At 70.5% G+C, this 115,343-nt stretch carries 91 protein-coding genes, 1 tRNA gene and 2 pseudogenes (2 of these 94 only partly in view); 46 read left to right on the top strand and 48 right to left on the bottom strand.

The genetic code is table 11. The features are described from left to right. The 5 genes from MUN76_RS04685 to MUN76_RS04665 all read left to right on the top strand — a co-directional run. Positions 1-930: the 3' portion of an ABC transporter substrate-binding protein gene (locus MUN76_RS04685; RefSeq protein ID WP_244687589.1), read on the top strand. 606 nt of this gene lie to the left of the window's left edge; only the last 930 of its 1,536 coding nucleotides appear in the window; the start codon falls outside the window, past its left edge; its stop codon occupies positions 928-930. 67 nt (positions 931-997) lie between these two features. Next, positions 998-1,939 carry an ABC transporter permease gene (locus MUN76_RS04680; protein WP_244687588.1) on the top strand — a complete coding sequence of 314 codons (942 nt, stop codon included), beginning with the start codon at positions 998-1,000 and terminating at the stop codon, positions 1,937-1,939. Continuing rightward, entirely contained in the window at positions 1,936-3,768 is a 1,833-nt protein-coding gene (locus MUN76_RS04675) for a dipeptide/oligopeptide/nickel ABC transporter permease/ATP-binding protein (protein WP_244687586.1), read from the top strand. Before MUN76_RS04680 ends, MUN76_RS04675 begins: the two co-directional genes overlap by 4 nt. Then, entirely contained in the window at positions 3,765-4,586 is an 822-nt protein-coding gene (locus tag MUN76_RS04670) for an ABC transporter ATP-binding protein (RefSeq protein WP_244687584.1), read from the top strand. The genes MUN76_RS04675 and MUN76_RS04670 overlap by 4 nt, the downstream gene beginning before the upstream one ends. 30 nt (positions 4,587-4,616) lie before the next feature. Continuing rightward, positions 4,617-6,773, top strand: coding sequence for a DEAD/DEAH box helicase (locus tag MUN76_RS04665; RefSeq protein WP_244687582.1), 2,157 nt, complete (start codon positions 4,617-4,619; stop codon positions 6,771-6,773). Positions 6,774-6,850: 77 nt separating this feature from the next. On the opposite strand, the gene MUN76_RS04660 is transcribed toward MUN76_RS04665, so the two are convergent. From MUN76_RS04660 to MUN76_RS04625, 9 genes and pseudogenes are all read right to left on the bottom strand, one after another. Further along, complete coding sequence (locus MUN76_RS04660) at positions 6,851-7,267, bottom strand: DUF1801 domain-containing protein (protein ID WP_244687580.1); 417 nt, start codon at positions 7,265-7,267, stop codon at positions 6,851-6,853. Between the two features lie 13 nt (positions 7,268-7,280). Further along, positions 7,281-8,132, bottom strand: coding sequence for a hypothetical protein (locus MUN76_RS04655; RefSeq protein WP_244687578.1), 852 nt, complete (start codon positions 8,130-8,132; stop codon positions 7,281-7,283). Positions 8,133-8,138: 6 nt separating this feature from the next. Further along, a pseudogene (locus MUN76_RS15605) lies at positions 8,139-8,270 on the bottom strand (type IV toxin-antitoxin system AbiEi family antitoxin domain-containing protein); the annotation flags it as partial. A gap of 264 nt (positions 8,271-8,534) precedes the next feature. Then, positions 8,535-9,947: an aldehyde dehydrogenase family protein gene (locus tag MUN76_RS04650; RefSeq protein WP_244687577.1), complete on the bottom strand. Its 1,413-nt coding sequence runs from the start codon at positions 9,945-9,947 to the stop codon at positions 8,535-8,537. A 125-nt stretch (positions 9,948-10,072) separates the two neighbouring features. Continuing rightward, entirely contained in the window at positions 10,073-11,275 is a 1,203-nt protein-coding gene (locus MUN76_RS04645; protein WP_244687575.1) for a multidrug effflux MFS transporter, read from the bottom strand. Continuing rightward, on the bottom strand, positions 11,272-12,309 hold the full coding sequence (locus tag MUN76_RS04640) for an alpha/beta hydrolase (protein WP_244687573.1): 1,038 nt from the start codon (positions 12,307-12,309) through the stop codon (positions 11,272-11,274). The genes MUN76_RS04645 and MUN76_RS04640 overlap by 4 nt, the downstream gene beginning before the upstream one ends. Further along, a complete protein-coding gene (locus MUN76_RS04635; RefSeq protein ID WP_244687572.1) occupies positions 12,306-13,331 on the bottom strand; it encodes an alpha/beta hydrolase fold domain-containing protein in 1,026 nt (341 codons plus the stop codon). The genes MUN76_RS04640 and MUN76_RS04635 overlap by 4 nt, the downstream gene beginning before the upstream one ends. A gap of 1 nt (position 13,332) precedes the next feature. Further along, the gene (locus MUN76_RS04630) at positions 13,333-14,298 is read right to left on the bottom strand and encodes an aldo/keto reductase (RefSeq protein WP_244687570.1); all 966 of its coding nucleotides are present in this window, start codon (positions 14,296-14,298) and stop codon (positions 13,333-13,335) included. Further along, positions 14,295-15,440, bottom strand: coding sequence for a zinc-binding dehydrogenase (locus MUN76_RS04625; protein ID WP_244687568.1), 1,146 nt, complete (start codon positions 15,438-15,440; stop codon positions 14,295-14,297). The genes MUN76_RS04630 and MUN76_RS04625 overlap by 4 nt, the downstream gene beginning before the upstream one ends. A gap of 127 nt (positions 15,441-15,567) precedes the next feature. On the opposite strand from MUN76_RS04625, the gene MUN76_RS04620 reads away from it, so the two are divergent. Continuing rightward, positions 15,568-17,010, top strand: a complete 1,443-nt coding sequence (locus MUN76_RS04620; protein ID WP_244687566.1) for an amidohydrolase — start codon at positions 15,568-15,570, stop codon at positions 17,008-17,010. A gap of 11 nt (positions 17,011-17,021) precedes the next feature. On the opposite strand, the gene MUN76_RS04615 is transcribed toward MUN76_RS04620, so the two are convergent. Then, positions 17,022-18,020: an aldo/keto reductase gene (locus MUN76_RS04615; RefSeq protein WP_244687564.1), complete on the bottom strand. Its 999-nt coding sequence runs from the start codon at positions 18,018-18,020 to the stop codon at positions 17,022-17,024. Positions 18,021-18,147: 127 nt separating this feature from the next. Here MUN76_RS04615 and MUN76_RS04610 point away from each other — a divergent pair, with 127 nt between their 5' ends. Further along, a complete protein-coding gene (locus MUN76_RS04610) occupies positions 18,148-18,894 on the top strand; it encodes an SDR family NAD(P)-dependent oxidoreductase (protein ID WP_244687563.1) in 747 nt (248 codons plus the stop codon). 31 nt (positions 18,895-18,925) lie between these two features. Here MUN76_RS04610 and MUN76_RS04605 read toward each other — a convergent pair whose 3' ends face one another. Beyond that, a complete protein-coding gene (locus MUN76_RS04605; protein WP_244687561.1) occupies positions 18,926-19,708 on the bottom strand; it encodes an alpha/beta fold hydrolase in 783 nt (260 codons plus the stop codon). A gap of 163 nt (positions 19,709-19,871) precedes the next feature. Between MUN76_RS04605 and MUN76_RS04600 the strand changes: the two genes are divergently transcribed. The 3 genes from MUN76_RS04600 to MUN76_RS04590 are packed head-to-tail and all read left to right on the top strand — an operon-like array spanning position 19,872 to position 22,982. Beyond that, positions 19,872-20,846: a methyltransferase family protein gene (locus tag MUN76_RS04600; protein ID WP_244687559.1), complete on the top strand. Its 975-nt coding sequence runs from the start codon at positions 19,872-19,874 to the stop codon at positions 20,844-20,846. Positions 20,847-20,865: 19 nt separating this feature from the next. Then, on the top strand, positions 20,866-21,861 hold the full coding sequence (locus MUN76_RS04595; protein WP_244687557.1) for a phosphotriesterase family protein: 996 nt from the start codon (positions 20,866-20,868) through the stop codon (positions 21,859-21,861). 32 nt (positions 21,862-21,893) lie between these two features. Then, positions 21,894-22,982 carry a phosphotriesterase family protein gene (locus tag MUN76_RS04590; RefSeq protein WP_244687556.1) on the top strand — a complete coding sequence of 363 codons (1,089 nt, stop codon included), beginning with the start codon at positions 21,894-21,896 and terminating at the stop codon, positions 22,980-22,982. On the opposite strand, the gene MUN76_RS04585 is transcribed toward MUN76_RS04590, so the two are convergent. Continuing rightward, a complete protein-coding gene (locus MUN76_RS04585) occupies positions 22,979-23,581 on the bottom strand; it encodes a TetR/AcrR family transcriptional regulator (RefSeq protein WP_244687554.1) in 603 nt (200 codons plus the stop codon). The genes MUN76_RS04590 and MUN76_RS04585 overlap by 4 nt on opposite strands. Positions 23,582-23,791: 210 nt before the next feature. Between MUN76_RS04585 and MUN76_RS04580 the strand changes: the two genes are divergently transcribed. After that, positions 23,792-25,360: a GMC family oxidoreductase gene (locus tag MUN76_RS04580; protein ID WP_244687552.1), complete on the top strand. Its 1,569-nt coding sequence runs from the start codon at positions 23,792-23,794 to the stop codon at positions 25,358-25,360. A gap of 38 nt (positions 25,361-25,398) precedes the next feature. Here MUN76_RS04580 and MUN76_RS04575 read toward each other — a convergent pair whose 3' ends face one another. Next, positions 25,399-26,427, bottom strand: a complete 1,029-nt coding sequence (locus MUN76_RS04575) for a formylglycine-generating enzyme family protein (protein WP_244687550.1) — start codon at positions 26,425-26,427, stop codon at positions 25,399-25,401. Further along, positions 26,424-27,014 (bottom strand): TetR/AcrR family transcriptional regulator, encoded by a 591-nt coding sequence (locus tag MUN76_RS04570; RefSeq protein WP_244687548.1) that lies wholly within the window; start codon positions 27,012-27,014, stop codon positions 26,424-26,426. The genes MUN76_RS04575 and MUN76_RS04570 overlap by 4 nt, the downstream gene beginning before the upstream one ends. Before the next feature lie 231 nt (positions 27,015-27,245). On the opposite strand from MUN76_RS04570, the gene MUN76_RS04565 reads away from it, so the two are divergent. From MUN76_RS04565 to MUN76_RS04545, 5 genes are read left to right on the top strand one after another with little or no spacing between them, the layout of a single operon-like run. Then, positions 27,246-28,256 carry an ABC transporter substrate-binding protein gene (locus MUN76_RS04565; protein WP_244687546.1) on the top strand — a complete coding sequence of 337 codons (1,011 nt, stop codon included), beginning with the start codon at positions 27,246-27,248 and terminating at the stop codon, positions 28,254-28,256. Between the two features lie 9 nt (positions 28,257-28,265). Next, positions 28,266-29,045 carry an ABC transporter permease gene (locus MUN76_RS04560; RefSeq protein WP_244687545.1) on the top strand — a complete coding sequence of 260 codons (780 nt, stop codon included), beginning with the start codon at positions 28,266-28,268 and terminating at the stop codon, positions 29,043-29,045. Next, entirely contained in the window at positions 29,045-29,881 is an 837-nt protein-coding gene (locus tag MUN76_RS04555; RefSeq protein WP_244687543.1) for an ABC transporter permease, read from the top strand. The genes MUN76_RS04560 and MUN76_RS04555 overlap by 1 nt, the downstream gene beginning before the upstream one ends. Further along, positions 29,878-30,672: an ABC transporter ATP-binding protein gene (locus MUN76_RS04550; RefSeq protein ID WP_244687541.1), complete on the top strand. Its 795-nt coding sequence runs from the start codon at positions 29,878-29,880 to the stop codon at positions 30,670-30,672. The genes MUN76_RS04555 and MUN76_RS04550 overlap by 4 nt, the downstream gene beginning before the upstream one ends. Before the next feature lie 2 nt (positions 30,673-30,674). Beyond that, positions 30,675-32,990, top strand: a complete 2,316-nt coding sequence (locus MUN76_RS04545; protein WP_244687539.1) for an arylsulfatase — start codon at positions 30,675-30,677, stop codon at positions 32,988-32,990. Between the two features lie 137 nt (positions 32,991-33,127). On the opposite strand, the gene MUN76_RS04540 is transcribed toward MUN76_RS04545, so the two are convergent. Continuing rightward, positions 33,128-33,442: an EthD family reductase gene (locus MUN76_RS04540; RefSeq protein WP_244687537.1), complete on the bottom strand. Its 315-nt coding sequence runs from the start codon at positions 33,440-33,442 to the stop codon at positions 33,128-33,130. Positions 33,443-33,492: 50 nt separating this feature from the next. Next, a complete protein-coding gene (locus MUN76_RS04535) occupies positions 33,493-35,178 on the bottom strand; it encodes an amidohydrolase (protein ID WP_244687535.1) in 1,686 nt (561 codons plus the stop codon). Between the two features lie 304 nt (positions 35,179-35,482). On the opposite strand from MUN76_RS04535, the gene MUN76_RS04530 reads away from it, so the two are divergent. Beyond that, positions 35,483-36,313 (top strand): SDR family NAD(P)-dependent oxidoreductase, encoded by an 831-nt coding sequence (locus MUN76_RS04530; RefSeq protein ID WP_244687534.1) that lies wholly within the window; start codon positions 35,483-35,485, stop codon positions 36,311-36,313. A gap of 44 nt (positions 36,314-36,357) precedes the next feature. Here the strand turns inward: MUN76_RS04530 and MUN76_RS04525 are convergent, their stop codons facing one another. The 8 genes from MUN76_RS04525 to MUN76_RS04490 form a co-directional block, all read right to left on the bottom strand. After that, positions 36,358-37,053, bottom strand: a complete 696-nt coding sequence (locus MUN76_RS04525) for an ABC transporter ATP-binding protein (protein WP_244687532.1) — start codon at positions 37,051-37,053, stop codon at positions 36,358-36,360. Then, positions 37,050-38,822 (bottom strand): branched-chain amino acid ABC transporter ATP-binding protein/permease, encoded by a 1,773-nt coding sequence (locus MUN76_RS04520; RefSeq protein WP_244687530.1) that lies wholly within the window; start codon positions 38,820-38,822, stop codon positions 37,050-37,052. Before MUN76_RS04520 ends, MUN76_RS04525 begins: the two co-directional genes overlap by 4 nt. Next, complete coding sequence (locus MUN76_RS04515; protein ID WP_244687528.1) at positions 38,809-39,684, bottom strand: branched-chain amino acid ABC transporter permease; 876 nt, start codon at positions 39,682-39,684, stop codon at positions 38,809-38,811. The genes MUN76_RS04520 and MUN76_RS04515 overlap by 14 nt, the downstream gene beginning before the upstream one ends. Before the next feature lie 158 nt (positions 39,685-39,842). Next, entirely contained in the window at positions 39,843-41,024 is a 1,182-nt protein-coding gene (locus tag MUN76_RS04510) for an ABC transporter substrate-binding protein (protein WP_244687526.1), read from the bottom strand. A 70-nt stretch (positions 41,025-41,094) separates the two neighbouring features. After that, positions 41,095-41,937 carry a MoaF C-terminal domain-containing protein gene (locus tag MUN76_RS04505; protein WP_244687524.1) on the bottom strand — a complete coding sequence of 281 codons (843 nt, stop codon included), beginning with the start codon at positions 41,935-41,937 and terminating at the stop codon, positions 41,095-41,097. A 240-nt stretch (positions 41,938-42,177) separates the two neighbouring features. Further along, positions 42,178-43,140 (bottom strand): AraC-like ligand-binding domain-containing protein, encoded by a 963-nt coding sequence (locus MUN76_RS04500; protein ID WP_244687522.1) that lies wholly within the window; start codon positions 43,138-43,140, stop codon positions 42,178-42,180. Positions 43,141-43,238: 98 nt separating this feature from the next. Further along, positions 43,239-44,528: an aspartate aminotransferase family protein gene (locus MUN76_RS04495; protein ID WP_244687520.1), complete on the bottom strand. Its 1,290-nt coding sequence runs from the start codon at positions 44,526-44,528 to the stop codon at positions 43,239-43,241. Positions 44,529-44,582: 54 nt separating this feature from the next. Beyond that, positions 44,583-45,611 (bottom strand): phosphotransferase enzyme family protein, encoded by a 1,029-nt coding sequence (locus MUN76_RS04490; RefSeq protein WP_244687518.1) that lies wholly within the window; start codon positions 45,609-45,611, stop codon positions 44,583-44,585. Positions 45,612-45,753: 142 nt separating this feature from the next. Between MUN76_RS04490 and MUN76_RS04485 the strand changes: the two genes are divergently transcribed. Beyond that, positions 45,754-46,440: a TetR/AcrR family transcriptional regulator gene (locus tag MUN76_RS04485; protein ID WP_244687516.1), complete on the top strand. Its 687-nt coding sequence runs from the start codon at positions 45,754-45,756 to the stop codon at positions 46,438-46,440. A 72-nt stretch (positions 46,441-46,512) separates the two neighbouring features. Here the strand turns inward: MUN76_RS04485 and MUN76_RS04480 are convergent, their stop codons facing one another. Next, the gene (locus tag MUN76_RS04480; protein ID WP_244687514.1) at positions 46,513-47,955 is read right to left on the bottom strand and encodes an HNH endonuclease signature motif containing protein; all 1,443 of its coding nucleotides are present in this window, start codon (positions 47,953-47,955) and stop codon (positions 46,513-46,515) included. A 318-nt stretch (positions 47,956-48,273) separates the two neighbouring features. Between MUN76_RS04480 and MUN76_RS04475 the strand changes: the two genes are divergently transcribed. Further along, positions 48,274-48,687, top strand: a complete 414-nt coding sequence (locus MUN76_RS04475; RefSeq protein WP_244687513.1) for a DUF1622 domain-containing protein — start codon at positions 48,274-48,276, stop codon at positions 48,685-48,687. Between the two features lie 156 nt (positions 48,688-48,843). Here the strand turns inward: MUN76_RS04475 and MUN76_RS04470 are convergent, their stop codons facing one another. Continuing rightward, positions 48,844-49,413, bottom strand: a complete 570-nt coding sequence (locus tag MUN76_RS04470) for a TetR/AcrR family transcriptional regulator (protein ID WP_244687511.1) — start codon at positions 49,411-49,413, stop codon at positions 48,844-48,846. A gap of 166 nt (positions 49,414-49,579) precedes the next feature. On the opposite strand from MUN76_RS04470, the gene MUN76_RS04465 reads away from it, so the two are divergent. The 7 genes from MUN76_RS04465 (at position 49,580) to MUN76_RS04435 (ending at position 58,643) form a co-directional block, all read left to right on the top strand. Next, on the top strand, positions 49,580-51,238 hold the full coding sequence (locus MUN76_RS04465; RefSeq protein WP_244687509.1) for a CocE/NonD family hydrolase: 1,659 nt from the start codon (positions 49,580-49,582) through the stop codon (positions 51,236-51,238). Beyond that, positions 51,235-51,696 (top strand): DUF3237 domain-containing protein, encoded by a 462-nt coding sequence (locus MUN76_RS04460; RefSeq protein WP_244687508.1) that lies wholly within the window; start codon positions 51,235-51,237, stop codon positions 51,694-51,696. Before MUN76_RS04465 ends, MUN76_RS04460 begins: the two co-directional genes overlap by 4 nt. A 74-nt stretch (positions 51,697-51,770) precedes the next feature. After that, positions 51,771-53,414: an ABC transporter substrate-binding protein gene (locus MUN76_RS04455; protein ID WP_244687506.1), complete on the top strand. Its 1,644-nt coding sequence runs from the start codon at positions 51,771-51,773 to the stop codon at positions 53,412-53,414. An 8-nt stretch (positions 53,415-53,422) separates the two neighbouring features. Next, entirely contained in the window at positions 53,423-54,382 is a 960-nt protein-coding gene (locus MUN76_RS04450; protein WP_244687504.1) for an ABC transporter permease, read from the top strand. Beyond that, positions 54,379-55,242, top strand: coding sequence for an ABC transporter permease (locus MUN76_RS04445; RefSeq protein WP_244687502.1), 864 nt, complete (start codon positions 54,379-54,381; stop codon positions 55,240-55,242). The genes MUN76_RS04450 and MUN76_RS04445 overlap by 4 nt, the downstream gene beginning before the upstream one ends. Then, a complete protein-coding gene (locus MUN76_RS04440; protein ID WP_244687500.1) occupies positions 55,239-56,990 on the top strand; it encodes an ABC transporter ATP-binding protein in 1,752 nt (583 codons plus the stop codon). The genes MUN76_RS04445 and MUN76_RS04440 overlap by 4 nt, the downstream gene beginning before the upstream one ends. A gap of 6 nt (positions 56,991-56,996) precedes the next feature. Continuing rightward, entirely contained in the window at positions 56,997-58,643 is a 1,647-nt protein-coding gene (locus tag MUN76_RS04435) for an amidohydrolase (RefSeq protein ID WP_244687499.1), read from the top strand. Between the two features lie 4 nt (positions 58,644-58,647). Here MUN76_RS04435 and MUN76_RS04430 read toward each other — a convergent pair whose 3' ends face one another. Further along, a complete protein-coding gene (locus MUN76_RS04430; RefSeq protein WP_244687497.1) occupies positions 58,648-60,477 on the bottom strand; it encodes a thiamine pyrophosphate-binding protein in 1,830 nt (609 codons plus the stop codon). A gap of 159 nt (positions 60,478-60,636) precedes the next feature. Further along, complete coding sequence (locus MUN76_RS04425; protein ID WP_244687495.1) at positions 60,637-61,356, bottom strand: IclR family transcriptional regulator; 720 nt, start codon at positions 61,354-61,356, stop codon at positions 60,637-60,639. Positions 61,357-61,509: 153 nt separating this feature from the next. Here MUN76_RS04425 and MUN76_RS04420 point away from each other — a divergent pair, with 153 nt between their 5' ends. Beyond that, complete coding sequence (locus tag MUN76_RS04420; RefSeq protein ID WP_244687493.1) at positions 61,510-63,414, top strand: FAD-binding monooxygenase; 1,905 nt, start codon at positions 61,510-61,512, stop codon at positions 63,412-63,414. Between the two features lie 64 nt (positions 63,415-63,478). Here the strand turns inward: MUN76_RS04420 and MUN76_RS04415 are convergent, their stop codons facing one another. The 5 genes from MUN76_RS04415 to MUN76_RS04395 all read right to left on the bottom strand — a co-directional run bounded on the left by MUN76_RS04415 (position 63,479) and on the right by MUN76_RS04395 (position 69,682). After that, the gene (locus tag MUN76_RS04415; RefSeq protein ID WP_244687491.1) at positions 63,479-64,834 is read right to left on the bottom strand and encodes an aldehyde dehydrogenase family protein; all 1,356 of its coding nucleotides are present in this window, start codon (positions 64,832-64,834) and stop codon (positions 63,479-63,481) included. 123 nt (positions 64,835-64,957) lie between these two features. After that, on the bottom strand, positions 64,958-65,656 hold the full coding sequence (locus tag MUN76_RS04410; protein ID WP_244687489.1) for a cyclase family protein: 699 nt from the start codon (positions 65,654-65,656) through the stop codon (positions 64,958-64,960). A 4-nt stretch (positions 65,657-65,660) separates the two neighbouring features. Further along, the gene (locus tag MUN76_RS04405; RefSeq protein WP_244687487.1) at positions 65,661-66,662 is read right to left on the bottom strand and encodes a DUF4349 domain-containing protein; all 1,002 of its coding nucleotides are present in this window, start codon (positions 66,660-66,662) and stop codon (positions 65,661-65,663) included. Positions 66,663-66,736: 74 nt separating this feature from the next. Next, on the bottom strand, positions 66,737-67,966 hold the full coding sequence (locus MUN76_RS04400; protein WP_244687485.1) for an MFS transporter: 1,230 nt from the start codon (positions 67,964-67,966) through the stop codon (positions 66,737-66,739). Positions 67,967-68,095: 129 nt separating this feature from the next. Continuing rightward, positions 68,096-69,682 carry a DEAD/DEAH box helicase gene (locus tag MUN76_RS04395; protein ID WP_244687483.1) on the bottom strand — a complete coding sequence of 529 codons (1,587 nt, stop codon included), beginning with the start codon at positions 69,680-69,682 and terminating at the stop codon, positions 68,096-68,098. A gap of 433 nt (positions 69,683-70,115) precedes the next feature. On the opposite strand from MUN76_RS04395, the gene MUN76_RS04390 reads away from it, so the two are divergent. The 4 genes and pseudogenes from MUN76_RS04390 (at position 70,116) to MUN76_RS04375 (ending at position 77,655) form a co-directional block, all read left to right on the top strand. After that, the gene (locus MUN76_RS04390) at positions 70,116-71,405 is read left to right on the top strand and encodes an ATP-binding protein (RefSeq protein ID WP_244687481.1); all 1,290 of its coding nucleotides are present in this window, start codon (positions 70,116-70,118) and stop codon (positions 71,403-71,405) included. Positions 71,406-71,511: 106 nt separating this feature from the next. After that, entirely contained in the window at positions 71,512-75,222 is a 3,711-nt protein-coding gene (locus MUN76_RS04385) for a TM0106 family RecB-like putative nuclease (RefSeq protein ID WP_244687480.1), read from the top strand. A gap of 34 nt (positions 75,223-75,256) precedes the next feature. Beyond that, positions 75,257-76,408: a DUF998 domain-containing protein gene (locus MUN76_RS04380; protein ID WP_244687478.1), complete on the top strand. Its 1,152-nt coding sequence runs from the start codon at positions 75,257-75,259 to the stop codon at positions 76,406-76,408. Positions 76,409-76,417: 9 nt separating this feature from the next. After that, positions 76,418-77,655, top strand: a pseudogene (locus MUN76_RS04375) (pyridoxal phosphate-dependent aminotransferase). Here MUN76_RS04375 and MUN76_RS04370 read toward each other — a convergent pair. Both MUN76_RS04370 and ald read right to left on the bottom strand, forming a co-directional pair. Beyond that, complete coding sequence (locus MUN76_RS04370; RefSeq protein ID WP_244687476.1) at positions 77,652-78,137, bottom strand: hypothetical protein; 486 nt, start codon at positions 78,135-78,137, stop codon at positions 77,652-77,654. The pseudogene MUN76_RS04375 and the gene MUN76_RS04370 sit on opposite strands and share 4 nt — an antisense overlap. 21 nt (positions 78,138-78,158) lie before the next feature. Continuing rightward, entirely contained in the window at positions 78,159-79,286 is a 1,128-nt protein-coding gene (gene ald / locus MUN76_RS04365; RefSeq protein ID WP_244687475.1) for an alanine dehydrogenase, read from the bottom strand. A gap of 189 nt (positions 79,287-79,475) precedes the next feature. Here ald and MUN76_RS04360 point away from each other — a divergent pair, with 189 nt between their 5' ends. Then, positions 79,476-79,967, top strand: coding sequence for an Lrp/AsnC family transcriptional regulator (locus MUN76_RS04360; protein WP_244687473.1), 492 nt, complete (start codon positions 79,476-79,478; stop codon positions 79,965-79,967). Positions 79,968-79,998: 31 nt separating this feature from the next. Here MUN76_RS04360 and MUN76_RS04355 read toward each other — a convergent pair whose 3' ends face one another. The 3 genes from MUN76_RS04355 to MUN76_RS04345 all read right to left on the bottom strand — a co-directional run bounded on the left by MUN76_RS04355 (position 79,999) and on the right by MUN76_RS04345 (position 84,295). Beyond that, positions 79,999-81,732, bottom strand: a complete 1,734-nt coding sequence (locus MUN76_RS04355) for a cation:proton antiporter (RefSeq protein ID WP_244687471.1) — start codon at positions 81,730-81,732, stop codon at positions 79,999-80,001. A gap of 29 nt (positions 81,733-81,761) precedes the next feature. Continuing rightward, a complete protein-coding gene (locus tag MUN76_RS04350) occupies positions 81,762-83,039 on the bottom strand; it encodes a winged helix DNA-binding domain-containing protein (RefSeq protein WP_244687469.1) in 1,278 nt (425 codons plus the stop codon). 173 nt (positions 83,040-83,212) lie between these two features. Next, on the bottom strand, positions 83,213-84,295 hold the full coding sequence (locus MUN76_RS04345; protein WP_244687467.1) for an NADH:flavin oxidoreductase/NADH oxidase: 1,083 nt from the start codon (positions 84,293-84,295) through the stop codon (positions 83,213-83,215). 102 nt (positions 84,296-84,397) lie between these two features. Here MUN76_RS04345 and MUN76_RS04340 point away from each other — a divergent pair, with 102 nt between their 5' ends. From MUN76_RS04340 to MUN76_RS04330, 3 genes are all read left to right on the top strand, one after another. After that, positions 84,398-86,260, top strand: a complete 1,863-nt coding sequence (locus MUN76_RS04340) for an ABC transporter ATP-binding protein (RefSeq protein ID WP_244687465.1) — start codon at positions 84,398-84,400, stop codon at positions 86,258-86,260. 68 nt (positions 86,261-86,328) lie between these two features. Continuing rightward, the gene (locus tag MUN76_RS04335; RefSeq protein WP_244687463.1) at positions 86,329-87,771 is read left to right on the top strand and encodes a DUF2130 domain-containing protein; all 1,443 of its coding nucleotides are present in this window, start codon (positions 86,329-86,331) and stop codon (positions 87,769-87,771) included. A gap of 21 nt (positions 87,772-87,792) precedes the next feature. Further along, a complete protein-coding gene (locus MUN76_RS04330) occupies positions 87,793-90,381 on the top strand; it encodes a DEAD/DEAH box helicase (RefSeq protein WP_244687461.1) in 2,589 nt (862 codons plus the stop codon). Between the two features lie 33 nt (positions 90,382-90,414). Here the strand turns inward: MUN76_RS04330 and MUN76_RS04325 are convergent, their stop codons facing one another. Further along, positions 90,415-92,010 carry a chitinase gene (locus tag MUN76_RS04325; RefSeq protein WP_244687459.1) on the bottom strand — a complete coding sequence of 532 codons (1,596 nt, stop codon included), beginning with the start codon at positions 92,008-92,010 and terminating at the stop codon, positions 90,415-90,417. A gap of 266 nt (positions 92,011-92,276) precedes the next feature. Here MUN76_RS04325 and MUN76_RS04320 point away from each other — a divergent pair, with 266 nt between their 5' ends. Continuing rightward, the gene (locus MUN76_RS04320) at positions 92,277-94,703 is read left to right on the top strand and encodes a glycosyltransferase family 2 protein (protein WP_244688659.1); all 2,427 of its coding nucleotides are present in this window, start codon (positions 92,277-92,279) and stop codon (positions 94,701-94,703) included. A gap of 74 nt (positions 94,704-94,777) precedes the next feature. Then, positions 94,778-95,581 carry a deoxyribose-phosphate aldolase gene (deoC, locus tag MUN76_RS04315; RefSeq protein ID WP_244687457.1) on the top strand — a complete coding sequence of 268 codons (804 nt, stop codon included), beginning with the start codon at positions 94,778-94,780 and terminating at the stop codon, positions 95,579-95,581. Here deoC and MUN76_RS15485 read toward each other — a convergent pair. Continuing rightward, positions 95,578-95,979 (bottom strand): GntR family transcriptional regulator, encoded by a 402-nt coding sequence (locus MUN76_RS15485; RefSeq protein ID WP_256451805.1) that lies wholly within the window; start codon positions 95,977-95,979, stop codon positions 95,578-95,580. The genes deoC and MUN76_RS15485 overlap by 4 nt on opposite strands. Positions 95,980-96,041: 62 nt before the next feature. Between MUN76_RS15485 and MUN76_RS04305 the strand changes: the two genes are divergently transcribed. Then, a complete protein-coding gene (locus MUN76_RS04305; protein ID WP_244687456.1) occupies positions 96,042-97,016 on the top strand; it encodes a Ppx/GppA phosphatase family protein in 975 nt (324 codons plus the stop codon). On the opposite strand, the gene MUN76_RS04300 is transcribed toward MUN76_RS04305, so the two are convergent. Then, on the bottom strand, positions 97,013-98,503 hold the full coding sequence (locus tag MUN76_RS04300; protein WP_244687454.1) for an HNH endonuclease signature motif containing protein: 1,491 nt from the start codon (positions 98,501-98,503) through the stop codon (positions 97,013-97,015). The two genes, MUN76_RS04305 and MUN76_RS04300, sit on opposite strands and share 4 nt — an antisense overlap. A gap of 277 nt (positions 98,504-98,780) precedes the next feature. Next, positions 98,781-99,620: a M15 family metallopeptidase gene (locus MUN76_RS04295; protein ID WP_244687452.1), complete on the bottom strand. Its 840-nt coding sequence runs from the start codon at positions 99,618-99,620 to the stop codon at positions 98,781-98,783. Positions 99,621-99,723: 103 nt separating this feature from the next. On the opposite strand from MUN76_RS04295, the gene MUN76_RS04290 reads away from it, so the two are divergent. Then, on the top strand, positions 99,724-100,647 hold the full coding sequence (locus MUN76_RS04290; RefSeq protein WP_244687451.1) for a helix-turn-helix domain-containing protein: 924 nt from the start codon (positions 99,724-99,726) through the stop codon (positions 100,645-100,647). Between the two features lie 96 nt (positions 100,648-100,743). Next, a complete protein-coding gene (locus MUN76_RS04285; RefSeq protein WP_244687449.1) occupies positions 100,744-102,354 on the top strand; it encodes an Ig-like domain-containing protein in 1,611 nt (536 codons plus the stop codon). A 106-nt stretch (positions 102,355-102,460) separates the two neighbouring features. Here MUN76_RS04285 and MUN76_RS04280 read toward each other — a convergent pair whose 3' ends face one another. Both MUN76_RS04280 and MUN76_RS04275 read right to left on the bottom strand, forming a co-directional pair. Beyond that, positions 102,461-103,420 (bottom strand): arsenic resistance protein, encoded by a 960-nt coding sequence (locus MUN76_RS04280; protein ID WP_244687447.1) that lies wholly within the window; start codon positions 103,418-103,420, stop codon positions 102,461-102,463. After that, a complete protein-coding gene (locus MUN76_RS04275; protein ID WP_244687445.1) occupies positions 103,417-104,382 on the bottom strand; it encodes a LysR family transcriptional regulator in 966 nt (321 codons plus the stop codon). The genes MUN76_RS04280 and MUN76_RS04275 overlap by 4 nt, the downstream gene beginning before the upstream one ends. Positions 104,383-104,502: 120 nt before the next feature. On the opposite strand from MUN76_RS04275, the gene MUN76_RS04270 reads away from it, so the two are divergent. The 6 genes from MUN76_RS04270 (at position 104,503) to solA (ending at position 111,683) form a co-directional block, all read left to right on the top strand. Continuing rightward, entirely contained in the window at positions 104,503-106,089 is a 1,587-nt protein-coding gene (locus MUN76_RS04270) for an aminotransferase class I/II-fold pyridoxal phosphate-dependent enzyme (RefSeq protein ID WP_244687443.1), read from the top strand. Between the two features lie 86 nt (positions 106,090-106,175). Continuing rightward, positions 106,176-107,729 carry an amino acid permease gene (locus MUN76_RS04265; protein WP_244687441.1) on the top strand — a complete coding sequence of 518 codons (1,554 nt, stop codon included), beginning with the start codon at positions 106,176-106,178 and terminating at the stop codon, positions 107,727-107,729. Next, on the top strand, positions 107,726-108,676 hold the full coding sequence (locus tag MUN76_RS04260; RefSeq protein WP_244687439.1) for a universal stress protein: 951 nt from the start codon (positions 107,726-107,728) through the stop codon (positions 108,674-108,676). The genes MUN76_RS04265 and MUN76_RS04260 overlap by 4 nt, the downstream gene beginning before the upstream one ends. Positions 108,677-108,859: 183 nt before the next feature. Next, positions 108,860-110,164: a diaminopimelate decarboxylase gene (gene lysA / locus MUN76_RS04255; protein WP_244687438.1), complete on the top strand. Its 1,305-nt coding sequence runs from the start codon at positions 108,860-108,862 to the stop codon at positions 110,162-110,164. A gap of 137 nt (positions 110,165-110,301) precedes the next feature. Beyond that, positions 110,302-110,373: transfer RNA gene (locus tag MUN76_RS04250), tRNA-Gln, on the top strand. Positions 110,374-110,495: 122 nt separating this feature from the next. Beyond that, positions 110,496-111,683: an N-methyl-L-tryptophan oxidase gene (solA, locus tag MUN76_RS04245; protein ID WP_244687436.1), complete on the top strand. Its 1,188-nt coding sequence runs from the start codon at positions 110,496-110,498 to the stop codon at positions 111,681-111,683. Between the two features lie 42 nt (positions 111,684-111,725). Here solA and MUN76_RS04240 read toward each other — a convergent pair whose 3' ends face one another. The 4 genes from MUN76_RS04240 to MUN76_RS04225 all read right to left on the bottom strand — a co-directional run. Then, positions 111,726-112,220: a SixA phosphatase family protein gene (locus MUN76_RS04240; protein WP_244687434.1), complete on the bottom strand. Its 495-nt coding sequence runs from the start codon at positions 112,218-112,220 to the stop codon at positions 111,726-111,728. Further along, entirely contained in the window at positions 112,217-113,206 is a 990-nt protein-coding gene (locus tag MUN76_RS04235; RefSeq protein WP_244687432.1) for a DUF4031 domain-containing protein, read from the bottom strand. The genes MUN76_RS04240 and MUN76_RS04235 overlap by 4 nt, the downstream gene beginning before the upstream one ends. Positions 113,207-113,706: 500 nt before the next feature. After that, on the bottom strand, positions 113,707-114,948 hold the full coding sequence (locus MUN76_RS04230) for a hypothetical protein (protein ID WP_244687431.1): 1,242 nt from the start codon (positions 114,946-114,948) through the stop codon (positions 113,707-113,709). A 269-nt stretch (positions 114,949-115,217) separates the two neighbouring features. Next, positions 115,218-115,343 carry the final stretch of a class I SAM-dependent DNA methyltransferase gene (locus tag MUN76_RS04225; protein ID WP_244687429.1) on the bottom strand. 2,664 nt of this gene lie beyond the right edge of the window, so 126 of the gene's 2,790 nt are visible here — the last part of the coding sequence; its start codon lies beyond the right edge, outside the window; its stop codon occupies positions 115,218-115,220.

Below are 115,343 nucleotides of genomic sequence, written 5' to 3'. Positions count from 1 at the left end.
GCGGAGTACCACTTCGACAAGGTCGCCGACCACTGGGACGCGGCGGCGTTCCCCTTCGACCCGCTCGTGGTCTCGCCGCTCAGCGACCCCACCGCCATGCTCAACGGCATGGAGGGCGGCCAGTTCAACGTCATCTACGGCGACCAGACGGCGATCGACATGGCCGCCGACTCGGGATGGAACGTGAGCTCCGGGCTCGCCGCCTGGGTCGGGTTGCAGTTCACCGATCGGGCCGGCGCCACGGAGATGGGCACGCCCCTCGGCGACGTGCGGGTGCGCCAGGCCCTGAATCACGCCTTCAACGGGCCCGAGATGCTCCAGGCGATCGGCCAGGACAACGGGGCCGCGACGAACCAGGTGTTCCCGGCCGACACGACCGGAAACCTGCCCGAGCTGAACGACCTCTTCGCTCCGGACATCGAGACGGCGAAGCAGATGCTGGCCGACGCCGGCTACCCCGACGGCTTCGCGGTGAAGATGCCGATGGCGCCGCCCTTCCAGCCCTACCAGGCCTCGGTCGAGCAGGTCTTCGACGAGCTCGGGATCACCGTCACCTGGGACGAGTACCAGTTCATGGACTACATGGCCAACGCGCCGACCTATCCGATGTTCGTCGGGGTGATCTCGATGGACGGCAACGCGGTCGCCACGGTGGAGCGGCAGATTGCGAAGCCCCAGTGGTACAACCCGACGACCGGCCTCGACAGCTTCCCCGAGATCCAGGCGCAGACCGACAAGGTCTTCGCGGCCGATCCCGGCGACGCCCAGACCCAGGAGATCGAGACCCTCAACGAGATGATCACGAATGAGGCGTGGTTCGACGTCTGGTACCAGTCGAACAACTCCTACGTGTCGACGGCCGAGTTCACGGTGACGCCGGTGATCGGGATGATGTTCCCGACGCTGCGCCACATCAACCTCGCGGGCTAGCTCCTCAGGGTGGGGTCGCACCCGCGGCCCCACCTCCCCGTCTGTCCCAGCTCAACCAGGAGACCTGATGCTCAGCTTCACACTCAAGCGGCTCCTCTCGGGGGTGATCCTGCTCTTCGCGGTCGCGACCGGCACGTTCTTCCTCGCGCACGCGGCGATCCCGGATCCCACCCTCGGGCTCCTCGGCAGCGCGGCGACGCCGGAGGCCCAGGCGGCCCTCGCGCAGAAGATCGGCACCGACCGACCCGTGCTCGTGCAGTACGGGGAGTGGATCCTGCGGCTCCTGCAGGGCGACTTCGGCGAGTCCTGGCGCAACTTCCAGCCCGTTTCCGCGCAGATCGCCACCAAGCTCCCGGTGACCCTGTCGGTGGTGACGGTCGCCATCCTGCTCTCCGCCGTGCTCGGCGGGGTGCTCGGGGTGCTCGCCGGGCTGCGGCCGAACACCTGGATCGACCGCCTCGTGAAAGCGGGGGCCGTGATCCTGTTCGCGCTCCCCGGGTTCTGGGTCGCGCTGGTGCTCGTCATGCTCTTCGCGGTGCAGCTCAAGTGGTTCCCCGCGGTGGGCTACACGCCGCCCGCGCAGTCCGTCGGGGGCTGGATCCAGTCGATCACGCTGCCCGCGATCGCCCTGGCGCTCGGTGCGATCGTGATGATCGCCGAGCAGCTGCGCAACGCGATCATCCAGGCCGACCGGCAGGACTACGTGCGCACGCTCCGCAGCCGGGGCCTGCCGCCGTGGCGCATCGTCGCGCACCTGCTGCGCAACGCCGCACCGGCCTCGCTCACGGTGCTCGCGCTCATGTTCGTGGGGCTGCTGTCCGGGGCGATCGTCGTCGAGCAGATCTTCGCCCTCCCCGGCATCGGCGCCCTGACGCAGGGCTCCTCGCAGAACGGCGACATCCCGATGCTGCTCGGGATCACGGTGATCACCGTGGTGTTCGTCGTCATCGTGAACTTCCTGCTCGACATCCTGCTCGGCTGGATCAATCCGAAGGCTCGTGTGCAATGACCGCTCCGATCACCGACTCCGTCACCGGTTCCGTGGCCGGTGCCGTCGACCCTCGCTCCTCAACGCGGCGCTCCACGCTCGCCCGGTTCCTGCGCCGCCCGGCCGGGGCCATCTCGAGTGCGCTGCTCGTGCTCATCGTGCTGATCGCGGTGCTCGCGCCGTGGCTGTCGCCGATGGACCCGAACGCCGTCGATCTGTCGCTGACCCGCGCGCTGCCGAGCCCCGAGCACCCGCTCGGGGGCGACACGAGCGGCCGCGACGTGCTGAGCCGTCTCATCTGGGGTACGCAGATCACCCTCTGGGGAGCGCTCGTCGCGATCGCGACCGCGGTGGTGCTCGGGGTGCCCTCGGGGCTCGCCGCCGGGTACACCGGGGGCGCGGTGGATCGCATCGGCACCTGGATCAGCGACGCGCTCCAGGCGGTGCCCGGCATGATCATCCTGCTCATCGTCGCCGCGAGCACCCGCAACGAGTTCACCCTGCTCATGATCACGGTCGGCGTGTTCATGGCCCCCGGGTACTTCCGGCTCACCCGCTCGACCGTGCTGTCGGTGCGGAACGAGGCGTACATCGACGCGGCGCGCGTCGCCGGACTGACGAACGCCCGGATCATGGGGCGCCACGTGATCCGCACGGTGATCGCACCGATCGTGATCCAGACCGCGCTCACCGCGGGAATGGCGATGGGGATGCAGGCCGGACTGCAGTTCCTCGGCATCGGCGGCGGGACCACCCCCGGGTGGGGCGCCGCGATGAACGAGGGCTTCCGCGTGATGCGCACCGATCCGCTGCTGCTCCTGTGGCCGTCGCTCGCGCTCGGCATCACGATCGCCGCGCTGGCGGTGCTCGGGTCGACGCTCGCCGACGTCATCAGCGTGAAGACCGTGACCCTGTCGCGGCGCGAGAAGCGCCGGATCGCCGCGGCCCACGCCGCCGCAGGCGCCGCTCCCGGCCCGATCGGGGCCACCACCACCACCACCGGGTCGATCTCGGTCGCCGCCGTCGACTCCGCGGTCCGATTGGAGAACCTGCGGGTCACCTACGAGACGGCGGACGGCGAGGTGGAGGTGGTGCACGGGATCACCCTCGACGTCGCCCCGGGCGAGGTGCTCGGGATCGTGGGCGAGTCGGGATCCGGCAAGTCGCAGACGGTGTTCTCGATGCTCGATCTGCTGCCGCGATCCGGCACCTCGACCGCGGACGCGATCTGGATCGGCGGCGAGGACGTCACCCGGCTGTCGCGGGCGGATCGCGCCCGGCTCCTCGGGCACGAGATCGGGTACATCCCGCAGGAACCGATGACGAACCTCGACCCCTCCTACACGATCGGGTATCAGCTCATCGAGCCGCTGCGCGCCGTGCACGGCATGCGGAAGGCCGAGGCGCGCACGCGCGCACTCGAGATGCTGGAGCGGGTGGGGATCGCCGATCCCGCGCGGACCATGCGGTCGTATCCGCACGAACTCTCCGGCGGTATGGCGCAGCGCGTGCTCATCGCCGGCGCGATAGCGGGTCGTCCCTCGGTGCTCGTCGCCGACGAACCGACGACAGCCCTCGACGTGACCGTGCAGGCGGAGGTGCTCGAGCTGCTGCGGGAACTGCAGCGGGAGGACGGCATGGCGCTCGTCATCGTCACCCACAACTTCGGCGTCGTCGCCGACCTCTGCGATCGGGTGGTGGTGATGCGGTCGGGATCCATCGTCGAGATCGACGACGTCGCACCGATCTTCGCCCACGCCGAACACCCCTACACCCGCGAGCTCATCGCCGCCTCGCTCGACGGCGCCGAGAGCCGCAGCGAACTCGATGCCCAGGAGGTACACGCATGAGCGCGCACACCCCGCTGCTGCAGGCCGAAGACGTCGTCGTCGAGTACGGGGCACGCCGTGCGCCGCACCGCGTGCTCCACGAGGTCTCGCTGGAGGTCGGCGACGGCGAGTGCGTCGGCCTCGTCGGGGAGTCGGGATCGGGCAAGTCGACCCTCGGCAAGGCCATCCTCGGGCTGGTGCCCGTGGCGAGCGGTCGCATCACGTTCGACGGGCGCGACATCACACGGCTCTCCGGCCGTGCCCGCCGTGCACTTGCGGCCGATATCCAGGTCGTGTTCCAGGATCCCTACGGCTCGCTGAACCCGATGATGACGATCGGGGACATCCTCGCGGAACCGCTCAGTACCACCGGAACGGGCCGGGCCGAGGCGAGGCGCATCGTGGGGGAGATGCTCGAGCGCGTGAATCTGCCCGGCTCGGTGATCGACCGGTACCCGAGCGAGTTCTCGGGCGGGCAGCGGCAGCGCATCGCGATCGCACGAGCGCTGGTCCGCAAGCCACGCCTGATCATCTGCGACGAGCCCGTGAGCGCGCTCGACCTGACGACGCAGTCGACGGTGCTCGACCTGCTCATCGAACTGCAGCGCGACACCGGGGTCTCGTACCTCTTCGTCTCGCACGATCTCGGGGTCGTGCGCCGGATCTGCCACCGCGTGGCGGTGATGTACCGGGGCAGGCTTGTCGAGGTCGGCGACGGGGAGCAGGTGACGCGCGATCCGGAGCACGCCTACAGCCGACGGCTGCTCGCGGCGTCGCCGGTTGCGGACCCGATTCGGCAGGCCGAGCGCCGCGCCGCGTGGCTCTCGCTCCGCGACTGACGGGGGAGGCCGGTGAGGTAGAATACACTAATGACCTCTTCTGAGAACGCCGAGCCCACCGAGGCCGGCGAGACCGCAGCTCCCATCGAATCCGAGGGTGAGCGCACCACATTCGACGACCTAGGCCTGAGTGAGCCGATTCTTCGCGCCGTGAAGGGGCTCGGCTACGAGACGCCCTCCGCTATTCAGGAAGCCACGATCCCGACCCTGCTCGAGGGGCGCGACGTCGTCGGCCTCGCGCAGACCGGCACCGGCAAGACCGCGGCGTTCGCGCTGCCGATCCTGTCGCGCCTCCAGCCCGGCTCGGGGTCGCCTCAGGCCCTCGTGCTGGCCCCCACCCGCGAGCTCGCGCTCCAGGTCTGCGAGGCGTTCGAGAGCTACGCCGCGCACCTGCCCGAGGTGCACCTGCTGCCGGTCTACGGCGGGCAGGCGTACGGGCAGCAGCTCTCCGCGCTGCGCCGCGGCGTGGACATCGTGGTCGGTACCCCCGGTCGCATCATGGACCACATGAAGCGCGGCTCGCTCGACCTCAGCCAGATCAAGTACCTGGTGCTCGACGAGGCCGACGAGATGCTCAAGATGGGCTTCGCCGAGGACGTCGAGACGATCCTCGCCGACACCCCGGAGGAGAAGCAGGTCGCCCTCTTCTCCGCGACGATGCCGGCGCAGATCCGCCGCATCTCGCAGCAGTACCTGAACGATCCGAACGAGATCAAGATCCAGGGCAAGACCCAGACGAGCTCGACGATCACGCAGCGCTACATCGTCGTGTCCTACACACAGAAGGTGGACGCGCTCACCCGCATCCTCGAGGTCGAGGACTTCGACGGGCTCATCGTCTTCACCCGCACGCGCAACGACACCGAGCAGGTCGCGGAGAAGCTGCGCGCACGCGGGTACTCCGCGGCCGCGATCAGCGGCGATGTGCAGCAGGCGCAGCGCGAGCGCACCGTGCAGGCGCTGAAGGACGGCAAGCTCGACATCCTCGTCGCCACGGACGTCGCCGCGCGCGGCCTCGACGTCGAGCGCATCAGCCACGTCATCAACTACGACCTGCCGATCGACACCGAGTCGTACGTGCACCGCATCGGCCGCACCGGCCGAGCAGGGCGCACCGGCGACGCGATCAGCTTCGTCACCCCGCGCGAGCGCCGCATGCTGAAGTCGATCGAGAAGGCGACGAAGCAGCCGCTCACGCAGATGCCGCTCCCCGGCGTCGAGGAGGTCAACGCGACCCGGCTCTCCCGCTTCGACGACGAGATCACCGCGGCGCTCGACGAGACCGCGCGGATCGATCGCTTCCGCGACATCATCGACCACTACGTGCGCCACCACAACGTGCCGGAGGCCGACGTCGCCGCCGCGCTCGCGGTGGTGGCCCAGGGCAACACGCCCCTGTTGCTCGACGAGTCGGATGACCGCAAGTTCGAGCGCGACCGCGCGCAGGCCGCCCGGTTCCTCGAGGACAACGACCGCGGTGGACGCGATGATCGCCCCGAGCGCGCACCCCGCGGAGAGCGTCGCACCGACCTGCAGATGTACCGGATCGAGGTCGGTCGGCGCCAGAAGGTGCAGCCCGGGCAGATCATCGGGGCGATCGCGAACGAGGGCGGGCTCACCCGCGACGACTTCGGTCGGATCCAGGTGCGCGACGATTTCTCGCTCGTCGAGCTGCCGGCGAACCTGTCGCCCTCTGCGCTCTCGGCGCTCGAGCAGACCCGCATCAGCGGCAAGCTCATCGAGCTGCGCCCGGACACGGGCGGATCGCGCGGCGGCAAGAGCTGGGAGCCCCGCGGGGATCGCGGCTCCGACCGGCGTGGCGGCGGCGATCGTGGCGGGTACCGCGGCGAGCGTGATGGCGGGTACCGCGGAGATCGCGATGGCGGCGGGTACCGCGGCGGTGACCGCGGGGGCTACCGCGGTGATCGTGACGCTCGCGGCGGTGGCCGCGGCGGCGATCGCTGGGGCTCGAACGACCGCGGGTCGAATGATCGCGGCTCCAACGACCGCGGCAACTCGGGATCGGGCCAGGGGCGCTGGAACCGCGACGATCGTGGCGGGTACCAGGGCGGGCGCGACGATCGCGGCGGACGCGATTCCCGGGGCGGCCGCGACGACCGCGGGGATTTCCGCGGCGACAACCGCGGCGGCCGGGACGACCGCGGACCGCGCAAGCCGCGCTGGTAGTCGCGTCGCGCGGGGGCGGAGTCCCAGACCGAGCCTGAGCCTCAGTTCGGGCCTGAGCCTCGGCCCGAGTCTCAGCCCTACGGGGCCTCGTCGGTGACCCCGACGAGTGGCACGAGTCCGCGGTTCTTCCGGATGTCGCGGTAGTTCCACTGCACGCTGCGCGCCTCGGCGAGCCAGCGGCGCACCTGCTCGGGGTCGATCTGCTCGGGGTCCGTGTACCGGATCTCGGCGGCGCGGAAACTGCCCTCCGCGGCCAGACCCGGTTCGGCGAAGGACTGCCCGCTCCAGAACAGTAGCCGCACGGATGCTGTGAGCCGGTCGTACCCGACCACGGGGTTGCCGTCGAAGAACCATACTGGGTGCGCGTGCCACACCTTGTTCTCGGCGTCCGGCAGCGCCGCTTCGATGATCCCGAGCAGCCGCTCGCAGATCGGGAGGGCCTCGGGGTCGAGGCGGGACTGGTAGGCGAGCACGTCGTCGGACGTCGGAGTCATAGGGTCAGCATAGTCAGCGGCTGGGCCCGCCTGGGATGGCAATTCCGTAGGCGGTCAGCATGCGAGCCATTCGAGTTGGGGTGGTGGCTTCTGCGAACCCCCAACGGATCATTCGTTTCCCGGTGGTCCCGCAGATCCAGTCATGACGCCGCTTTTCCCGATACACGACCTCCTCGGCGCTCTCACCGTTGCGAAGGAGCGGGCTCCGATACTTGCTCCTCCCGTCGCACTCGCCGAGTACTCCGATACCCAGGAGCTCGAAATCGACGAAGTAGTGGCCGCCGCTCGGCGAAGGCACCGGGACCTGGATGTCGACGTTGAAGCCCAGCCTCAGAAACTGCAGTCGGCTGATGCTCTCGAGAACCGAGTCGGCGCGCGGATCGGCGAGGTCGACCACACGTCGCAGGGTGTGCAAGCCACGGGTGCCTGCGGACTCGCTGACTCGCTCGCGCATCTGTGCTCGCCAGGCATCGATCCCGGTCCGGTCGATCGAGCGGTGAGTGCGGAATTGCGCTCGCAGCACAGCATCGGCGCAGCTCAGACCGGCTTCTGCCCGAGCTGATCGCGCGAGGTCGAATACGGTGCGGTCGGGGGTCGTGCACCGGAGGTGGTGCCGGAATGTGATGTCTTCCGGCTGGACGTCGAAGCGATGCCTGATGAGACCCCCGCTGGAACGCCCGGGGCCGTTCACCGGACTTGCGACATGAGTGGAGTCGGTTGTCACATCGAAGAGGGGAAGTCCAAGTAGTGCGGCGGCGGAGGTGTGCGTGAAAAGCGGCTCGCGGGTGGCCGCGCGATTCACCGCTCGGGCCCGCGCCACGAGTCGGTCGTTGGGGCTGAGGGTGCTCCATTCGGTGGCGCTCACGTAGAGGCCGCGATGGACTCGAACGAGTTTCCCGTGCTCCACGGCGGTTGCGAGTGCCCGCGCGGACCAGCCCGCGTCTCGGAGTTGCGCTGCCGACCGCAGCGCAAGGTCGAAGCCCCCTGGCCCCTGCGAAAACACGGTGTTCGTCGGGGGAAGGACAGGTCTCGATTGCACGATCCCAGTCTCGCCGTCCGACCGTATCCCCGGGCCCCGGAGCGATGAGGGGTGGAGAGAAGCTGCTGAACCACACCATCGCGTCGGCCTGTGGAGGACGCTCCGACGCCGAGAGCAACGCTGACTGCGCGGCTGAGCGGATACGCTCCGCCCGAACGGACACGGAAGCAATGGTGTGCATCGTGTCCTCTCGGGCGGAACGTATCCGCTCGCCCCGACCCCCAGCGCCTAGCCGCTGACCACCTGCGGCTCGGCCACCGCCTTCAGGCCCTCGACGCCGAACTCGCGCCCGTAGCCCGACTGCTTCGCGCCGCCGAACGGGATCATCGGGTGCAGCCCGCCGTGCGAGTTGATCCACACGGTGCCCGCCTGCAGACGCGGCACGATCTCCAGCGCCTTCGCGCGATCCGACGACCACACGGACGCCCCGAGCCCGACCTCGAGCTCGTTGGCCAGGCGGATCACATCGTCGATGTCGCTGTAGCGGATGATCGGCAGCGCCGGGCCGAACTGCTCCTCGAGCACCAGGTCGTTGTGGGCGTCGATGTCCGCGATGAGCGTCGTGGGGTAGAAGTTGCCCACGGCCTCGTGATCCGGGTTGCCGCCGAGCACGACGCGCGCACCCGAGGCCTTCGCCGACTCGACGAGCCGGTCGACCAGCTCGTACTGCGCGCGATTCTGCAGCGGGCCGAGCACGTTCTGCTCGTCGAGGCCCACGCCCATCGGCACGTTCTTCGCGAACTCGGCGAGGTGCTCGACGACCGCGTCGTAGACGGAGTCGTGGACGTACAGGCGCTTGAGGGCGGCGCAGGTCTGCCCGGTGTTGATGAAGGCACCCCAGAACAGGCCTTCCGCGATCGCCGCCGGATCGACGTCGGGCAGCACGATCCCGGCGTCGTTGCCGCCGAGCTCGAGAGTGAGACGGGTGACGTTGTTGGCCGATGCCTCGATGATGCGCTTGCCCACCGGCGTGGAGCCGGTGAACATGATCTTGCCGACCTTCGGGCTGCGGGTGAGCGCGTCGCCGACGGTGCTGCCGGGCCCGGAGACGATGTTGAGGACCCCCTCGGGGAGCACCTGGTTCATCACCGTCACGAGCGCGAGCACCGAGAGGGTGGTCGTCTCGGCGGGCTTGATCACGACGGTGTTGCCCATGCGCAGCGACGGCGCGATCTGCCAGATCGAGATCATCATCGGCCAGTTCCAGGGCGAGATCGCCCCGACCACGCCGAGCGGTCGGTAGTGCATCTCCGCGTAGCCGGACTCGTCGTCGACGAGCACCTCGACGGGGAGGGGGGTGTCGGCCGCGGAGCGGGTCCACACGGACGAGCCGCCCACCTCGAAGCGTGCGTTCGGGCCGTTCAGCGGCTTGCCCTGCTCGCGCGACAGGAGCTCGGCGAGCGCCTCGGCGGAGGCGTCGATCGCGTCGGCCGCGCGGTGCAGATACGCCTTGCGCTCGTCGTCGCTGAGCGCCGCCCATGCCGGCTGCGCGGCCGTGGCCTGGTCGAGTGCGACCTCGAGCGCGGCCACGTCCTCGAGGGGGGCGGTGCCGATGAGCGCACCGGTTGCGGGATCGAACACCTCCCGCGTCTCTCCGCTGGTCGGCGTGATGGCAGCGAGCAGGCTGTCGTAGGTAAGCATGGGTCCTCCGCTTCGAGTCCGAATGGGTCCCCTCCACACTATGGGCGCGCGGCCGGGGAAACTTGTCCTGCGATGAAGCCCGATTGACGATTCGAGCACAGCTGGATCAGGCGGCGATCCCGCGCTCAGGCGGCGCGCTTCCGCACGGCGAGGATCCCGATGCCCGCGGCCACGACGGCGCCGACCGCAATGCTGCACGCCATGGTGGCGGCCGAGGTGCCCGCCGTCGCCGACACGAGCGGTGCCGCCACCGCCCCGGCCGTGAACATGGCCATGCCGAGCAGCGCCGAAGCCGTGCCCGCGCGCGACCCGTGCCCGCCGAGGGCGAGCGTCGTCCCGTTCGGCCCGCCGAGCCCCGCCGCTCCGAGGTACAGGGCGAGGAGCACGATCACCACCGTGCTCGGTGCCCCGGCGAGCGTCGCCACCAGCAGCGCGATCGCCGCAGCCGCGCCCGCGACCTGCCCGGTCAGGTACATCCGCAGGGTGCCGAGGCGGGGCACCCACAGGCGGCTGAGCTGCGCGCCGCCGAGCTGCGCCAGCGCGTTGACCGCGAACACGACGCTGAAGAGCTGGGGGGACAGCCCGAACTCGCCCTGCAGCACGAAGCTCGACATCGAGAGGTAGGAGAAGAACGCCACCCCGCCCAGGCACGCCGCCGCCATCAGCGCCACGAAGAGCGGGTCGCGCAGGATCTCCGCGAGGTGCCCGCGCGTCGTGCGGAGCACGCCGCCCGAGTGCCGCCCCTCGGTGAGCGTCTCGCGAAGCCCGACCTGGGCGACCGCCACCAGTACGGCGCCCACTCCGGCGAGCACCAGGAAGATCCCGCGCCAGTCCATGACTCGCGCGAGCTGCCCGCCGATGACGGGCGCGATGATCGGCGTGAGCGAGGTCACGAGCGCGAGCAGCGAGAGCATCCGCGACAGTGCGACCCCGTGGAACAGATCCCGCGCGACGGCCATGCTGATGACCACCCCGGCCGACCCCGCGAGCCCCTGCAGAAAGCGTGCGACGAGCAGCACCTCGATCGTCGGCGCGACCGCGCATACCGCGGACAGGACCGCGAACAGCACCACCCCGGTCACGAGCGGCCGCTTGCGGCCGTAGCGATCGGAGAGCGGGCCGGCGATGAGCTGGCCGAGCCCGAGCCCGATCATGCACACCGACATCGTGGCCTGCGCGAGCGCGTCGGACGTGCCGAGCGTGCGCGCGAGCTGCGGCAGCTGCGGCAGGTAGAGATCCATCGACAGCGGGCCGAACGCCTCGAGCGCCCCCAGCACGAGCGTGATGCGGAGCATGCCCATCGGGCGCCCGCGCGCGCCCCGGCTCATCGGGTCAGGATCCTGCGCCACCAGCTCTCGCGGGCCTCGATGGCGGCGCGCGACACGACGGCGTCGGGGGAGAATCCGCTGAAGCCGTGGTAACCGCCCGACCAGACGTGCAGCTCGGCCTCCCCGCCCGCCGCCCAGATGCGCGAGGCGAAGTCGATCGTCTCGTCGCGGAAGATCTCGGCGGAGCCGACCTCGAGGAACGCCGGCGGAAGCCCCGACAGATCGGTCGCCCGCGCGGGCGCGTGGTACGGGTGCACCGCGTCCGTGCCGCGCTCGCCGCCGAGGGCCGCGTCCCACCCGGTGTCGTTGTTGTTGCGATCCCAGGCGCCGAGTCCGTCGTACTGCCAGCTCGACACGGTGCGGTTGCGGTCGTCGATCATGGGGGTGTTGACGAGCTGGCCCACGAGCGCCGGGCCGCCGCGATCCCGCGCCATCAGTGCGACGGCGGCCGCGAGCCCGCCGCCGGCCGAGGCACCCGACACCACCAGCCGCTCGGGATCGATGCCGTGCTCCGCGCCGTGCGCCGCCATCCAGCGCAGCACTGCGTAGCAGTCCTCGGCGGCCGCGGGGGCGGGGTGCTCCGGGGCCAGGCGGTACTCGACCGCGACGCCCACGGTGCCGTGGCGCTCGGCGAGGTCGATCAGCTCGGCCGTCGCGAAGTGCCGGGTGCCGAGTACGTAGCCTCCGCCGTGGATGCCGAGCACGCCGGGCCGGAGCGCGGGCCGACGTGCGGTGCTCGCCCCCGGGGCCGGTCGCACGATCGTGACCGCGATGTCGGGAGCGCCGGGCGGGCCCGGCACGATCCGCTCCTCCCACGTCACGGCGCGGCCCGAGACCTGCGCCGACATCGGGGGTGTGAGGCCCGCGAAGTGCGCCCGGTTCTCGAGGATCGTGTGCCGACGGAGCGGGATCCCCTCGACGAGTGCGACGAACGCGTCGAGGCCCACGACCAGCTGCGGGTCGTACGGTACGGGCCGGGGTCGGGACGGCGGCTCGGCGGCCCGGTACGGCTGGGCCGGGTTCGACCCGCTCATCGCCCGACCTCCTCAGCACCCGGGCGGCGCAGGATCCGGGTGAGCCAGGAATCCCGGCTCGCGAGCGCCGCCCTCGTCAGCTCGCTCTCGGGCGCGACCATGTCGAAGCCGTGGCAGCCGCCCGACCACACGTGCAACTCGGCCTCGCCGCCGACGGCCCAGATGCGGCGCGCGTAGTCCACGTCCTCATCGCGGAAGGCCTCGGCGGAACCGACCTCGAGGAACGCCGGCGGGAGACCCGCGAGATCCGTCGCGCGGCTCGGCGCCGCGTACGCCGGGGCATCGGGCGACAGGGCGAGTGCGTCCCCGAGCACCGAGCGCCACGCGAGCAGGTTCGCCTCGCGCTGCCAGGTCCCGATCCCGTCGTACTGCCACGAGGAGACCGTCGTGTTGGTGTTGTCGATCATCGGGCACAGCAGCAGCTGCCCCGCGATCCGAGGGCCGCCGCGATCCCGCGCCATGAGCGCGACGGCCGCGGCGAATCCGCCGCCCGCGCTCCCGCCCATCACGATGAGCCGGGCAGGATCGCCGCCGAGCTCCGCGGCGTGCGCGGCCGCCCAGACCGTCGCCGCGTAGGTGTCCTCGACGCCCGCGGGATACGGATCCTCCGGGGCGAGTCGGTACTCGACGTTCACGCCGATGACCCGGTGCCGCACGACCAGGTCGACGACGCGGCCGTGCTCCCACGAGCGGTGGCCGACGATCATGCCGCCGCCGTGGAAGTTGACGAGGACCGGCAGTGGCGCAGGCCCCGGGTCGAGCGGGGCGAACACGGTCACCTCGAGGTCGGGGGCGCCCGCCGGGCCCGGGATCCGGAGCTCGGTGGCGGAGACTCCGGCGGTCGCGGCCCATGAGGCACCGTCGGGGAACGCGGGGGCGGGGGGTCCCGACGGCGTTCCCACCGCCGTCGACCGCAGCGAAGCGAGCACGTCGGCCGTCAGCGGCGGCTGGGATGCCGCGGCCTCGAGCGCCGGCAGCATCTCGGGGTCGAAGGGCACGGGGGTGCGTCGGTGCTCGAGCACGTCAGGGTCCTTCCGGGTCGACGAGGCCGCGGTCCGCCCAGAACGGCGCGACGCGGTCGCGGATGGTGTCGGCGCCGACCCGCTCGAGCAGCTCGAGGCTCGCGAGGTTGGCCTCGAGCTGCGCCACGCTCGATGCCCCGAACAGTGTGTTGGCGGTGGCCGGGTGCGTCAGCGAGAAGGCGATCGCGAGCTGGGCCGGGCTGGCCTCGAGCTCCGCCGCGAGTGCGACGAACGCGGGGACGTCGTCGATGATCCGCTGCCGGATCCCCCCGGGATCCCGTCCGACCTCGCGCTCCGTGCGCTGCTTGCCGGCGAGATAGCCGCCCTCGAGCACGTCGGAGGCCTGCATGGAGAGGCCGCGGCGCCAGAGCTCGGCGAAGGGCTCGCCGTCCGGGATCGACCGGCGGGACACGTTGTACTTGAGCTGGGCGATGTCGGGCCCGGGGAGGCCGTCCTCGGCGGCCAGGTCGAGCAGGGCCCGCACGTTCGCGGCCGACCAGTTGTTGACCCCCCAGGCGCGGATCAGCCCCGCCTCCCGCAGTGCGCCGAGATCCTGGACGAGGTCGCGCAGCGCAACGTCGTCGCGCCGCAGGTCGCCGAGGATCACGAGGTCCGCGTGCTCGGTGCCGACGCGGATGAGCGCGCGCTCGAGCTGCGGCCGGAACCCGGCACGCGGATCCCACCCCTCCAGCCAGAGCTTCTCCGACAGCAGGAAGTCGTCGCGCGACAGCCCCGCCGCCCGCACGATGGCCGAGAACAGCACGTCGGTGAAGGCGGGCGGCCCGCCCGGGACGCCGTAGACGCCGACGTCGAAGAGCGTGATGCCCCGGTCGACGGCCATGCGGACGAGCTCGACCGCGTCTTCGAAGTGCATGCGGTCGTAGATGTGCCAGGAGCCGAGGGCGAAGACTGACGCCTCCAGCTCGCTCTGGCCGATGCGGCGGCGCGGCACGGGGACGGTGCTCATGCGGACTCCTTCGAGGCGGTGAGTCGGGGATCGATGACGGCCTTGACCTCGCCGAGTCGATGCATGGTCGCGATGCGCGCACCGGCCTCCTCGAGGCCGCAGGGCGCCGAGAAGAGGTCGTCCCAGGGGAAGCGCGCCGCGAAGCTGCGGAAGAACTCGATCGAGCGGGCGTAGTCGGACACGTCGCCGTTGAGGGATCCGACGACCGTGAGTTCCTTGCCCATGATCGCCGAGAGGGGGATCGGATCGCTGGTCGGGCCCGTCGAGCCGACGATTGTGACGGTGCCGCGCTGCGCCGCCATCGCGATCGCTTCGGGCCCGACACTCGGGGCCCCGGCGAAGTCGAGCACGAGGTCGGCGCCGCGGCCACCGGTGAGCTCGTGCACTCGGGCGATCGTCGCCTCCGAGCCGCCGGCGATGTCGATCGTGTCGGTCGCGCCGAAGCGACCGGCGAGGGTGAGTCGCGAAGCGGGGGCGCCCACGGTGATGACCCGGGCCGCGCCGGAGATGCTCGCGACGGCGGTGGCGAAGAGGCCGAGCGCGCCCGATCCCTGCACGACGACGGTCGATCCAGGGCGAACTCCGCCCGCGCGGTCGAAGGCCCGCAGCACCGTCTTCGCGGCGCACCCCGCGGCCGAGGCCCAGGTGTCGGGCACGTCGTCCGGCAGGCGGAGCTTCTGCGCGCCGGGGGTGACGTAGGCGACCTCCGCGAGCCCCGCGGTGGCGTAGGGCGGCACGTCGGAGCGCTGCAGGAACCCGTACCCGCGGTTCGCGCAGGCGACCGGCTGGCGGAGCACCGTGCAGCCGTAGCACGCCCCGCACACCGACTCCGACCAGCCGAGGCGATCGCCCACGCGGATCGGCTCCCCGAGCGCGTCGACGGGACCGCCGCCGCCCGTGGCGCCGGCACCCACCGCGATCACCTCGCCCACCATCTCGTGCCCGAGCACCATCGGCAGCATGCCGGGGAACGTCATCCGGCCCGACCAGATCTCGATGTCGGTGCCGCACAGGGTCGCGCAGGTGATGCGCACGAGCACGGCTCCGGGTTCGAGCTCGCGGGGGAGCGGCAGCTCCTGCAGCTCCAGCGGTTCGCCGTGCCGGGTCAGCACCGCCGCGCGGGTGGATGTGGGGATCGTCATCGACTGCTCCATTCCAGTGGCTTCCGGCACGGCGTCGTTGCTCGCGGGCCGGTCTTGTGGTTTTATTCTACATACGTTGACTGAAAAGGGAAACGGCCGTCGCCGATCCCGCTGCCGGAGGAGCACCATGCCCGCAACCGACCCCGTCCCCACTCCCGTCCCCGCCGATCTGGTGCTGCGCAACGGCGTCGTCCGCGTGCTCGACGCCGCTGGCACGCGGGCCGAAGCGGTCGCGGTCAGCGGGAATCGAATCGTCGCCGTCGGCTCCGACGCCGAGGTCTCGCGCTGGATCGGGCCGCCGACCCGGGTCGTCGAGCTCGACGGTCGAGCGGTGCTGCCCGGGATCAATGACTCGCACCTGCATGCCGCGTGGCTCGGGGCACGCTGGCCCCACACGTTCTTCGGAGGCGGGTCCGAGGGCGCCCCGGCGCCCGGGGCGCTCGTCTCGACGCGCGCGGAGCGGCGCGCGGCCATCCTCCGCGCCGGTCGTCTGCTCATCGAGGCGGGGATCACGAGCTACACCGAGCCGGGCCTCGGGCCGGGCGAGGATGCGGGTGAGACCGGCTGCTTCCACAGTGAAGTGCTCGACGTGTACCGGGAGCTCGCCGCCGAGGGGGCGCTGCTGCAGCGGGTCACGGCCCTCGCGCTCTACGGGGTGCTCGACGGACCGAGCGACGTGGCGACCGTACTCGCGGGGATCCGGAGCCACGTCGCCGCGCCGCCCGAGTCGCACCCCGAGTGGCTGCAGGTGCCCGGCATCAAGATCTTCGGCGACCTCATCCCGCTCTCGCGCCAGGCCTGGACGAGCCGCCCGTACGACGACGGGACCCACGGGGACCTGCTCGTCGAGGGCGAGACGCTCGAGCGCAAGGCCGCCGACCTCGCCGCGATGATTCGCGCCGCGCACGCGGCTGGACTGCAGGTCGGGGTGCACGCCACCGGCGACCGCACGATTCAGCTCGCGATCGACACGATTGCCGACGCGGCGGCCGAGCCCGGTGCTCGCACGGCCGCCGAGCTCGCCCACACCATCATTCACGGCGACCTCGCGACCGCCGCGCAGATCGCCGAGCTGCGCGCGCAGGGGATGTGGCTGAACGCGCAGTCCGGGATCGCGGCGCACACCTCCGACTGGCTCGCCGGTGTCATGGGGGCGGACACCGCGGCGGATGCGTGGCGCTACAGCGATGCGCTCGACGCCGGGGTGCTCGTGCTGTCGTCGGACGCGCCGGTGCTCGGATTCGACTGGCGGCGCGGGATCGCGGACGCGGAGGCCCGCATCGTGGCCTCGGGCGGGTCGAGCGATGCCGCGGCGTGCGCGACGCGGATGCTCGGCCTCCTGCGCGCCTACACCGCGCTGCCCGCTGCGCAGGATCGTGCGGACGCCTGGAAGGGGACGGTCGAGGTGGGCAAGGTCGCCGATCTCGTCGTGCTGGAGCTCGATCCGTTTGCGGTCGGCGCTGCGGAACTGCCCGGGGTCGAGATCGACGCGACGGTGCTCGACGGCCGGGTGGTCTACGAGCGGGCCGGTGCGGCCCCTGATCGCACGGGCCACCCGGAACTCGCATAGCCCTCTGGGCGCTACAGCTCGGGCGCCCACACCCCGTCCGCGCGCACGTCGCGGTCGAGCCAGAACTCGGCCGTGCACGCGCGGAGACGCTCCGCACCCACGCGCTCGAGCACCTCGAGCGCGCCGAGGTTGTCGATGAGCTGCGCCGCGCTGGATGCCCCGAACAGCACGTTCGCGGTCGCGGGGTTCGCGAGGCAGAAGGCGATCCCGAGCTGCGCGGGGGTGGCGCCGAGCTCCGCGGCGACCTCGTGCACCCGCGGCACCGCCGCGACGATGCGCTCGCGGATCCCGCCGACGTCGGCCCCGATCTTGCGCGACGGCGCGAGCTCTCCCACGAGCATGCCGCCCTCGAACACGTCCGAGGCCTGCAGGGCGAGGGTGCCGTCGCGGAACCAGCGGCCGTAGTACGACCCCTCGGCCATGCTGCGCCGCACGAGGCCGTACTTCAGCTGGGCGAAGCTCGGAGGGGTGAGTCCCTCGGCGGCGGCCACGTCGAGCGCACGCTGCAGGGCGGAGGCGGGCCAGTTGTTCACCCCCCAGCTCGCGAAGGCTCCCGCCTCGATCTGCCGCTGTACGTCGTGCACCACACGGGCGACGTCGAGCTCGCCCATGAAATCGCCGACGACAACCGTGTCGAACGAGCCGCCGCTCTCCCCGAGTCGATCGAGCGAGACGCGCATCTGCTCGGCGAAGCCCGTCTCGGGGTACTCCCAGAGCCACAGCTTGCCGCAGAGTTGATAGGCGGTCCGCGGCAGTCCGAGCTCCCGCACGGTCTCGCCGAACAGGAGATCCGTCCGGGACGCCTCGGCGTGCGGTCCCATGTTGTAGTAAGCGACGTCGAAGAATCCGGCTCCCGCGTCCACCGCGCCCTGCATGAGCTCCGCGCGCTGCTCCCGCGACATCCGGTCCCAGATGTTCCAGGACCCGAGGGCGAACACCGGCGCCTCCGGGCCCCCGGGGCCGAGGCGTTGAGTGGGAACGGGTGCGGGGTGGGGATCGGCGTGGCTCACGAAGGCTCCTCTGCGACGGTCACCCACGAGGGGACGCGGGTGGGATGACTTTTATTTTCTACGTACGTATAATATCAATGAATCGCGTATCCGGCACCCGCTGAACGCTCGACGCACAGGAGCTGTCATGACTGCACCCCGCACCATCCTCATCACCGGCGGCGCCGGCGGCATCGGCCTCGGCATCGCGCGAGCGTTCGTCGCCGCGGGCGACCGTGTGGTGCTCGCCGATCGTGACGGCACCGCTGCCCAGGCCGCCGCCGCGGGCCTCGGGAGCACGGCTCGCGCGCTCGCGCTCGACATCACCGACGAGACCGCGGTCGCGACGGCGTTCGATGCGCTCGCGGCGGACGGGGGTGTCGACGTGCTGGTGAACAACGCCGGGATCCTCTCGGTGCACGGCGCGGTCGTCGACCTCGACGCGTCTGCGTACCGTTCGATCCTCGACGTCAACGTGGTCGGTACGTTCGCCGTCACCCAGGCCTTCGCCCGACACCGGATCGCACTCGGGAACGGCGGCGGGACCATCGTGAATCTCTCCTCCATCGGTGGACGCCAGCCGACCCCGGGCATGGGGGCCTACGAGTCGAGCAAGGCGGCGGTGGATTCGATCACCCGCTGGGCGGCCATCGAACTCGCGCAGCACGGGATCAGGGTGAACGCCGTCGCCCCGGGTCCGGTCCTCACGCCGATGCTGCAGGCAGGCCTGCCCGAGGGTTCCGACGCACGCACGGCCTGGTCGAGTCGGATCCCGCTGGGCGACCTGGCCGAGGTCGACGACATCGCCCACGCGGTGGTGTTCCTCGCCGGCGCCGGGGCGCGGCACATTACCGGTGTGAGCCTCGCCGTCGACGGCGGGCAGCTGCTGACCTAGGCAGGCTGGCCCGCCGTGTGCTCGCGGCGGATCAGTCCGCGAGGAACTCGATCGCGGCGATGCGGAACTCGACGCTGTCCAGGGCGCCCCGGTGGTCGCCGGGCACTCGGGTGACGGATCCGCGCGGCATGGCCGCGGCGAGGTCCTCCACGCCCGTGGTCATGCCGTCGCCGAGCCCCGCGACGAAGAGGGTCGGGATCGACGGCCCGCCCTCGGTGGGACGGAACGGCTCCGCGGCGAGACCGCCGATGAGGCGCGCGAGCGAGTCAGTGTCGCGACCCGGCGCGGAGATCATGCCCGCCATCATGCCGACGAGCGGGGTGTGCGGCGTCGCGCCGTCGAGCACGGCGGCGAGGTGATCGAGGTCGATGGCGCCGAAGGGTTCGACGGGGCTCAGGCCGCCCAGGACGAGGCGGCGGACGCGCGCGGAGGCCGCCGGGAGCTCCCACGCGAGACGCGCGCCGAGCGAGTAGGCGATGACGTCGAACTGGGTGGTGTCGTCGGCCGTGCCGTCGCCCATGCCGTCGGTCGTGCCCGCCCTCGCGTGCTCGGGGATGACCCGATCGACCGCCTCGAGGATCGCACGCACGACCGCCGAGGTGCGGGCGTCCTCGGCGGTCTCGATCGCCGGGCTCCGACCGTGGCCCGGGAGGTCGATCGCGATGATGTCGCGGCCCGCGGCGGCGAGCGACGCTCCCCAGCCCGTGCTGAGGAATTCCTCGTCGGCGCTGGAGCCGAAGCCGTGCAGGAGCACGATCGGGGGTGCCGTGCGCGCGGGTGCCGGGGCGCGGTGGTATTGGACGGAGAGGGGCATGCGAGGGTCCTTTCATCGTGCGGGGTGGTGCTACCTTCTCACGCTGGACTTTATTTGTCTACGCTTGTAGAGTTTCCCGTGACGGCGACCGCGTCTCGGTCCCGTCTCCATCGACACCGCCGTCCCGCGACGCCCGGACGGCTCGACCCTGAGGACGCACGCCATGACCGCAACCCCCGAACGCATCGTCGACATCGCCATCGGATTCATGGGGGCGAAGCAGCTCCAGTCCGCGAGCCGCATCGGCCTGTTCACCGCACTCGCGGACGGCCCGCGCACGGCCGCGGAGCTCGCCGCGGCGACCAGCCGCGCGGAGCGCCAGGTCCGCACACTCGCCGACGCCATGAACGCGCTGGGGCTCCTGGATCGCGAGAACGGCCGGTACGCGCTCGTCGAAGACTCGGCCGCGTATCTCGCCGGGTCCGGCGACGTCGATCTCACCCCGTTCCTCGCGTTCCTCGGCGACATCAGCTACCCGCAGTGGCTCGGCTACGGGCGCACCGTCGACACCGACGAGGCCGGGACGCTCGACCTCGACGAGGCCGGCTGGGCGGACTTCCTCGACGGTGTCATGACCTACAACGCCCTGCACGCGGAGCAGTTCGGTCGCGCGTTCGACTTCTCCGCCTACCGCTCCGCGCTCGACTTCGGCGGGCTCGCGGCGGGCTTCTCGCTCGCGGCGATGGCGCAGAACGACCGGCTCACCACTCGCTACGTCTACGCGCCGGGCTTCACGGAGTCGATCGCCGAGGCGGCGCGCGCGGCCGGGGTCGAGGATCGGATCACGGTGGAGGAGGCCGACACGGAATCGGCAACTCCCGGGGGCGATCACGACCTGGTGCTCCTCACCCACGTGCTGCACCGCTTCGACGAGGCGCAGAACCGCGCGATCCTCCGCGCCGCGCGCGACGCGGCGGCACCCGGCGCCACTCTGCTGCTGCTCGACTTCTTCCTCGACGCGGAGCCCACGCAGCGGGCGATTGACGCCCTGCACGCGGGGGAGTACTTCAACATCGACGGCACGGTCGTGTACCCCGTCGATCAGGTCGAGTCCTGGCTCGCGGAGACCGGGTGGCAGAGTGATCGGCTCGTGGCGCTGCCGGGCAGCCCGCGCGTGCTCGTCGCGACCGCGATCTGATCCGGGGCCGAGTCCGACGATGCTGCACACCGTCACCGGCGCGGTCGCGGGGGAGACGCTCGACGTCCTCCTCGCGGCCGAGACCGTCCTGCGTGCTCCCGGTCCGATCCCGCGCAACCGCGGCGGCGCCGCGACCGACGCGGCCTTCGAGCGGGCACCCGTCTCGATGGCGCGGCTCGGCCGCCTGCAGATGGGGGCGCTGAACCGCGACGATCGGACTCTCGTGGCGAGCGACGCGGAGCCGGGGCTGCGGCGGCTCTCCGACGTCGGCCGCGCCGGCGTCGTCGCGCTCGCGGAGTGGGCGGTCCCGGCTGAGCCCGAGGCGCGAACCGCGGCGCTTGTCGGGCTCAGCCGGGCGTCGGGCGTCGCGATCGTGCGCGGCACCGTCGGGCTGGAAGGATTCACAGAAACCGTGCCCGATGCCGACACTCTGCACACGCGGATCCTCACCGAACTGCGCCACTCGGACGCCCCCGCCGGGGTGGTCGGCCGGGTCGGTCCGCTCGATCCCGACGACGCGGCAGCGCGGGATCGCCTCGCGGGCGCCGCCTCCGCCGCGCGGGCGGGTGGCGTGGCGTTGGTGCTCGCGGCCGCACCGACACTCGCCGACACCGACCGCCTGCTGGCCGTGGTCGACTCCGCCGGGCTCCGCCGCGAGCGGGTGATCCTGACGCGGGTGGCCCGGTTCCCGATCGACGCGCTGCTGGAGCGCGGCACCGCCGTGTGCTTCGACGACCTCGGGCGGATCCCAACCGTGCGCACGCGGGTGTCGGACCACGAGGTGGCGCTGGCGATCCTGCGCGGCGCCGAACTCGGTGCCGGGAATCGCCTGCTGGTGAGCGCCGGGATTCGGGTGAAGCACCGCCTGACGGCCTGGGGCGGCAACGGGTGGGAGTTCATCTCGGAGCAGTTCCTGCCGCACCTCCGACGTCTGGGTGCGTCGGAGCGCCTCCTGCACGGCGTCGCCGTCGGCAACGCGGCGCGGATGCTCGGGCGGGCGGAGCCGTGCACCTGACCCGACGATCAGCGAGGACGTCCCTGGACGGGGTGGAGATCCCGGACCGGAGCGGGCTCGCGCAGACCGTGCTCGGCCCGGTGCGACCCGAGCAGCTGGGCGCCACGCTCATGCACGAGCACCTGTTTCTCGACATCCGTCGCCCGGTGCACTCGGCGGGCCCCCGAGCGGGCGAGTGGGCGGAGGCGGCCGAAGCGCCGCTTTCCCTCGACACGCTCGCCGCGGTGCGGCGCGGTGCCGTGAGCTCCGACAACGACCTGCTGAACGACCCCGAGCTGATGCGCGATGAGATCGCCGTGTTCGCCCAGCAGGGCGGGGGCACCGTCGTCGAGGTCACCACCCCGGGCATCGGCCGCGACCCGCGGGCGCTCGCGGCGCTCAGCCGTGCGGTCGGACTCCACGTGATCATGGGGGCGGGCTGGTATCAGCGCGACCTGCACCCGGCGGAGTTCGCCTCGCTCGAGATCGAGGAGCTCACCGCGACCATCGTGCGCGATCTCGTGGAGGGCGTCGACGGCGGTGCCCTCCGCGGCCCCATCCGCGCCGGGATCATCGGCGAGGTGGGTGCCGAGGGGGCTCCGGTGCACGCCGAAGAGATCCGGAGCCTCCGCGCGGCGGCCCGAGCGTCCGCGCTCACGGGAGCACCCATCACGCTGCATCAGGGCGGCATGGGGGAGGAGCGGTTGCGAGTGCTCGATGTGCTCGAGGAGGAGGGAGCGGATCCACGGTCGGTGATCTTCGGGCACGCCGGCACGATCGCCGAGGATCTGCCGCTCGCACGCCGGCTGCTCGCGCGCGGCGCGACGGTCGAGGCCGACTTCCTCGGCACGACGGGCAGCCCGTGGGGCACGCTGTTCCCGTTCACCGACCGCAGTGTCGCGCGCGGCTTCGCCGAGCTCGTCGCCGACGGCTGGGGATCGCAGCTCGTGCTCGGCGGGGACGTGTGCCAGCGCGTGCAGCTGCGCGCGTACGGCGGGCACGGCTACGGCTACCTCGTCGATCACTTCCTGCCGACGCTGGCCGACTTCGGGGTGGGGCCGGAGGCGATGACGCAGATGATGGTGGGCACCCCCGCCCGTCTGCTCGCCTTCCGCGCGCCGAGGCGGTCAGCAGCCGGCTAGCGGCAGTCGGCGCGGCGGAGCCGGGCGATGTAGTCGGTCACCTGGGCCTCGAGCATCGACTCGTGGAAGTACGCGGGGCTCACCACCCGCGTCACGGTGGCGCCGAGGATCATCGTGATGATCTCGTTCGCGAGCTGCTCGTCGGAGGTGGGGTTCACCACGTCGCCGTCCTCGCGACCTTCCCGCAGGTACCGCAGGTAACCCGCGGTCCAGTTCTCGAGGTGCTCGTCGTAGTCGTGGTCGAGATCCGGGCTGAACACGCAGCGCTCCCAGAACGACAGCAGCACCCGCGCCGCGGTCGCGTCCTCCTGCTGCACCGGCAGGGTGAAGCGGATCGACTTCTCGAGCGCCTCGATGCCCCGGGCGTCGGCCACGTGCGCCTCGAGGCGCTCGCCGAGTCCGTGCAGCGAGCGCTCGTACGCGCCCTTGATGATCGCGTCCTTGCCCGAGAAGTAGTGCTTCAGCGCGCCGTTCGCGAAGCCGGCCCGCGCGGCGATCTCGCGCATCGTGGCGGCCTCGATCCCACCCTCGACGATGAGTTTCCAGGTGACATCGACGATGTCCTGTCGTCGCTCGTCGTGGTCGATGATCTTCGGCATGGGCGCATCCTCGAAACGTCGATGGTGGTTTTTTCTCTAGTGTAGACGAACCCGCACCGCGGCCCCGAGGCGCGCGCGTCTTGTCTCTCGCGGCACGTCGATTGTTTCCGGGTGAAGACCTCCGGTCGTGCCTCGACGCCGCGCGTGCGGACGTGGGACGCTCGAAGCACACAGCGCGGCAAGGAGGCCGCGCGCCGAGAGGAGATCTTGATGTCGGATCAGACTGAGCAGACCGCGGTTCCGAAGAGCGTCATCGTCGTGGGCGCCGGATCGGCGGGCTCGGTGGTGGCGCGCCGGTTGGCCGACGCCGGAGTGCAGGTCACGGTGATCGAGGCGGGTGGCGAGGACACCAACCCCGCGATCCACGATCTGGCGCGGATGCCCGAACTGTGGCACAGCCCGGACGATTGGGACTACCGCACGATCCCGCAGCCCGGTGCGAACGGCCACCGCATCCACCTGCCCCGCGGCAAGGTGCTCGGCGGATCCCACTCGTTGAACGCCACGATCTGGGTGCGCTGCTCGCCCGTCGACTTCGACCACTGGGCCTCGCTCGGCAACGACGGCTGGGCCTGGGACGACGTGCTCCCGGTCTACAAGGCGATCGAGAACTTCCACGGCGAGGGCGATCCCGCCTATCGCGGCCGGGACGGCCTGCTCGACGTCACCAACGAGTACGAGCTCGACCCGATCCAGCAGTCGATCATCGACGCCGCGGTGCAGGAGGGTCTGCCGTACAACCCCGACTACAACGGCGCCTCGCTCGACGGCGTCTCGCAGCAGCAGATCACCGTGCGCGACGGCAAGCGGCTCAACACCTACATGACGTACCTCAAGCCGGTGCGGGATCGGGTCACGGTCGAGGTCGGATGCTGGGTGCACGAGCTCATCTTCGCGGATCGGGCGGAGGGCTCGGACGAGGCGCCCCGGGTCATCGGCGTCCGCTTCGCCCAGGGCGGCGAGACGCGTGAGCTCTTCGCCGACGAGGTCATCCTCGCGGCCGGCGCGCTCGATTCGCCCCGGGTGCTGCTGCGCTCCGGGATCGGCCCGTCCGAGGAGCTGCGCGAGGTCGGCATCGAGCCGCTCGTGGATCTCCCCGGCGTCGGCAAGAACCTGCACGACCACCTCCTCGCCCCGGTCATCTACGAGACGTCGAAGCCCGTCGGCCCGCCCCGGCCCTGGGTGTCCGTCACCCAGACGCACCACTTCTGGGAGAGCCGCGAGGGGCTCGATCGCCCGGACACCCAGCCGATCCACTTCTCGGTGCCCATGTACGGCGAGTACCTCGAGCCGCGCTCGAGCGACGGCTTCTCGCTGCTCGGCGGCCTCGTGACCCCGCAGTCGCGCGGCGAGCTGAAGCTGTCGGGTCCGAATCCCGAGGATCCGACGCTCATCGATCTCAAGGCGCTCGAGCACGAGGACGACGTCGCGTCGCTCGTCGCCTCGGTCGAGCAGTGCCGCCGCATCGGCCGCCAGGAGGCGCTCGCGGGCGAGTGGGGCGCGACGGAGATCTACCCCGGCCCGGAGATCGGCGACGGCGAGGATCTCGTCGACTACGTCCGCGAGACCCTCGCGACCTACCACCACCAGGTCGGCACCTGCAAGATGGGCGTCGACGAGCTCGCGGTCGTGTCGCCCCGCCTCGCGGTGCACGGGATCGACGGCCTGCGGGTGATCGACGCCTCGATCATGCCGCGGGTGACCACCGGCAACACGAACGCGCCCTCGATCCTGATCGGCGAACTCGGCGCGAAGTTCGTGCTCGCCGGGGAACGGTGAGCACCGAGCGCTGAGCGTTCAGTGCTGAGCACCCGGCACTAGCTGACGGTCCGGAACCCCGCGTTTCCCATCGAGGAATCCGGGGTGTTCCGGGACCGGGCGGAGTTGCGATAGCGGTTGCAGTACGAGGGGTGGCAGAGGTAACTGCCGCCCCGGAGCACCCGCCCCGCACCGCGCGCGGGCCCGACGGGATCGACCCGCGGGCCCGCGCGGTAGGTGTGCGGGTCGAACCAGTCCGCGCACCACTCCCACACATTGCCGACGGCCTGCCACAGTCCGAACGCGTTGGGGGAGTAGCTGTGCACGGGAGCCGTGCCGATCCAGCCGTCCTCGACGGTGTTGTGCGCGGGGAATGCCCCCTGCCAGACGTTGGCCCGCCAGCGGGATCCCGTGTCGGGTCCGAGTGCGGGATCGCGGTCGGCGCGATCCGAACCATCGATCGGGGCGTCGCCCCACGGGAAGGTGGCCCCGGCGACCCCGCCGCGCGCCGCGCGCTCCCACTCGGCCTCGGTCGGCAGGCGCCGGCCCGCCCACGCGGCGTAGGCCGCTGCGTCGTTCCAGCTCACGTGCACCGCGGGGTGGTCGTCGAGTCCGTCGAGCGAGCCGGCGCGTCCACCCGGGTGTTGCCAGTCCGCGCCCCGCACCCCGATCCACCAGGGAGTACCCGGTGTCGGACCCAGGATGTCGTCGGTCGGCGCCTCGACGAGCAGGTGGAACACGGCGGAGACGCCGAACCGCTCGGCGTCCGTGCGGAAGCCGGTCGCCGCGACGAAGCGGGCGAACTGCGCGTTCGTGACGGGGGTGGCGTCGATCTCGAATGCGCCCACGGTGACCTCGTGCCGCGGGCCCTCGCCGTCCTCCGGGTGGGCGTCGCGCGAGTCGTCGCCCATCAGAAACGTGCCGGCCGGGATCGTGCACTGCGCGATGCGGTGGTCGGCGTTGCGGTCGCTGGCACCGGCGCTGGCGCTGGCACGGTCGCTGGCACCGGCACCCGGCGCAACCGCACCGAACCCAGCGGCAGCCTCGCCCCGCGCGGGGGCGCAGCAACTCGTCCGCTCCTCCGTCACGCGCGCAGGTCCGAGATCATCGTGTCGATGCTGGCCTGCAGGCTCTCGTTCGTCGCCGCCTCGGGCACGAGCACCGCCATCATCTGCCAGCCGGCGTTCTGGGCCGAGACCTGGTTCACCGCGGTCTCGACGTCGAGGCCGGGCGCGAGTTCACCGTCGGCCTCCGCCTCGAGCAGGAAGCGGCGGATCAGGTCGCGGCGGCGCACGATGTTCTCGTGGTGGATCTCCCACAGCTCGGGATCCTGCGCGGCGCGATCCCAGAACGAGAGCACGACCTGCGAGCGCTGCGGACCGACGTCCGTGAAGGGGAGCAGTTCGCGCGACATCCGGCCGAGGGCCTCCAGGCCGCGCACCCCCTGCACCCGCTCCAGGATGCGCTCGTGCGAGTTGGAGAAGACGTGGAGGAACGCGGTCGTGAGCAGGCTCTGCTTGTTCGGGAAGTAACGCGCGATCGCGCCGTGGGCGTAGCCGGCCTCGGCCGCGATCTCCCGCATCGTGACGCGGTCGAACCCGTCGCGGATGATGATGTTCGTCACGGCCTCGGCGATGTGCGCGCGCCGTTCGTCGTGGTCGACGACCTTGGGCATGCGACTCCCTTCGTTCGTTCTCGATCATAGGGACGACCGGGGTGCGACGGGGGTCCCGCGGATTTTTAATCACCAATTGGAGATTAATCGTTACCCCGTTGTTACATGCGGAACGGCAGGCGCGGTTATTCTTTAGTCACCACTTGGTGATTATCCAAATGGATCGCGGCACCCGAGGGGGCCGCACCCCGAACCGCACGCATCGCTCGCCACCGACGAAGGAGTCGTCCCATGAAGAAGTCCAATCGTGTGCTCGCCGCACTCGCGCTGCTCCCGGCCGCCGCGCTCGCGCTCTCGGCCTGCTCGTCCGGCGGCACCGGCGACTCGGCGGCGGAGGGCGGCGCCGAGGGCGGCGTCACCACCCTGAAGGTCGCCACCATCGGCCTGACCTCCGACGGCAGCCTGCTCACCGGCATCGAGCAGGGCTTCTTCGAGGAGGAGGGGCTCGAGATCGAGACCTCGATCGTCGCCAATCCGCCGGCCGGCCTCGCCGCGGTGCAGAGCGGGCAGGTCGACATCGCCTACTCGCCCAGCATCCCGCTCCTCAACGCGCTCAGCCAGGGCGTCCCGATCCAGGTCATCGGCGCGGCCGACGGCTTCGCGCCGGGCGCGGCGGAGGCCGAGGATCCCACCACCCTCGATGACACCGGACTCTTCGCGAGTGCGTCGAGCGGCATCACCAGCATCGAGGATCTCGAGGGCAAGACGGTGGCGATCCCGGCGCGGAAGGCGCAGCTCGAGGTGGTCATCGCCGGGGAGCTTGAGAAGGCCGGCATCGATCCCGCCACCGGCGTCAACTGGGTCGTGCTCGATTTCACCTCCGCGGTGGCTGCGCTGCAGAACGGTACGGTCGACGCGGCCGGGCTCGTGAGCCCGTTCACCGCCGAGGCGCTCGACGGGGGAGCCGTGCAGCTCGCCGCACCGTCGGTCGGCTTCTTCGAGGAGGGGGCGACCGGTCTGTGGACCGCCGGTACCTCCACGATCGAGGCGAAGCCGGAGGCGATCGCCGCCTTCCAGCGCGCGATCGTGAAGTCGAACGCGTACGCGACGGAGCATCCGGAGGAGGCGATCCAGGCGGGGCTCGACGCCACCGAGTCGACCCTCACGGTCGACGAGGTGAAGCTTCCCGTGTGGCCCGCTGAGGTGCTGCCGATCGACCTCGAACGCCCCAACGAGAAGATGGTGGCGCTCGGATTCCTCACCGCGCCGGTCGACCTGTCCGGCGTCATCCTCGAGGGCTGATCCCGCACCATGCGCTCCACTCCGCTCCTGCAATCCGGCATCGGCGCCCTCGGCGTCGTGGCGGCGCTCGGCCTCTGGCAGTTCGCCGCCACGACCGGACCGCTCGCCGACTCGCCGCTCCCCACCGCCGGTGAGGCCCTCACCGCGGTGTTCCAGTTGGCCGCCACTCCCGAGATGTGGCGGGCGACGGGCGACACACTGACGATGGCGCTCGTGGGCCTGGTGCTCGCGGCCGTCATCGGCGTGCTCATCGGCGTCGGCATCGGCGTCTCGCCGCTCGCGATGCACGCGACCCGCGTGCCGCTCGAGTTCCTGAAGCCCATTCCGCCGATCGTCGTGCTGCCCATCGTGGTGCTGGTGCTCGGACCGACCGCGAACATGGGGATCTTCCTGGTGTTCTTCGGGTGCTTCGTGGCCATCGCGGTGCAGGCGTCGGCCGGAGTGTTCGACACGGATCCGGTCGCGCGGGCGACCGGGGAGTCCTACGGAATGCGCAAGTCCGAGATCCTCGCCCGCATCGTGCTGCCGAGCGCGCTGCCCTACATCGGCACCGCGCTCCGCGTGGCGGCCCCGACAGCGCTGATCGTCGCGGTGGTCGCCGGGCTGCTCGGAGGAGGCCCGGGCCTCGGGCAGAGCCTGCTCCTGAGCCAGATCTCGGGGAATCAGGACCACCTCTTCGCCTACGTCCTGATCCTCGGCATCCTCGGCATCCTCGTGCAGGGGCTCAGCCAGTGGGGCGAGCGACGCCTCCTCCACTGGCACCCGCAGTACCGAAAGCAGGCGCACTGATGACGCTCACCTCCTCGATCCCGACCCGGACCCGGACGGCCCGACGACAGCGCCGGGGGCGCACCCCGCGCGGTCTGCTGATCGGCGCCGAGATCCTCGTGCCGATCCTGCTGCTGGCCGTGTGGTGGCTCGCGTCGACGAACTCGACCAACACATTCTTCCCGCCGCTGCAGCGGATCCTGGAGCGGCTCGTCCAGCTCGCGCAGACCTCGATGTTCTGGGCGAACGTCGGTCTGTCCGTCGGCAACCTGCTGCTCTCCTTTGTGCTCGCGAGTGCCATCGGGGTGCTCCTCGGCGCGGCGCTCGGCCTCATCCGGCCCCTCGCCTGGTTCGTCGAGCCGACGGTGCACTTCTTCCGGGCGATCCCGCCCGTCGCGCTCGTCCCGATCTTCGTCTCGCTCATCGGCTTCGGCAACGAGACGCGCATCCTCTCGATCACCCTCGCCGCGCTCTTCCCCGTGCTGATCTCGACGATGGACGGCATCCGCGGCGCCGAGCCGACGCTCGATATGGTCGGTCGGGTCTACCGGCTCAGCCGCTGGGACCGCCTGGTCTCCGTCGTGCTGCCCGCGGCGAGCCCGCGGATCCTCTCGGGTATGCAGGTGAGTCTGATGACCGCGTTCGTGGTCATGATCGCGAGCGAGATGCTCGGGTCGTCGACCGGCCTCGGATCCATGACCCTGCTCGCGCAGCAGTCGTTCGCGATCACCGACATGTGGGCCGGGATCCTCACCCTCGGCGTACTCGGCTACGCCACCACCGCACTCTTCGTACTCTTCCGGCGCCGGGTGCTGCGCTGGTACATCGCCTCACAACAGCAGGAGAAGCAGTCATGACGCTCACCGACCTCACCGACGCCCCCGTCCGCCTCAGCGTGAGCGGGCTCGCGAAGAGCTACGACACGAAGCGCGGAGCCGTGCCGGTCATCGCCGACCTCACCTTCGACGTGCGGGTCGCGGAGATCGCCTGCATCGTCGGGCCCTCCGGCATCGGCAAGACGACGCTGCTGAAGTGCCTCACCGGCCTGCAGAGCATCACCTCCGGATCCGCGCGGATCGACGGCACGCTCATCGACGGCCCGCCGGAGGAGATGGCGCTCGTGTTCCAGGAGTACACGCGATCGCTCATGCCGTGGCTCACGGTGGAGAAGAACGTGCGGCTGCCGCTGCGCCACCTCCGCCTGCCCGCCGCCGAGCGCGAGGAGCGGATCAGCTCCGCGCTCGAGGCCGTGGGGCTCACGGGGGCCGAATCGAAGTACCCGTGGCAGCTCTCGGGTGGCATGCAGCAGCGCGTCGCCATCGCGCGCGCCATCGCCTATCGGCCCGAGGTGCTCGTCATGGATGAGCCGTTCGCCTCCGTCGATGCGCAGACGCGCTTCGAACTGGAGGACCTGTGCCTGCGGATCCGCGCGCAGTTCGGCATGACGATCGTCATCGTCACCCACGACATCGATGAGGCCGTGTACCTCTCGGACCGGGTCATCGTGCTGGGGGAGCGCCCGGCACGGGTGACCCGTATCATCGACATCGACTTCGGCGGGCCCCGGGATCAGCTCACGACGCGGGCTCGGCCCGAATTCGCGGAGCTGCGCACCGAGATCTTCGAACTGATCCGGAAAGCGGGCTAGGGGTGCGTCCGGAGGAGCGGCGCGCTCCCGAGGGGTTCGGCGGCAGGATCGCGGAGTTCGTCTCCGACTCGGAGCCCTGGTGGCCGGATCGCACCCGGGCCCGGGACGGTGCACCGAACGTCATCGTCATGCTCGTCGACGACCTCGGCTTCAGCGACCTCGGGCCGTTCGGGAGCGAGATCCCGACCCCGCACGTCGACCGCCTCGCCCGCGACGGCTGGACGTTCACCAACTACCGCACCGCGCCCATGTGCTCGCCGGCGCGGGCGGCGCTCATGACCGGCCTCAACCCGCACCGCGCCGGGTTCGGCTTCGTCGCGCACACGGATCCCGGGTACCCGGGATACACGTGCGAGCTGCCGGAAGACGCCCCCACACTCGCTGAGTCGCTCCGCGCGGGCGGGTACGCGACCTTCATGGTGGGCAAGTGGCACCTCACGCTCGAGTCGCGCCTCCACGACGCGGCCGACCGATCCTCGTGGCCGCTGCAGCGCGGCTTCGATCGCTACTTCGGCAGCATGGACGGTTTCACCTCGCTCCACCACCCGCACCGCCTCGTGCGAGACAACTCGGTCGTCGACCGGCCGGAGGTGCCCGACGGCTACTTCCTGACCGACGAGCTCATCGACGAGTCGCTCACCATGATCGACGAGCTCCGGGTGAACGACGCGCGCAAGCCGTTCTTTCTGTATGTCGCGCACACCTCCGTGCACGGGCCGATCCAGGCGAAGGCGGTCGACATCGAGCGGCATCGCGGCCGCTACGAAGACGGCTGGAACACGCTTCGCGAGGCCCGCTTCGCGCGGCAGCTCGAGCTGGGGGTGATCCCGGAGGGCGCCACCCTGCCCGAGCCGTCGCTCGCCGACGCTGAGGCGATCCCCGAGTGGTCGACGCTGAGCGCCGACGACCGCGAGCTCTTCGCGCGGCACATGGAGGTCTACGCGGCGGCCGTCGACGAGGTGGATCAGAGCCTCGGGCGACTCACCGCGCACCTCGAACAGCTTGGCGAGCTCGACAACACCATCATCGTGCTCGCGAGCGACAACGGCGGCACGGCCGAGGGCGGACCGAGCGGCACGCGGAGCTACTTCGCGCAGTTCGGCGTCAACGCCGAACTGCCCGAGGGCTGGATCCGCGATGTGCCGCGCGACCCCGCGGAGATCGGCGGGCCGCGGCTCTTCAGCCAGTACCCGACCGGCTGGGCGCGGGTGTCGAACACCCCGTTCCGCTCCTTCAAGTCCTCGACATACGAGGGCGGGGTGCACGCGCCGCTCGTCATCTCCTGGCCCGCGGCGCCCGAGCGGACGCGGGGGCTTCGCGATCAGTTCGTGTTCGTGTCCGATCTCGCGCCGACGATCCTCGACCTCACCGGCGTGCCGCCGCTGGCGGAGCGCCACGGCCGGCCCGCCCAGGAGCCCGACGGCCGCAGCGTGCGGACGGTGCTCGACGATCCCGCCGCTCCCGGACGCGCGTCGCAGTACTTCGAGTGCGTTGGTCGCCGGGCGCTCGTGGACGGCGCGTGGAAGGCGCTCTCGCCCGTGCCGCCCGCGCGGGAGGAGGGGGCCGCCGGGGGCCGGTGGGAGCTCTACCACCTGGAGACCGACCCGACCGAGACGCGCGACCTCGCGGCGGAGCAGCCCGAGCGGGTCGCGGAGCTCGCGGAGCGCTGGCGCGATGAGGCGTGGCGGAACGCGGTGCTGCCCCTCGACGACGACGGATCGCTGCACCGCACTCGGCCCGACTCGGAGGCCGCGCTGGCCGAACCTGTGACCCTCGTGCCGTTCCGGCCGCCGCTCGAGCGCTTCCGCTCGGCGCAGCTCACGGTGCTGAAGTCGTTCCGCGTGGAGATCGACGTCGAGCTCGGCGCGTCCGCCGCCGGCGTGCTCATTGCGCACGGGGATCAGGGCGGCGGCTATCTCGTGGCGCTCGACGGCGGGCGGACGCGGCTCGCCTACAACGCGTACGGTGACATGCATCGGGCGGTCGGCAGCGCGCTCGGGCCCGGGCCGCACGAGCTGATCCTCCGCGTCGACGAGCTCGACGGGCTGCGCTGGCGGCTCCGACTCGAGGTCGACGGTGTGGTGGACGCCGAGATCGACGCCGTTCCGATGCTCATGGGCATGGCACCGTTCACCGGGATCAGCGCCGGGTACGACTTCGGCGGGCCAGTCGACTGGGAGCTCCACGAGCGGCACCGGAGCTACCGCTTCAGCGGGGGCGCGATCGAGCGGATCTGCATTGTGCCCGGGGCGCGCTCGCAGCACGACCGCACGGTGCTGCGCCGGATCGGCGTGGCCGTCGCGGAGCTCGCGGACTGAACGGTCCGGCGGGGTCTGTGCGGTCTGCGGGGTCTGTGCGGTCCAGCGGGGTCTGAACGGCCAGCCGACTCAGTGCGTCGGCGTCCGATCTGCTCTTCTGCCGCTCAACACTTCTGCCGCTCTACACTTCTGCTGCGTTACTTTTCTGCCGCTAGCGACTCCACCGCGTAGGTGAGCACGGTCGAACCGCCAGTCGCGTAGTTCGCGACGTCGGCCTGCACCGCTTTGCCCTCCGGCGAGCTCAGGGCGGCGCCCAGGGCCGCCTCGTCGAAGAAGCGCGCGTGGAACACGGCGAAGTACGGCCCGGCGCCGGGCTCGGCGATCCCGATCGCAAACGAGATGTCCTGCACCCCGGGCAGCTGCGCGCAGAGCGGTAGGTGAACGCTGCGATAGTGCGCCTCGAAGGCGGCGCGGTCGACGGGTTCGGGGTAGAGCACGGTGAGCTGGTGCATTGCGGGTCCTTTCTGGAGATCGGCTGGGTGGGGCTCCCGAGCGTATCGGGTCAGTCGCGGGAGTAGACGCGCCGCCCGGCGAACCAGGTCTCGGTCACGGTCGTCTCGACGAGTCGGTTCGCGGGCTGGTCGAAGGGATCGCGATCCAGCAGCACAAAATCCGCGGACTTCCCGGGGGTCAGTGATCCGACCTCGTCGGCCAGGCCCATCGCCTCGGCCCCGCCGATGGTGAACGCCGCGATCGCCTCGGGGAGCGTGATCGCCTGCTCCGGCCACAGCGTGCCCGGGTACTGGCCGCTCGGATCCTCGCGGGTGACGAGCCCGTGGATGCCCTCCCAGGCGTTCGGAGACGGGGAGACGGGCCAGTCCGAGCCGCCGGCGACGATCGCACCCGCGTCGAGCAGGGAGCGGTTCGGCTGCATCTGGTCGGCGCGCTCGCGGGGCAGCACCTCGCGGATCGCCTCGACGATGGGGCCCGGCACCCAGATGAAGGGGGAGATGTCGGCGGAGACGCCGAGCGGAGCGAAGCGGCCGATGTCGTCCGGGTGCACGAACTGCCCGTGGGCCACCTGGTAGCGGGTGTCGGTGAACCCCTCGCCGCGGAGGACCTCGACGGCATTCAGCACGGCGTGCACCGAGGCGTCGCCGGTGCAGTGGATCTTCGCGGAGAGCCCCGCCACCGCGACCCGGCGCAGCCAGTCGGTGAGTTCTGCGGGATCGAGCAGCGTGTCGCCGTGGAAGTGATCGCCGTGCACGTCGTCGGGCAGGTACGGCTCGATGAACGCGCCCGTGCGCGTGGGCGGCACGCCGTCGAGGAAGATCTTCACGAAGTCGGGACGGTGGTGCTCGGTACGGTAGCGCTCGCCGTCGAAGACGAGATCCTCGCCCACCCGGGCGAAGCCGAAGATCTCGTCGTTGATGAGCAGCGACGACACCACCCAGGCGTCGAGTTCCCCGGCCGCATCGAGGGAGCGGAGCGCCTCGAGGATGTGTGTCGACACCCCGGCGTCCTGGAAGGCGGTGACGCCGTAGGAGTTCAGAATCTCGACGCCGCGCTGCGCCGAGCGGCGCTCCTCGTCAGCGGTGAGGGCGCCTGCGGCCTGCTGGGCGCGGGCGACCGGGAGCCCCGCCGCCTCGAGCAGCACGCCCGTGGCGCGCCCCTCGGGATCGAGCACCACTCCCTCCTGGCCGGCCTCGACCCTCGCAAGCGCCATCGCCCGGCTGTTGACCCAGCGGTTGTGGTGCGAGTCGTCCGACAGCATCACCGGGCGGCCGTCGGCCGCCGCGTCGAGCTGCGCGAGGGCGTCGGCGGTGCTGATCTCGCCGAAGCGGTCGCTCGCCCAGGGGCCGCCGACGATCCAGGCGTCGGGGGAGAGACGCGCGGCGTGATCCCGCACCGCGGCGACGATGCCCGCGAGGTCTGCCCCGATCGGGACCCGCAGCTCGAACAGCTCCTCCTTGCCGGCGAGGAAGTGGTGGTTGTGCACGTCGACGAGGCCGGGCATGAGGAAGGCGCCCGACAGGTCGCGGATCTCCGTGTCCGGCCCCGCAAGGGCATCGAGCTCGCTGCTCGTGCCGACCGCAGTGATCCGGCCGCCCGACACCGCGACGGCCTCGGCCCACGGCCGGTCGGCGTCGACGGTGTAGACGCGCGCGTTCGTGAGGATGAGGTCGGGGGCGGTGCCCTGGTCGCGCGTGTGCTCGTGCGGTGCTGGCTCGTGCGGGGTGCGGGTCATCGTTGACTCCCTGGTGCGTCGGGGCTGAGTGCTGCGTGGATCGGGTCTCCACCCAGTATTTCAGCGGTTCGTCGCCCATCGTTGACTCTGTGCGAAGACTGGTGGAACGAGAGCGCTCGGCTCCTCGTGGCCGGTCTGTGAGCGAGGAATGATGGGACGTGGCGACGGCGCCGCCAGGAGCGTGGCGCCCACGACACAGGCCTCAACCGAGGCAGAGAGACAAGCCTCAACCGAGGCAGAGAGACAAGCCTCAACCGAGGCAGAGAGACAAGCCTCAACCGAGGCAGAGAGACAAGGACGTTTCATGGGAACCACAGACAGCGACGTGCAGGGCCGCGTGGTCGTGATCACGGGCGGCGGTACCGGAATCGGAGCGGCGATCGCCGAGCGGTACGCCGCGGAGGGGGCGAGTGTGGTCGTCGTCGGGCGGCGGCGCGAGCCCATCGAGGAGGTCGCCGCGCGGATCGGTGGGACCGCCATCGTCGCGGACGCGTCCGACGCGGCGTCGGCCCGGGCGGCCGTGGCCGAGATCGTGGAGCGGCTCGGCGGCATCGACGTGCTCGTCGCCAATGCGGGCGGACACGGGTTTGCGGCCGTCGGCGATACCACGGACGACGACTGGAGTGCCGCGATCACTGTGAACCTGTCGACGGCGTTTGTGATGGCACGCGAGGCGCTGCCCGCGCTCCTCGGCGACGGAACCGGCCACCGCGGCGGCGAGATCGTGATCGTGTCGTCGCTCGCGGGGCTGTTCGCCGGCCCCTCCGTCGCAGGCTACACGGTCGGGAAGCACGCGCTCATCGGCCTGACGAAGAGCCTGGCGCGCGACTACAGCCGCCAGGGCGTCCGCGTGAACGCCGTGTGCCCCGGATGGGTGCGCACGCCGATGGCGGACGCGGAGATGGACGAATTCGCGAGCCACTCTCCCGAGATCGCCGACCGCGCGGCCGGGTACGCGGCGGTGACTCGCGACGTCCCGCTCGGGCGCCCGGCCGAACCCTCGGAGATCGCGTCGATCGTGCGCTTCCTCGGCTCGCCCCAGTCGTCGTACATGACGGGCGCGGTGCTCGTCGCCGATGGTGGTGCGCACATCGTGGACCTCCCGACGGTGGCGTTCGAGCACGCCGGGATGTAGGGCTGGGAGTGGGTGGGGTCGCGTCGAGACGACCCCACCCCGCATCAACTCCCGAGGTACGCCGCGCGCAGCAGCTCCGGATCCTCCTCGAGCGCGGCCGCCGGCCCCTGCGGGTGACTCACGCGACCCGAGGACACGACCATCGCCTCGTCCGCGATCCCGAGCGCGAGGTGCGTGAACTGCTCCACGAGCAGCACCCCCACGCCCGACGCGGCGATGCTCTGAATCACGGGCAGGATCCGCATGAACACCACGGGCGCGAGCCCGAGCGACATCTCGTCGATCAGCAGGAACCGGGGCTTCGACGCAAACGCCCGCGCCAGCACCACCATCTGCTGCTCGCCGCCCGAGAGCAGCACGGCCTGCGCGTCGATGCGCTTTTCGAGCTCCGGGAACGAGGCGAGCACCTCCGCGAGCCCCGCCTCGGTGCGCGCGGTCAGCATGATGTTCTCGCGGACCGTCAGCGACGGGAAGATCGCACGCCCCTGCTCGATGTGGGCGATGCCCGCGCGGGATCGCTGCACCCGGCTCCACTTCGCGATCGAGTCGCCGTCGACGGTGATCTCGCCCGCAGAGTGGGAGATCACCCCCGACACGGATTCGAGCAGGCTCGTTTTGCCTGCCCCGTTCGGGCCGACGAGCGCGAGGATCTCGCCCTCGCGCAGTGCCAGGTCGACTCCGGAGATGACCGGGCCCGCGCCGCGGCTCACCGTCACCCCGGTCAGTTGCAGTGCGCTCATGAGCTGATCTCCGCATCTCCCATGTAGGCCGCGATCACGGCCGGATTCTCCAGGACCTCCTGCTGGGGCCCCTGCGCCAGCACGCGCCCGAAGTCGAGCACGGTGATCTCGGTGCACACGGTGCGCACGAGGTCGAGGTCGTGCTCGATGATGACGATCGCCGTGTCGAACCGCGACGGGATCCGCGTCAGCCGCTGCCCGAAGAGCAGGTGCTCCTCGTGGGAGAGCCCAGCCGCGGGTTCGTCGAGGATCAGCACCTTCGGCCCTGACAGCACGGCGGCCGCGACCTCGATGAGCCGGCGCGTGCCGACGTCCACGTTCGACAGCCGCTCGTCGGGCGGCGGGCAGCCGAGGAACGTCAGGGCGTCGGTGAGCTCGTCGATGTCGATCCGCTTGCGGGTCACGAACCGCACGTACGCCTCGACCGTGAGCTGCGGCGGCACGCGATCCTGCTGGAAGGTGCGCCGTAGACCGTGCCGGGCGCGGGCCGCGGGCGCCTGGCGGGTGATGTCCTGCCCGTCGAGGATCACGGTGCCGGTGTGCTGCGGCAGGAAGCCGCTCACCGCGTCGACGAAGGTCGACTTGCCGGCGCCGTTCGGCCCGATGAGGCCCATGATGGATCGGGGCCGGACGCGCAGCGACACGTCGTCGAGGGCCTTGAGCGCCCCGAACTGCACGCCGAGCCCGGACACCTCGAGCACGGGCGGCGCGTCGGCGGGCACCGGCTCGGCCGCCTCGGGCACCGCGAAGACGTCGAGCACACTCGTGCCGACGTCGCTCGCGCCCAGCGCGCCGACCGCCGCGCTCGCCTCCGCGCGTCGCTTCGACCGACGTCGGAACAGGCTCCGGATCCCCTCGCCGAGGTTCGATCCGCTCGTGAGCGCCTGGATCCCGAGCAGACCGAAGATGACGAAGCCCCAGTCCTGCGGCACGCCCCACTTCTTCAGCAGTTCGGGGACGAGCACCCAGAGGATGCCGCCGAACACCGCCATGTCGATGAGGTACGCGCCGCTCATCACGGCGAGGATGTACAGCGCGAGCGACTGCAGCGGCGTGAAGCTCGATGCGAACGGCAACTGCACCTGGCCGGCGAGGAGCCCACCCGAGATGCCGCCGAGCGCCGCGCTCACGGCGAACGCCGAGAGCTTCGCCGCGCTCACACTCTGCCCCACCGCGGCCGTGCCGCGCTCGGAGAACGCCACGGCTTTCCAGCTGCTGCCGATCCGGCTGCGCTGGAGCCAGGAGATGAGGAGCGCGCAGATCACGAGGACGATGACGGCGAAGAAGAAGTACTCGCGGTCGCTCGAGAACGACTCGGGGCGCTCGACGGCGATGCCGTCGACGGAGCCGGGGAACTGGATCTGCACGAGCATGACGTCGAAGGCCGCGGCGAAGCCGAGGGTGACGACGGCGAGGTTGACCCCGCGCAGGCGCAGCGCCGGGAGTCCGATGAGGATCCCGGCGAGTCCGCCCGCAACGCCGCCGGCGAGGAGCCACACCGGGAATCCGCCGGGGATCTCGTTGACGCTCATCCAGGCGACGACCCACGCGCCGATGGCTGCGAAGGTGAGCTGGGAGAGGGCGATGATGCCGGCGGAGCCGGTGACGACCCCGAGGCCGATCACCGCGATGATCGCGGTGATCGCGCTGATCCCGAGGAAGACGTAGTACCCGGAGAGCCTGACGCTGAGCCCCCAGCCGACCGCGAGCGCGACGACGGCGACGACGATGGGGATGACCGGGCGGAGTCGACGGTTAGCGAGCAGCATCCCACACCTCCTTGCGCTGCGACCACAGCAGCAGAATCACGATGAACAGGAACGGGATGAAGTTGCGCACGAACGATACGGCCGGGATCTGCGCCACGATCCCGGAGATGACTCCGAGCGCGAGGCCGCCGACCACGGCGAGGTCGAGGCGTTTGAACCCGCCGAGCAGGGCCGCGGCCGCCGCCGGGATGATGAGCATCGACAGGCTGATGGCGTCGTTCGACTGCGACGGCGCGATCACCATGATCGTGATCGCAGAGATGGCACCCGTCACGGCCCAGACACCGATCGAGAGCGGCTTGGCCGCGATCCCGATCAGCTCGGCGGTCGTCGGGCGCTCGGACAGCGCACGCAGTTTAGTGCCGACCGTCGTGCGGCGGAGCAGGATCGAGCAGGCCACGGCGACGACGATCGCGAGCAGCACCATCACGACGGTGACCCAGCTCACGACGACGCCGGCCACCGAGAACGCCGGGCCGGAGAGGATCGGTGCGAACGGCTGCGGCTTGTTGCCGAAGAGGATGAAGGACAGCGAGATCAGCATGAGGAGTGGCGCGACCGTCATGGCGGAGCGGAGGGTCACGGTGGCCTCCGACAGCCAGGTCGCGGCGACCCAGCCGATGATGCCGCTGAGGAGCGCACCGACCAGAATGCCGATGATCGTCGCGAGCCAGGTGGGGAGACCGAGCTCCGAGGCGAACCACACCGCCGAGAAGGCGGCGAACATGCCGGTCGCGGCCTGAGCGAAGTTGACGACCCGCACGAGGCGGGACATGAGCGTGAGGGTGACGGCCAGGACGGCGTAGAGGCCGCCGGAGGCGAGTCCCGCGAGCGCGCCCTGCAGGAGCGCACCGCCGTTCACGGACGGCTCCGCGAGCGGGAGAGAGTTGAGCTGTAACGCATGGGGATCCTTCAGGGCGACGTGCCGGTCGAGTGCGCGGAGCGGGTCGCAGGCTCCGGGGGAGATGCGACCCGCTCCGCTCGCTCAAGCTGCGGTGGGTGACGGCAACGGGTGACGGACTATCCGGCGGGGATCATCAGCCAATCCTCGGCCGACTTCTCCCAGGCGCCGGTGCCCGACTTCAGCACCACCGGCCACGCGCCGGGCTCGAAGTCCTGCGCGGCGACCTTCTGGAACTGGTACGGGGCGGCGACCATGGGGTTCTCGATCGGCTCCATGCTCTGCAGGGCCTCGGCGACGCTCTCGCGGGTGATGTCGCCGTCCATGCCCTCGAGGACCTCCAGGAAGTAGGTGGCCGCGAGGTAGCCGCCCTGGCTGAAGGAGGTGAGCGCGATGTCGTTCTCCTCCATCAGGGACTTCCAGTCCTCGTTGATCTCGTTGTCCTCAGTGAAGGGGTAGAACTCGGCCGGCACGTGCACGCCGCCGCCGGTCCAGTCGAGGGCCGCCGCGAAGTTCTCGCTGTAGACGCTGGTCAGGAAGAGGAACGTGACGTCGTCCCAGCCCTGCGCCTGGGCGGCCTTCACCTGGCCGATGGCGTCGGGCTCGATGCCGTTGACGGCGATCGCCTTGCAGCCGGCCTCCTTGGCCTTCACGATGTACGGGGTGTAGTCGGACCCGCCGTAGGGCACGGTGTCATCGACGAAGAGCGGCTCTTTGCCGGTGATCTCGGTCCAGCGCTCGACACCGGCCATGTAGGCCGGCTGCGTGGATCCTGCGATCTCGAGCAGCACGCAGATGTCATCGAGGCCGAGGTTCTCGGAACCGTTGAGGAGCGTGAGCGTCATGTCGTTGAACGGGCCGATGTTCACCGGTGCGATGTTCTCGGTGTTGAAGCAGCCGGTGTCGACGCCGATGCCGGGCATGGAGTACACGCCCTCCTGCGCGTAGTAGTCCTGGTTGATCTCGCACTCGATGAGCGAGGCGCCGCCCACGAGCGCGACGACCTCGTCGCTGCCCACCAGTTCGCGGGCCGCGGCCGTCGCGGAGGCCGGGTCGCCCTTGTCGTCGACCGTGTTGTACTCGATCATGTGGCCGTTGACGCCGCCGTCGGCGTTCGCGCGGTCGAAGACCGCCTGCGCCGCGGCCGAGGCCTCGGGGAACGTGGCCGGGCCGCTCAGCGTGTTGACGGAGCCGATCTTGATGGGGGCGCCGTCGCCACCACCGTCACCTCCGGCGCAGCCGGTGAGCGCCAGGGCCGCCACCGCGGTCATCGCGGCGAGTCCAGCGATTCGTTTCTTCATGGGAGTTCCTCTCGGAGTGGGCAATGCAGGAGTGGATGATGCAGGAGTGGATGATGCAGGACTGGAACACTCACACGGGTTGCACGTCGGGGTAGTCGACGGAACCGATGGGGTAGATGTGGCCGCCCCCGCGCGAGTGCTCGGCGTCGCCGTCGCCGTTGATGCCGAGGAAGACCCCGGTGGTCATCAGCTGATAGCCGAGATCGTGGAGCCAGACGCTCGCGACGGCGATGCGGAACTCGCGGAAGCAGAAGAGGTAGAGGCCGTCCGCGAACTTCCAGACGGTCGAGAGATCCATGTCGCCGTGACCGCGCTGCACCCCCTGCACGCACTGCCAGGCGTAGCGCTCGCTCGAGATGTAGACGTGCTCGTAGAGGTGGTGCGGGCTGTAGCGGTAGAGGTTGCGCTTGCCGATGAGGTCGCGCGAGGGGCCCGGGATCTCTCCGGAGGGATCGCCGCCGTCCGTGACGGCGGACCAGAAGGTCTGTCCGACCTGGGGCTCGCCCTCGACCGCGACCTCGGCGATCTCGGATCGTGCGACGAGTGCGCGGTGCGTGGACTCCGAGTAGACGACCGTGATCGCCTCGCGTTCCCGGGACTCCAGGGGCAGGTGGACGAACACGACGTCGGTGCGCACCCGAACGGCATCGTAGGGATCGGTGTGCTCGCCGTCGGTCGCCAGGGCGCCGGTGCCGCCCCAGGCGACGGAGTCGGCGCCGAAGGTGAGGGTGAGGGTCGAGCCGTCGTCGAGGGTCAGCGCGAGGGCGGACCCCGCGAGCGAGGTGTTCGCGAGGCGGTAGGTGTCGATCCCGGCGGCGAACTCGTCGTAGCTGCGCCACTCGTTCGGATCGGCCGCAGTCAGGTCGGCGGCGGCGAGGTCAGCCGCGGCTGCAGGAGTACTGGGGGACGTCATAGGCCCGGATCCTCTCGGAGTGCAATGGGTCACTCGCGAGCTCCGGGGCCTCACTCGGAGCCGGTCGGCCCCGACCACCCCGGCGCTGGAGTGTGGTGCTCTCACTGTATGGACGAGCGTGCACGGTCGCAGCGCTCTCTGCGGCGTGAGTCAAGGGTCGTGCCCGATTGGTCAACGAGTGTCACAACTCGATCACGCGGTGGGGTGGGAACTACCCCCAGCAGGGAGGCGCCACGCCGATTACGGGCGGCGGATCTCGCTGGGGGAGACGCCGTATGAGGACTTGAACACCCGGCTGAAGTGCGCGGCGTCGGTGAAGCCCCAGCGGGCCGCGATCGCGGACACGGTGCGGTCGGCGATCACGGGGTCGAGCAGGTCGGCGCGGCAGCGCTCGAGTCGTCGCTCCCGGATCCAGGTGGAGACGGTCGTGTCGGCCTGCTGGAAGAGCGCGTGCAGGTGCCGGGTCGAGATGTAGTGCGCGGCGGCGATGCTGCCCGGGGAGAGGGTCGCCGACGAGAGGTGCTGGTCGATGTACGCGTAGATCTTCTGCAGGAGCACCTGGTGCGGATCCCGGTGCGCGGGATCCGCATCGAGAATGCTCGACAGCATCGTGCTGACGAGGTCGAGTCCCGTGCGCGCGAGCTTCGTACGCACGCGCTCGTCGAGGGTCGTGAGCTGCGCGGGGAACTGCGACAGGAAGGCGGTGATGACGGGCGCGAGTCCGCTGTGCTGCTGGCCGAGCGACACCGCCGTCAGCTGCTCGGTGAACGGGATCGGGAGCTCCAGGCGATCCTTCGGGAACATCATGATGAGGTTGCGGAACTCCTCCCCGAAGATCAGGGAGTAGGGCCGCGACGTGTCGTAGATCGACAGGTCACCGGGGCGCATGACGACCTCGCGGCCGTCCTGCACGAGGATGCTGCTCCCGGACAGCAGCAGGCTCACCTTGTAGTAGCCGCTGCCGCCGCTCGCGATCGTCTCGGGGGTGCGCTCGATGAGGTGGGGCTTCGCCGCGACCTCGGTGAACGCGATGTTGTCGGCGTCGATCGAGGTCATGCGCGCGGCGAACGGCTCCGGGCGGTCCGTGGTGACGCGCAGCGGCACGAACGACGACGAGACGAGGCTGCGGAAGGCCCCGAGACTGTCGGTCTGCGTGGGCGCGTGCGCGGCCCGCGATGCACCTGAGGTCTGTGACGTCTGCATGCCGTTCCCCTCTCACGTGATCTCCCGGTCACCGCGGCGTCGCTGCGGGGGCACCCGGGTTCGGCTGTCGTGCTGTGAGTCCTCGCCTGGTCGAGAGACTACACCACAACCTCGGCGAGCGTCTCTTGGAGAGCGCTGAGGAGGGTCGGGAGCTCGCGCTCGCCGAAGGCCAGCGGCGGCCGCACCTTCAGCACACTCTCGGTCGGCCCGATCCGGGAGATCAGCACGTGCCGCGCCTTCATGCCCTCGACGACCTGCTTCGCGATCTGGGGCGCCGCGACTCCGTCGACCGCGAAGTCGAGTCCGAGGAACATCCCGGCGCCCTTGGCGGAGCGCACGAAGTGGTGCTCCTGCACGAACTCGTCGAGGGCGACGCGAGCCTCGGCGCCGAGGATCCGGGCGCGCGCCATGAGCTGCTCGGCCGCCATCTCCTGCAGCACGGCCTCGCCGACCGCCGCCGATACCGGGTTGCCGGCGAAGGTGTTGAAGAACTCGTTCTGCGACCCGAACTCGTCGAGGATCGCCTCGCTCGTCACGACCGCCGACATCGGGTGCCCATTGCCCATCGGCTTCCCCATTGTGACGAGATCCGGCGTCAAGCCCGCATAGGCGTGCCCCCACATGTGGGTCCCGGTGCGACCGAAGCCGCTCTGCACCTCATCGGCGATGACGAGGCCGCCGGCCGCGCGCACTCGGTCGGCGATCCCCGAGACGAGCCCCGACGGCACCCGGGGCATGCCCTCGGTGGAGAACAGCGGGTCGAACAGGCAGGCCGAGACGCCGTACCCCGCCTCTTGCAGGGAGACGATCGCCGCGTCGAGCTCCGCGAGGGTCTCGGCGAGCACCTCCTCCTCGGGGCGCGCGTCGCGGTCGAGGTCCGGGATCCGGAGCGTGCGCACGTGGTCGCCGAGCGGTTCGCGGGTCTTCAGTCCCGTCGTCATCTGCGCGAGGGTGATCGTGGTGCCGTGGTAGCTGTAGTCGGACACGATGAGACCGGTGGTGCCGGTGTGCTGGCGGGCGATCCGGAGCGCGAGTTCGTTCGCTTCGGAGCCCGAGTTGCCGTAGAACACGCGATCCAGCGCGGGCCGACCGGGCACCGGATCGAAGGTCGCGAGCAGCTGCTCGGAATAGTCGTAGATGCGCTCGTTCAGGTAGCGGGTGTGGATGTTGAGGGTCGCGGCCTGCTCGCTCAGCGCGCGTACCACGCGGTCGTTCGCGTGGCCGACGTGGGGCACGTTGTTGTAGCCGTCGAGGTACTGCTCGCCGCTGGCCTCGGTGAGCCAGACGCCCTTCGCGGAGACGAACTGGAGCGGTTCGGTGTAGAAGAGGGGCGAGTACGGGCCGATCGTGCGGTTGCGGCGGGCGAGGAGTTCGGCGTTCGTGGGCATCGGGGGTCCTTGCTGTGCGGGCGGCGGGCGGGCCGCGGGGGAGACGTCGGGGGATCAGCTCGCGAGGAGCTCGCGGGCGAGACGAACGGTGTGGGGGAGGACCGACGCGGCCAGCCACTCGGCCGTGTCCTCGCCGCGGCGATCCGCGGCCCACCCGAGGTAGGTGAGGCTGCGCGCGAGCAGGATCGCCGGGAAGACCGCGTGGTCGGCGGGATCGAGCGGGCGCACGGCCTCGTAGCCGGCGAAGAGCGCGTCGCGGTACTCGAGGTACCGCGGGTGCGGGGTGAAGAAATGGATCGCCGTGGCGAGATCGAAGAGGTGCCAGCCGCGGGCGAAGTCGTCGAAGTCGATGAGCACGAGGCCGCGGTCGGTGCGGAGCACGTTCTCCGGGGTGAGGTCGGAGTGGATCGGGCCGAAGCGGCCGGCGGGCGTGCCGTAGGCGCCGAGCTGTTCGCGGATGCGCTGGATCGCGGCCTCGATCGTCGCGCGATCATCGCCGGTGAGCTCGGCGATCCGGAGCGGGTCGCCCCACGCGAATGACGGACCGACCAGACCCTCCAGGTCCCAGTCGTCGCGGGGCACCGCCATCTCGTAGCCCGAGCGCTCCGTCGCGTCGTGCACCTCGGCGGCGAGGCGGCCGAGCGCCGCGAAGTCGGCGCTGTCGAGCGCCGCGCTGCCGTCGACACCCGCACGCTCCGCCCCGAAGTTGCCGTGGTTCTCGAGGTGGAGTTGCAGGTCGACCTGGTGGATTCCGGCCGGGTGATCCGCGCCGACCGCGCAGAAGCCGCGCCCGTCGGGGGCCGAGACGAAACTCGGCACCGCGACCCCCTCGGCGTGGAGGGCGCGAACGAAGTCCAGTTCGCAACCGAGCTCGGCGTCCGAGTGGTAGCCCTGGCGGTGCACGCGCAGTACGTAGCGGGTCGGCTCGGTGCTGCCGAGTGCCTCGGACCCGTGATCCGTGAACGAGAAGACGAAGTTCTCGCGGTTCTTCAACAGGGTGAGCGGAGTCGCAGGATCGATCCCGAAGGTGTCGAGAGCCTCTCTCGCGAGGGTGGTGGCGGCGGTGAGATCAACGCTGGTCATGCCTGTCCTTCCTGTGACGTGCCCTTACGCTAACACGCTTCGGGGCAGAAAACTATATTCGGAGTACAGAAAGTGAATTCAGGATTCAAGAGGTGCGCGCAACGACTGCGGGCGGGAGCGGGGCGACCCTAGGATGGACAGCATGGACTCGACGGAGGCGACCGACCATGAGGCGTCGGAGCAAGGGGCGTCGGAGCATGGGGCGTCGGAGCAGGGGCGGCCTGCTCCGGAGGCTCTGAGCCTGCGCGAGCGTCGTCAGTTGCGAACGCGCACCGAACTCGTCGACGCGGTGCTCGCGGTGATCGGCGAGGTCGGGCTGCCGGAGACGAGCATCGATCGTATTTCTGCGGCCTCCGGGATCTCCCGCGGCACGGTCTACGCGCACTTCCCAGGCGGGCGCGACGAGTTGCTGCGAGCCGCGTATGCGAGGCTGGGCCGGGATCTCGTGGCCCGAACGCGCGAGGCGGTCTCGGTGGCGGAGGGGTGGCAGGCGAGGATCGTCGCGCACGCGCGGACGATGTTCGACCTCGCCGACGACCCGCGTATCGGGCACTTCTACAACGTCTCGGGACCGGCGCTCATCGTGAGCGGTGCGGAGCGCGGGATCGGCTCCGGTGCCAGCGCCTCGATGATGCGCGAGGTGCTCGTCGAGGCCCAGCGCGCCGGAGAACTCGACGAGACCCTCGATGTCGACGCCGTCGCCGCGCTCCTCGTGGGTGCGCTCCGAGAGGCTGCGACGGGGGTTTCGGCGGGGGACCGCACGGCCGAGCAGACCTACGCGGCCTTCGCGAGGCTCGTGGCCGGTCTGGGCTCGTCGCCCGCAGCCTGAGGCACGGGTGCTTCTTTCGATGTGAGATCCATGTTCGACGGAAGCCCCAGAGATGGCGCAGGCGCCAGAACGTCAGAAGGGTGGTGGAGCGTGTGCTCCGCTGCTGGTCTCGCCTGGTGACTGTGACTCCCGGGTGCGCGGCTGCCGCGAAGGTGGGATCGACACTCTCCGGAATCTGACCGCGCTGGGTGCTCGTTCGGGGTATGGGGTGCCGGCGGGGCTGGTCCAGGTGAGGGTGCCGTCTCGGGTTTGGGTGACGGTCCACCTGCTGTGGTGCTTCAGGGTGTGGTGTCTGCGGCAGAGGTGTGCGAGGTTGGTGCTGGTGGTGGGTCCGCCGTGTGCGGCGTCGAGGGTGTGGTCGATGTCGCAGCGTGCGGTGGGGGTGTGGCAGCCCGGGAAGCGGCAGTGCAGGTCTCGTGCCCGGAGGAACTGCCGGAGTTTTGTGTTGGGTCGGTAGGTGTCGACGGAGAGCACGGTGCCGGTGTCGGGATCCACCGTCACTTCTTCCCAGTGGGTGGCGTTGCCGGCGAGGTGTCTCGCGGTGTCGGTATCGATGGGCCCGTATCCGGCGAGGGTGGCCGGCGGGACGTGGCTCGTTACGTTCGCATCTGAGCTGTCGCCGTCATTGCTGACCTGCTCCTTCGGCACGATGACCTGGACCCGCGCCTGGATGCCCGCGATGCCGGTGAGGCCGCTGCTGGCGGCCTGGTTGGGGTCGCTAGCGAGGAGCAGGTCCGTGAGGAGGTCGGCACGGATCTGGTCCATGGAGCGGACCGTCGGGGCCGTGGCTGCTGATTCCCCTTCGGATTCCCCTGACGGTGCGCCGCTGCCCGGTTCGGTACCCAAGCCAGAGACGTTATGGGCCTGATCATCGGCCCGGGCCTGTTCGTGCTGCTTCACTAACCGTGCCATCTGGGTGAGTCGGTCCTTGATGCCGGAGGCGTAGACCGCGGGAAGGGTGGCGGTGAGGTCGGCCATGCCGTCGCCGAGTTCCACGACCCGCACCATGCGGCAGGCGCGGGCCTCCCGGTGTCGGTCGTCGAGGGTGCGGTCCGCGAACCGTTCCGCGAACTCACGAGCGACCGGCCGCAACCGGCCCACCGTGTTGGTCTCCGCGACCTCGAGCACCGCGGCCGCGTATCCGGCACGGGACTGAGGATCGGTGAGGATGCTCCCGGCGTCAGTGATCACCGTGGCGTGGGCCTGTGATATGCGCCCGGCTGTGAGTGCCGCCATGACCGTGGGGTAGTGCTCGACGAGGGTGCGTGCCCGGCTGATCCGGCCCGCCATCGTCCGATCCGATTCGTGCACGGCGGCCGCGAACTCCGCCGCGACCGCACGATGCTCGAACTCCCCATGATCCGTGTGCCCATGCCGCGCCGCAACCAGAGCAGCGAGCTCGTCACCCAAAACGAGCAGCGCGGCCTCGGCGGCGTGGAGGGTGTTGATCTGGGCGCGGATCTTCACGAGCGACGCGGCCAGGATTGCGTACGCCGGAGCGGCAAGATCCGCCACCCGGCCAGCCGAAGACCCACCAGGCCCAGCAGACGCAGCACGACCAGCTTCCGGACCCGCGGTGCTGCGGTCCGTGACGGGAGGCTCGGTGGTGGTGCGCATGCCCGCAGTCAACCAGCACCCACCGACATTCACGGACCGAAAATCACCCAATCGAGCCCGAGCCCAGAAACATTCCCGAACCCGAATATGCGCTGGGAATCGACCGCGAGCTATTGGTCGCCCACACCCCGGTGTGCATTGGCGCACCCCCGCGGGACCCATCCACACCGGTCCCGACTCTGGATGCCCTGCACCACCCGCCGCTAGGCTGACCACATGCACACTGAGGGGCTGTTCGCCATCGTCGTCACCGTCATCGAGGTGATCGGCGTCATCGTCGTGGTCATCGGTTTTGTCATCGCGGCCGTGCTCGCTGTCCGGGCGCTCCGACGCGGTGCGGGAGGCACTGCGTCGTATCAGGCGCTCCGCACGACGATCGGCGGGTCGATCCTGCTCGGGCTCGAGATCTTCGTGGCGGCGGACATCATCCACACGCTCTCGGCCCCCTCGTTCGAAGATGCCGCCGTGCTCGGATTGATCGTGCTCATCCGTACCGTGCTGAGCATGTCGATCCAGATCGAAATCGAGGGGACGCTGCCCTGGCGGCGGGCGCTCCTCACGAGTGGTGGGGAGGTCGTTGCGAGGTCGATCGCCAACGAGGCTCGGTCGGCCCGCGCAGACGTGCAATAGTGCCGGTTCGGCGCCCATCCAGCGCTGAGCCGACCTAGGTCAGGTGAAGCAGCACCAAAGAGTCTCGGCACTGTCAGCGAGCGGGGTGCCCGCCAGTCAGCAAACGAGCCCGACCGGCCACACCAGCCCACGCAGTCACCCGGCTCACGAAGCCCCCTACAGTGTCGTCAGCAGCGCGTCGATCGCCGCCCGCGTGCGGTCGGTGCGGTCCGCATCCTGGTTGAAGTCGCCCATGAACACGTTTCCGAGCGCGGCGGCGATCACGGCGTCCGCGACGGCCTCCCGGTGCGCGGGATCCGCGTCGGGCTTCGCGACCACGATCAACTCGGCGATCCGCGATCGAGCCGACGAATACGCCGCGGTGAGCACTTCGGCGATCTCCTGCGAGGATCGCGACAGCTCGACCAGCCCGAGCACCACCGCGTTCTCGTCGGTCGACGCTACGAAGTCGGGCCCGAAGAGGTAGTCGAGCGCGCCCTCGAGGGTGTCGACGCTGTCGGGCAGCACGGCGGGGGAGCCGCCCTCGGGTGCGTAGAACGCCCGCGCGGTGTCGAGCAGCAGCCGATCCCGATTGCCGACGAAATGGCGGACGTGGCCGCGCGACATCCCGGCGGTGTCGGCGATGCGATCGAGCGTCGTGCTGCTGATGCCGTGCGCGGCAATGGTCTGCAGCGTCGCCTCGATGATCTGTTCGCGGCGCTCATCGGCGACGGACGGGCGGGCCATCGGATCTCCCTTCGCTCGGGTGTCTCCACGCAGAATATCGGGAAACCTCGTATTCCAGGATTCTAGTCTAGTCAGACTTGACTATTTACTCCGAAGTCCGTAGCGTACCCATCACACCCCGCGACGGAACGGTCCGAGCGCGGGTTCCGAGTCTCGAAGGAGCGACATGCCGGACATCCTGCACCTCACCCCGGCCGCCGAGGGCGACCTCTCGCGGCCGGCGCGCGTGCGCACCCGCGACGGGGTGCGGCTCGCGACGGACGTATACCTGCCGAGCGGCGACACCAGCCCCGGCGACACGATCCTGATCCGCCTGCCGTACGACAAGAACGGCGAGTACACGTTCATCCCGCTCGTCGCCGAGTACTTCATGCAGCACGGCTACCGGGTCGTGGCGCAGGACGTGCGCGGCAAGTTCCGGTCCGAGGGCGACGCGCTGCTCTTCGTGAACGAGGCGCGCGACGGCGAGGACACGCTCGACTGGATCGTGCAGCAGCCCTGGTCGAACGGGCGCGTCGCGATGTGGGGCGACAGCTACTACGGCTACACCCAGTGGGCCGCCGCCGCGAGCGGGCACCCGGCGCTCCGTGCGATCGCACCGCGGGTGACCGGCACCGGCCTGGGGGAGCCGGTGCGCGCGCACTCGGGCGACCGGACTCGCGCGGTCGAGTGGGCGATCACGAACCTGTACCCGCTCACGCACTTCGCCGCGAACGATACCTACCTGTGGGATCTCGACTGGTCGCGACGGGACTTCGCCGCCCAGGCCGAGGCGTTCATCGCCGGTCTCGACAAGCGCCCCCTCTCCTACGACCAGTGGGTGCCCCACGCGGTGTCGCTGCCGCGGTTCCCGCAGGGCGATCCCTTCGCCGGTCGCTCAGTGCCCGTGCTGCACACCATCGGCTGGTGGGATAACTGCGCACCGCTGTCCTGGGCCGACGTCGCCGCGATCGAGCAGCGCCCCGCCTGGGCGCTCCACCACCACCTCCGCATCGAGGCGATCGACCACGAGAGCTATCAGCTGCTCGAGGCGCCCGAGGATCGGGTCGAGGATCGCACGGAGGCCCAGATCCGGGCACTGCTGCCGCGGACGCTCGATCCCGCACTCGCGTTCTTCGAGGTGTTCGTGCGCGGCAACGGCTCGCCCGCGGACATTCCGAGGGTCGAGTGGAACCTCGCGGGCACCGAGGAGATGCGGGTCGATGAGGCCTGGCCGCCGCGCGCGGCGCGTGCGGTCGAACTCGCGGCCGGGGTCGGCGGCACGCTGAGGGAGGATCGCGCGGCCGATGCCACCGAGGTCTCGTGGGTGCACGACCCGATGGATCCCGTGCCCTCGACCGCACCTGACGCGTTCTCCTACCTCCTCGCGCTGCCCGACGAGGCGCCGCTCGGCACGCGCGACGACGTGCTCGTCTTCGAGTCGGCGCCCGTTTCCGAGCAGGTCGACTTCGCCGGCCCGGTGTCGGCCCGGGCCCGGGTGCGCTCCACCGGCCCGGTGATGGACTGCTTCGTCCGCCTGCTCGACGTGGCCCCCGACGGCACCGCCGTGCGGATCGCCCGCGGGCAGCGCCAGCTGCGCGACGCGACCACCGCCGGCGCCCTCGACATCGATCTCGGCCAGCTCGGCTACCGACTCGCCCCGGGCCACCGCCTGCGCGTGCACGTCGCGAGCACCGACTACCCCGAGTACCTGCCGCAGCCCGGTACCGGCGCAGACCCCTGGACCGACGGCGTGACGACCGTCACCAACACCCAATTCCTCGAGATCGGCGGGCCCGAGGGCCTGGCACTCACCCTCACTGTCCTGGACGGAGCCCTCTCATGACCCAGCCCACCCTCGAATTCGCCTTCGAACTCCGGGTCGACGTCGCCCCGGACGTGCACCTCGGCCGCGGCGCCGACGAGGTGCTGAGCTTCACCCCGATCACCGGGGGCACGGTCTCGGGGCCCTTGCTCTCCGGGGTCGTCCTGCCGGGCGGCGGCGACTGGGCCGTCACCCGCTCCGGCACCGCGGAGCTGGAGGCGCGCTATCTCGTGCGGGCCGACGACGGCGCGGCGATCGACGTGCTGAACCGGGGCTACTTCCGGGCGACCGACGAGGCCGCCGCGCGGATGGCGCGCGGCGAGAACCTCGCCGAGGACGATCCCGGGGTGTACTTCCGCACCGCCCCCGTCTTCCAGACCGACGCGCCGGCGCACCGCTGGCTCGCCGAGCACCAGTTCATCGGGCTCGCCCGCGACGAGGACGGCCAGGTCTGCGTCCGGGTCTTCGTCGTGCGCTAGGTCCGATCCGGATCCACCAGCATCAGCCCCCACACTCCACCCAGACCATCCAGCACTCCCGAAAGGACCACATCATGCACCGAACCGGACTCATCGCCGGCCTCGCGCTCGGCACCGCCGCCCTGCTCGCCGTGACCGCGTGCGCGCCGCGAGACGGCGGCAGCGGCACGACCGCGGCCCCGATCAGCGCAGATCAACTGGTCGCCTCGCTCCCCGCCGCGACCACCGCCGTCGACGAGGTGACCTGGTCGGTCGTCGAGGGCGAACCCGCGACGCTCGACCCCGGCGCCTCCGCCACCGTCATCACTCCGAACCTCTGCGACAACCTGCTCGCGCTGCAGCCCGACTTCTCCATCGAGGCCGGGGTCGCGACGAGCGCCGAGTGGGTCGATCCCGTCACGTTCGTCATCGATCTCCGCGACGACGTCACCTTCTGGGACGGCACCCCGATGACCGCGGCCGACGTCGTCTACAGCCTGCAGCGCAACCAGAACCCGGCGTCGCAGTGGTACGCGGCGTTTGTGCTCATCTCGAGCATCGAGCAGACCGGCGACCACCAGGTCACCGTGCGCTTCACGGCTCCGGATCTCGGCTTCCGCGACGCGATCGCGGGTGGCGGCGGGGCCGTGATCAGCAAGGCGTTCGGCGAGGCCGCAGGCCCCGCGCTCGGCACCTCGGACGCCGGTCTCATGTGCACGGGCCCCTACGAGCTCGCGGAGGGCGGTTGGACGCCCGGCAGCGAGATCGTCACGACCGCGAACCCCGACTACTGGGGCGGCGCGCCGCTCGTCGAGACGCTCCGCTACGTCTTCGTCACCGACGGCTCGACGCTGACCACGGCGCTCACGGAGGGGGAGATCGACGGCGCCTACAACGTCTCGCCCGGATCCCGCAGCGCCTTCGAGGCGGACGGTGCCGGCAGCCTCATCCTGGGCCCGTCCACGGCGTCGTTCAGCTTCGGTCCGGCGACGTCCGAGGGCCCTGCCGCGAACCCGCAGATCCGGCAGGCGCTCAGCCTCGCCATTGATCGCGAGCAGTACCTCGACACCGTGCTCAACGGGCTGGGCGAGGTGCAGAAGACGATCGTGCCGCCGTTCACCTTCGGCCAGACCGAGGCGCACGACATCTATCAGGCCGGCTACGACGCCCTGGCAACCCCCGAGGTCGACCTCGAGGCTGCGACCGCGCTCGTGGAGGAGAGCGGGGAGGATGTGAGTCAGCCCATCGTGCTCGCCGTGCCGGCCGGTGCCAAGGAGTTCCAGCAGACCGCCGCGATCGTGCAGGGCGCAGGCCAGTCGATCGGGCTCACGGTCGAGATCAACGAGATGCAGCCCGCCGATTTCGGGGCGATGTTCTACGATCCGGCCGCGCGCGACGGCATCGACCTGGTCGCGACCCAGGGCTACCTGGAGACGCCCGGGGTGCTCGGCTACCCGTCGCTCTTCATGCTCCCCGAGGATCAGGGCGGCGTGTTCAACTGGAGCGGCTACTCGAACGACGAGGTGACGGCGCACATGAACGCCGCGCGCACGGCCACCGATCCGGAGACCGCCGCCGACGAGTTCGTCGCCGCGCAGGCGATCTTCGCGCCGGATCAGCTCCAGGTGACCCTCGCCGGCTCGTACCAGCTCACCTACCTGTCGGACGACCTGACCGGCGCGGTCACCTCGATCGCCATCTTCAGCAGCCCCTGGGCGCTGCACCTCGGCGCGAAGTAGTCCGACCGATGCACACGCTCGTCATACGCACCCTGCTCGAACGGCTCGGCGGACTCCTGCTGACGCTGTTCCTGTCGAGCGTCGTCATCTTCTCGGCGCTCCTGCTCACCCCCGGCGATCCCATCGCGGCACTCGCCGGGGGTGCCAAGCCCAACCCCGAACTGATCACGCAGATCCGCGCGGAGTACCACCTGGACGACCCGATCTGGCTGCGCTACGTGCAGTGGCTCGGCGGCGTGATGAGCGGCGACTTCGGCCGATCCTTCGTCTACAAGACCGATGTGCTCGACCTCGTGCTGCCGCGCTTCGGCGTGACATTCCAGTTGGTACTGCTCACCGTCGTGTTCATCCTGATCTTCGGGGTGGGGTCCGGGATCCTCGCCGCGACCCGCGGCGCAGTGGTCGACCGCACCGTCGCGATGGTGACGGCGCTCGGCATGGCGCTCCCGACGTTCGTCGTGGCGATCCTGGTGATCTGGATCTTCGCGAAGAGCCTCGGCTGGTTCCCCGTCTTCGGAGAGGGATCGGGTGGGCTCGACCGGTTGTGGCACCTGGTGCTCCCCGCGGTCTCGCTGTCGGTGATGTTCATCGCGTACATCAGCCGCATCACGCGCAGCTCTCTCGTCGCGCAGCTGCACTCCGAGCACGTCGAGACGGCGCGGGTGCGGGGTATTCCGCGCGGCCGCATCTTCCGCGTGCACGTCTTCCGCAACGCCGTGCCCCAGATCCTGGCGATCTCGGGCACGACCGTGGCCGGCCTGTTCGCGGCCGCGGCCATCGCCGAGCAGGCCTTCGGCCTCGGCGGCATCGGTTCGCTCCTCACGGAGGCCGCGGCGCGCAAGGATCTCCCCGTCGTGCAGCTCGTGTCCCTGCTGCTCGTCACCATCTTCGTCGTTCTGAATGCGGTCGCCGACGTGCTGAGCGCCGTCATCGATCCGAACACCGTCACCACCGGGAGGCGCGCATGAGCGTCGCACAACTCGCAGCCGGCCGGTCCCCGAGAGCGGCCACCCGCGCGGCGAAGCGCGACTGGATGTTCCGGGTCGCGCTCGGGATCTTCGGGATCGTCGCCGTGCTCGCGGTGATCGGCCCCTGGATCGCGCCCGTCGACCCCACCGAGCTCTACGTCGGCGACGTCAACGGCGTCGCCTCGCTCGCCCACCCGTTCGGCACGGACGACGTGGGACGCGACATCCTGTCGCGGGTGCTCGCCGGCGCCCGCTCGAGTGTGGTCGCCCCGATCCTCGTGGTGCTGCTGTCGACGCTCGCCGGCGCGACCCTCGCGGTGCTCGCCGCGTGGTTCGGCGGGGCGGTGCGCGGCACGATCGCGCGGCTCGTCGACGTGATCTTCGCGATCCCGGGCCTCGTGCTCGCCGTGCTCGCGGTGGCGATGTTCGGCAAGGGACTCACCGCACCGGTGATCGCACTCTCCATCGCGTACATCCCGGTCGTGGCTCGCCTGACGCAGACCGCGGCGGCGCGGGAGCTCAACAGCCCGTACATCGCGGCGCTCCGGGTGCAGGGCGTCTCGAGCCTCGCGATCTGCTTCCGCCATCTCGTGCCCGCGCTCGTGCCGGTGATCGCCGCGCAGATGGCCGTCGGCTTCGGCTACGCGATGCTCGACCTCGCGGCGATCTCGTTCCTCGGCCTCGGTGAGCAACCGCCGAGCGCCGACTGGGGATCCATGATCGCGAGCGGGCAGGCCGGGATCCTGGCCGGAGCCCCCGAGCAGTCGCTGTTCCCCGCCATCTTCGTCGTGCTGACCGTGCTCTCCGTGAGCATCATCGGCGCGCGCGTCACCATCTGGGCAGAGGAGAAGGACCGATGACCGCAGCGCCCGCAGAACACGGGGCGACCCGCCCGCCCGGGCCCGTCCTGGAACTGGACCGGCTCTCGATCGCCACTCCCGACCGCACGCTCGTGCACGACTGCACACTCTCGGTCGCTGCCGGCGAGGCAGTCGGGCTCGTGGGCGAATCGGGATCCGGCAAGACGCTCTCGGTCCGCGCCGTGGCGGGCCTCCTGCCCGCCCACTTCTCGACCGGCGGTGAGATCCGGATCCTCGGGCAGGACATCGCCGCGATGCCGGCGCGCGAGCTGCGCGAACTGCGCTCCCGTCGCCTCGGCATGGTGTTCCAGACGCCGCGCGCCCACCTGAACCCGCTGCGCACCATCGGCGACTTCCTGACCGAGGCGCTCGTCACCGTCGCCGGGGTGAGCCGCAGCGCGGCACTGGCCCGGGCGGCGGACCTGCTCGACGAGGTCGGGATCCCGGACCCCGCGCGCCGACTGCGCCAGTTCCCGGCCGAGCTCTCGGGCGGACTGCTGCAGCGCGTGATGATCGCGGCGACGCTCGCAATGGATCCCGAGATCCTGCTCGCCGACGAGATCACCACCGCGCTCGACGTCACGACGCAGGAGGAGGTGATGGCGGTGATCGGCGACCTGCGGCGGCACCGGGAGCTCTCGCTGCTCTTCATCACGCACGACCTGGCGCTCGCGGGGGCGGTGTGCGATCGTGTCGCGGTGATGCGGGAGGGGCGGATCGTCGAGACCCTGCACGCCGCGACCATGCGGCAGGATGCGCGCGAGGCCTACACCCGCGTCCTGATGTCGGCGGCGCTCGACGCCGCGCCGGTGGTGGATCCCGGAGACGCCGCGGCGGCGGCGCCGGCGGCGTCCGGGTCAGCTGCCGGGCCCGCTCCGGTGCTCACGGTGTCCGGACTGCGCAAGACGTTCCGGGTGCGCAGCGCGCACGGGGGCGGGCGCGAGACCCTCGTCGCCGTCGACAATGTGGACCTCGAACTGCACGCGGGCGGGTCGCTCGGGATCGTGGGGGAGTCCGGCTCCGGCAAGTCGACGACCGCCCGGATCATCTGCGGACTCGAGCACGCCGACGCCGGCACGGTCACCGTCGAGGGTGCGGACTGGAGCCGGCCCGCGCGAGGCGGCGCGGAGCGGCGCACCCGCGCGAAGACCATGCAGATGGTGTTCCAGGATCCCTACCAGTCGCTCGATCGCCGGCAGACCGTGCGGCAGTGCCTCGCCGAAGCGGTCCGCGTGCACCGCCGGAGCGATCCGCCCGAGGCCGTGGCGAGTCGCATCGCGGAGCTCGCGAAGCAGGTGCACCTCGACCCGGCGCTGCTCGATGCCCGGCCGCGCGGGCTCTCGGGTGGTCAGCGGCAGCGGGTCGCGATCGCTCGGGCGCTCGCCGCGGATCCGCGGATCCTGGTGCTCGACGAGGCCGTCTCGGCGCTCGACGTGACGACGCAGGTCGAGATCCTCACCCTGCTCGACGGCATCCGCCGCGACACGGGGGTGGCCCTGCTCATGATCACCCACGACCTCACGGTGATCCGGCGGCTATGCGACCACGTGGTCGTGATGCGCTCGGGGGCGATCGAGGAGAGCGGGCCGTCGGAGCAGATCCTCGACGACCCGCAGGCCGAGTACACTCGGGTGCTCCTCGACTCGATCCCGCGCGAGGGTTGGCGCCCGCGCCGCCGCCGGCCGAGCCGGACCGCGGCGATCCCCACCGTGACACAGATCCATACGATCCCCGACCTGGAGGAGTGACCCACTATGACCGAATCCGCAGATATCTGCATCATCGGGGGACGAGTGTTCGATGGCCGAACCCTCACCCCGCACACCGCGGTGGCGACACGAGGCGATCGGATCCTTGCCATCGGTGACGACGCGACGGTGCTGCGGCACCGCGGGTCGACGACCCGGATCCTCGACGCAGCCGGACGCCTGATCGCACCGGGCTTCGTCGACGCGCACGTGCACGCCGCGTTCGCGGGGGTCGAGCGGCTGAGCTGCGACCTGACTCCCGCGCGCAGCGTCGAGGAGACCCTGGCCCTCGTGCAGCAGGCGGCAGCGGCCTCGGACCAGGAGTGGCTGACCGGAGGAGGCTGGAGCCACGAGCTCTTCCCGCATCCGACGCGTCAGCAGCTCGACGCGCTGGTCCCGGACCGCCCCGTGGCGCTCAGCGACGCCGGGCACCACACGCTCTGGGTCAACTCCCGCGCGCTCGAGATCGCCGGTATCACCCGCGACACCCCGCAGCCGCACAACGGACACATCCACGTCGACGCATCGGGTGAGCCCACCGGCTACCTGAACGAGTCGGCGGCGGAACTCGTGGGCCGGTGCATCCCGCCCGCCACCGACGCAGAGATCCTCGCCGGGCTGCAGAACGCCCAGGAGTACCTCTGGTCGCTCGGCGTCACGGGCTGGCACGAGGCGATCCTCGGGGAGTACAACGGCAAGGCGGACTGCACCGCGTCCTACCTCGCCGGGATCACCGACGGGTCGATCCGCAGTGCCGTCTCCGGTGCCCTCTGGGTGCCGCAGGGCACCACCGAGGCCGAGGTGCCGGCCCTCGTCGCCGACTTCGAGCGGCGGCGGGCGCAGAACGCGGACGCCGGATTCACCACGTCGACCGCCAAAGCGATGGTCGACGGAGTGCCGCACGGCGAGACCGCCGCGCTGCTCGAACCCTATTGCAGTCACCACGGCAGCGGTGAGCTGCACCTCGACGAAGCGGCCCTCCGGGCCCTCGTGCTGCAGGCCGATCGAGCCGGGTTCGCGCTGCACCTGCATATCATGGGGGACCGCGGGATCCGGGTCGCGCTCGACGCCGTCGAGGCCGCCCGGGTCGCGCACGGTCCGGGCCCCCGGCACCACATCGCGCACCTCTCGATGATCCACCCGGACGACGCCGTGCGCTTCGGTCCGCTCGGGATCACCGCCAACATGCAGGCGCTGTGGGCCGCGCCCGATCTCTCCGTCGTGCCGATGATCGGCGAGGAGCGCATGCGGAGCGGCTACCCGTTCCGCACCCTGGCCGACGGCGGCGCAGACCTCGCCATGGGCTCGGACTGGCCGGTGTCGCCCGCGGATCCGTGGGCCGCGATCCACGTCGCGGTGAATCGCTCGCTCCCGTTCGGGCCGGGCGCCGGAGCCCCGCTCGACGAGGATCAGGCGCTCAGCCTCAGCGAAGCACTCGCCGCGTACACCAGCGGATCGTCATCGCTGGTGCTCGGGGTCCCGGGCCGGCTGCGCGTCGGCGCCCGGGCGGACCTCGCCATCGCCTCGGGCGATCCGTTCGACGTGCCCGCCGCGCGGCTCCACGAGCTCCGCACGGCCGCGACGGTCGTCGGCGGCGAGGTCGTCTTCGAGGCCGAGGCGGCACCGAGGCCGGTTCGCACCGAGCGCGGCTGACCGATTACGCCTCCGGCACGTCGAGCCCGTTGACCCGCTGGATCTCGCGCTGATACTCGGCGACGACCCCGCGCGAGACACGGCAGTCGAGCAGGATCGTGCCGCGGGATCCCGCCTCGACCCAGGCGCCGAGCGCGTCGAGATCCTCGAGCGACCGCACGGGGACTCCGGTGGCGCCGAGCGCGGAGGCGACCCCCGCGAAGTCGACGTCCGGGATGAGCATCGGTCCCTCGTCGAGCCCCATGACGCCGTAGAGGTGCACCTCTGCGCCGTACGCGCCGTCGTTCCACACCACGATGACGCAGCTCTCGGCCGTGCGGATCGCGGTCTCGAGATCGGCCAGCGCCATCAGTCCGCCGCCGTCACCGGTGCTCAGCACCACGGTGGTGCCGGGGGCCGCGGCCGCGACCCCCGCGACCGTCGGGAACCCGAGGCCGATGGTCTGGTAGGCCGTGCCCACCATGACCATGCGCTCGGGGGATGCGACCGGCCAGAACATGTTGGCCCAGCCGATGAAGTGCCCGCCGTCGGTGGTGACGTGCCGCTCGGCGGGGAGCAGTTCGCCGATCCGCGCCGCCACCGCGCGCGGGTCCAGGCGGCCGTCGGCGCAGCGGCCGTCGGGATGCTCGGCCAGGCCGAGCTCGCGCACGCGGAGCGCGCCGCCGGGCTCGAGCCCCTGCAGCTGGTCTCGCCACCCGCCCGCGAGGGCCGCGCGCGTGGGGCCGGCCTCGGCCAGCGCCGCGAGCAGCGCGGTGAGCAGGGCCCGGGCGTCACCCTGCAGCAGGAGATGGGTGATCGGGTGATTCGTCTTCGGCGGCGCCACCTGCTCGTCGTCGATGCGGATCACCGTCGTGCCGGGCCCGAAGAGGTCGCCGAAGCGCATCGTGAACTGATTGAGCGCCGCGCCCACCACGACGACGACGTCGGCCTCGGCGACGACGTCCATCGCCCGCAGCTGCCCGAAGCCGCCGGTGACGCCGAGGTCGAAGCGGGCGTCGGGGAACACGCCGCGGGCGAGCGCCGTCGTCGAGGTCGGTGCGCCGAGTGCGGCCGCGAGCGCACCGAGCTCGACGCCGGCGTCGGCGAGGTGCGCCCCGCGCCCCGCGACGATGAACGGGCGCTCCGCCTCGCGGAGCGCGAGCACGGCAGCCTCGAGCTGATGGCCTGCCGGGCCCACGGTGCGCGGGCTGAGCGACCCCGAGGTCGGGGGTGCCGGGTGCACGTCCGCGACCGATGCGGTCAGCGCGGCGAGGACGGCCGGGTCGCTGAGGTCGATACCCTGGGCCGGGGTCGCGGGGTCGCGGGGCGCCGGCAGCACGGCCTCGGCCGAGACGAGGTCGTAGGGGATCCCGAGCACCACGGGGCGGCGCACGCGCTGGGCGTAGGACACCGCGCGATCCACCGTGCGGTCGATGTTCGTCACGGAGAGCAGGTGGGTGCGCACGCCGAGCGCCGCCGCGAGCATCTCCTGGTCGACGTCCCAGGGCCGCGGGCCGCCGCTCGGGGCGTCGCCCACGACGACGAGCATGGGGGTGCGGGCCTGCGCGGCCTCCGCGAGTGCGGTGAGGGTGTTCGTGAATCCGGCGCCGTAGGTGGTCGTCGCGATGGCGATCCGGCCCGAGACCCGGGTGTACGCGTCGGCGGCTGCGACGGTGCCGGCCTCGTGGCGCACGGCGGTATAGCCGACGCCGGCCTCGCCGAGGCTCTCGATCAGGTGGGCGTTGCCGTTGCCCATCAGGCCGAAGCTCTGCTCGGCGTGCCGCGCGAGCGACTCGGCGAGCGCGCGAGTGAGCGTGACGGAGGCAGGGGTGTCGGACGTGGGGGTGTGAGACATACTGATCCTTTGCGGAACGGAGGTGAGTGATGGATTCCGTGTATGTCTCGCCCGGGTGTCCTCCCCGGGCAGCAGCGCCCCTTTTTCGAGCGCCTTTGCCGGCCGGGCCGGAAGCGAGCCGGCCGTGCTGGACCCGTCCATTCTACTGAGCCGGGACCCCTAGCGGTAGTTCAGCGCGATCTCCTCGGCCGCCGCCTGCAGCCGGGCGACAACGCCGGCCAGCGACTCCGGAAGGTTGAAGTGCACGACGGCGATCGCGGCGGGCGGCTCTCCCGCGAGGCGGAGCGGTACCGCGATCCCGGTGACCCCGTCGATCACCTCGTTGCGGCTGATCGCGTACCCGTCCGCCCGCGCCTGCAGCGCCGCGTCGCTGAAGTCCGGGCTGCCGAGGAAGGCCGCGCGCTCAGCCGGGGTCAGCGACGACTCGATCGCGTGCCCCGGGGCCCCGCGCTCGACCTGGTGCCGGACGCCGGGGTTGCGCGCGATGGTGGCGGCGACGTTCGCGGGCTCGACCGTGACCAGGGTGACGACCTCGTCGGAGTCGAGCACGGTGACGAACGCGGTCATGCCCAGGGAGTACGCGAGGTCGGTGACCGCGGGCATGGCGGCGGTGTGGAGCGCCGGTGCGACCCCGCGGGCGAGCGCCGTGAGCTTCGGGCCGAGCCGGATCAGCCCTGCGTCATCGCGGGTGACGAAGCGGTGCTGCTCCAGGGTGCGGAGGACCCGGTACGCGTTCGAGCGGTGCACGCCGAGCCCGGTCGCGAGCGCGCCGATCGACATCGGCGCCTCCGCCTCGGCGAGGAGCTCGAGCGCGCGCAACCCGCGGGAGAGGGTCTGGGATCCGGCGGTCGCCGCTCCGCCGTCGGGCTTCTGGGTCATGGGGTCCATTCTTCCGGATATCCGGTGCAACATCCGTGTTGTCAGATTGCGAGCCGCCGTTTATGCTGGGTGTGCGATATTCAAACGTCTCGTTCATTTAGTGAACACTCTACCGCGAGATTCGGTCTCGCGGGGCGTCACAGAGGAGAAACAGTGCAGTTCCACCACCACGGATACGTCTCCACCGATCCCCGGATCCTGCCCGCCGCCGGCGTCGGCCTGGACCGGCCCGAGGAGCTTCCGGACGAGATCGACGTGCTCATCGTCGGCTCCGGCCCCGCGGGCATCGTCGCCGCGGCGCAGCTCGCGCAGTTCCCGAACGTCGTCACGCGCATCGTGGAGCGGCGCGACGGTCGGCTCGTGCTCGGGCAGGCCGACGGGATCCAGGCGCGCAGCGTCGAGACCTTCCAGGCCTTCGAGTTCGCCCAGCAGATCACGCAGGAGGCCTACCAGATCACGGAGACGAGCTTCTGGACCCCGGACCCGGCCGCGCCCGAGAACATCGTCCGCAGCGCGACCACTCCCGATGATCCCAACGGGATCAGCGAGTTCCCGCACCTCATCGTCAACCAGGCCCGGGTCATCGACTACTTCGCCGAGTACGCCCGCCGGGCGCCGGCGCGCGGCAAGGTCGACTACGGCTGGGAGTTCATCGGCCTCGAGGTGGGCGAAGGCGAGTACCCCGTCGCAGTGACGCTGCGCCGGGTCGACGGCTACCAGGGCGCGGGGATCAACACCGTCGCCCCCGAGGACGCGGACGCGGGGGAGACCCGGGTCGTGCGCGCGAAGTACGTCGTGGGCGCGGACGGCGCGCGCTCCACCGTGCGCCGCTCGATCGGCGGTTCGCTCTCCGGCGACCAGGCGTTCCACGCCTGGGGGGTCATGGACGTGCTCTCCGTCACCGACTTCCCGGATATCCGCAAGAAGTGCATCATCCACTCCGAGGCGGGCAGCATCCTGCACATCCCGCGCGAGGGCAATCACCTGTGCCGGATCTACGTCGACCTCGGCGAGGTCGACGAGCACGACGGCGGCAAGGTGCGCAACACCCCGCTCGAGGCCGTCATCGCCCAGGCGAACGCGATCCTGCACCCCTACACGCTCGACGTCAAGAACGTGGCGTGGCACAGCGTCTACGAGGTCGCGCACCGGCTCACCGACCGCTTCGACGACGCGGAGACCTCGCCCGACGGCACGCCGCGCGTCTTCCTGATGGGCGACGCCTGCCACACGCACAGCGCCAAGGCGGGTCAGGGCATGAACGTGTCAATGCAGGACGGCTGGAACCTCGGCTGGAAGCTCGGCTACGTGCTCGAGGGCCGCAGCCCGGAGTCGCTCCTGCGCACGTACTCCGACGAGCGGCGGGTGACCGCGAAGAACCTCATCGACTTCGACAAGGAGTGGTCGACGCTCATGGCCAAGCGGCCGGAGGAGTTCGCCTCGCCATCGGAGCTCGAGGACTTCTACGTGCAGACCGCCGAGTTCCCGGCCGGGTTCATGACGCTCTACACCCCGTCGATGCTCACGGGCGAGGCGACCCACCAGGAGCTGGCCACCGGGTTCCCGATCGGCAAGCGCTTCAAGTCCGTGATGACGACGCGGGTCGCCGACGCCGTGGACGTGCACCTCGGGCACCACCACCGTGCCGACGGCCGGTACCGGATCTACGCGTTCGCGGACGCCGACGCCACCGCCCTCGACGCCTGGGCCGAGTGGATGCTGCAGTCGGAGGAGTCGCCGCTGCGACGGTTCACCCCCGAGGGCGCGGACCTCGACGCGATCTTCGACGTGAAGGCCGTCTACCAGCAGGAGCACCACGGCGTTGCGATCGAGCGGGCCCCGAAGGTGTTCCTGCCGCCCACCGGCCCGTTCCAGCTCGTCGACTACGAGAAGATCTACGCGGCGAAGCCGGGCGACGACATCTTCGACGCGCGCGGGATCAGCCGAGGCGGTGCCGTGGTGATCGTGCGCCCGGATCAGTACGTCGCGCACGTGCTGCCGCTCGAGGCCACCCAGGAGCTCGCGGACTTCTTCGCGCCGCTGTTCCTGCAGCGCTAGTCGATGCACGACGATGGCCCCGGATCCATGCGGATCCGGGGCCATCGTCGTGGTGCGGGGCTGCCTAGCCAGCGAAGCGGAAGAGCTTCTTGTTGGCGAACTCGAGCATGCCGACCTTGCCGAGCTCACGGCCGTAGCCCGACTTCTTCACGCCGCCGAAGGGCACGTCCGCACCCTCGAGGCCGGCGCCGCCGATGAACACCATGCCCACGTCGAGCTGGTTGCCGACCTGCTCGGCGCGCTCGAGGTCATCGCAGATGATGACGGAGCCGAGGCCGTAGGGCGAGGAGTTCGCGAGCTCGATCGCCTCGGCGTCGCTCGACACCTTGTAGAGCTGCGCGACCGGGCCGAAGAGCTCCTGGCTGTAGACGTCCATCGCCGGGGTGATGTTCGAGATCACGGTCGGAGTGTAGACGTTGCCTTCGGGGGTGTTGTTGCCCACGAGCACCTCGGCGCCCTGCGCGAGTGCCCCGTCGACCTGCGCGGTGAGGGTCTTCGTCGCTGCCGCGGAGGAGAGGGGACCGAAGTCGCCGGCCTCGTAGGACTGCCCGGCGATCGCCGCCTTGAACTTCTCGGCGAACTCGTCGAAGTACTGCTCGGCCACGACGATGCGCTTCGAGCCGTTGCAGGCCTGGCCGGTGTTCTCCATGCGCCCGCCGACGGCGTGCTCGACGGCGTGGTCGAGATCGTTCGTGTCGAGCACCAGGAAGACATCCGAGCCGCCCAGCTCGAGCACGCACTTCTTCAGGTGGCGACCGGCCTGCTCGGCCACGATCGCACCGGCGCGCTCGGAGCCGGTGAGCGAGACGCCCTGGATCCGGTCGTCGGCGATGATGTCGGCGAGCTGGTCGTGCGTCGCGAAGACGTTGACGTAGGCGCCCTTCGGGAAGCCGGCGTCGAGGAAGAGCTGCTCGAGCGCGAGGGCCGACTCGGGGCACTGCGCCGCGTGCTTCAGCACGATCGTGTTGCCCAGGATCAGGTTCGGAACGGCGAAGCGCGCGACCTGGTAGTAGGGGTAGTTCCACGGCATGATGCCGAGGATGACGCCGGTGCCCTGGAAGCGGAAGAAGGTCTTCAGGCCGTCCTCGACCTCGAGGTGCTCGTCGGCCAGCCACTTCTCCGCGTTGGCCGCGAACGCCGCGGTGATCGCGCCGGAGAACTCGGCCTCGCCGACGGCCTGCTCGAGCGGCTTGCCCATCTCGCGATTGATGATCGCGCCCAGCTCATCCTTGCGCTCGTCGAAGAGCTCCGCGGCGCGCTGCGCGAGCGCGGCGCGCTCGGCGACGGTCGTGGTGCGCGCCCACTCCTGGTAGGCCTGCTGCGCGGAGGCCAGCGAGGCCTCGATCTCCGCTGCGGTGGCGTCGGGGTACTCGGTGACGGTCTCGCCCGTGGCGGGGTTGATGACGGCAAACGTGCCCATAGATGACTCACTCCTTAGTGACTGCGTCGGGTGGTGGTACAGCCAGTCTCCCACACCTCGCTGTGCAGTGCTAGCGCTCGGATATCGTTGATTCACCGAGATTTTCAGCGGTGATCGCCTGATTCAGGTGCCAGAATCTGCGGATTCCGTCGGAACCCACGCCATCGCGCGAACGGGTGATCCATCGACTCCGGCGAGCGGCAGCGGGGCGACGAGCATCCGCACCCGCGGCGGCAGCGCCGTGAGGCCCGTGAGGTTCTCGACGATCACCCCGTCCCGCCCCAGCCAGAGCTCGTGCACGGGGAGTGCGACGTCGGCGGCGGTATCGTCGGCTGCCTCGTCGGTGGCATCGCTCGAGTCCGGGCTGAGCGCGTCGACGCCGAGCACGCGCGCCCCGCGATCCCAGAGTTCGTGCGCGAACGCGAGGTCGAGGAAGGGGTGCGTCCGCAGATCGACGTCGGACCCCGCGGCGCCGAAGTGCCGATCCCATCCGGTGGCGACGCACACGATCGCGGGCAGCCGGTCGGGCAGGCGGTCCGGTAGATCCGCGGCGGTGATGGCGTGGCCCGCGTCCACGCGCACCTGCAGCACCGCGGCGTCGCCCTGCAGCCGGTCGAGCGGGATCCGATCAACGGTGCGACCGCCGACGATCGAGTGCGACGGTGCGTCGAGGTGGGTGCCCGAATGTGAGCCGAGCGACAGGTGGGCGACGGCCACACCGTCTGTTGCGACGTCGAGCGCGGGCGTGATCGCGACGGTCGGGTCGCCCGGGAACACCGGCATGCCGGTGGTGAGCGGATGGGTCAGATCGACGAGGCGCACGCGGTTACCACTGCTGGGCCGGCGGAACCGGAGCCGCTGCGGCAGCGGGGGTGTGCGGCGCGGGATCGAGCACCGGCGCGGGCACGGGTGCCGTGGGGCCGGCGCCACCCGGGCTGCGGGATCCGCGTGCGGCCCGTCGGCGACGGGCCCGACGCACGATGAGCACGACGATCAGTGCGATGATACCTCCGAGCACGAGCCAGGGGAGCAGGATGCCAAGCATCACGAGCGCCCCGGCGCCGGCGGCCGAGATCGATCCGAGACCGGCCAGGAGCCCATCCCAGAACGTGGTCGGTCCGCCGGGGACGACGACGTTCTTCGTGGACAGGGAGACCCAGATGGTCGCCTCGTCGACCTGATCCTCGAGGGCGGTGAGCTGCGCCGTCAGGCCGTCGAGCTCCTGCTGGCGCTGCGACAGCGCGGCCTCGGCCTCGATCAGCTCGCCCGTGGTGGCGGACTCCGACATCAGCTCGGTGAGGCGCTGCACCGACTCCTCGAGCGCCGCGACCCGGGCCTTGAGATCGACGTGCTGGGTGGTGACGTCGGTGCTCGAGCGGTTCTGCGAGGTGACGTCCCCGACCTTCGCGAGCGCCTCGAACGCGGCGTCGATCTGGTCGGCCGGGACCCGCACCGCGAGGCTCGCGTTCGCCGTGAGCCCGTCGCCGCCGGCCGACACCGACTGCGACTCGATGTACCCGCCGAGCCCCTCGGCGATCGTCGCGACCTCCTCGGCCGCCGTCTCGGGGTCGGCCACGGTGACGGACAGGTCGCCGTTCCGGATGATCGACGTGCCGGCGATCGCGGATCCGGGATCCACCATGCCGTCCTCGGTGACCGCCGCACCCGCGTCCGTCGCGACGCTCGGCCCCGAGGTCGAGCCGGCGGCGGCCTCCGATGAGCGGAGGTCGGGGACCCCGCTCGATCCCGAACCCATGGTGCAGGCGGAGAGCGGCACGACCAGGAGGGCGGCGGCGAGGAGCGAGAGGAGTGAGCGTCGTCGGTGCATAGTCACACCATACGGCGCGAAGTCCGAGCGGGATCCGGAAGGTTCCTGCGTCTTCCCCGGGTGTGTCGAGATCGTTATGGCAGCGGGATCGTGAGGGTGCCGGTCTCGGGGAGCGGCTCGATGTGGCGACCCTTGAGATCCGGGAGCCACCGCATCGCGGCTGCCGCTACGATGGCGCAGACGAGGAGGAGCGCGGCCGAGACGACGATCGCACCCGGCGCCCCGGCGGCGTCGATGGCGACGCCGGCGAGAGCCGATCCCGTCGCGACCCCGACGAGCTGACCGGTCCCTACCCAACCGTAGGCCTCGGCCGTCTCCGAGAACTTCACGGTCGAGCTCACGATGTTCGAGATCGCGGCGAAGGCGGGTGCCGTGCCGAGGCCGCCGAGGAAGAGCACGGTGCCGAGCCACCAGATGTTCAGGCTCACGAGGCAGAGCAGGGTGCCGGCGAGCACCATCAGGATGCGCAGGAGCAGCGACCACGGGCGCATCGCGCGGTGACCGATGAGGAGGCCGCCCACGAGCGAGCCGCCCGCGAAGAGCGCGAGCACGATGCCGGATTCGATGCTGCCGTGCCCCGCGCCGTCTCCGGCCGGGGTGAACGCGGCGACGATCCCGGCCTCGATGGCGGCGAAGGAGGCGACGAAGAAGAACCCGACGACCGTGGAGATCACCACGGTGGGACGGCGGAGGATCGCGCCGAGTCCGCGCTGCGAGCGCGGAATCTTCACGGAGCCGACGGACGGGCTCAGAATGAACCAGGCGCCGCCGACCACCATGAATCCGGCCGCGACGCAGAGCCCGACGGCCGTGCCGAACTGCGAGGAGACGAGGACCGCGACCACGGGCCCCATCACCCAGATGAGCTCCTGTGCCGCGGCGTCGAGGGAGAACAGGCCGGCGAGCTGGTTCCCGGGGACGAGCTTCGGGTACAGCGTGCGCACGGCCGGGGTGACGGGCGGCGTCGTGAGGCCGACGAGGAGCGCGAGGCCGGCGGTGATCGCGAGCGGCAGATGAGCCACGGCGATCGCGACGAGCAGCGCGGCGCAGAGCAGGGAGGTCAGGGCGAGCACCGGGCGCATGCCGAGGCGGCCCATGAGGCGGCTCGAGACGGGCCCCGAGATGGCCTGACCGACGCTCTGGGCGGCGAGCACGATGCCCGCCGAGGTGTAGTCGCCGTACGCGAGCTGGATGTGCAGCAGCAGGATGATCGAGAGCATCCCGAACGGGAATCGGGCCGTCAGCTGCGAGATCAGAACGCGAACGACTCCTGGATTCCGTGCCAGCTCCCGATAAATGCCCATCAGACGAGTATACGACCGAAATCGTCACTCAAGGGAGGGTCTCACCGATGAATCCGGGGTGAACACGCGCGAATGCTCCAGATTCCGCACCGGGGTGGGTGCGGAATCTGGAGCATTCGGGATCGCGTGTTAGCTGCTGGTCGAGTAGACGGTGCCGCCGCCCTGGGCGCGGCGACCCGAGCGACGCTGGCCGCCGGACTCACCGCCGCGGTATCCCTGGCCGCCCTGGCCGCCCTGCGATCGACCGGCGCCCTGACCGTCCTGGCCGCTGCGACGCGGCTGGGATCCCGCTCCGGATCCGGATCCCGCGCCCTGGCCGCCCCGACCCTGACCCCGGCCCTGGCCGCCTTGGCCGCCCTGGCCACCGGACCCGCCGCGGCCGCCGCGCGACCGCTTGCGCTTCGCGTTCGCGCCCTGGCTCGAACCCTCGCCATGCGGGGCGTGCCCGGCGGCGCGCTGCTGCGCGGCCTGCGCCGAGGCCCGACGCCGCTCGATCTCCTTCGGGTCGACCCTTGGGGCGACCTCGCCGATGAGCGAGAGCACCTCGGGATCGATCTTCGCGGCGTTCGGATCGACGTGACGCGGGGTCACCGTGATCTTCGCGGCGCGGATCAGCTGACGCATCTCGCCGCGCTGCTCGGGGAGCACGAGCGTGATGACGTCGCCCTCGTTGCCCGCGCGCGCCGTGCGGCCCGAACGGTGCAGGTAGGCCTTGTGCTCGACCGGGGGGTCGATGTGGACGACGAGCTCGACTCCGTCGACGTGCACGCCGCGCGCCGCGACGTCGGTCGCGACGAGCACGCGGGCTTCGCCGCTCACGAACTCGGCGAGGTTGCGGTCGCGCGCGTTCTGCGACAGGTTGCCCTGCAGCTCGACCGCGGGGATGCCCGCGGCGGTGAGCTGCTTCGCGAGACGCTTCGCCTGGTGCTTCATACGGGTGAAGAAGATGCGGCGGGCGGCGCCGCTCGCGAGCGCCTCGATGAGCGCGTCCTTCTGATCCTTGCCCGACACCTCGAAGACGTGGTGGGTGAGCTGGGGCACCGGCGACTCGGCCGAGTCGACCGAGTGCAGGATCGGATCGTGCAGGTACCGCTTCACGACGTTGTCCACGCCGTTGTCGAGCGTGGCGCTGAAGAGCAGGCGCTGGCCGGCCTTCGGAGTCTTGTTGAGGATGCGCGTGACGACGGGGAGGAAGCCCATGTCGGCCATGTGGTCGGCCTCGTCGAGCACGGTGATCTCGACGGCGCCGAGGTCGACGATGCCCTGCTTCATGAGGTCGTCGAGGCGGCCGGGGGCGGCGACGACGATGTCGACACCGCGCTCCAGCACCTCCTCCTGGCGGCGCTGCGAGACGCCGCCGAAGATCGTGGTGACCTTGACGCCCATGGGGTCGGCGAGCATCTTGACGGTCTCGGCGATCTGCGTCACGAGCTCGCGGGTCGGCGCGAGCACGATCGCGCGCGGCCGGTTCGGCCGACGCTTCTGCGCGACGTTCTCGGCGAGGTTCGCCACGAGCGGGATCCCGAACGCGATCGTCTTGCCGGAGCCCGTGCGGCCGCGGCCGAGGACGTCGCGGCCGGCGAGCGTGTCGGGCAGGGTGTCGCGCTGGATCGGGAACGGTTCGGTCTTGCCGTTCTTGGCGAGGGCGTCCGCGATGGGTGCGGGCACGCCGAGCGCCGAGAAGGAGGGTGTGGTGGATGTGGTCTCTTCGGTCACGGGGACCTTTCCTGCTGGAGCAGCGCTGCGCACCGGGCTCGCCGGTCGAGGACACGCCTCGATCGGGATGGGATCACGCGATCGTGATCACCCGTGCGTCGCTGCAAGATGTCGAGTGCGCGGGATCGCGCATCCGTTCGCCGCGGATCGGGCCGAACGGCGCCCAGGCTCGATGCTCGAGCGGGCTGTGCGGTGAAAGCGACGCGTAGCGCAGAAGAGCGCTACTCGGACGAGCTTAGCCCACTGCGAGGATGTTCGGGCTGTGAATGTGGATGGGCGTCTCGAACGGACGGGGTCACTTTGGGGGAGTGATACGTCGTCGGAACCCCGCACAAGTGACCCCGGCCGGGTGGGCCCGGGCTCGGGACGGCGCTGAGCCGACTCGGCAGATTCGGGATCGCGCAGCCCCGTCACCATCTGACATGATGCGTGCATGGCACGTATTCACATCCGGGACTTCCACGATGACGACCTCGACGCTGTCGTGCGGCTGTGGTGGGAGGCGCGCACCTCGGCGGAGCGACCCGTCTACTCCCTCGCCGAGGTGACGGCCTCCTGCCGCGAGGACCACGCGGTCGTGGCGGTACGGGACGACGAGGTGGTCGCGGCGGCCGTCGGGCGCGCCGCGCACGCGCAGGGCTGGGTCGTGTTCTTCGGGATCGCCGAGAACGCGCGCTCGGCCAACGTGTCGGGGGCGCTGTTCGACGCACTCGAGCGCAAGATGGCGCCGATCGGGCTCAGCACGCTCTCGGTGCTCATGCCCGAGGGCAGCCGGCTCGACCTGCTCACCTCGAACGGGTTCTCGATGCGCCACAGCCTGCGGTACCTCGAGCGGCAGATGCCGGTGCAGCGTCGCGAGCTCGATGTGCTGAAGGATCTCGGCGGCCGGGTACTGCCGCGGCATCTCTGGGGTCAGGTCGCGGGGATGCGGCACGAGAAGCAACTGCTCGAGGAGCGGCTCGTCGCCCCGCTCGCGCAGCCGGACCTGGCGGATCGCTACGGTGTGGTGCCGCCGCGCGCCGTCATGCTCTTCGGTCCGCCCGGCACCGGGAAGACGACCTTCGCGAAGGCGGTCGCGTCCCGGCTCGACTGGCCGTTCGTCGAGGTCTTCCCGTCGCGCCTCGGCGACGCGACCACGAGCATGGCCGCGTCGCTGCGCGAGATCTTCGAGCAGATCGATCAGCTCGAGCACGCGGTGGTGTTCATCGACGAGGTCGAGGAGATCGCCTCGCAGCGCCGCGGTGACCCGCCGTCCCCGACGCAGGGGGTGACGAACGAACTGCTGAAGATCGTCGCGGAGTTCCGGGATCGCGAGGGCCTGCTGCTCGTGTGCGCCACGAACTTCGTGCGCGCGCTCGACGCGGCGTTCCTGCGGCACGGCCGCTTCGACTACGTCCTGCCGATCGGGCTGCCGGACGACGAGGCGCGCAACGCGATCTGGCACCGGTACGTGCCGGCAGAGATCGCCGAGGCGGTCGACTTCCCGGCGCTCGTCGCCGCGAGTGCCGGCCTCACCCCGGCGGACATCGAATACGCGGCTCGGCGCGCCTCGCAGGACGCACTCGCCCGCGCGCTCCGCGCCGGAGTGCGACAGCTGGACGACACCCCGACGGAGCTCTCGACCGCGGACTATCTCGCGGCGCTCGGCGTGACGCGGGCCACCGTATCGGACGAGGAGCAGGGCGCCTTCCTCGAGGACATCGAGACCCTCGCGCGTCTGTGATCGGGTCCGGGGCGGCCGGTGCCGCGTCGGGTGTCGGAGGTCCGGCCTAGGGTGAGACGCATCCCGGCACTCCGGCTCCGGGGGTCGTTCGGCGAAGGGAAGCAGCGTGTTCGTCCAGCAGTGTGAGGGTGATGCGGCCGACGAGGCCGACGGCATCCGACTCGTCACGAGTGCGAGCGACCTCACCGCCGCGAGCGCCTGCGAGTTCGCGTTCCTCCGCCGCGTCGATCGCCGACTGGGGCGCGACGTCGAGGTGCCCCCCGACGATGATCCGATGCTCGCCCGGGCCGCGCGACTCGGGGACGCGCACGAGGAGCGCACCCTGCAGCACTACCGCGAGACGTTCGGCGCCCCCGCGCCAGGGGTCCGCGGCGGGGTCATCGAGATCCCGCGGCCCGACTCGATGTGCGCGGAGGATCTGGCGGTGGTCGCCGAGGCGAGTCGCGCAGCGCTCGGGAGCGGGGCCGACGTCGTGTTCCAGGCGACGTTCTTCGATCCATCGCAGCGTGCGGCGGATCCCGCGACGGGCGTCCCCGAGATCGGATTCATCGGGTTCGCCGACTTCCTGCAGCGCACCCCCGATGGGACGTACGAGGTGCAGGACACGAAACTCGCGCGCAAGGCCCGGGTCACCGCGCTCATGCAGCTCGCTGCGTACGCCGAGCAGCTCGAACGGATCGGCGTGCCCGTCGCGCCGGAGGCGACGCTGATCCTGGGGGACGGGGCACGATCGCGCCACCGCATCGCCGACATCGCCCCGGTGTTCCGCGCCCGCCGGTCCCGGTTGCACCGGATCCTGCTCGACCGTGCGCGGGCGACGGGGGCCGACGGGCGCCGCGAAAGCGGCGCGCCGATCGCCTGGGGCGCGGAGGGGATCCGCGCGTGCGGGCGCTGCGAGGTGTGCACGCCGGAGGTCGAGCGCACGCGGGATCCGCTGCTCATCGCGGGGATCCGCGCGACGCAGCGAGACGCGCTGCGTGCCGCCGGGCTGACGACCATCGACGCGGTCGCCGCGGCGGGGTCGGGCGCGGACTCCCGTGCCGTGCCGGGCATGAGCGCGCAGGTGCTCGAGCGGCTGGTCGCCCAGGCGCAGGTGCAGGTGGCGGCCGTGCCGGGTGACGTTCCGCCGGTGCGGGTGGCGGATCCGGCGGCACTCGCCGCGATCCCGACCCCCGATGCCGGCGACCTCTTCTTCGACTTCGAGGGAGACCCGATGTACCGGGAGCCGGGCGGCGACGCGACCGCGCGGTGGGGGATCGACTACCTGTTCGGCATGGTCGACTCCGAGGATCGCTTCACCCCGATCTGGGCGCACACCCTCGACGCCGAGCGCGAGGCGCTGCTCGCGTTCCTGGAGCTCGTGCGGGCCCGGCGCGCGCAGTTCCCCGGCATGCGCATCTACCACTACGCCGCCTACGAGCGTTCGCACCTCCTGAGCATCGCGGCCCGTCACGGCGTCGGCGAGGCGGAGGTCGACCAACTCCTCCGCGAGCACGTGCTCGTCGACCTGTACCCGATCGTGCGGCGCGCACTGCGGGTCGGGTCGCGGTCGTACTCGATCAAGAAGCTCGAACCGCTGTACATGGGCGACGAACTGCGGGACACCGACGGGGTCACGAGCGGGGCGCAGTCGGTCACCGAGTACGCGGAGGCGATGGAGCAGCTCGATGCCGCGGACCCCGAGGAGCGTGCGGCGGGTGAGCGCCGACTCGATGCGATCGCCGACTACAACCGCTACGACTGCGTTTCGACGCGTCGCCTGCGCGACTGGCTGCGCGGCCTTGCGAGCTCCCACGGCGTGGTGCCGCATCCGCGCGGTGCCGTCGAAGACGACGCAGCACCGCCGCTGGAGCTCAGTGCGATCGCTCGGCGCCTGCAGGCGCACGTGGCAGACCTTCCCGAGGCGCATCCCTGGCGTCCCGTCGCGGCGCTCGCCGCGAGTGCGATCGACTACCACCAGCGCGAGCAGAAGGCGTTCTGGTGGGCGCACTTCGCGCGGCTCGTCGACCCCATCGAGGAGTGGGCGGACACCCGCGACGTCCTGGTCGTCGATCCGGTGCGCAGCGCGGTGGCGGAGCCCTGGTTCCGCCCGCCGCGCGCGCGGGTCGACCGCCGGCACCTGCGACTGCGCGGCGAGCTCGCGCCCGGCAGTTCGCTGCGCCCCGGCAGCGACGCGTTCGCGCTGTACGAGTTCCCGGCGCCGTTTCCGCAGTTCGGGGCCGCGCCCGGTGCGCGCGCGGCCCGGCGGGTGAAGATCCTCGCGCGCGACGGGAGCGCCGGCGATGCGACGAGCCCCGAGAGCGTGCTCGTCGAGGAGCCGCTCGCGAACGGCGGCACTCCCTTCGAGGCCCTTCCCATCGCGATCGTGCCCGGACCGCCGCCGCCGGCGGGGGCGCAGAAGACGGCGATCGAGGAGTGGGGCGCGGCGCTCGCCGACGCGCTCGACCGCGGCGGCTTCCCGCACGACCCGGTCGTGGACCTGATGCGGCGGATCCCGCCGCGTCTCGTGGGCGACGCTTCGTTCACGGCGAGTGCGAGTGCCAGTGCCAGTGCGAGTGCCAGTGCCTCAGCCAACACCGACCCCACGAGCACCGTCGACGCGGTCGCGGCCACGCTGCTCCGGCTCGACCGGAGCACTCTGGCGGTGCAGGGGCCGCCGGGCACCGGCAAGACCTATCTCGCCGCGCACGTGATCCGGCGGCTCGTCGAGGAGCGGGGCTGGGTGATCGGCGTGGTGGCGCAGTCGCACCGCGTGGTCGAGAACGTGCTCGCGGGTGTCGTCTCCGCTGGGCTCGATCCCGCTCAGGTCGGCAAGGTGCCCCAGGGCGGGGCGCTGGATCCGGGTGAGCCGGAACCGCCCTACACCTCGCTGCCGCGCAATGGGCAGTCCCGCTTCGGGGAGGAACATCGCGGTCGCCGGCGTGGCGCCGTGATCGGCGGCACCGCCTGGGACTTCAGCAACCCGACCCGGTTCGCGCGCCGGAGCCTTGACCTGCTCGTGGTGGACGAAGCGGGGCAGTTCTCACTCGCGCCCACGATCGCGGCGACGCTCGCGGCGGAGCGTCTCCTGCTGCTCGGCGATCCCCAGCAGCTGCCGCAGGTCTCCCAGGGCGCCCACCCGGAACCGGTCGACACCTCGGCCCTCGGCTGGCTGCTCGGCGATCACGAGACCATGCCCGACACGCTCGGCTACTTCCTCGCCGAGACGCGGCGGATGCGCCCGGAACTCGCCGACGTCGTGTCGGAGCTCGCGTACGAGGGGCGCCTCCGCGCGCACCCGAGCGCCGCGGAGCGCGTCGTCATCGGTGCGGGCCCGGCCGGCCTGCAGTGGCACCCGGTCGAGCACCGCGGCAACGCGACGAGCTCACCCGAGGAGGCGGCCGAGGTCGTGCGACTCGTGCGGTCCTGGCTCAGAGCGCAGCTCACCGAACCCGGCGCGGAGCCTCGACCGCTCGGCGAGGACGACATCATCGTGGTGGCGCCGTACAACGCGCAGGTCGAGTGCGTCTCCGCGGCCCTGGCGGAGGCAGGATTCGGCCGCGTCCGCGTCGGCACCGTCGACAAGTTCCAGGGGCAGGAGGCCGTGATCGCGATCGTGAGCCTGGCGGCGTCGAGCGCGGAGGACGTGCCCCGCGGCCTCGAGTTCCTGCTCATGCGTAACCGGCTGAACGTCGCGATCAGTCGCGCGCAGTGGTCCGCGCATCTCGTGTCGTCGAGTCGCCTGGGCGACGGGCTCCCGGGCACCGCGGAGGGCCTCGACGCGCTCTCCGGGTTCCTGCGACTGGCGGAGCGCGGCGACATGGTCCGAGGAGTCTGACTGAAGATGGTTCGCGAAACCCTACACTGAAGCCATGTCACCCCAGCGCTCGCGGCTGCACCGCGCCGTCGATGGTCTGTTCGCCCTCCTGTATCCCGGCGCCGAGAGCCGCAGCGACACCCCCGCGTCGGCGCGCGAGGTCCGCGCGATGACGGCAGCGCTCGTCGCCGCGGTCGTCGCGGCGGTCGTCGGGCTCATCGTGTTCCGCGGCGCCGTGCCGATCTGGGGTCCGGTGTCGCCGGGAAGCCTGGGCCTCGGGCTCTCCGCGATCGCGGCGACGCTCGCGGCCGCCGTCGAGCACACCCGCTTCCCCCTCCCGGCGATCCCCGGCTGGTCCCGGGGTGCGGTGCGCGTGCAGCGGGTCGTCAACGTGCTCGCCATCGCCCTCGTGCACGGCGGCATCGCGCTCCTGTTCGTCGGCGTCACGATCGCGGTGCTCGTGCGCGGATTCGTCGGGCTCGAGGTCGACGTCTTCACGAGCACCGTCATCGTGACCCTCCTGAGCGCCGCGGCCGCATACGCGGCAACCCTCTCCGCGGGCGACGTGAGAGCGACGCGGCTTTCCACGCTCTTCGCGATCTTCACGACCGGCGGGATCGTGGTCGCGATGCTGACCACCGCGGACGCGGAGTGGTGGAAGCTGCACTTCAGCGAGCTCGGTGTCGGCAGCGGGCTGAGCGGCACGGTGTTCAACGCGACCCTCATCGTGGGCGGGCTCCTGCTCGCCTCCCTGGCCACCCTCGTCGCCCCGACGCTCCGGGCGTGGGCCGCCAGCGCGCCGCCCAGTCGCACGCGCAACGTCGGCCTCGTCGGGTGGGCGTTCGTGATCATCGGGGTGTGCCTCGCAGGTGTGGGCATCGTGCCGGTGAACGTCAGCCTGATTATGCACAACACCTTCGCGACGGGCATGGCCGTCGTGTTCGGTGCGCTCCTCATCGGGCTCCGCTGGCTGCTCGACGGCTTCACCCGCACGTTCCTGCTCTTCTCCGACATCGCCCTGATCACCATCGCCGTGTCCGCGGTGCTGTTCTGGCCCGTCCAGTACTACAACCTCGCCGCGTTCGAGCTCGTGGCCGCCGGGATCATCTTCGTGTGGCTCGTCATCTTCCTCCGGCACATCGACGCGGCGGCACCCGCGGGCGGCCGAGCTTCAGACGCGGCGGCACCAACCAGTATTCCCGGCTAGCGTGGAGGCATGGTGAAACCAGGCGGACCCTTCAAGACCCCTCCGGCGCGGACCCTCCCGGCGCCCCCGCAGCGGCGGGCGCCGTTCGAGGCGTCGGCGCGATCCCGGATCCCCGCCTTCGAGGTGATGCGGATCACCGATGAGATCGCCCGCCGCCGCGCCGAGGGGCACGACGTCGTCTCGCTCTGCGCCGGGGAACCGAGCGCCCGCCCCGCGCCCGGCACGCTGCGGCCCGCCGGCTACACGGGGCCACTCGGCACCGCTCCGCTCCGCGAGGCCATCGCGGGGCACTACCGGGAGTGGTACCACCTCGACGTCGATCCGCGCCGCGTCGCGATCACGACCGGATCCTCCGGCGCGTTCCAGCTCGTGTTCCTCGCGGCGTTCGACCCGGGGGATCGCGTCGCGCTCGCGAGCCCGGGCTACCCCGCGTACCGCAACATTCTGACCGCCCTCGGCGTGCAGGTCGTGGAGATCCCGACCGGCCCCGAGACGCGCTACCAGCCCACCCCGCGCTGCTCGACGCGGCGGTCGCGGAGCACGGCCCCCTCGCGGGCCTCGTGATCGCCTCCCCGGCGAACCCGACCGGCACCATGCTGCAGCGCGCGGAACTCGCGGCGCTCGCCGACTGGAGCCGTCGCCACGGCGTGCGGGTCATCAGCGACGAGATCTACCACGGGATCACGTTCCCGGCGCCCGGGGATCCCGATCCTCGCGGGGTCACGGCGCTCGCGCTCGACCCCGAGGCGATCGTCATCAACTCGTTCTCGAAGTACTGGGGCATGACCGGCTGGCGGCTCGGCTGGGCGATCCTGCCGCCCGATCTCGTGGCACCGCTCGAGGCCCTCGCCTCGAACTTCGCGCTGTCTCCGCCCGCTCCGGCGCAGGAACTGGCGCTCACGGCGTTCACGCCCGAGAGCTACGCCGAGCGCGATGCGATCGTGGCCGACTTCGGTCGCGCGCGCGAGTTGATCCTCGCCGCGGCTCCCGAGCTCGACTGGGGTGTCGCGGCGCCCTCGGACGGTGCGTTCTACTACTACTCCGAGCTCGGGCCGCAACTCGAGCGCTATGGCAGTTCGGTCGCGTACGCGCGGGCGCTGCTCGAGGGCGCCGGCGTCGCGATCGTGCCGGGGGTCGATTTCGATCCGGTGGCGGGGGAGCGCGCCGTGCGGCTGTCCTACGCGGCGGGCGCGCCGGCCGTGTCCGAGGCGTTGGAGCGGATCATCCGGTTCCAGAACGCGGGCTAGCGTCCAGCGTGCACCGGCGTGCCGCTCGCGATCCCGGTGCGGCGCTGGAACGGCTCCGAGGTGACCGCCACGGCTGGACGAGCGTTCTGATCACGGTCTTCGCCGGCCTCAACGGGTGTCAGCGGGAACTCGAGCGCCTCGATCACGGCGACCTCGTGCCCCTCGAGTGTGAGCACGAGTCCGGTCACCGCCTCGGAGAGCGGCCCGTCGAGCTCCGCCACGACCCGCGCGGTCACGGACCGCACCGCGCGCGCAAGCGCGAGCGGATCCCGACCCGCGGCCGCGATCTCGGCCCGGCCGTAGGTCACCCCGTCACCCGAGACGGCCTCGGCGATGACCTCCGCATCGGTGAGCCGCACCTGCACCTCGAGCACACTGCTCGTCGACACCGGGGCCACCGAGAACGGCAGAGGAATGCCCGAAGGGGCGTCACCGTGACCGTGGTCGGGTGACGCCCCTCCGAATGAGAATTTCAGATCCATGGGATCCAGCCTAGGCGGTGATTACGCCTGAGCGGCCAGCACGTCCTCGACGGTGGACGACGCGCGCTCCGGGAACGCGACGGCGACGCCGTGATTGGTGATGACGCCCTGGTGGGCGTTCAGGCCCTTGGCGAGCGACGGATCGTCATTCAGTGCCTTGACCCAGCCCTTGTCGGCGAGTGCGACGACATAGGGGAGGGTGGCGTTGGTGAGCGCCGCGGTCGAGGTCTCGGGGACCGCGCCGGGCATGTTGGCCACGCAGTAGTAGATCGAGTTGTGCACCTGGAAGGTGGGATCGTCGTGCGTGGTGGGGCGCGAGTTCTCGAAGCAGCCGCCCTGGTCGATCGCGATGTCGACGAGCACCGAGCCCGGCTTCATCTGCGCGACCATCGCGTCGGTCACGAGTTTCGGAGCCTTCTCGCCCGGGATCAGCACGGAGCCGATCACGAGGTCGGCGTCCTTGAGCGCCTCGGTGATGTTGTGCGCGTTCGAGGTGCGGGTCTGGATCCGGCCGTCGAACTCGTCCTCCAGCTGCTTCAGGCGGGGGATCGCGATGTCGATGATGGTGACCTCGGCGCCCATGCCGAACGCGATGCGCGCGGCCTGCTCGCCGGCCGCGCCGCCGCCGATGACGACGACCTTGCCGCGACGGGTCGCGGTGACGCCGCCGAGCAGCACACCGCGGCCGCCGTTGGCCTTCATGAGGCTGTAGGCGCCGACCTGCGCGGACAGGCGGCCCGCGACCTCGGACATCGGAGCGAGGAGCGGCAGTGCGCGGTTGGGGAGCTGCACGGTCTCGTAGGCGATGGCGGTGGTGCCCGAGGCGACGACCGCGTCGGTGCACTCGCGCGAGGCGGCGAGGTGCAGGTAGGTGAAGAGCACCTGATCCTTGCGCATCTTGTCGTACTCGGCCGCGATGGGCTCCTTGACCTTGAGGATCATGTCGGCCTGCGCCCAGACATCGGCGGCGTCGTCGACGATGGTCGCACCCGCGGCGACGTACTCGGCGTCGGTGATGGCGGAGCCGAGACCGGCACCGGCCTGGACGAGCACGTCGTGGCCGCGACGCGCCAGCTCGTGGACGCCGGCCTGCGTGATGGCCACGCGGTTCTCGTTGTTCTTGATCTCGGTGGGGATACCGACGCGCATGTTGAGCTCCAAACGAAGTCGCGGAAAGGGGGGTCGTGCGGGTTCTCACGGCGCCGGAAGCGGACGCATGGCGACGCTGCAGAGGAACGTACTGATTGTGCAGTATATTCGTATTCTGTGCTGAAAAGATGAATTCTCTTCGGGACCTGTCGTGTTCGAGAGTTGTTTGCGAGTGAAAGGAGGGTTTCGATGTCCGAAGCTTCGAAGAATCTGCGCCCCGAAATCGAGCTGGACGAGATCGATCGGAAGATCGTAGAGGAGCTGCAGGCCAATGGCCGCATCACCAACGCCGAGCTCGCCGACCGCGTCGGCGTCGCCGCCTCCACCTGCATCGCCCGCGTGCGCAGCCTCGTGTCGCGCCGGATCATCACGGGGTTCACCGCCACGGTCGACCCGCGCGCGATGGGCCTGGACCTCCAGGTGCTCGTGAGCGTGACCGTGCGTTCGGGGGCGCGTCAGCGCATCGCCGAGATGAGCGACGAGCTCCGAGCACTGCCCGAGGTCATGCAGCTCTTCTTCCTCGGCGGTGTCGAGGACTTCATCATCCACTTGGCCGCGCGGGACTCGGATCACGTCCGCGACTTCGTCATGGAGCACCTGTCCGCGCACCCGGCGGTGTCGTCGACGCGCACCAGCATCGTGTTCAGCCACCACCTGAACCCGATTCGCGGGGCGGCGTAATCGGGCCTGGTATCCAGCCCGCCCGTCGGCCTCAGTGCATCGACGGCGGGGTGAGGCGCGCCTCGTGCACGTCGAGCGCGAGCTCGGCCGTGCGCAGCGCCTCGGAGCTGTAGCGCCCGATCGCCCGCTCCTCGAGCAGCGCCGCACGCTGCGCGTCGAGTGCGAGCCGCGCGAGCCGCAGGTAGCTCTGCGCCGGGGTCTCGTCGGCGGGCAGCACGAGCGACCCGGTCTCGGCGAGTGAGAGCGAGATAGGCGCCATGGCACTCCGCGCGCTCGTGCGGGCCTTCTCGACGACCGTCGCCGCCGTGCGCTCCGCCTCGGACGCCCCCTCCTCGTTCGCGACCGCGTCGTCGATGGCGTCGTCCCCGGCCTCGATGAGGTCCTTCTTGAGCGAGGCGAGTTCCCCCGCGCTGGCGCCGGCACCCGCACCCTCGGGCCAGAGCTTCCGGATCAGCGGCGGGAGGGTGAGCCCGTGGAGCAGGAGGGTTACCACGGCCACGCCGAAGGCGACGAGGATGAGCTGCGCGCGGTATGGCACCTCGACCGGGATCGACTGCGCGGCGGCGAGCGTCACCACACCCCGCATGCCGCTCCACGACAGCACCGCGCCCTCGCGCCACCCGAGCTGCTGCTCGCGCTCGTGCGTGAGGTCGGCTCGGGTGCGCTGTTCGAGCAGCTCGACCCGGTGCAGCTTCTTGGTGTCCGGATCCTCTTCGTCGCGCACCTGCTGCGCGAGCGCCGACAAGCCGTCGCTGCGCTGCTCGTAGAGGCGCGAGTTGCGCCGCATCGTCGCGATCAGCGGCACCAGGAAGGCCGCCCGGCACAGGATGAGGAGCAGCACGACCCCCAGCGACAGCAGCCCGACGTGCTCGAGGCGCAGCGGGCTCTCGCCCACTTCCTCGACGAGCGCGTGCAACTGCAGGCCCATGAGCAGGAACACGCCGTTCTCCAGTGCGAACTGCACCGTGCGCCAGTTCAGCCGCTCGTTCATGCGCGCGGTGGCGCTGAACCTGCGGGAGGCGTGGTGCCCCGTGTAGAGCCCGGTCACGACCACGGCGAGCACGCCCGAGGCATGGATCGCCTCGGCCGGGATGAACGCGACGAAGGGGACGACGAACGAGATCATCGTGTCGTACACCGGGTTGCGCAGGTGCGACCGGATCCACACCGTGATGAGTCCCATGACCAGACCGACCACCACAGCGGCGGCGACGGAGAACGCGAAGGATCCCGCGGCGTCCCAGAACACGAAGCTGCCGGCGATCGCCGCGAGCGCCGTCTTGAGTAGCACCAGCGACGTCGCGTCGTTGACGAGGCTCTCGCCCTCCAGGATCGACACCACCCGGTCGGGCATGCCGAGGCGCTTGCCGATCGAGGTCGCGGCGACCGCGTCGGTCGGGCTCACGACGGCGCCGAGCGCAACCGCCACGGGGAACGGGATCACCGGGACGACGAGGTGCACCAGCGCACCGATGATCACGGCCGAGATGACGACGAGGAGCACGGACAGCCCGATGACCGGCCGGAAGTTGCGTCGGAAGTCGACGAGCGGCACGTTCACCGCGGCGGCGTAGAGGAGGGGCGGCAGCACGCCGAGCAGGATGATCTCGGGGTCGACCTCGATGAGCGGGATGAAGGGGAGGTACCCGGCGCCGATCCCGACCACCACGAGGAGGAGCGGCGCGGCGATGCCGATGCGGCCGCCGAGGATCGAGGTGCCGACGAGGATGATGACGCCGACGACCGCGATGAGCCCGATTTCCATGGGCCGATTCTATCGGTGGCGCCGCACCCTCACGCCTGAGCCACCGTCACCTCGCCCGGCGGCACGCCGTGGAACTCCGCGGCCACCGTGTTCAGCGGCGCCAGGGCGGCCGCGTCGATCCGGCTGCCGGGGAATGGCGTGACCTCGAGCCCGCCGTGCTTCGTGCGCGCGCGCTTCCACGTGCCGACCACCCGGCCGCGGTGCACCACGGTCGCGAGGAACATGCCGTTGCGGCCCGGCACGATGCGGTCGAAGTGCTCGGGGTCGAGCTGCACGGCGCGCTCGGTGTAGCCGAGCAGGTGCTCGTCGAAGGCGGTGAGCAGGGACCACTCGGGGAGGTCGCCGCGGTCGCTGACGCTGCCCAGCAGCTCCGGATCGACCCACAGCGCCCCCGCGACCCCGCGCACCGGGTCGCCGGCCGCGTCGAGCGCCTCGGCCCGCACGAGCGCGCCCGCCTCGGCGGCGGCCTCGATCCCGACTCGCGCCTCGCGCACGGTGAGCCCGGTCCACCACGCGAAGTCCTTGTCGCGCACGGGGCCGCGTCCGATCGCGTAGCGGGTGGCGAGCTCGGCCAGCGCGGCGTCGCCGTCGAGCTGCCGCGGCGTCTCGATCCAGCCCTCGGCGCGCACGAGCTGCGGTTCGCCGCCCGCGCCGATCGGTCCGAACGTCGCCAGACCGTTCTGGCAGAGCCACCAGACCACGTGGTACCGCCAGGCGCTCTGCCACTCGATGCCCGCGTCGGTCCAGGCGGCGGCGAGGGCGTCACGGTCGAGGCCGGGGGTCGCGTCGATCGCCGCGAGTGAGGTCTCCACAAGGCGGTCGAGTGCGGCGTCGCTCATCCCCAGGAATTCCCGGCGCTTCGGGGCGCCGGCCAGCACCCGGTGGTTCGTCGCGGCCTGCATCCAGCCGATGTCCTCGGCGGGCACGACGTGCACGGTGCCCCGCATGGGCCAGGAGCGCACGATGCGGCGCTGGGCGAAGGCCTCGAGCACGTCGTCGACGCGGGATCCGGGCGCGCGCACACCGAGCGCCCAGCGGGACGACCGCCAGTCCTGGCCCTGCACGGCGAGCATGCGGCGAGCGACGGCGGTGATCCGCTCGGCGCCGGTACCGCGATCGGCGCAGACCCGGTCGGTGCCGGTGCCGGTGCCGGTGCTCTCGTTCGTGCCGGATCCTGCCTCCGTTGCGCCGGCCTGCTCCGCCGGTCCCGCCTGCCCCGCCGGTACAGCCGCCCAGCTGTCGGCGGTGAGCCCGAGGGCCCGCATGCGCAGGCGGAGGACGTCGTCGGGGGTGAGCTGCTCGGTCATGTCCAGAGCTTCTCACATGACGGGCCCCAGGGTCGGGTGTTCGTGCAGAGATCTGCGTTCCTGCTGAGAGACTCGGGCGATCCGGTCAGCGGGAATGCAGATCTCTGCAGCAGTGCAGATCTCTGCAGCAGTGCGGATCTCGCCCGTGCGCGTCTCGCCCGTGCGGGCCTCGCCTAGAACCGCGCCCTGGCGTACTGCGGCGGCACGAGTGAGGCAGCTGAGGGCGCACGGAGCTCGTGGGCCCACGCGATCGGCAGGTGCGGGTTCGCGAGCACCGGGCGCGCGAGCAGGATCACGTCCGCCTGGCCCGTCGCGAGGATCCCCTCGGCCTGCGCGGCCGACGTGATGAGCCCGACTGCGGCGACGGGCAGCGGCCCCCGGCGCACCTCGGCCGCGAGACCGACCTGGTAGGAGGGCCCGACCGGGATCGGCGCGTACGGCACGTTGGCGGCGGAGGAGACATCGACGAGGTCGGCGCCGTCCTCGGCGAGCCAGGAGGACAGCTCGACGGACTCCTCGACGGAGAATCCGCCCTCGACCCACTCGGTCGCCGAGATGCGGACGGAGATCGGCAGCTCGGGGTGCTCCGCGCGAATCGTGCGCACGATGTCCCGGAGCAGCCGGGAGCGGCCCGCGAGATCGCCACCGTAGGCGTCCGTGCGGTGATTCGAGAGGGGAGAGAGGAACTCGTGCAGCAGGTAGCCGTGAGCGGCGTGCACCTCGACCAGGTCGAACCCGGCCTGCACGGCGCGGTTCGCCCCGTCGGCGAAGGCGCGCACGAGCTCCGGCAGCTCGGACGCCTCGAGCGCGCGCGGCACGTCGAAGTCGCCGTAGGCGATGGCGGAGGGGGCGACGGTCTGCCAGCCGCCCTCGGAGACGGGCACGGTGCCGTCGCCGAGACCGGGGAGCGAGGGCACGGTCGAGCCCTTGCGGCCCGCGTGCGCGAGCTGGATCCCGATCCTCGCGCCGTGCGCGTGCGCGGCGGCGGTGATGCGGGCGAGCGGCGGGATCTGCTCGTCGCTCCAGATGCCGGGGCAGCGCGGGCTGATCCGGCCCTCGGGCGTCACTCCGGTCGCTTCCATGAACACCACGCCGGCGCCGCCGCGCGCAAGCCCTCCGAGGTGCTGGAGGTGCCAGTCCCCGACGATCCCGTCCTCGGCGTCGACCGAGTACTGGCACATCGGCGCCACCCAGAGGCGGTTGCGGATCTCGAGCGAGCGGAGCGTGAACGGGCGGAAGAGGATCGGGTCGGCCATGGTTGCCGAGCCTACTCCTCGAATCCGGCGGAAGAATCCGAGCGCTCCGCGCGTTACAGGCCCTGGAGTGCTTTGTTGAATGACCGAGGAGGTGCACGACCCATGGCACCGCTCATCAGGATCCTGCGGTTCACCCGCTCCCTCACGCCCTACTACGTCGGGATCATGGTCGCGGCCGCGATCGTCACGGGCGCGGGTCTCGCGGTCCCGTTCATCACGGGCAGCGCCACCGACGCGATCGTGCAGGCGTTCGGCGACGCCTCGGGCGACGCTCGCGCCCTCGATCCGGAGGCCGTGTCCTCGACGATCGTCACGGTGCTCGTGCTGGCGCTCGCGCTTCTCGCCGTCAGTCTCGTCGAGGCGGTCATCGGCAACATCGGCGGCTACTGGGGCGACGTGATGAGCGCCAAGATGCGCACGATCCTGTCGACCCGCTACTTCGAGCAGCTGCTCGCCCTGCCGCAGCGGTACTACGACTCCGAGCTCACGGGCACGATCGTCGCGCGGCTGAATCGCTCCATCTCCGAGATCACGAACTTCATGAAGTCGTTCTCGAACATGTTTGTGACCATGCTGCTCACCACGATCGCGGTGCTCGCGATCAGCGCCTGGTACTACTGGCCGCTCGCCGTGCTCCTCGCGGTGGCGTACCCGGTCTACCTGTGGTTGACGGCGCTCACGAGTCGGCGCTGGCAGCGCCTCGAGGGCGACAAGAACGAGCATGTCGACGTGGCGTCGGGGCGTTTCGCCGAGGTCGTCGGCCAGATGCGCGTCGTGAAGTCCTTCGTCGGGGAGCGCCGCGAGCTCGCGGCCTTCAGCGACCGCTTCCGGGCCACCGAGTCGCTGACGGCGGAGCAGTCGCGCCACTGGCACCGCATGGACGCGATCCGACAGGGCGTGCTGCACGTCATCTTCTTCGGGCTGTACTCCATCATCTTCGTGCGCACGGTGCTCGGGTATTTCACCCTCGGCGAGATGGTGATGCTCGTGCAGCTCATCGCGATGGCCCGGCAGCCGGTGACGAGCCTCAGCTGGGTGGTCGACACCGCGCAGCGGGCGATCGCCGGCTCGAAGTCGTACTTCGAGGTCATGGATCTCGACCCCGTGCGCGTCGACGGCGGCGGAGCGCGGCCCGTCGATCCCGCGCGCGACGGTGCGGGTCGTGAGGGTGCACGGCCCGATGGTGCAGCGCTTTCGCCCGGCGCCCCTTCGGTGTCGTTCCAGGGCGTGCACTTCGGCTACGGCGGGGAGGACGTGCTCACCGACATCACCTTCGACGTCGCGCCGGGTGAGCGGGTCGCGTTCGTCGGCGAGTCGGGCGGCGGCAAGACCACCCTGACCAGCCTGCTCATGGGCCTGTACGGCGTGCGCGAGGGCCAGATCGAGATCGCGGGATCGGGCACCGACCTCGACGACCTCCGCCGCAACATCGGCGTCGTGTTCCAGGAACCGGCCCTGTTCTCCGGAAGCATCGCCGAGAACATCGCCTACGGGCGCCCCGACGCGTCGCGCGCGGAGATCGAGGCCGCAGCGGCCCGGGCGGCGGTCGACGTGTTCGTGCGCAAGTTCCCGCTCGGCTACGACACGCCGATCGGCGAGCGCGGGATCAAACTCTCCGGTGGGCAGAAGCAGCGCATCGCGGTGGCCCGGGCGATCCTGAAGGACGCGCCGATCCTCGTGCTCGACGAGGCGACGTCGGCGCTCGATACGAAGTCGGAACGACTCGTGCAGGCGGGGCTCGACGACCTGATGGAGGGGCGGACGAGCCTCATCATCGCGCACCGGCTCTCGACGATCGCCGAGGTCGACCGGATCGTGACCCTGCGCGACGGCCGGATCGACGAGATCGGCACGCCCCGCGAGCTCGAGACGTCGGGCGGCATCTACGCCGAGCTGCTCGCGCTGCAGGCCTCGTCGTCGAAGGGCGATCGCAAGCGACTCCGGGAGTTCGACGTCGTCGGGTAGCCCGCGAATGTCGCACGCCTGTGCCAGGCTGGACGGGTACCGCTCGTCCCGACCCGAAGGAGCCCTCGATGCAGGAGATCAAGTGCCCGCACTGCGGCAAGGAGTTCACGCTCGACGAGGCCGGGTACGCGGACATCCTGCAGCAGGTGCGCGACAGCGCGTTCGAGCAGCAGCTGCACGAGCGTCTCGAGCTCGCGGAGCTCGACAAGCGCAACGCCCTCGAACTGGCGCGCAGCCAGGCCGCGGCCGAGCTGCAACGGGCAACGGCCGAGCAGCAGGCGGAGCTGCAGCGCGCAGCGTCCGACCGTGCCGCCGAGGTCCAGCGCTTGCAGGCGCAGCTCGACGCGGGGGAGACCGCCCGCAAGCTCGCGGTGGCGGAGGCCCTCGGGGCCGTGGAGAAGGAGCGCGACGCGCTGGCCGCCGAGTTGGCGCAGGCGAAGCGCGACACCGAGACCGAGGTCGAGCGGATCGAATCGACGCTCACGGCTCGCATGCAGCAGCAGGAGGCCGCGCGAGCGGCCGAGCTCCAGGAGCTCCGCGCGAAGGTCGAGTCGGGCGACCTGTCGCGCCGGCTCGCGATCACCGAGGCGGTCGGAGCCGTGGAGAAGCAGCGCGACGCCCTCAAGAGCGATCTCGAGCGCGCGGAGCTCGAGAAGCAGCTCGCGGAGAAGGCGCTGCAGGAGCGCTACGAGACCCAGATCAAGGATCGTGACGACGCGATCGAGCGGCTCCGCGACATGAAGGCGCGGCTGTCGACCAAGATGATCGGCGAGACGCTCGAGCAGCACTGCGAGATGACCTTCAACCAGTTCCGCGCCACCGCCTTTCCGAACGCGTACTTCGAGAAGGACAATGACGCGCGCAGCGGCAGCAAGGGCGATTTCATCTTCCGTGACCACGACCTGGCAGGGCTCGAGATCGTGTCGATCATGTTCGAGATGAAAAACGAGGCCGACGGCACGGCGACGAAGCACCGGAACGAGGACTTCCTGAAGGAGCTCGACAAGGACCGCACCGAGAAGGGCTGCGAGTACGCGGTGCTCGTGTCGCTCCTGGAGCCCGACAACGAGCTCTACAACGGCGGCATCGTCGACATGTCGCACCGCTACCCGAAGATGTACGTCGTGCGTCCGCAGTTCTTCCTGCCCCTCATCACCCTGCTCCGCAACGCCGCGCTCAACGCGATGCGCTACAAGGCCGAACTCGAGCACGTGAAGTCGCAGAACATCGACATCACGAACTTCGAGAGCGAGCTCGACGGCTTCAAAGACGCGTTCGGTCGCAACTACGATCTCGCGTCGCGTCAGTTCCAGGAGGCGATCAAGCGCATCGACACCTCCATCGCCGAGATGCAGAAGGTCAAGGACAACCTGCTGAAGTCCGAGAACAACCTGCGGCTCGCCAACGACAAGGCGCAGGGCGTGTCGATCAAAAAACTCACGCGCGGCAACCCCACCATGCAGACGAAGTTCGCCGAGCTGTCGCGCGGCGACGACGCGTCGGACGCCTAGACCGGCCAGGAGCCCTCACCCATGCATCTCGGAACGATTCTGGACGATGCCCGCGCGACGGGCGTCGGCCTCGCCGAACCCGACGACGTGTTCGCCGCCTTCGAGGAGTGGGCGTGGGAGGCGAAGGCGCTGCGCCTCTACCCGGCGCAGGAGGAGGCGGTGCTCGGCATCGCGCTCGGCAGCAACGTGATCCTCGCGACCCCGACGGGCACGGGCAAGTCGCTCGTGGCGCTCGGCGCGCACTTCACGGCGCTCGCCGCCGGGGAGCGCACCGTGTACACGGCCCCGATCAAGGCGCTCGTGAGCGAGAAGTTCTTCGACCTCGTCGACGTCTTCGGCGCCGAGCGCGTCGGCATGGTCACCGGCGACACCTCGATCAACCCCGACGCGCCGATCCTGTGCTGCACGGCCGAGATCCTCGCGAATCTCGCGATCCGCGACCGCGACGCGGGCGGGATCACCCAGGTGGTCATGGACGAGTTCCACTTCTACGCGGAGCCCGACCGCGGTTGGGCGTGGCAGGTGCCGCTGCTCCTCATGGGCCGCGCGCAGTTCCTGCTGATGTCGGCGACCCTCGGCGACGTGACCGAGCTCGCCGACGACCTGTCGCGGCGCACCGGCCGCGACACCGCGCTCGTCACGGGCGTGGAGCGCCCCGTCCCGCTGCACTTCGCCTACGAGGTGTCGCCCGCCCACGAGGTGGTCGAGACGCTGCTCGCCGACCGGCAGACGCCCGCCTACCTCGTGCACTTCAACCAGTCCCACGCGGTCGAGCAGGCCCAGGCGCTCGCGAGCATCAAGATCGTCGATCGCGCCGGCCGCGACGAGATCGCCGCGGCGATCGGGGAGTTCAAATTCTCGACGGGCTTCGGCTCGACGCTCTCGCGGCTCGTCCGGTCGGGCATCGGCGTGCACCACGCGGGCATGCTGCCCCGGTACCGGCGTCTCGTCGAGCAGCTGGCCCAGCGGGGGCTGCTGCGCGTGATCTGCGGCACCGACACGCTCGGGGTCGGCATCAACGTGCCGATCCGCACCGTCGTGATCACCGCGCTCACGAAGTTCGACGGCGAGAAGATGCGCCGGCTCTCGGCGCGCGAGTTCCACCAGATCGCGGGCCGCGCGGGCCGCGCCGGCTACGACACCGAGGGCGACGTCATCGCGCTCGCGCCCGAGCACGAGATCGAGAACGCGAAGGCGGTCGCGAAGGCCGAAGCCAAGGCCGCCGGCGGCAAGAACGGCGGCAAAAAGGCGAAACCGGTGCGCAAGAAGGCGCCGCCCCAGGGATTCATCGCATGGTCCGAGGCGACGCTCGAGAAGCTCGTGGCCTCGCAGCCGGAGCCCCTCGTGAGCCGCATGCGGGTCACCCACGCGATGGTGCTCGGGGTGATCGGCCGCGGGGAGCAGCGCGAGGGCGAGGCGCTCGAGACCATGCGCACGCTGGTGTTCGACAGCCACGAACCCCGGGAGGTGCAGTTCGCGCACGCCCGCACGGCGATCGACATCTTCCGGACCCTTCGCCGGGGTGGCATCGTCGAGGTCCACGAGGATCCCCGCGGGCACCGGCTTCTCCGACTCACGATCGAGCTGCAGGCGAACTTCGCGCTCAATCAGCCGCTGTCGCCGTTCGCGCTCGCGGCGATCGAGTTGCTCGATCCCGAGTCCGACACCTATGCGCTCGACGTGATCTCGATCATCGAGGCGACGCTCGAGCACCCGCGGGCGATCCTGCGGGCGCAGGAGCACCAGGCGCGCGGCGAGGCCGTCGCGGCGATGAAGGCCGAGGGCATCGAGTACGACGAGCGGATGGAGCTGCTCGAGGCGGTGACCTACCCGCAGCCGCTGCAGGAGCTGCTCGGCGAGGCCTTCACGGAGTACCTCAAGGAAGTGCCGTGGGCGCGCGACTACGAGCTCCGGCCGAAGTCGGTCGTGCGCGACATGATCGAGCGCGCGTTCGGGTTCCGCGACCTCGTGTCGTTCTACCAGCTCGGGCGGTCCGAGGGCGGAGTGCTGCGCTACCTGAGCGACGCCTACCGGGCGATCGAGCGCACCGTGCCCGAGCAGGCCAAGAGCCCGGAGCTCGAGGAGCTCACCGACTGGCTCGGCGAGCTCGTGCGCCAGGTCGACTCGAGCCTCATCGACGAGTGGGAGGAGCTGGCCCACCCGGATCCCGAGGAGCACCGCGCCCGCCACGACCGGCCGATCGACGTGCCGCCGCCCGCCCGCTCGGTGCTCGGCAACGAGCGCGCCTTCCTCGTGATGCTGCGCAACGCCCTCTTCCGCCGAGTGCAGGCGGCGTCGTTCGAACGCTACGCCGAACTCGCGGCGCTCGATGGACCGCAGGGCTTCGGCGAGGAGCGCTGGCGCGACGCCCTGGCCGGGTACTTCACCGAGTACGACGACATCCGGGTCGACGGTGACGCCCGCGCGGCGCGACTCCTCGAGATCGATCGGAGCCCCGCCGCGAGTGGCGAGTGGCGGTTCCGGCAGGTGCTGCTGGACCCCGCGGGAGACCGCGACTGGGGTATCGAGGGGATCGTCGACCTCGCCGAGTCCGAGGAGCTCGGCGAGCCCGTGGTCCGCGTCGAGCGGGTCGGTCCGTTCCGGGACTAGCTCTGGAACTCGCCCGGGGACGGGGCCCCGGAGCTATTCGGCCGTTGGCTCGGGGGTGTCAGCAGTGTCCGACGCCCCAGCGCCGTCCGCGGCTCCCGCTCCGTCAGCGATGCGCGCGACCTCCGCGTCGGTGAGCTGACGCCAGGGCGAGGCGTCCGGCTGCACGAGCGCGGCGTCGGGGCTGTCGCCCTGGCTCCACCACTTCGCCTCGTAGCCGATGCCGTCGAAGATGACCCGGTCGCCCTTGCGGTACTCGGTCGCCTTCGCCCAGTCGGCGTAGGTGCCCGCCGGGATCTCGGGTCGCGCGACCGGCTTCTCGCCGGGGAGCACGGGGCCGAGCAGCCGCCACGACTGCGCGCCGTTCTCGGTCGGCAAATCGGGCTGCTCGCCCTCGTTCCACCACTTCGCCTCGTACACGCTGTGGTTCCACACGACCTTCGACCCCTCGGGGTACGACGCATCGGTGTTCCAGATCGGGTACGGGCTCGTCTCGGGATCATCGGGCACGATCTCGTCGTCGGCCTCGGGGAACTCCTCACTGATCTGCATCAGCGTGCCCGGGCGATCGGTGCGCAACGTCTTGGCGAACTCGCCCGCGGCCTGTGAGACCCCGCTGCAGGAGTCGGAGACCCGGCGGAGATCCGGCCAGTTCGCCCCGCACTGCTGATCGCGGTTCAGCGACCACATCGACAGCCGCGACATGCCCTTCTCGACGGAGAAGGCCGCGAGCTTCTGCGCGTCCTCGACGGTGAAGATGTCCTCGCGCACATCGTTCTGCCCGATCATGGGGGTGGCCGAGATCCGGCTCCAGGCGGTGGCGTCTCCGACGTTGATGCCGGCCTCCTGGTACAGCGACTGCAGCTGCGCCTGGGTCGCGTTCAGGCTGTCGATGACGATGTCGGAGAGGTCGTCGTCGGTGCCCGAGTTGTAGTTCATGGTCATCGCATTGATACCGGCGATCTGCACACCGGCCTCGATGTACGCGCGCACGGCCTCGGCGCCGTCGAAGGTCAATCCGTCGGGGCCGACGGGAAGCGTGAGCCAGACGTCGAGTCCTTCGGTCTCGGTGCGCGACTCCTGGATCTCCGCGATCGCCGCGGCCTGGCGCTGCACGGCCGGGGTGTCGGTGAGCAGTTCGCCCTCGATGTCCATGTCGACGCTGCCGAGCTCGTAGCGGTCGATGACGGCCTCGTAGCCCTGGCGCAGCTGGTCGTCGTCGTCGCACACGAGCGAGAGGTCGGAGTTCGCCTGGCCGCCGAAGGAGACCATCGCGGATCCGCCCTGCAGTCGGAACTGCGCGAGGCGACGGTCGAGGTCGAGCGTCTCACCCGCCTGGTCGAGCGTGTAGTACCCGCCCCAGGTCGGAGTGCAGGAGTTTTCGGGGGAGGCCACGACAAACGCGAGCACGACGTTGCGCTGGCCCTCGTCCCCCGGCGATTCGAACGCGAGGCTCGGGGTCGAGGTGACGTCGACGTAGGCATCGAACCACGGCTTGCGCTCGGTGGCAATCTGGTGATCCTGCCAGCTGTTCACGGCGTAGAAGCCGCCACCCACGAGCCCCGCGATCACCACGAGCACCACGGACAATCTGAACCAGGACAGACGACGCCCCGGATACCACTTCGCCATGCAGACCCCCACGCCTGATTTCGCGCACAATTCACGGTCGAATTTGCGACTCCCCGTCAGTTAGGATAGCCGCAAGTGCGTTGACTGTGTCCAGAAGTCGCTGCTCTGAGGGATCGAGTGGACACGGTCGCGGCACATTCGCAGGATTCGCCTCTCGGGGGAGGCGGACTGCGACCGAGGAACTGGGGGGATCCTTGACAGACGCAACGACGCGCGCGCGACGGCGGCAGTGGGGTGCCGAGCGGCGCTCGGAGCCGCTCGCGATCATGCACTCGCGCCCGAGCTCGGCGGCGATCGTGTGGGCTCGCGCCGCGATCCTCATCACCGTGCTCGCCTGGTTCGCCTACATGATCACCACGGTGATGCGGATGCTGATCGAGGGGCCGCGGGAGTCCTTCGTCTTCCACCTGCAGACCTGGATCTACGCACTCACGATCACCGGGCTCACGTTCTCGGCACTCATGTACCTCACCGCCCGCTACGGCGCGATGGTGCGGTTCCGCGAGCATCGGCGCGTGGAGCGGGGGCTGCTCGATGCCCACTTCGCCGAGTCCGATGACACCGTCACGGTGCTGATCCCGAGCTACGACGAAGAGCCCGAGGTGGTGCGCTACACGCTGTGGTCGGCAGCGCTGCAGGAGTTCCCGGATATCCGGATCGTGCTGCTCATCGACGACCGCGAGGAGGGGCTGCAGGGCGAGGAGCTGGCGCGGCTCAACCGCACGCGCGGGCTGCTCGCCGAGATCGCGCAGGAGCTCGAGGCGCCGCGTGCGGAGGCCGAGCGCGCCTTCGAGGCGTTCGAGCGCCTCGCGCCGGCACAGCCCGGGCCCGACGATGCGCGCCGCACCGCGGAGGCGTACGGCGCCGCGGCGGCCTGGCTCGACACGATGGCCGCGAACGAGACCATGCACGACCACATGTCCGAGTTCTTCGCGGAGCAGGTGCTCCTCGGGCTCTCGAGCGACCTGCGGCTGACGCGGCTCGCGCTCGACGCGGCCGCGGATCAGGGTGCGTCGCCCGATCGGGATCGCCTCGCGCAGCTGCACCGCCGCCTCGTCTGGATCTTCAGCGCGGGCCTGTCGTACTTCGAGCGCAAGCAGTACGCGTCGCTGTCGCAGGAACCCAACAAGGCGATGAACCTGAACTCGTACATCTCGCTCATGGGCGGGCGGTACCGGATCGAGAGCGAGACGGGGGAGCGGATCCTCGAGCCGCTCGGCCGGCACGACCACTCCGAGGCCGACCTCGTGATCCCGGACAGCCGCTACCTGCTCACGCTCGACGCCGACTCGCAGCTGCTGCGCGATTACTGCATCCGCCTCGTCTACCTGCTGGAGCAGCCGGAGAACGAGCGCGTCGCCGTGACGCAGACGCCGTACTCGTCGTTCCGCGGCGCCCCGACGCGCATCGAGCGCATCGCCGGTGCGACGACGGACCTGCAGCACATCCAGCACCAGGGCCTCACCTACTTCAACGCCACGTTCTGGGTGGGGGCGAACGCCGTCATCCGCAAGGAGGCGCTCGCCGACATCGCCGTCTCGGAGACGGTGGGCGGGTTCGAGATCACCACCTACGTGCAGGATCGCACCGTCATCGAGGACACCGAGTCGAGCATCGACCTCGGGCTGCACGGCTGGACGCTCGAGAACTACCCGGAGCGCCTGAGCTACAGTGCGACCCCACCCGACTTCGGCTCGCTCATCGTGCAGCGGCGGCGCTGGGCGAACGGCGGCCTGCTCATCATGCCGAAGTTCTTCGAGATGGTGCGCGCCCGCCGAGGCACCCCGGCGCGGGCGCGCAGCACCGAGAAGATGCTGCGCACGAACTACATGTCGTCGCTCGCGTGGGCGAGCTTCGGGCTGCTCTTCCTGCTGTTCTTCCCGTTCGACTCGCGGCTCCTCAGCCCGCTCGTGATCGCGGCGGCGCTGCCCTACTTCCTGTCGATGGGCTTCGACCTCCGGGCGAGCGGGCACCGGTACGGCGACATCTTCCGGGTGTACGGCTTCAACCTCGTGCTCCTGCCGGTGAACCTCGCCGGTGTCATCAAGTCGGTGCAGCAGGGCGTCACCGGGGAGAAGATCCCCTTCGCGCGCACGCCGAAGGTGACCGGGCGTACGGCCGCCCCCGCGATCTACGTGGTGCTGCCGTACGTGATCATCGGCTTCTCGATCTTCACGGCGATCCGGGACTACAACCTCGGCAACTGGGGCAACGCGGCGTTCGCGACGTTCAACGCGGTGCTCGCGAGCTGGGCGACGCTCTCGTTCATCGGGATCCGCGCGTCGATCGTCGACACCGTGCTCGGAGTCGTCGGGTGGCTCTACGTGCCGCAGAAGCCCAAGAAGAAGACGGCCGAGAGCCTCGTGGATCCCACCGCGCGGGTCAACTGGCAGGCGATCCTGTACCACGGCGACCGGCGACTGCGCCGGGATCTCGCGCGCACCAGCGACCGGCGCCGGCGCCTCGGTGCGGTGCGCTCGGAGGTGCGGTCGGATGTGCGATCGGATGGTGTTCGAACCAGTGTGAGTACCAGTCCCAGCAGCCGCACGAGCACCAGTGCGAACACCGGACCGACCCAGGTGCAGGTGTTGGAGCACGAAGCCGGTGCTGCGTCGGGGGCTGAATCCGGAGCCGCGGCGAGCACTCCCGCGAGCCGGGGGTCGAAGCGCACCTCGAAGCGGAAGGCTGGGTAGACGCGCTCGAGGACCGGGTCTGCCCTGCAGGCCCGGTGCTACCCCGGCCCCACCCCGGCCCGTAGGATCGAGGTATGCCCGCTGATGCCTCTTCCGTTGCCTCTTCTGCTGCCTCGCTCGATACCGATCCACTGCGTTCGCGGGAGCCGCTCTCCGCGGCCGAGTTCCTCGCGATCGCCGATCACACCCTCCTCGCCCCGGGCACGACTCCGGATGAGCTCGACGGCTTTCTGCGATCCGCGGCCGAGCTCGGGGTCGCGCGGGTCTGCGTGAGCCCGTCCCTGCTGCCCGCACACGCGCACGGTCGCGAGATCGTGACGGTGGTCGGGTTTCCGTCGGGAGTGCACCACGCGGCGATCAAGGCCGCCGAGGCCGAGCGCGCGGTGGCCGATGGCGCCGCCGAGATCGACATGGTCGTGAATCGCGCGCTCGTGCGCGAGGCTGCGGCGTCCGGCGAGTGGAGCGCCGTGACGGCGGAGATCGCGGCCGTCCGCGCGGCCTGCCCGGGCCGGGTGCTCAAGGTGATCATCGAGTCGGCGGCCCTCAGCGACGCGCAGATCGTCGGGACGTGCCGGGCCGCGGAGGCGGCCGGGGCGGACTTCGTGAAGACCTCCACCGGCTTCGATCCCGCCGGCGGGGCGAGCGTGCACGCCGTGCGGCTCATGGCGCAGACCGTCGGCGGACGCCTCGGGGTCAAGGCCTCGGGCGGGATCCGCACCGCTGCCGCCGTGCGCGAACTCTGGGCGGCGGGCGCCACCCGTTTCGGGGTGTCGGGCACCGCTGCGATCCTGGCGGAGTGGGATGCGAGCGAGCCGAGCGGTGCTGGGTCGGGCGGCGCTGGGGCGGACGGTGCTCAGCTGAGCACAAGCGCCTACTAGCCTGCCTCGAGCGTCTCCACGGCCTCGACGAGCAGTGCGCGGCTCTGCTCGCGCGTGAGTCCCAGGTCCCGCAGTCGAGTGGCCGCGTCGAGGGCGATCCGCCGGGCCGACGCCCGCACCGGATCCGCGTCGAGCGACACGAAGGTGCCCGCGCGGCCGCGCCCCTCGACGATCCCGGCCTCTTCCAGGGCGCGGTAGGCGCCCGCGACGGTATTCACGGCCAGTCCGAGATGCCCCGCGAGGGCGCGTGTGGTCGGCAGACGCTGCCCGGGATGGAGGCGGCCGGCGTCGATCCCGCGCACCACCGCATCATGGAGCTGGCGGAAGGGTGGCGTCGCGGATGTGGAGTCCACGGTGAACTCCTCGAGGAGCTGCGCGTCGATGCTCGGGGATGCCATGGTCTCAGCGTAGGCGATGAACCAGGCGGCACGTCCCACTCGAGTCCCACTAGACTCTCCCCATGCGACTCGGCGTCATCGATGTGGGATCCAACACCGTCCATCTGCTCGTGGTCGACGCGCACCCCGGTGCGAGTCCCGTGCCGTTTCACTCGCAACGCTCGACCGTCCGGCTGATGCGCTACCTCGATGCTGAGGGTGCGATCGTCGAAGAGGGCGTGCAGCTCATCGTCGACGCCATCAAGCTGTCGGTGCAGACGGCCCGCGAGATCGGCGTGCACGACCTGATCTCGACGGCGACCAGCGCGATCCGCGAGGCGACGAACGGCGAGGAGGTGCTGGCACGGATCACCCGGGAGACGGGGGTCGAGCTGCAGGTGCTCTCCGGCGAGGATGAGGCACGGATCACGATGCTCGCGGTGCGCCGCTGGCTCGGCTGGTCGGCCGGCGAGGTGCTGCTGTTCGACATCGGCGGCGGATCGTTCGAGATCGCCCAGGGCGCCGACGAGTACCCGGATGTGCAGGTGTCGCTGCCGCTCGGCGCCGGGCGGTCGACGATCAACTTCCTCGCTGAGGATCCGCCGCCGCGCGAGGCCGTGTCGCGGCTCCGGGCGCACGCGCGCGCTGAGTTCACGCGGGTGCGCGAGGAGTTCTTCGCCGATCGGCCGCGCCCGAAGCGGGTCGTCGGCACCTCGAAGACGATCCGGTCGCTCGCCCGGCTCATCGGCGGGCCGCCGGACCCCGAGACCGGTGACCTCGCGCAGCTGCACTACACCGGGCTTCGTGAGTGGGAACCGTCGCTGCGCGACATGCCGTCCACGGTGCGCGAGTATCTGCCCGGGATCACGCCGGAGCGCGGATACCAGATCATGGCCGGGGCGATCGTGCTGCGCACCGCCATGAAGGTGTTCGAGGTCGAGACGCTGAACATCTCGCCGTGGGCGCTGCGCGAGGGGATCGTGCTGCGGTACATCGACGCCCTCGACGGGCGCGGCGCTGAACCCGTCGGCTCCGAGCAGGTCGCCGCGAAGATCTAGGGGGCGGGTTGGTCCGGCTGCCGTGAGCCTGGTGGCTTGGGCCGCTGTTGACCGGGTCGCTCTGGCTGCTGTTCACCGGGTGGTTCTGAACATGGCGGGCCGGGCGGCTGCTCCGTCGTGCGTCGGAATCTGACGGTGCTGGGTGCTCGCTCGGGGTAGTGGGTGCCGGCGGGGCTGGTCCAGGTGAGGGTGCCGTGTCGGGTTTGGGTGACGGTCCACCGGCTGTGGTGTTTGAGAGTGTGGTGTCTGCGGCAGAGGTGTGCGAGGTTGGTGCTGGTGGTGGGTCCGCCGTGTGCGGCGTCGATGGTGTGGTCGATGTCGCAGTGTGCGGTGGGGGTGTGGCAGCCGGGGAAGCGGCAGTGGAGGTCTCGTGCTCGGAGGAACTGCCGGAGTTTTGTGTTGGGTCGGTAGGTGTCGACGGAGAGCACGGTGCCGGTGTCGGGATCCACCGTCACTTCTTCCCAGTGGGTGGCGTGTCCGGCGAGGTGCCTCGCGGTGTCGGTGTCGATGGGGCCGTACCCGGCGAGAGTGGCCGGTGGGGTGCCTGTTGCTCGGTGACCGCCGGACTTGGTGCCCGGGGGTGAGGGTTCATCTTCGCCCGTGACCCTTTCCTTCGGCACGATGACCTGGATCCGTGCCTGGATGCCCGTGATGCCGGTGAGGCCGCTGGTGGCGGCGTGGTTGGGGTCGCTGGCGAGGAGCATATCCGTGAATAAATCAGCGCGGATCTGGTCCATGGATCGGACCGTCGGGGCTGTGGCTGCTGATTCCCCTTCGGATTCCCCTGAAGGTGCGCCGCTGCCCGGTTCGGTACCCAAGCCAGAGACGTTATGGGCCTGATCATCGGCCCAGGCCTGTTCGTTCTGCTTCACCAACCGGGCCATCTGGTTCAGTCGGTCCTTGATGCCGGAGGCGTAGACCGCGGGGAGGGTGGCGGTGAGGTCGGCCATGCCGTCGTCGAGTTCGGTCACGCGCACCATGCGGCAGGCGCGGGCGTCCTGGTGTCGGTCGTCGAGGGTGCGGTCTGCGAATCGTTCCGCGAACTCACGAGCGACCGGCCGCAACCGGCCCACCGTGTTGGTTTCAGCAACTTCGAGCACCGCGGCCGCGTATCCGGCACGGGACTGAGGATCGGTGAGGGTGCTCCCGGCATCAGTGATCACCGCCGCGTGGGCGTGAGAGATGCGTCCGGCTGTGAGTGCAGCCATGACCGTCGGGTAGTGCTCGACGAGGGTGCGTGCCCGGCTGATCCGGCCCGCCATGGTCCGGTCCGATTCGTGCACGGCGGCCGCGAACTCTGCCGCGACCGCACGATGCTCGAACTCCCCGTGATCCGTGTGCCCATCCCGCGCCGCAACCAGAGCAGCGAGCTCGTCACCCATGACGAGCAGCGCGGCCTCGGCGGCGTGGAGGGTGTTGATCTGGGCGCGGATCTTCACGAGCGACGCGGCCAGGATTGCGTACGCCGGAGCGGCAAGATCCGCCACCCGGCCAGCCGAAGACCCACCAGGCCCAGCAGACGCAGCACGACCAGCGTCCGGGCCCGCGGTGCTGCGGTCCGTGACGGGAGGCTCGGTGGTGGTGCGCATGCCCGCAGTCAACCAGCACCCACCGACATTCACGGACCGAAAATCACCAAATCGAGCCCGAGCCCAGAAACATTCCCGAACCCGAATATGCGCTGGGAATCGACCGCGAGCTATTGGTCGCTCACACCCCGGTGTGCGTGGCCAACACACCCCAGACCCTCTCCACAGCCGCCCCTCACCCGCAGGGCTCCAGCGCAAAGTCGAGCCGCTCCGCCCCCTCGGGCACCGGATACGAGAAGTGCCACCACTCCTGCGGATACGGCTCGAACCCGGCGGCGATCATCGCCTCGCGCAACAGCGTCCGATTGACGAACGCATCGTCGCCGATGCCCTCGGCCGCATAGTGCGACCGCTCATCGAACAGGTCGAACGGGCTCCCCATGTCCAGTGGCTCACCGCTGTCGAGCTCGACGAGCGTGAGATCCACCGTGCCGCCCAGCGAGTGCCCCGACTGCTCGGCGATGTACCCGAGCTCGAACAGCTCGGGCTTCGAGAACTCGGGGTAGTACTCGTCGCGGGTGCGGTCGTCGTCCGTCCGCGACCACGCCATGAAGGAGTCGACGGCTCGCGTCGGCCGGAACCCGTCGTACACCAGCAGTCCGAGCCCGGCATCCGCGAGCGTCGCCTGCACCCCCGCGAGTGCCGTCGCGGCGTCCGTGCGCAGTACGACGGCGTTCGCGTCGCCGTAGCCGTCGACCACCTCCCCGGTGAAGTTGTCGGTCGAGGCGTACCGAAGGTCGACGTCGATGCTCGGGTCGATCGTATTCAGATAGGAGAATCCACTCGGCAGCACCGGGCAGTCGCCGGCGCGCACAGGATCGCCCGACGTCGAAGCCGCGTCATCGGCGGTGGAACCCGAGGGCGCCGCAGCATCACCCGTCCGGTCGGCATTCGCGCCGGGATCCGGATCCGCGCACCCCGCGAGCAGGAGCAGCCCCGCGAGCGCGCCGGCGAGCGACCGGGAAAGCGGGCGGGCAGGATGAGCGGAGGGACGGGCCGTGAGACGATCGCGCATGCCCCCACCGTAGGGGATCGGGCAACGGAACTCGCGATCCGGAACCCACAACCGCGATCGGGAATCCGCCCGCACCCGGCGCCGATCTCCTACGCTGGAGGGCATGGCACCCACCGACGCCCCGCGGAAGATCTCGGACCGATCGATCGAGCAGTTCGCAGGCGCGGATCTGGTGCGCGAGGGCACCCGCGGCCGCGGCCCCCTCGGCATGAACGCCGCCGTGCACGCGCTCGGCCCGGTGCTGCTCGTCAGCGCCTCCGGCGAGGCGCAGGAGATCGAGCGGCGGCCCCTCGCGCCGGGCATGCCGACGATGGACTTCATCTTCGTCGAGGCGGGGACCTTCACGCACTCGGTCGGCTCAGCGTGGGAGGAGTGCTCCGGCCCGCTCATGATCGCTCCGAGCGGTCTGCCGCAGCACGTGCGGTTCATCACCCCGTGGCGCTTCCTGGTCGCGCGCATCGCGACGGATGCACTGCGACCCTTTCTGCCGGCCCTCCCGGAGCACGCTCGGGTCTTCGAGACGATGCGGTTGCCGGAGCGCGCGATGGCCGGCTATCTCGCCTCGGTGGGGCACGACGCGACGGCGGGTCCGGGGGAGAGCCTCACCGCATCACGCCTCATCGTCGAGATGGCCGGCGCGGTGCTGCGCGACCGATTCGGCTCCGGATCGCCCCAGGGGCACTCGAGCACTGACATCTGGGGCCACGCGCAGGCGGTCATCGTCGAGGAGTGCACAAACGTCGACTTCGATCCACGCGCATTGGCTCAGCGGGTGGGATGCTCCCTGCGCCGCCTGCAAGCCGAGTTCACGGATCGTGGCACCACGGTCGCCGGAGAGATCCGGCGTGAGCGGGCGCGGATCGCGCACGCGCTGCTGCGGGATCCCGCGCAGGCCCGCGTGCGCCTGGCCACCATCGCGGAGCAATCAGGCTTCAGCGCGACGTCGACCATGCACCGAGTGATCGCCGAAACGTTCGGCGTCCCGCCGACGCGGCTGCGCGGGATCCCGGAGCGACCCTCGGAGTGACCCGCCTTGCGCCCAGAACGCGCAGAATTGATCCATTTCGCGCAGTGTTGTGCATACAGGGCAATGTTGGTCACCATCTAAATCTACGTTGAGTGTATGCAGATTCCTCTCCGTCGATCCCTGTCCGCCGCTGCGCAGGATCACCGCACCCGTCGAACTTCGCTCACTCACCGGATCGGGCTCCTGCTCGCGGCGGCACTGGTCGCCACGGGGGTCGGATCCGCCCCCGCGACCGCTGCGTTCGCGGCTCCCGAGGCGCCCGCGGCCGAAGCACCCGCCGCCGCACCGTTCGCCGTCGAGGACGGTATCACCACCACCACCACGCTCGGCGAGTTCATCACGCCGACCGTCTACGGGCAGTCCCTCATCATCACCGGCACGGTCTCGCTCGACGGACCGTCCCTGCTCATGGGTGCTCCGATCACCCTCGAGGTCGACGGAGAGGTCGTGGGCGAGGGCTTCCTCATCTACATCGGCAGCGGTCAGTACTGGGCCTTGATCCCGGCGGAGCCGCTGATCTCCGCGGGCACCCACGAGGTCGTCGCGAAGTTCCCGGGGTACTCGCCCGGCTTCCCCTTCGACGACGCGGCGCCCTCCGAGAGCGCTCCGTTCACCGTGACGATCGCGCAGGCGACCACCACGACCGCCATCACGAGCGTTCCCGGCCAGGCCGTCGCGTTCACCCCCGTGGACGTCGCCGCGCAGGTGACGGCGAGTCCTGCCGGGGTCAGCGGATCCGCAGCCCTGCTCGCCGATGGCACCTCGATCGCAACGGCAGATCTCGCCGCGGACGGTTCCGTGCTGTTCGAAGACACGATCATCCCGTTCGGCACCACCGACCTTTCCGTGGCGTACCTCGGCGACACGGCAGGCAACTACGCCGTGTCTGAGTCCGCTGCCTCGCCGATCGTCATCACCGAGGCCGAGACCGCAACGGACCTCGCGCTGTCGGACTCGCACGTCCGCGCGGGGGACCCCGTCACCTTCACCGCGACGGTGCGCAACATCAGCGAAGCGAACCTGGCCGATCCTCGCAGCGGCATCGAGTTGCTGGTCGACGGCGAGGTCGTCTTCGCGGAGGTCAACGCCGATGAGCCCGATGCTGCTCCGGGTGACGGTGTGACGACCTTCGCGGTCACCCTCTCCGACACGGCGCTCGGCCAGCACGAGGTCACGGCGCGCTTCCTGCCCGCCCCCGGCTTCGGCGCATCCGAGAGCGAGCCGGTCGAGCTGCAGGTCGACGGGATCGACACGGCGCTGGTGCCGAAGGTGTCGCAGCTGAGCGGCACGATCGAGCACCCCGCGGTCGTCGAGGTGGAGGTCACGGCTCTGCCCGCCGGACCACCGGTCGACGGCACCGTCCAGGCGTTCCTCGGCGACACACCGCTCGGCGAGCCGTTCCAGGTCGAGAACGGTGTCGGCAGTGGTCCGATCACCGGCCTCGAGGTCGGCACCCACCAGGTCGATCTCCGGTTCGTGCCCGGCACGTACGGGCTCTTCAGCAGCAGCGCGACTCTTGTGGTGACGGTCGACGCGGCCCCGACCCCGACCCCGAAGCCCGCTCCGACGCCGATCGCCGGCGGCACACCCGCGGGCCTCGCCGCGACCGGTGGCACGGCGGCACCGGGGCTTCTGCTCGCGGGGCTCACGCTGCTGGTGGGCGCCGGATCGCTGATGCTCCTCGCACGCCGACGCCGCACGGCCTGATCCGGCTGAGCACCCCGCGCGGCTGATCCGCTGCGATCGACACTGACCTGCGCGGTCCGCCCCACGAACGGCGGGCCGCGCTGGTCGTCTCGGAACCCGTGGCGCGTTAGGCCCGGGTTCGCACCAGCATCGGCACCACGCGCACCAGCACCACCATGAGCACCAGCTCGACGAGCGTCTGCGTCACCACGGCGAGCGGCGTGATCGCGAAGGCCGGCGGCAGCGCGAGTGCGAGCGGCAGCACCACGAGCGAGTTGCGCGTCACCCCGCTGAACACCACTGCGCGCCGACCCGCCACGTCGAGTCCGGCCCACCGGCCCGCGACGAGCCCCACTGCCACCAGCAGCACGGCGAATCCGAGGTACAGCGGGATCAGCGCAGCGAGCTCGCCGAGCCGCGCGCCGACCGCGCCGACCTGCGAGGCGACCACGGTGGCGAGGGTGAGCATCATGAGCGGCACCATGCCCGTTTCGCCGGCGGATCGGAGGAGCCGGCCCCCGCGTGTGCGCCCGATCGCCTGCGTCACCCCGGCCGCCCCGAGCGGCACCACGATCAGCCAGATGAACGCCTCGATGAACGGCCTCAGGTCGAGCTCAGCGGCGAACGACGGACCGGCGAACCAGCCGAGGAAGAGCGGCAGCGTGAGCATCTGCCCGATCATGAGGAGCGGTGTGGCGGCGAGCAGACGATCCTTCGCCCCGCCCGCCAGCCCGGTGAACGCCACGACGTAGTCGACGCACGGGGTGAGCAGCACGAGCAGTGCGCCGATGAGCAGCGGCTGCTGGTCGGCAATCGGCCGGGTCACGAGCCACACGACCGCCGGCACCGCGACGACGTTCACCGCGAGCACGGTCGCCAGGAACCGACCGTCGCGCAGCGATCGTCCGAGTCGCCCGAACGGGACGCCGAGGAAGGTCGCGTAGAGCAGCAGCGCGAGCACCGGTGTGATCAGGATCTCGGCCGGGTGGGCCACGACCGGCGCGGCGAGCCCGAGCACTGCGCCGAAACCGATCGCCGCGAGGCAGAACGCGACCTGGTGGCGGTCGAGGAACGCGCGCGCGCTCATTCGAGCGCCCCCACCGCGTGCCGGATCGCCGCGGCGAGCTGGCGCACCGCCGTTGAGGGCTGGCCGGGCCCGCCGGTCGCACCAGCGGATCCCCGAACAGCAGCGGATCCTGAACCGCCCGCGGCCGGGGCCGCGAGCAATACGGAGCGCGCGAACGACGGATCCTCGATGGGCCGCAGCACGACCCCCGGGTGCGTCGGTCCGGTCGCGAGCTTCGCCACCAGCCCGATCACCATGCGCGCGGCGATCATGGCGAGCATCACCTGGAAGTCGTCGGTGCGGATCGCGACGTTGAGCGTGAGGCCGGCCGCCGCGAAGGCGTCGACGACCACACTGTCCATGGGGTCGTTCTCGGTGGCGCCGAGCAGCCACTGCTCCTCGTGCAGCGTGAGGAGCGTCGCGATGTCGATGGAGGATCGGCTCGCCAGCGGATGGCCCTCGGGCAGTGCGAGCATGAGCGGATCCCGCAGCACCTCGGTCGCGATGATGTCGCCGCGGAACGGCAGGTCGTACCCCGGCACCGAGTACACGAGCACGGCGTCCAGCTTGCGCTGATTGACGTGCGTGACGAGCGGCGCGACCTCCTCGAGCACGGCGTCGATGTCGATCCCGAGGTCGTTCACCTGGGCGACGATCGAGGGGAGAAGCCGCGCGGCCGCGGTCGGGAACGTGCCGAAGCGCAGGCGCACCTGGCCCATCTGGGTGAGCTCGCGGGCGTCGCGGAGCGTGCGGTCGCTGAGCGAGAGGATCTCGTGCGCGCGCTCGAGCACGAGGTGGCCGACGGGGGTGAGGGTGCTGCCGCGGGTCGAGCGCTGCAGCACGGAGCCGCCGATGAGTCGATCGAGGTTGTGCAGGTGGTAGTCGACCGTGGGCTGGCTCCAGCCGAGCAGCCGGGCCGCGCGGGTCACGGATCCCTCGCTGTGCACGGCGCGCAGCGCCTGCAGCTGTCGCAGATCGATCATGGGTCACCTATCACGTATTTGGTCGACAGGATCGAGGCTCGATCAGTCACAGCCAGTGTATGTGACGCCAGAGTCGTCTCGGGGATTCCGCCCGCCCGCCCGCGCCGACAGGATGGTCGCATGCTCTATGCCCTGCCCGCAGACACGGACGTCGATCGCACCCGCACCGAGGCGACCCGCACCGAGGCGACTCGGCTCGACCCCGCCCGCCACGCCGCCACCCCCTACGCGGACGCGCTCGAGCGGTTCGTCGCCCGCGAGCCCGTGCAGCTCATGGTGCCCGGGCACGGCGGCACCGACCACGGGGTGAGCGGCCGGCTGGCCGAGTTCCTGGGGGAGCGCACCCTCCGGCTCGACGTGCCGATGCTCATCGAGGGCATCGACCTCGGCGAGGACTCTCCGCTCGATCAGGCGCTCGCCCTCGCGGCCGACGCCTGGGGTGCGCGGCGCACCTGGTTCCTCACGAACGGCGCCTCGCAGGCCAACCGCACGGCGGCGCTCGCGGTGCGCGGACTCGGCGAGCACATCCTGTCGCAGCGCAGCGCGCACTCGAGCTTCAGCGACGGCGTGCTGCTCGCTGGGCTCACCCCGTCCTTCGTCTTCCCCTCGGTCGATGCCGCGCACGGCATGGCGCACGGGGTGTCGCCCGAGGCGCTCGATGCCGCGCTGACCGCGGCAGAACGGGAGCAGCGCGCCGCCGCGGCCGTCTACATCGTGTCGCCCAGCTACTTCGGCTCCGTCTCCGACGTGCGCGGACTGTCCGAGGTCGCCCACGCCCACGGCGTACCGCTCATCGTCGACGGCGCGTGGGGTCCCCACTTCGGCTTCCACCCCGCGCTCCCGGAGTCGCCCGCCCGCCTCGGCGCCGACCTCGTCGTCTCCAGCACGCACAAGCTCGCAGGATCCCTCACCCAGTCGGCCATGCTGCACCTCGGCGACGGCCCGTTCGCCGACCAGCTCGAGCCCCTCATCGAGCGCGCGTTCGCCATGACCGCCTCGACCTCGACCAGCGCGATCCTGCGCGCCTCGCTCGACATCGCCCGGCACGCGCTCGCCACCGGCGAGACCGCGATCGGCCGCTCCGTCGAGACCGCGCAGCGCTTCCGCGAGCTGCTGCGCACCGACGCCCGTTTCGCGGTCGTGAGCGACACGTTCGAGCGTTTCAACGACATCGTCGACACCGACCTGCTGCGGGTGCCGATCGACGTGTCGGGCGCGGGGGTCAGCGGGCACTGGTTGCGGCAGCGTCTCATCGAGACCGACGACCTGTACTTCGAGATGTCCACGGCGACGTCGCTCGTCGCGGTGATCGGTGCGGGCAAGGCGCCCGACGTCGACGCGGTCTTCCGCGCGCTCGTCGCCGCCGTCGAGTCGCCCGAGGCCGGTGCCGAGCGGGTCGCGGTCGCGAACGCCGCCGAGTTCCCGGCGCTGCCGGATCCCGGTGCCCTGCGGGTCACCCCGCGCGACGGATTCTTCGGCGCGACCGAGGTCGTCACCGCGGCCGAGGCCGTCGGCCGGGTCTCCGCTGATACGCTGGCGGCCTACCCGCCGGGGATCCCGAACGTGATGCCCGGCGAGGAGATCACCCCGCAGACCGTGGAGTTCCTCCACGCGGTCGCCGCGTCGCCCACCGGCTACGTGCGGGGGGCCATCGACTCTGGCGTCACCCGGTTCCGCGTGCTCCGCAGCACGAACACGCGACCGTAAGCCTGCCGAGCCCCGATCCCCGGGGCACGGATTCACGCACCAGGGTCGATCGGCCCGCAAGACGAGGAAGTCTGGAGAAGACACCCATGGCGAGTACCCTGCGACAGCAGCTCTTTCGAGTGAAGCCCGTGCCGCGCGACGGAGGTGAGTCGGGGAGTCAGCTCAAGCGCAGCATCGGGCTCTTCCCGCTCATGATGATCGGCGTCGGCGGCACGATCGGCACCGGGATCTTCTTCATCCTCTCCGAGGCGGTGCCGATCGCCGGGCCTGCCGTGATCTGGTCGTTCATCATCGCCGGCCTCGTCGCGGGGCTCTCGGTGCTGTGCTACGCGGAGCTCGCGAGCAGCGTGCCGGTCTCGGGGTCGTCCTACTCCTACGCCTACAGCACGCTCGGCGAGCTGCCCGCGATGGGCGTGGCCGCGTGTCTTTTGCTCGAGTACGGCGTCTCGACCGCCGCGGTCGCGGTCGGTTGGTCGCAGTACGTGAACCAGCTCATCACCAACCTCTTCGGGTTCGAGCTGCCGCACGCGCTGCTCTACGCACCCGAGGAGGGCGGGATCATCAACCTCCCGGCCGTGATCCTCATCGGCCTGTGCTGCCTGCTGCTGATCCGCGGCACCTCGCACTCGGTCACCGCGAACACCGTCATGGTGCTCATCAAGATCGCCGTGCTGCTCTTCTTCGTGGCCGTCGGGATCACCGGCTGGAACATGGACCACTTCGCGAACTTCGCGCCGTTCGGCTTCACCGGGATCATGACCGGCGCCGGCATCATCTTCTTCTCGTTCGTGGGGCTCGACGCCGTCGCCACCGCGGGTGACGAGGCCAAGAACCCGCGCCGCAACCTCCCGATCGCCCTCATCGGCGCACTGATCGTGGTGACCGGCGTCTACGTGCTCGTGGCGCTCACCGCACTCGGGGCGCAGGCCTCGGGCGAGTTCGAAGGGCAGAGCGCGGGGCTCTCCGCGATCCTCGAGAACATCGTCGGGGCCACCTGGCCCGGCACCGTGGTCGCCGCGGGCGCCGTGATCTCGATCTTCAGCGTGACCCTCGTGGTGCTCTACGGCCAGACGCGCATCCTCTTCGCGATGTCGCGCGACGGCATGGCGCCGAAGATCTTCCAGAAGGTCAACCCGCGCACCATGACCCCCGTTGCGAACACCATCATCGTGTCGGTGATCGTCGCGATCCTCGCCGGCGTGCTGCCCATCAACTTCCTCGCCGAGATGACGTCGATCGGCACCCTCGCCGCGTTCCTCGTGGTGTCGGTCGCGGTCATGGTGCTGCGCCGCCGCGAGCCGGATCTCGAGCGCAAGTTCCGGGTGCCGCTGTACCCGGTGATCCCGATCCTCTCGATCATCGGCTGCCTCTGGATCATCAAGGACCTCCGCCCCATCACCATCATCGTGTTCGCGATCTGGACCGCGCTCGTGCTGGTCTGGTACTCCTTCACCGGCCGCAAGAACTCCGTCCTCGGCAAGCAGATCGAGACCGGCATGATCGTGCTCACCGGCCCGGGCAAGTACCGGCTCGCGAGTGACGCGGCGGATCACGCGGAGACCGGCACTGTCGATGTGGTCGGTGGCTCGGGATCCGGCGCTGACGGCTCCGGCGGCTCCGGCGAGGGGTCGTCCCGATGACCATCGTCGTCGGGGTCGCGCCGAACCACCGCTCGGAGGCCGCGATCCAGCTCGGCGTGCTCCTCGCGCGCTCGTACGACCGCGAGCTCGTCGTCGCGTCGATCAATTCGGTGGCCTGGCCGCCGAGCGACAGCCGGGTCGACACGGAGTACCAGACCTTCCTCATCGCGAACGCCCGCGCGGCGCTCGACGAGGCGGTCGCGGCCGTGCCGAGCGACATCCGGGTGCGCACCGTCGTGCGCGGGGCGTCGAGCGCGCGCCGCGGGCTGCTCGAGGTGTGCGCCGAGGAGGATGCCTTCCGCCTCGTCGTGGGCTCGGCCGGTGAGCTCGGCGAGGGGATCGGCCTCGGCTCCGTGAGCTTCGGGTTGCTGCAGGCGTCGGAGATCCCGGTGGCGATCGCGCCGCACGGGTTCGCGGTGGCTGCTGGTGCCGGTGCCGCCGGTGCCGGCGGTGCTGGCGGTGCCGAGCCTGCCCGCCTGACCCGCGTGACCGCGGCCTACAGCGGATCCGATACCTCCGCCGAACTGGTGCTCGGCGGTGCGGCGGTCGCGGCCGACGCCGGTGCCGGGATCCGGATCGCCTCGTTCCACACCCGGCCCCGCTCGTATGCCGCCGCCGGGGTCGGGCTCCAGGCCGAGGACCAGGTCATCGCCGAGTGGGAGGCGACGATCCGGTCGCACACCCGCGAGATCCTGAGTGAGATCGAGCAGTCCGGGCGCGCGCCGAAGTCGGTCGAGGTCGTCGTCGGTGCGGGTTCGAACTGGCACGAGGCGCTGCGAGCGATCGAATGGCAGCCCACCGAGGTGCTGCTGCTCGGGTCGAGCAGCCTGGGGCCGCTCGCGCGGATCTCGCTCGGGTCGCACGCCGCGAAGATCCTGCGGGCGTCGCCGGTGCCCGTGGTGCTCGTGCCGCGCCGGGCGACCGACGACTATATTGCCCGGGGCTGATCCCGCGCCCCGTCCCACCTTCGCCGACCCGCCACCGTCTCGCCGGCCCGCCACCGTCTCGCCGATCTGCCACCGCATTCGCGCCCATCAGATGGCAGCTCGGTGAGATGATGGCGGCTCAGCGATGTTCGAACATCGATCACCAATCCCACCCAACACTCACACCCAGGAGCAGACCCCATCATGAGCAAGCTGACCCGTCCCGATCCCGCCGGCACCCGCGTTGCGGAGCTGTGGGACGTGCTGCCCGAGGAGGCGGCCGTCGATGAAGCGGGGGTGCTGCACCTCGGAGGGGTGTCGGTGACGGAGCTCGCGGAGCGCTTCGGCACGCCTCTGTACGTGTACGACGAGGCGGGGTTGCGGCGGCAGATCCGGCGCTTCGTCGATGGCCTGAGCGCGCGCTGGCCGAACTCGGAGGTGCTGTTCGCGTCGAAGTCGTTCCCGGCGGTCGGCATGTACCAGCTCGCCGCCGAGGAGGGCCTGTCCGTCGACATCGCGGGCGGGGGAGAGCTGCAGCTGGCGCTCGCCGCAGGGGTGTCGCCCGCGAAGCTGCACTTCCACGGCAACGCGAAGAGCGACGCCGAGCTGCGCATGGCGCTCGAGGCCGGGATCGACACCATCATCGTCGACAACGACGACGAGCTGGATCGCCTCGAGCGTCTGCTCGAGCGGCCGCAGAAGCTGCTGCTGCGGGTGATCCCCGGGGTCGAGGCGAAGACCCACGCGTCGCAGGCCACCGGTGGCGACGACTCGAAGTTCGGGCTGCCCATGGATCAGGCGCTGGCGGCGATCGAGCGCATGCGGGCGCACCCGCTGATGGAGTTCGAGGGCGTGCACCTGCACATCGGATCGCAGATCCTGGACGTCGAGCAGTTCGGCGAGGCCGTCGAGAAGATCTCGACCGCGGGGGAGTTCCCCATGTACGACGTGGGCGGCGGGCTCGGCGTGAAGTACACGTACGCCGACGACGCTCCGTCGGTCGACGCCTACCTCGACGCCATCGTGTCCGCGGCGCGCGAGCATCTGCCGGCGGACGCGCGGATCATGATCGAGCCGGGACGGTCGATCGTCGCCCGCGCCGGCGTCACCCTGTACCGCGTGACCACCGTGAAGCACACCGGGCGGACGTTCGTGGCAGTCGACGGCGGGCTCGCCGACCAGATGGACGCGGCGCTCACGGGGCAGCGCTTCGAGGCGCTGCTCGCCGAGCGGGTGCTCGAGCCGTGGACCGAGTCGGTGCAGCTCGTGGGGCGCCAGTGCGAGTCGGGCGACCTGATCGTGGACGGCGCCACGCTGCCCGCCGCGAAGGTCGGGGATCTCGCGGTCGTCGGGACGACCGGGGCCTACGGGTACACGCTCGCGAACAACTACAACGGGGCGCTCAAGCCCGCGGTGGTGTTCGTGCAGGATGGCTCGGCTCGAGTTGTGGCGCGGCGGGAGACCTACGAGGATCTGCTGCGCACCCACGCGCCCGCGATCGAGGGGTAGCGCGCGGGTCGGGATCCCGGATCTTGGATCCCGGATCCCGACACTCCGGGGGCGCGGCGGGTGATTTGAGGTTCCGGATCAAACACGGTAAAGTTGAATCTCGGTGCCGCGCTTCTCGGAGCGTCGGGTTTCCACCTTGGGGTATGGTGTAATTGGCAACACGGAGGTTTCTGGTACCTTTGTTCTTGGTTCGAGTCCAGGTACCCCAGCGAGATCAGCTCCTGGTTTTCCGCAAGGAAACCAGGAGCTTTTTTGTGCGCTGACGGGCGTCTGAGGTCAGCCCCAGCAATGCCCCGAGTGACCTTCGACGTCACTCACGAGTCCCAGGAGTGTGACGGTGCAGACGCAGTACCAGACCATCGTGATCGGTGCCGGTGCGATCGGCAGTGCGACTGCTTATTGGCTGGCGAAGCGCGGGCAGCGCGACGTGCTCGTGCTCGAGCAGTTCGGTGTCGGGCACGACCGGGGCGCCTCCAACGATCACCACCGCATCATCCGGCACAGCTACCACAGCAGCGTGTACGGCCGGCTGACCCGCGCGATGTACGACAACTGGGCCGCACTTCAGGCGGAGGCCGGGCAGCGTGTGTTCGTGCAGTCGGGTGGCCTCGACATCGCGATCGAGGGCACGGCCGGCATCGAGTCGCAGGAGCGGTATCGCGCGGTGATGCGCGAGAACGGCGTGGGGTTCGAGGAGCTCGGCAAGGAGGCGCTGCTCGAGCGCTTCCCGCAGTGGCAGATCCCGGAGGATCGGGTCATGGCGACCTTCCAGGAGGAGACCGGGTTCATCGACATCCGGCGCGCGACGGCGACGCATCTCGCGCTCGCGCAGAGCATGGGGGTCACCGTGCTCGACCACACGCCCGCGCGGGTGATCGAGAGTGTCGACGGCGGGGTGCGAGTCGTCACTGATCAGGGCGTCTTCACCGCCGAGAAGGTCGTGGTGTGCGCGGCTTCCTGGACCGATGAGCTGCTGCAGCCGCTCGGGCAGACCTGGCGGACGACCATCACCGAGGAGCAGGTGCTGTACGTGCGGCCCGCGGATCTCGGCGCGTTTTCACTCGATCGCTTCCCGGTGTGGGTGTGGCACGGCAGCGACTTCACCTACGGGTTCCCGACCTACGGCGAGGTGGCGATCAAGCTCGCGCGCGAGAACCTGACCCGCGTCGTCACGCAGCAGACGCGACGGACAGAGCCGCACGCCGACGAGACCGAGGTGCTGCTCGACTTTCTGCGTGAGCGGCTGCCCGGTGCGGTCGGCAGCGTGGAGTTCGCGAAGACCTGCCCCTACGATCTGACGCCGGATCGGGACTTCATCCTCGATTCGCTGCCCGGACACCCGAACGTGATCGTGGGGTCGGGCGCGGCCCACGCCGGCAAGTTCTGCGGCCTGCTCGGCGAGATCCTCTCGGACCTCGCGGTCTCGGGTCGATCCGCGTATCCCATAGAGGCCTTCCGCGCCGACCGCCCGGCGCTGGTCGACCCGACGTTCACGCCGGTGTTCAATCTGAAGGGGTAGCGGGAGGTCTCGCGGATCTCGGACCGGTGCTTGGCGCCCCTGTCAGGCGCCGCGCGGCGTCTCCAGGCTCCAGGTGTCGGGCATCCGTGTCTGCGCCTCGCGCCAGCCGTCGGCGCCACGCTCGCCGCTGGCATGCCATTCGAACCGCGCGACCGCGCAGGTCGGCATGTGGGTGATCCCGCCGTCGGACAACCGGGCGGCCAGGTCCGTGATCCCGGGATCGTGCGCGACCATCAGCACCGTCGGCGATCCCGCAGCTGCCGCCTTGGCGAGTAGCGTCGACGCCGAGGCGAGATAGAGCTCGGGATCGACCTCGACGCGCAGTCCGAGCGCCTCGCCGAAGTGGTCGGCCGTGGTGCGCGCTCGCACCGCGGTGCTCGAGAGGATCCGATCCACCGACGCGCCGGTCGCCGCCAGCCGTTCCGCCATCATGGGTGCGTTCGCCCGCCCGCGCGCGTTCAGCGGGCGATCGTGGTCGACGAGGCTCGGGTCGCCCCAGTCGGACTTCGCGTGGCGTACGAGAATGAGCTGGGTCATGCGGGTGCCTCTCCGGTGCCGGTGTTCATGGGCGGCGCCGCCGGGCCGAGCCGCGCGATCTCCGCGTGCACGTTCTCCCGTGCATGCGCTTCCCAGAGCTCCTGCGCCGCGGGGGTGCGGTACAGCGTGGGCTGTTCGAGATAGCCGCGCAGGATTCGCGAGCGACCCACCGCGAAGTCGGGATCCGGCACGTGTGCGTACTCCTCGCGCACCGCGGACGTGTACTCCGCGTAGCGCGTGGGCGACGATGCGAAGATCGACAGGTCCGCGTCGAGCAGGTGATGTAGGCCCGTCGCTGAGACCGTGGCGCTCGTTGCGTTCGACGCCCGCCCGGGAGTCGTGGCGACGATGAACTCACCCACCTGCTGCACGAGGCTCGGTGCGAGCCCGAGCCCGCCGAGGCGTTCGGAGGCGAGCCGCGCCGAGTGCAATTCGTCGTGGGCGTCGCCCTGGTAGACCGCGTCGTGGAACCAGGCCGCCAGCAGCGTCGCAGGGGAGACGGCCTCGCCGCGCACGGTCAGGTGGTCGAGTGCCAGCAGCACGTCTTCGAGGTGCCGCTCGTCGTGGTAGCGGCGGTGCGGCTCGTTCCAGCGGGTGATGAGGTCGTCGCCGAGTGCGCGCCAGGCGTCGTCGTGCGCGGCTGTTTCCACCGGCGCCGTATACCGCCCGAGCGTCACCCATTCCGTGAGCAGGAACTCCCGCCGCCGCACCGGGAGCAACGCGGGCTTGTCGACCTGCCGCACGCGGAGTCCGGTGTCGCGCAGCCGGTGCACGACGTCCTTCGCCGAGACCGCCCGCGCCCCGAGCGCGATCGCGTCGGCGTAGCGGGTCTCGGGCAGGTCGTAGTGATCGAGATCGAAGCTGCGGCGCGGGATCCTCAGCTGCGCTGCGAACGCGTGCAGTTCCTCGTAGCTGGCGTCGGACACCAGGTGACTCCACAGCAGGCCGTGCGCTGGCCATGCGGGCGGGTCGATGAGGATGGACATCTGTTTAGGGTACTGGTGTGCGGCTCAGACGATGAACGGTAATCAGTTGTTCTTGGTTCGAGTCCAGGTATCCCAGCCATGAGGCCCGGAGCACCGCACCCTGGCCAACGGTTGGGCAAACTCGCGGCACTATAACTCCGAGACAGCACGCCGCGCCGCCCTCCCAGCCCGGCTGCACTTCTACAATCAACACCGGCCCCACGCCACCATGGGCAAGCTCTCGTCCATCAGCCGGATCTCAAACAACCTGGCTGGGCACTACAGCTAGCCCGCGATCCGCAACCGATACCCGCCGAGCGGGATTCACGCACCACCGCCTTGATTCCGAGTGTCCACAGGCCTACCTGGACGTCCTCACTGCAGCGTGGGAACAACTCGCGGTTCCATTGGTTGGACATTCCGACCATGCAGTCGAACGTTGATCTGGGCGCCGAGGCCCCTCTTTTCTACTCCATGTATCCCTTTAACCTGCTGGTTCTTGGGGCGAGGTCTACCGTCGATCAGAACAAGAGGCCATACTCTCTACCGCCATTCATCGTTAGGTCAACGCTGTTGGCAGCGGATGCCTTCTTCGCATCGATTCCTGCCGCGTCCGTGACGGTCAGGGTGTAGTAGGGAGGATTTTCATCCTCAGGCGAGTCGCGAGAAAAAAGCAAGAACGTACCTAGGTAAGTCTCGACGCCATTCTGTTCGGGGATAGGCAGATTGATGACATCCATACCGTTGTCGCCGAAGCGTAGGGTGCGGTCGTGATAGGCGTGGCCGGTGACGCGCAGATTGATCGATCCCAGGGTGGTGTTTCTTGAGCGCTTCTCGGAAGGGAAGCCGAAGAAGACACGAGTCCCTCGAGGGGTGTTGATCTGGCTTCCCGGCAGATCACCCCGGTTGCGAATCATTGACGAAGCATGGATCCACAGCTCCTTGGCTGCCGCGAGTTGGACGGAGAGATCTCCGGAGATCTCATGGTCTTCTAGGGAAGCTAAATAACGGCGCGTTGCTGGGGTCCTTTCCTCCTGGATTCGCGGGGGCATCTTTAGCGCGCGGCGCTTCTGTCGGTACTCATCGAACACGTCATCGATCGCGTCCGCGTTCTCCCAGGTATCCTCGAACCAGTCGAGGACAGGTTGTGCGCGTCTTAAGTCGTTCCAAGCGGTTGCGTAAGACTTCCAGGTCTGAGATGTGACCACCTCGGCGCCCGTCGAGAGCGCGCTTGCGGTTAAGTTTGCCGATCCGACTACTAACGCGCGCAGGTGCGGATACTCTTCGACGCCGAAGCTGTAGACCTTCGCGTGGAACGCGGTTTGTGGTTGTAGGGCAGCTGACCTCAGCACCTCTCGTCCATTGGGAACTCGAACTTCAGCTCTGCTGATCTCGGTGAGACGCGTGAGCGCCTTCGGCTGCGTGAACCCGAAGTCCAAACTAACAAGGAATCTCTTCCTGGCTTCGGCCCAACTCGGACCGGCTAGTGCGTTTTCGAGCAGTCGAACTCCCTCCGCCGACGCGTAGGCCACAGCGATGTCGATGCACTCGTAGTCACCGGCTCTGTCTGCAGCATGAGCAATCGCCTTAAGGACGACGCCGACTCGACCGATGGCGGAATCCTGAGCGTGCACCGCGACCTGATAGCAGGAGTCTTCGAAGTTGGCTACGTCTCTCCTGGTATGCGCAGTGCGGCTGGGATTGGCGGTGTTCGCCTCCCTAATATACTGCGCACGCGCTGTCATGAAGACTCGGGCGTTCACGTCGTATCGAGTAACGGCCGCTACAGTCCCGTCGCCGGAGTGGAGGAGATCAGCGTTACTGTATACCCGGCCGCAGGATGGGCACACCACGAACTCGTTAGGACCGGATGATCCCGACGATGTAAATGTCAGTCGGCCGGTTAAATCAGCGTGATGCCAAGTCGGCGAGTACGAACCATTTCCGCACGCGCACCGCTGATTCTTGCCGTCGCTATCCATCGTGAGACTGCCGCGAACGGGGATCGTCGGGTACGGCCAGCTTTTGTCGGTCATTTGGTGGCGCCCGATTCAACATTCCTGCGGCGAGATGATTTGGTGGCGATCGGGAGTTCGTTGGTTGTCGTGAGCTTGGCGTAGTTGGAGAACAGTGCGCGCAGTCGACTTTCGTCGGTGGC

The sequence above is a fragment of the Leucobacter rhizosphaerae genome (assembly GCF_022919175.1).
GTDB classification, from domain to species: domain Bacteria; phylum Actinomycetota; class Actinomycetes; order Actinomycetales; family Microbacteriaceae; genus Leucobacter; species Leucobacter rhizosphaerae.
Note: the sequence above shows the minus strand (reverse complement) of the source record. Positions and strands in the feature narration are given on the sequence as shown.

Excerpts from the sequence above, each read along its gene's own strand:
- MUN76_RS04465 (WP_244687509.1), top strand. The coding sequence starts at position 49,580 with ATGCCGGACATCCTGCACCTCACCCCGGCCGCCGAGGGCGACCTCTCG.
- MUN76_RS04665 (WP_244687582.1), top strand. The coding sequence starts at position 4,617 with ATGACCTCTTCTGAGAACGCCGAGCCCACCGAGGCCGGCGAGACCGCA.
- MUN76_RS04640 (WP_244687573.1), bottom strand. The coding sequence starts at position 12,309 with ATGAGCGGGTCGAACCCGGCCCAGCCGTACCGGGCCGCCGAGCCGCCG.
- MUN76_RS04390 (WP_244687481.1), top strand. The coding sequence starts at position 70,116 with ATGGCACGTATTCACATCCGGGACTTCCACGATGACGACCTCGACGCT.
- MUN76_RS04560 (WP_244687545.1), top strand. The coding sequence starts at position 28,266 with ATGCGCTCCACTCCGCTCCTGCAATCCGGCATCGGCGCCCTCGGCGTC.
- MUN76_RS04570 (WP_244687548.1), bottom strand. The coding sequence starts at position 27,014 with ATGCCCAAGGTCGTCGACCACGACGAACGGCGCGCGCACATCGCCGAG.
- MUN76_RS04450 (WP_244687504.1), top strand. The coding sequence starts at position 53,423 with ATGCACACGCTCGTCATACGCACCCTGCTCGAACGGCTCGGCGGACTC.
- MUN76_RS04585 (WP_244687554.1), bottom strand. The coding sequence starts at position 23,581 with ATGCCGAAGATCATCGACCACGACGAGCGACGACAGGACATCGTCGAT.
- ald (WP_244687475.1), bottom strand. The coding sequence starts at position 79,286 with ATGCGCGTCGGTATCCCCACCGAGATCAAGAACAACGAGAACCGCGTG.
- MUN76_RS04485 (WP_244687516.1), top strand. The coding sequence starts at position 45,754 with ATGGACTCGACGGAGGCGACCGACCATGAGGCGTCGGAGCAAGGGGCG.
- MUN76_RS04275 (WP_244687445.1), bottom strand. The coding sequence starts at position 104,382 with ATGATCGATCTGCGACAGCTGCAGGCGCTGCGCGCCGTGCACAGCGAG.
- lysA (WP_244687438.1), top strand. The coding sequence starts at position 108,860 with ATGAGCAAGCTGACCCGTCCCGATCCCGCCGGCACCCGCGTTGCGGAG.
- MUN76_RS04680 (WP_244687588.1), top strand. The coding sequence starts at position 998 with ATGCTCAGCTTCACACTCAAGCGGCTCCTCTCGGGGGTGATCCTGCTC.
- MUN76_RS04360 (WP_244687473.1), top strand. The coding sequence starts at position 79,476 with ATGTCCGAAGCTTCGAAGAATCTGCGCCCCGAAATCGAGCTGGACGAG.
- MUN76_RS04550 (WP_244687541.1), top strand. The coding sequence starts at position 29,878 with ATGACGCTCACCGACCTCACCGACGCCCCCGTCCGCCTCAGCGTGAGC.
- MUN76_RS04460 (WP_244687508.1), top strand. The coding sequence starts at position 51,235 with ATGACCCAGCCCACCCTCGAATTCGCCTTCGAACTCCGGGTCGACGTC.
- MUN76_RS04525 (WP_244687532.1), bottom strand. The coding sequence starts at position 37,053 with ATGAGCGCACTGCAACTGACCGGGGTGACGGTGAGCCGCGGCGCGGGC.
- MUN76_RS04380 (WP_244687478.1), top strand. The coding sequence starts at position 75,257 with ATGTCACCCCAGCGCTCGCGGCTGCACCGCGCCGTCGATGGTCTGTTC.
- MUN76_RS04675 (WP_244687586.1), top strand. The coding sequence starts at position 1,936 with ATGACCGCTCCGATCACCGACTCCGTCACCGGTTCCGTGGCCGGTGCC.
- MUN76_RS04240 (WP_244687434.1), bottom strand. The coding sequence starts at position 112,220 with ATGACCCAGCTCATTCTCGTACGCCACGCGAAGTCCGACTGGGGCGAC.
- MUN76_RS04660 (WP_244687580.1), bottom strand. The coding sequence starts at position 7,267 with ATGACTCCGACGTCCGACGACGTGCTCGCCTACCAGTCCCGCCTCGAC.
- MUN76_RS04580 (WP_244687552.1), top strand. The coding sequence starts at position 23,792 with ATGTCGGATCAGACTGAGCAGACCGCGGTTCCGAAGAGCGTCATCGTC.
- MUN76_RS04320 (WP_244688659.1), top strand. The coding sequence starts at position 92,277 with ATGCACTCGCGCCCGAGCTCGGCGGCGATCGTGTGGGCTCGCGCCGCG.
- MUN76_RS04265 (WP_244687441.1), top strand. The coding sequence starts at position 106,176 with ATGGCGAGTACCCTGCGACAGCAGCTCTTTCGAGTGAAGCCCGTGCCG.
- MUN76_RS04530 (WP_244687534.1), top strand. The coding sequence starts at position 35,483 with ATGGGAACCACAGACAGCGACGTGCAGGGCCGCGTGGTCGTGATCACG.
- MUN76_RS04600 (WP_244687559.1), top strand. The coding sequence starts at position 19,872 with ATGACCGCAACCCCCGAACGCATCGTCGACATCGCCATCGGATTCATG.
- MUN76_RS04330 (WP_244687461.1), top strand. The coding sequence starts at position 87,793 with ATGCATCTCGGAACGATTCTGGACGATGCCCGCGCGACGGGCGTCGGC.
- MUN76_RS04325 (WP_244687459.1), bottom strand. The coding sequence starts at position 92,010 with ATGGCGAAGTGGTATCCGGGGCGTCGTCTGTCCTGGTTCAGATTGTCC.
- MUN76_RS04355 (WP_244687471.1), bottom strand. The coding sequence starts at position 81,732 with ATGGAAATCGGGCTCATCGCGGTCGTCGGCGTCATCATCCTCGTCGGC.
- MUN76_RS04605 (WP_244687561.1), bottom strand. The coding sequence starts at position 19,708 with ATGCCCCTCTCCGTCCAATACCACCGCGCCCCGGCACCCGCGCGCACG.
- MUN76_RS04430 (WP_244687497.1), bottom strand. The coding sequence starts at position 60,477 with ATGTCTCACACCCCCACGTCCGACACCCCTGCCTCCGTCACGCTCACT.
- MUN76_RS04535 (WP_244687535.1), bottom strand. The coding sequence starts at position 35,178 with ATGACCCGCACCCCGCACGAGCCAGCACCGCACGAGCACACGCGCGAC.
- MUN76_RS04625 (WP_244687568.1), bottom strand. The coding sequence starts at position 15,440 with ATGACGATCCCCACATCCACCCGCGCGGCGGTGCTGACCCGGCACGGC.
- MUN76_RS04540 (WP_244687537.1), bottom strand. The coding sequence starts at position 33,442 with ATGCACCAGCTCACCGTGCTCTACCCCGAACCCGTCGACCGCGCCGCC.
- MUN76_RS04475 (WP_244687513.1), top strand. The coding sequence starts at position 48,274 with ATGCACACTGAGGGGCTGTTCGCCATCGTCGTCACCGTCATCGAGGTG.
- MUN76_RS04285 (WP_244687449.1), top strand. The coding sequence starts at position 100,744 with ATGCAGATTCCTCTCCGTCGATCCCTGTCCGCCGCTGCGCAGGATCAC.
- MUN76_RS04440 (WP_244687500.1), top strand. The coding sequence starts at position 55,239 with ATGACCGCAGCGCCCGCAGAACACGGGGCGACCCGCCCGCCCGGGCCC.
- MUN76_RS04595 (WP_244687557.1), top strand. The coding sequence starts at position 20,866 with ATGCTGCACACCGTCACCGGCGCGGTCGCGGGGGAGACGCTCGACGTC.
- MUN76_RS04345 (WP_244687467.1), bottom strand. The coding sequence starts at position 84,295 with ATGGCCGACCCGATCCTCTTCCGCCCGTTCACGCTCCGCTCGCTCGAG.
- MUN76_RS04270 (WP_244687443.1), top strand. The coding sequence starts at position 104,503 with ATGCTCTATGCCCTGCCCGCAGACACGGACGTCGATCGCACCCGCACC.
- MUN76_RS04425 (WP_244687495.1), bottom strand. The coding sequence starts at position 61,356 with ATGACCCAGAAGCCCGACGGCGGAGCGGCGACCGCCGGATCCCAGACC.
- MUN76_RS04650 (WP_244687577.1), bottom strand. The coding sequence starts at position 9,947 with ATGCTTACCTACGACAGCCTGCTCGCTGCCATCACGCCGACCAGCGGA.
- MUN76_RS04490 (WP_244687518.1), bottom strand. The coding sequence starts at position 45,611 with ATGACCAGCGTTGATCTCACCGCCGCCACCACCCTCGCGAGAGAGGCT.
- MUN76_RS04400 (WP_244687485.1), bottom strand. The coding sequence starts at position 67,966 with ATGGGCATTTATCGGGAGCTGGCACGGAATCCAGGAGTCGTTCGCGTT.
- MUN76_RS04470 (WP_244687511.1), bottom strand. The coding sequence starts at position 49,413 with ATGGCCCGCCCGTCCGTCGCCGATGAGCGCCGCGAACAGATCATCGAG.
- MUN76_RS04510 (WP_244687526.1), bottom strand. The coding sequence starts at position 41,024 with ATGAAGAAACGAATCGCTGGACTCGCCGCGATGACCGCGGTGGCGGCC.
- MUN76_RS04235 (WP_244687432.1), bottom strand. The coding sequence starts at position 113,206 with ATGTCCATCCTCATCGACCCGCCCGCATGGCCAGCGCACGGCCTGCTG.
- MUN76_RS04555 (WP_244687543.1), top strand. The coding sequence starts at position 29,045 with ATGACGCTCACCTCCTCGATCCCGACCCGGACCCGGACGGCCCGACGA.
- MUN76_RS04295 (WP_244687452.1), bottom strand. The coding sequence starts at position 99,620 with ATGCGCGATCGTCTCACGGCCCGTCCCTCCGCTCATCCTGCCCGCCCG.
- MUN76_RS04260 (WP_244687439.1), top strand. The coding sequence starts at position 107,726 with ATGACCATCGTCGTCGGGGTCGCGCCGAACCACCGCTCGGAGGCCGCG.
- MUN76_RS04350 (WP_244687469.1), bottom strand. The coding sequence starts at position 83,039 with ATGACCGAGCAGCTCACCCCCGACGACGTCCTCCGCCTGCGCATGCGG.
- MUN76_RS04645 (WP_244687575.1), bottom strand. The coding sequence starts at position 11,275 with ATGAGCCGGGGCGCGCGCGGGCGCCCGATGGGCATGCTCCGCATCACG.
- MUN76_RS04565 (WP_244687546.1), top strand. The coding sequence starts at position 27,246 with ATGAAGAAGTCCAATCGTGTGCTCGCCGCACTCGCGCTGCTCCCGGCC.
- MUN76_RS04445 (WP_244687502.1), top strand. The coding sequence starts at position 54,379 with ATGAGCGTCGCACAACTCGCAGCCGGCCGGTCCCCGAGAGCGGCCACC.
- MUN76_RS04280 (WP_244687447.1), bottom strand. The coding sequence starts at position 103,420 with ATGAGCGCGCGCGCGTTCCTCGACCGCCACCAGGTCGCGTTCTGCCTC.
- MUN76_RS04435 (WP_244687499.1), top strand. The coding sequence starts at position 56,997 with ATGACCGAATCCGCAGATATCTGCATCATCGGGGGACGAGTGTTCGAT.
- MUN76_RS04370 (WP_244687476.1), bottom strand. The coding sequence starts at position 78,137 with ATGGATCTGAAATTCTCATTCGGAGGGGCGTCACCCGACCACGGTCAC.
- MUN76_RS04340 (WP_244687465.1), top strand. The coding sequence starts at position 84,398 with ATGGCACCGCTCATCAGGATCCTGCGGTTCACCCGCTCCCTCACGCCC.
- MUN76_RS04505 (WP_244687524.1), bottom strand. The coding sequence starts at position 41,937 with ATGACGTCCCCCAGTACTCCTGCAGCCGCGGCTGACCTCGCCGCCGCC.
- deoC (WP_244687457.1), top strand. The coding sequence starts at position 94,778 with ATGCCCGCTGATGCCTCTTCCGTTGCCTCTTCTGCTGCCTCGCTCGAT.
- MUN76_RS15485 (WP_256451805.1), bottom strand. The coding sequence starts at position 95,979 with ATGGCATCCCCGAGCATCGACGCGCAGCTCCTCGAGGAGTTCACCGTG.
- MUN76_RS04620 (WP_244687566.1), top strand. The coding sequence starts at position 15,568 with ATGCCCGCAACCGACCCCGTCCCCACTCCCGTCCCCGCCGATCTGGTG.
- MUN76_RS04610 (WP_244687563.1), top strand. The coding sequence starts at position 18,148 with ATGACTGCACCCCGCACCATCCTCATCACCGGCGGCGCCGGCGGCATC.
- MUN76_RS04415 (WP_244687491.1), bottom strand. The coding sequence starts at position 64,834 with ATGGGCACGTTTGCCGTCATCAACCCCGCCACGGGCGAGACCGTCACC.
- MUN76_RS04520 (WP_244687530.1), bottom strand. The coding sequence starts at position 38,822 with ATGCTGCTCGCTAACCGTCGACTCCGCCCGGTCATCCCCATCGTCGTC.
- MUN76_RS04405 (WP_244687487.1), bottom strand. The coding sequence starts at position 66,662 with ATGCACCGACGACGCTCACTCCTCTCGCTCCTCGCCGCCGCCCTCCTG.
- MUN76_RS04630 (WP_244687570.1), bottom strand. The coding sequence starts at position 14,298 with ATGAGCACCGTCCCCGTGCCGCGCCGCCGCATCGGCCAGAGCGAGCTG.
- MUN76_RS04335 (WP_244687463.1), top strand. The coding sequence starts at position 86,329 with ATGCAGGAGATCAAGTGCCCGCACTGCGGCAAGGAGTTCACGCTCGAC.
- MUN76_RS04305 (WP_244687456.1), top strand. The coding sequence starts at position 96,042 with ATGCGACTCGGCGTCATCGATGTGGGATCCAACACCGTCCATCTGCTC.
- MUN76_RS04455 (WP_244687506.1), top strand. The coding sequence starts at position 51,771 with ATGCACCGAACCGGACTCATCGCCGGCCTCGCGCTCGGCACCGCCGCC.
- MUN76_RS04495 (WP_244687520.1), bottom strand. The coding sequence starts at position 44,528 with ATGCCCACGAACGCCGAACTCCTCGCCCGCCGCAACCGCACGATCGGC.
- MUN76_RS04670 (WP_244687584.1), top strand. The coding sequence starts at position 3,765 with ATGAGCGCGCACACCCCGCTGCTGCAGGCCGAAGACGTCGTCGTCGAG.
- MUN76_RS04290 (WP_244687451.1), top strand. The coding sequence starts at position 99,724 with ATGGCACCCACCGACGCCCCGCGGAAGATCTCGGACCGATCGATCGAG.
- MUN76_RS04500 (WP_244687522.1), bottom strand. The coding sequence starts at position 43,140 with ATGCAGACGTCACAGACCTCAGGTGCATCGCGGGCCGCGCACGCGCCC.